96 protein-coding genes and 1 tRNA gene (2 of these 97 cut by a window edge) are annotated in these 115,343 nt (G+C 61.2%); 54 read left to right on the top strand and 43 right to left on the bottom strand.

Features of this window, described 5'->3' with window-relative positions:
• The 12 genes from ACSPX5_RS21005 to ACSPX5_RS21060 all read left to right on the top strand — a co-directional run.
• On the top strand, window positions 1-1,335 hold the final stretch of the coding sequence (locus ACSPX5_RS21005; protein ID WP_439820184.1) for a bifunctional diguanylate cyclase/phosphodiesterase. It extends 2,412 nt beyond the left edge of the window; the window shows 1,335 of its 3,747 coding nt (coding positions 2,413-3,747); the start codon falls outside the window, past its left edge; its stop codon occupies window positions 1,333-1,335.
• Between the two features lie 15 nt (window positions 1,336-1,350).
• Window positions 1,351-1,427: transfer RNA gene (locus tag ACSPX5_RS21010), tRNA-Ile, on the top strand.
• A gap of 56 nt (window positions 1,428-1,483) precedes the next feature.
• Window positions 1,484-1,945: an Lrp/AsnC family transcriptional regulator gene (locus tag ACSPX5_RS21015; protein ID WP_169432172.1), complete on the top strand. Its 462-nt coding sequence runs from the start codon at window positions 1,484-1,486 to the stop codon at window positions 1,943-1,945.
• Between the two features lie 146 nt (window positions 1,946-2,091).
• Window positions 2,092-3,774: a flavin monoamine oxidase family protein gene (locus ACSPX5_RS21020; RefSeq protein WP_085709206.1), complete on the top strand. Its 1,683-nt coding sequence runs from the start codon at window positions 2,092-2,094 to the stop codon at window positions 3,772-3,774.
• A 12-nt stretch (window positions 3,775-3,786) separates the two neighbouring features.
• Entirely contained in the window at window positions 3,787-4,581 is a 795-nt protein-coding gene (locus ACSPX5_RS21025; protein WP_169432173.1) for a carbon-nitrogen hydrolase family protein, read from the top strand.
• Window positions 4,582-4,619: 38 nt separating this feature from the next.
• The gene (gene pqqF, locus ACSPX5_RS21030; protein WP_439820185.1) at window positions 4,620-7,046 is read left to right on the top strand and encodes a pyrroloquinoline quinone biosynthesis protein PqqF; all 2,427 of its coding nucleotides are present in this window, start codon (window positions 4,620-4,622) and stop codon (window positions 7,044-7,046) included.
• 159 nt (window positions 7,047-7,205) lie between these two features.
• The gene (gene pqqA / locus ACSPX5_RS21035) at window positions 7,206-7,280 is read left to right on the top strand and encodes a pyrroloquinoline quinone precursor peptide PqqA (RefSeq protein ID WP_003444522.1); all 75 of its coding nucleotides are present in this window, start codon (window positions 7,206-7,208) and stop codon (window positions 7,278-7,280) included.
• An 84-nt stretch (window positions 7,281-7,364) separates the two neighbouring features.
• The gene (gene pqqB / locus ACSPX5_RS21040) at window positions 7,365-8,276 is read left to right on the top strand and encodes a pyrroloquinoline quinone biosynthesis protein PqqB (protein ID WP_207863711.1); all 912 of its coding nucleotides are present in this window, start codon (window positions 7,365-7,367) and stop codon (window positions 8,274-8,276) included.
• 21 nt (window positions 8,277-8,297) lie between these two features.
• Window positions 8,298-9,050, top strand: coding sequence for a pyrroloquinoline-quinone synthase PqqC (gene pqqC / locus ACSPX5_RS21045; RefSeq protein ID WP_166223334.1), 753 nt, complete (start codon window positions 8,298-8,300; stop codon window positions 9,048-9,050).
• Complete coding sequence (gene pqqD, locus ACSPX5_RS21050) at window positions 9,047-9,322, top strand: pyrroloquinoline quinone biosynthesis peptide chaperone PqqD (RefSeq protein ID WP_007959876.1); 276 nt, start codon at window positions 9,047-9,049, stop codon at window positions 9,320-9,322. Before pqqC ends, pqqD begins: the two co-directional genes overlap by 4 nt.
• Complete coding sequence (gene pqqE, locus ACSPX5_RS21055) at window positions 9,294-10,466, top strand: pyrroloquinoline quinone biosynthesis protein PqqE (protein WP_169432176.1); 1,173 nt, start codon at window positions 9,294-9,296, stop codon at window positions 10,464-10,466. The genes pqqD and pqqE overlap by 29 nt, the downstream gene beginning before the upstream one ends.
• Entirely contained in the window at window positions 10,432-12,240 is a 1,809-nt protein-coding gene (locus tag ACSPX5_RS21060) for a prolyl oligopeptidase family serine peptidase (protein WP_439820186.1), read from the top strand. The genes pqqE and ACSPX5_RS21060 overlap by 35 nt, the downstream gene beginning before the upstream one ends.
• 3 nt (window positions 12,241-12,243) lie before the next feature.
• On the opposite strand, the gene ACSPX5_RS21065 is transcribed toward ACSPX5_RS21060, so the two are convergent.
• Window positions 12,244-12,402, bottom strand: a complete 159-nt coding sequence (locus ACSPX5_RS21065) for a YqaE/Pmp3 family membrane protein (RefSeq protein ID WP_065259115.1) — start codon at window positions 12,400-12,402, stop codon at window positions 12,244-12,246.
• 206 nt (window positions 12,403-12,608) lie between these two features.
• Window positions 12,609-13,892: an aspartate aminotransferase family protein gene (locus ACSPX5_RS21070; RefSeq protein WP_439820187.1), complete on the bottom strand. Its 1,284-nt coding sequence runs from the start codon at window positions 13,890-13,892 to the stop codon at window positions 12,609-12,611.
• Window positions 13,893-14,061: 169 nt separating this feature from the next.
• Between ACSPX5_RS21070 and ACSPX5_RS21075 the strand changes: the two genes are divergently transcribed.
• Window positions 14,062-14,991 (top strand): LysR family transcriptional regulator, encoded by a 930-nt coding sequence (locus ACSPX5_RS21075; protein ID WP_169432180.1) that lies wholly within the window; start codon window positions 14,062-14,064, stop codon window positions 14,989-14,991.
• Window positions 14,992-15,219: 228 nt separating this feature from the next.
• Here ACSPX5_RS21075 and ACSPX5_RS21080 read toward each other — a convergent pair whose 3' ends face one another.
• From ACSPX5_RS21080 to bioB, 11 genes are all read right to left on the bottom strand, one after another.
• Entirely contained in the window at window positions 15,220-16,998 is a 1,779-nt protein-coding gene (locus ACSPX5_RS21080; RefSeq protein WP_207863715.1) for an acyl-CoA dehydrogenase C-terminal domain-containing protein, read from the bottom strand.
• A gap of 184 nt (window positions 16,999-17,182) precedes the next feature.
• Window positions 17,183-18,979 carry an acyl-CoA dehydrogenase C-terminal domain-containing protein gene (locus ACSPX5_RS21085; RefSeq protein WP_439820188.1) on the bottom strand — a complete coding sequence of 599 codons (1,797 nt, stop codon included), beginning with the start codon at window positions 18,977-18,979 and terminating at the stop codon, window positions 17,183-17,185.
• 90 nt (window positions 18,980-19,069) lie between these two features.
• Window positions 19,070-20,359, bottom strand: a complete 1,290-nt coding sequence (locus tag ACSPX5_RS21090; RefSeq protein WP_169432183.1) for a GGDEF domain-containing protein — start codon at window positions 20,357-20,359, stop codon at window positions 19,070-19,072.
• A gap of 207 nt (window positions 20,360-20,566) precedes the next feature.
• On the bottom strand, window positions 20,567-22,681 hold the full coding sequence (locus tag ACSPX5_RS21095; protein WP_439820189.1) for a cytochrome-c peroxidase: 2,115 nt from the start codon (window positions 22,679-22,681) through the stop codon (window positions 20,567-20,569).
• 261 nt (window positions 22,682-22,942) lie between these two features.
• The gene (locus ACSPX5_RS21100; protein WP_169432185.1) at window positions 22,943-24,748 is read right to left on the bottom strand and encodes a phenylacyl-CoA dehydrogenase; all 1,806 of its coding nucleotides are present in this window, start codon (window positions 24,746-24,748) and stop codon (window positions 22,943-22,945) included.
• 274 nt (window positions 24,749-25,022) lie between these two features.
• A complete protein-coding gene (locus ACSPX5_RS21105) occupies window positions 25,023-25,319 on the bottom strand; it encodes a pyrroloquinoline quinone biosynthesis protein PqqE (RefSeq protein ID WP_169432186.1) in 297 nt (98 codons plus the stop codon).
• Between the two features lie 106 nt (window positions 25,320-25,425).
• A complete protein-coding gene (gene bioD, locus ACSPX5_RS21110; protein ID WP_169432187.1) occupies window positions 25,426-26,106 on the bottom strand; it encodes a dethiobiotin synthase in 681 nt (226 codons plus the stop codon).
• Window positions 26,103-26,915, bottom strand: coding sequence for a malonyl-ACP O-methyltransferase BioC (gene bioC, locus ACSPX5_RS21115; protein ID WP_323159834.1), 813 nt, complete (start codon window positions 26,913-26,915; stop codon window positions 26,103-26,105). Before bioC ends, bioD begins: the two co-directional genes overlap by 4 nt.
• Window positions 26,908-27,639 (bottom strand): alpha/beta fold hydrolase, encoded by a 732-nt coding sequence (locus tag ACSPX5_RS21120; protein ID WP_439820190.1) that lies wholly within the window; start codon window positions 27,637-27,639, stop codon window positions 26,908-26,910. Before ACSPX5_RS21120 ends, bioC begins: the two co-directional genes overlap by 8 nt.
• The gene (gene bioF, locus ACSPX5_RS21125) at window positions 27,632-28,810 is read right to left on the bottom strand and encodes an 8-amino-7-oxononanoate synthase (RefSeq protein WP_439820191.1); all 1,179 of its coding nucleotides are present in this window, start codon (window positions 28,808-28,810) and stop codon (window positions 27,632-27,634) included. The genes ACSPX5_RS21120 and bioF overlap by 8 nt, the downstream gene beginning before the upstream one ends.
• Window positions 28,811-28,981: 171 nt before the next feature.
• Complete coding sequence (bioB, locus tag ACSPX5_RS21130) at window positions 28,982-30,037, bottom strand: biotin synthase BioB (RefSeq protein WP_011336244.1); 1,056 nt, start codon at window positions 30,035-30,037, stop codon at window positions 28,982-28,984.
• 91 nt (window positions 30,038-30,128) lie between these two features.
• Between bioB and ACSPX5_RS21135 the strand changes: the two genes are divergently transcribed.
• The 5 genes from ACSPX5_RS21135 to rarD all read left to right on the top strand — a co-directional run bounded on the left by ACSPX5_RS21135 (window position 30,129) and on the right by rarD (window position 35,710).
• Window positions 30,129-30,869, top strand: coding sequence for a ComF family protein (locus ACSPX5_RS21135; RefSeq protein WP_439820192.1), 741 nt, complete (start codon window positions 30,129-30,131; stop codon window positions 30,867-30,869).
• A 58-nt stretch (window positions 30,870-30,927) separates the two neighbouring features.
• Window positions 30,928-31,692, top strand: coding sequence for a TOBE domain-containing protein (locus ACSPX5_RS21140; protein WP_439820193.1), 765 nt, complete (start codon window positions 30,928-30,930; stop codon window positions 31,690-31,692).
• 72 nt (window positions 31,693-31,764) lie between these two features.
• Window positions 31,765-33,666, top strand: a complete 1,902-nt coding sequence (locus tag ACSPX5_RS21145) for a PhoX family protein (protein ID WP_439820194.1) — start codon at window positions 31,765-31,767, stop codon at window positions 33,664-33,666.
• A gap of 115 nt (window positions 33,667-33,781) precedes the next feature.
• Complete coding sequence (locus tag ACSPX5_RS21150) at window positions 33,782-34,756, top strand: serine/threonine protein kinase (protein WP_207863724.1); 975 nt, start codon at window positions 33,782-33,784, stop codon at window positions 34,754-34,756.
• Window positions 34,757-34,822: 66 nt separating this feature from the next.
• Window positions 34,823-35,710 carry an EamA family transporter RarD gene (gene rarD / locus ACSPX5_RS21155; RefSeq protein ID WP_179693474.1) on the top strand — a complete coding sequence of 296 codons (888 nt, stop codon included), beginning with the start codon at window positions 34,823-34,825 and terminating at the stop codon, window positions 35,708-35,710.
• Window positions 35,711-35,933: 223 nt separating this feature from the next.
• Here rarD and ACSPX5_RS21160 read toward each other — a convergent pair whose 3' ends face one another.
• The gene (locus ACSPX5_RS21160) at window positions 35,934-36,452 is read right to left on the bottom strand and encodes a glycine cleavage system protein R (protein ID WP_007959830.1); all 519 of its coding nucleotides are present in this window, start codon (window positions 36,450-36,452) and stop codon (window positions 35,934-35,936) included.
• Window positions 36,453-36,906: 454 nt separating this feature from the next.
• Here ACSPX5_RS21160 and ACSPX5_RS21165 point away from each other — a divergent pair, with 454 nt between their 5' ends.
• Window positions 36,907-39,084 carry a malate synthase G gene (locus ACSPX5_RS21165; RefSeq protein ID WP_439820195.1) on the top strand — a complete coding sequence of 726 codons (2,178 nt, stop codon included), beginning with the start codon at window positions 36,907-36,909 and terminating at the stop codon, window positions 39,082-39,084.
• Window positions 39,085-39,154: 70 nt separating this feature from the next.
• Here ACSPX5_RS21165 and ACSPX5_RS21170 read toward each other — a convergent pair whose 3' ends face one another.
• Window positions 39,155-39,601: a response regulator gene (locus tag ACSPX5_RS21170; RefSeq protein ID WP_169432198.1), complete on the bottom strand. Its 447-nt coding sequence runs from the start codon at window positions 39,599-39,601 to the stop codon at window positions 39,155-39,157.
• Between the two features lie 253 nt (window positions 39,602-39,854).
• On the opposite strand from ACSPX5_RS21170, the gene ACSPX5_RS21175 reads away from it, so the two are divergent.
• The 8 genes from ACSPX5_RS21175 (at window position 39,855) to ACSPX5_RS21210 (ending at window position 48,818) form a co-directional block, all read left to right on the top strand.
• A complete protein-coding gene (locus tag ACSPX5_RS21175; RefSeq protein ID WP_439820196.1) occupies window positions 39,855-41,795 on the top strand; it encodes a putative nucleotidyltransferase substrate binding domain-containing protein in 1,941 nt (646 codons plus the stop codon).
• Window positions 41,792-42,499 (top strand): 3'-5' exonuclease, encoded by a 708-nt coding sequence (locus ACSPX5_RS21180; protein WP_439820197.1) that lies wholly within the window; start codon window positions 41,792-41,794, stop codon window positions 42,497-42,499. The genes ACSPX5_RS21175 and ACSPX5_RS21180 overlap by 4 nt, the downstream gene beginning before the upstream one ends.
• Window positions 42,500-42,610: 111 nt before the next feature.
• Window positions 42,611-43,129: an RNA polymerase sigma factor gene (locus ACSPX5_RS21185; protein WP_439820198.1), complete on the top strand. Its 519-nt coding sequence runs from the start codon at window positions 42,611-42,613 to the stop codon at window positions 43,127-43,129.
• On the top strand, window positions 43,126-44,097 hold the full coding sequence (locus ACSPX5_RS21190; RefSeq protein ID WP_439820199.1) for a FecR domain-containing protein: 972 nt from the start codon (window positions 43,126-43,128) through the stop codon (window positions 44,095-44,097). Before ACSPX5_RS21185 ends, ACSPX5_RS21190 begins: the two co-directional genes overlap by 4 nt.
• A 122-nt stretch (window positions 44,098-44,219) precedes the next feature.
• Window positions 44,220-46,646: a TonB-dependent siderophore receptor gene (locus tag ACSPX5_RS21195; protein ID WP_439820200.1), complete on the top strand. Its 2,427-nt coding sequence runs from the start codon at window positions 44,220-44,222 to the stop codon at window positions 46,644-46,646.
• Between the two features lie 74 nt (window positions 46,647-46,720).
• The gene (locus ACSPX5_RS21200; protein ID WP_439820201.1) at window positions 46,721-47,851 is read left to right on the top strand and encodes a PepSY-associated TM helix domain-containing protein; all 1,131 of its coding nucleotides are present in this window, start codon (window positions 46,721-46,723) and stop codon (window positions 47,849-47,851) included.
• Complete coding sequence (locus ACSPX5_RS21205) at window positions 47,848-48,027, top strand: hypothetical protein (RefSeq protein ID WP_169432205.1); 180 nt, start codon at window positions 47,848-47,850, stop codon at window positions 48,025-48,027. Before ACSPX5_RS21200 ends, ACSPX5_RS21205 begins: the two co-directional genes overlap by 4 nt.
• Window positions 48,028-48,188: 161 nt before the next feature.
• Entirely contained in the window at window positions 48,189-48,818 is a 630-nt protein-coding gene (locus ACSPX5_RS21210; protein ID WP_169432206.1) for a glutathione S-transferase, read from the top strand.
• Between the two features lie 87 nt (window positions 48,819-48,905).
• On the opposite strand, the gene creD is transcribed toward ACSPX5_RS21210, so the two are convergent.
• Window positions 48,906-50,276, bottom strand: a complete 1,371-nt coding sequence (creD, locus tag ACSPX5_RS21215) for a cell envelope integrity protein CreD (RefSeq protein WP_439820202.1) — start codon at window positions 50,274-50,276, stop codon at window positions 48,906-48,908.
• A gap of 167 nt (window positions 50,277-50,443) precedes the next feature.
• On the opposite strand from creD, the gene ACSPX5_RS21220 reads away from it, so the two are divergent.
• Window positions 50,444-51,454 (top strand): acyltransferase family protein, encoded by a 1,011-nt coding sequence (locus ACSPX5_RS21220; protein ID WP_439820203.1) that lies wholly within the window; start codon window positions 50,444-50,446, stop codon window positions 51,452-51,454.
• Between the two features lie 11 nt (window positions 51,455-51,465).
• On the opposite strand, the gene creC is transcribed toward ACSPX5_RS21220, so the two are convergent.
• From creC to rloA2, 3 genes are all read right to left on the bottom strand, one after another.
• Entirely contained in the window at window positions 51,466-52,884 is a 1,419-nt protein-coding gene (gene creC / locus ACSPX5_RS21225) for a two-component system sensor histidine kinase CreC (RefSeq protein ID WP_169432209.1), read from the bottom strand.
• Window positions 52,884-53,564, bottom strand: a complete 681-nt coding sequence (creB, locus tag ACSPX5_RS21230) for a two-component system response regulator CreB (RefSeq protein ID WP_323159819.1) — start codon at window positions 53,562-53,564, stop codon at window positions 52,884-52,886. Before creB ends, creC begins: the two co-directional genes overlap by 1 nt.
• A 73-nt stretch (window positions 53,565-53,637) precedes the next feature.
• The gene (rloA2, locus tag ACSPX5_RS21235; protein WP_169432211.1) at window positions 53,638-54,141 is read right to left on the bottom strand and encodes a retropepsin-like aspartic peptidase RloA2; all 504 of its coding nucleotides are present in this window, start codon (window positions 54,139-54,141) and stop codon (window positions 53,638-53,640) included.
• 174 nt (window positions 54,142-54,315) lie between these two features.
• Here rloA2 and ACSPX5_RS21240 point away from each other — a divergent pair, with 174 nt between their 5' ends.
• Entirely contained in the window at window positions 54,316-55,203 is an 888-nt protein-coding gene (locus ACSPX5_RS21240) for an acyltransferase (protein ID WP_439820204.1), read from the top strand.
• Between the two features lies 1 nt (window position 55,204).
• On the opposite strand, the gene ACSPX5_RS21245 is transcribed toward ACSPX5_RS21240, so the two are convergent.
• Window positions 55,205-55,762 (bottom strand): DUF2780 domain-containing protein, encoded by a 558-nt coding sequence (locus ACSPX5_RS21245; RefSeq protein WP_011336267.1) that lies wholly within the window; start codon window positions 55,760-55,762, stop codon window positions 55,205-55,207.
• 265 nt (window positions 55,763-56,027) lie between these two features.
• On the opposite strand from ACSPX5_RS21245, the gene ACSPX5_RS21250 reads away from it, so the two are divergent.
• Window positions 56,028-56,345: a hypothetical protein gene (locus tag ACSPX5_RS21250; protein ID WP_439820205.1), complete on the top strand. Its 318-nt coding sequence runs from the start codon at window positions 56,028-56,030 to the stop codon at window positions 56,343-56,345.
• Window positions 56,346-56,393: 48 nt separating this feature from the next.
• Here ACSPX5_RS21250 and fdhA read toward each other — a convergent pair whose 3' ends face one another.
• The 8 genes from fdhA to ACSPX5_RS21290 form a co-directional block, all read right to left on the bottom strand.
• Entirely contained in the window at window positions 56,394-57,593 is a 1,200-nt protein-coding gene (gene fdhA / locus ACSPX5_RS21255) for a formaldehyde dehydrogenase, glutathione-independent (RefSeq protein WP_011336270.1), read from the bottom strand.
• Window positions 57,594-57,798: 205 nt separating this feature from the next.
• A complete protein-coding gene (gene purU, locus ACSPX5_RS21260) occupies window positions 57,799-58,656 on the bottom strand; it encodes a formyltetrahydrofolate deformylase (protein WP_439820206.1) in 858 nt (285 codons plus the stop codon).
• Between the two features lie 219 nt (window positions 58,657-58,875).
• Complete coding sequence (locus tag ACSPX5_RS21265; RefSeq protein ID WP_169432213.1) at window positions 58,876-59,508, bottom strand: sarcosine oxidase subunit gamma; 633 nt, start codon at window positions 59,506-59,508, stop codon at window positions 58,876-58,878.
• A 55-nt stretch (window positions 59,509-59,563) separates the two neighbouring features.
• Complete coding sequence (locus tag ACSPX5_RS21270; RefSeq protein ID WP_169432214.1) at window positions 59,564-62,581, bottom strand: sarcosine oxidase subunit alpha; 3,018 nt, start codon at window positions 62,579-62,581, stop codon at window positions 59,564-59,566.
• Window positions 62,578-62,907 carry a sarcosine oxidase subunit delta gene (locus ACSPX5_RS21275; protein ID WP_169432215.1) on the bottom strand — a complete coding sequence of 110 codons (330 nt, stop codon included), beginning with the start codon at window positions 62,905-62,907 and terminating at the stop codon, window positions 62,578-62,580. The genes ACSPX5_RS21270 and ACSPX5_RS21275 overlap by 4 nt, the downstream gene beginning before the upstream one ends.
• 14 nt (window positions 62,908-62,921) lie before the next feature.
• Window positions 62,922-64,172 (bottom strand): sarcosine oxidase subunit beta, encoded by a 1,251-nt coding sequence (locus ACSPX5_RS21280; protein ID WP_003206307.1) that lies wholly within the window; start codon window positions 64,170-64,172, stop codon window positions 62,922-62,924.
• Between the two features lie 20 nt (window positions 64,173-64,192).
• Window positions 64,193-65,446 (bottom strand): serine hydroxymethyltransferase, encoded by a 1,254-nt coding sequence (gene glyA, locus ACSPX5_RS21285; protein ID WP_169432216.1) that lies wholly within the window; start codon window positions 65,444-65,446, stop codon window positions 64,193-64,195.
• 159 nt (window positions 65,447-65,605) lie between these two features.
• Window positions 65,606-66,316, bottom strand: coding sequence for a TraX family protein (locus tag ACSPX5_RS21290; RefSeq protein WP_439820207.1), 711 nt, complete (start codon window positions 66,314-66,316; stop codon window positions 65,606-65,608).
• A 128-nt stretch (window positions 66,317-66,444) separates the two neighbouring features.
• Between ACSPX5_RS21290 and ACSPX5_RS21295 the strand changes: the two genes are divergently transcribed.
• The 3 genes from ACSPX5_RS21295 to ACSPX5_RS21305 all read left to right on the top strand — a co-directional run bounded on the left by ACSPX5_RS21295 (window position 66,445) and on the right by ACSPX5_RS21305 (window position 69,046).
• On the top strand, window positions 66,445-67,482 hold the full coding sequence (locus ACSPX5_RS21295) for a threonine aldolase family protein (protein ID WP_439820208.1): 1,038 nt from the start codon (window positions 66,445-66,447) through the stop codon (window positions 67,480-67,482).
• A gap of 260 nt (window positions 67,483-67,742) precedes the next feature.
• Window positions 67,743-67,937, top strand: a complete 195-nt coding sequence (locus ACSPX5_RS21300) for a hypothetical protein (RefSeq protein ID WP_169432219.1) — start codon at window positions 67,743-67,745, stop codon at window positions 67,935-67,937.
• A 284-nt stretch (window positions 67,938-68,221) separates the two neighbouring features.
• Window positions 68,222-69,046, top strand: coding sequence for an SDR family oxidoreductase (locus tag ACSPX5_RS21305; protein ID WP_169432220.1), 825 nt, complete (start codon window positions 68,222-68,224; stop codon window positions 69,044-69,046).
• A gap of 232 nt (window positions 69,047-69,278) precedes the next feature.
• Here the strand turns inward: ACSPX5_RS21305 and gbcB are convergent, their stop codons facing one another.
• Window positions 69,279-70,379 carry a glycine-betaine demethylase subunit GbcB gene (gene gbcB, locus ACSPX5_RS21310; protein WP_169432221.1) on the bottom strand — a complete coding sequence of 367 codons (1,101 nt, stop codon included), beginning with the start codon at window positions 70,377-70,379 and terminating at the stop codon, window positions 69,279-69,281.
• A 280-nt stretch (window positions 70,380-70,659) separates the two neighbouring features.
• Here gbcB and gbcA point away from each other — a divergent pair, with 280 nt between their 5' ends.
• On the top strand, window positions 70,660-71,952 hold the full coding sequence (gbcA, locus tag ACSPX5_RS21315) for a glycine-betaine demethylase subunit GbcA (RefSeq protein WP_323159812.1): 1,293 nt from the start codon (window positions 70,660-70,662) through the stop codon (window positions 71,950-71,952).
• Window positions 71,953-72,082: 130 nt separating this feature from the next.
• Here gbcA and ACSPX5_RS21320 read toward each other — a convergent pair whose 3' ends face one another.
• The 9 genes from ACSPX5_RS21320 to ACSPX5_RS21360 form a co-directional block, all read right to left on the bottom strand.
• The gene (locus ACSPX5_RS21320) at window positions 72,083-73,327 is read right to left on the bottom strand and encodes a metallophosphoesterase (RefSeq protein WP_439820209.1); all 1,245 of its coding nucleotides are present in this window, start codon (window positions 73,325-73,327) and stop codon (window positions 72,083-72,085) included.
• A gap of 25 nt (window positions 73,328-73,352) precedes the next feature.
• Window positions 73,353-75,221: a hypothetical protein gene (locus ACSPX5_RS21325; protein ID WP_439820210.1), complete on the bottom strand. Its 1,869-nt coding sequence runs from the start codon at window positions 75,219-75,221 to the stop codon at window positions 73,353-73,355.
• Window positions 75,222-75,384: 163 nt separating this feature from the next.
• Window positions 75,385-78,837 (bottom strand): alpha/beta fold hydrolase, encoded by a 3,453-nt coding sequence (locus tag ACSPX5_RS21330; RefSeq protein ID WP_439820211.1) that lies wholly within the window; start codon window positions 78,835-78,837, stop codon window positions 75,385-75,387.
• Between the two features lie 1,247 nt (window positions 78,838-80,084).
• The gene (gene etfB / locus ACSPX5_RS21335) at window positions 80,085-80,855 is read right to left on the bottom strand and encodes an electron transfer flavoprotein subunit beta (RefSeq protein WP_169432226.1); all 771 of its coding nucleotides are present in this window, start codon (window positions 80,853-80,855) and stop codon (window positions 80,085-80,087) included.
• Between the two features lie 9 nt (window positions 80,856-80,864).
• The gene (gene etfA / locus ACSPX5_RS21340; protein ID WP_207863750.1) at window positions 80,865-82,085 is read right to left on the bottom strand and encodes an electron transfer flavoprotein subunit alpha; all 1,221 of its coding nucleotides are present in this window, start codon (window positions 82,083-82,085) and stop codon (window positions 80,865-80,867) included.
• Window positions 82,085-84,034, bottom strand: a complete 1,950-nt coding sequence (gene dgcB / locus ACSPX5_RS21345; RefSeq protein ID WP_439820212.1) for a dimethylglycine demethylation protein DgcB — start codon at window positions 84,032-84,034, stop codon at window positions 82,085-82,087. The genes etfA and dgcB overlap by 1 nt, the downstream gene beginning before the upstream one ends.
• A 177-nt stretch (window positions 84,035-84,211) precedes the next feature.
• A complete protein-coding gene (dgcA, locus tag ACSPX5_RS21350; RefSeq protein WP_011336289.1) occupies window positions 84,212-86,272 on the bottom strand; it encodes a dimethylglycine demethylation protein DgcA in 2,061 nt (686 codons plus the stop codon).
• Between the two features lie 15 nt (window positions 86,273-86,287).
• Window positions 86,288-86,818 (bottom strand): DUF5943 domain-containing protein, encoded by a 531-nt coding sequence (locus tag ACSPX5_RS21355; RefSeq protein ID WP_007926354.1) that lies wholly within the window; start codon window positions 86,816-86,818, stop codon window positions 86,288-86,290.
• 75 nt (window positions 86,819-86,893) lie between these two features.
• Window positions 86,894-87,871 carry a dipeptidase gene (locus ACSPX5_RS21360; protein WP_007959776.1) on the bottom strand — a complete coding sequence of 326 codons (978 nt, stop codon included), beginning with the start codon at window positions 87,869-87,871 and terminating at the stop codon, window positions 86,894-86,896.
• Between the two features lie 234 nt (window positions 87,872-88,105).
• On the opposite strand from ACSPX5_RS21360, the gene ACSPX5_RS21365 reads away from it, so the two are divergent.
• From ACSPX5_RS21365 to ACSPX5_RS21380, 4 genes are all read left to right on the top strand, one after another.
• On the top strand, window positions 88,106-88,507 hold the full coding sequence (locus ACSPX5_RS21365; protein ID WP_169432230.1) for a lysozyme inhibitor LprI family protein: 402 nt from the start codon (window positions 88,106-88,108) through the stop codon (window positions 88,505-88,507).
• A 213-nt stretch (window positions 88,508-88,720) separates the two neighbouring features.
• Complete coding sequence (locus ACSPX5_RS21370) at window positions 88,721-88,975, top strand: type II toxin-antitoxin system RelE family toxin (protein ID WP_169432231.1); 255 nt, start codon at window positions 88,721-88,723, stop codon at window positions 88,973-88,975.
• On the top strand, window positions 88,959-89,282 hold the full coding sequence (locus ACSPX5_RS21375; RefSeq protein WP_169432232.1) for a helix-turn-helix domain-containing protein: 324 nt from the start codon (window positions 88,959-88,961) through the stop codon (window positions 89,280-89,282). Before ACSPX5_RS21370 ends, ACSPX5_RS21375 begins: the two co-directional genes overlap by 17 nt.
• Before the next feature lie 32 nt (window positions 89,283-89,314).
• A complete protein-coding gene (locus ACSPX5_RS21380; protein WP_169432233.1) occupies window positions 89,315-89,731 on the top strand; it encodes a DUF3010 family protein in 417 nt (138 codons plus the stop codon).
• Here ACSPX5_RS21380 and ACSPX5_RS21385 read toward each other — a convergent pair whose 3' ends face one another.
• Together ACSPX5_RS21385 and ACSPX5_RS21390 are read right to left on the bottom strand one after the other, a co-directional pair.
• On the bottom strand, window positions 89,732-90,904 hold the full coding sequence (locus tag ACSPX5_RS21385; protein WP_169432234.1) for a hypothetical protein: 1,173 nt from the start codon (window positions 90,902-90,904) through the stop codon (window positions 89,732-89,734).
• 68 nt (window positions 90,905-90,972) lie between these two features.
• Window positions 90,973-91,917: a GlxA family transcriptional regulator gene (locus tag ACSPX5_RS21390; protein ID WP_169432235.1), complete on the bottom strand. Its 945-nt coding sequence runs from the start codon at window positions 91,915-91,917 to the stop codon at window positions 90,973-90,975.
• 192 nt (window positions 91,918-92,109) lie between these two features.
• Between ACSPX5_RS21390 and choX the strand changes: the two genes are divergently transcribed.
• The 6 genes from choX to ACSPX5_RS21420 all read left to right on the top strand — a co-directional run bounded on the left by choX (window position 92,110) and on the right by ACSPX5_RS21420 (window position 97,509).
• Window positions 92,110-93,054 carry a choline ABC transporter substrate-binding protein gene (choX, locus tag ACSPX5_RS21395; protein ID WP_169432236.1) on the top strand — a complete coding sequence of 315 codons (945 nt, stop codon included), beginning with the start codon at window positions 92,110-92,112 and terminating at the stop codon, window positions 93,052-93,054.
• 75 nt (window positions 93,055-93,129) lie between these two features.
• Window positions 93,130-94,017, top strand: coding sequence for a 3-keto-5-aminohexanoate cleavage protein (locus ACSPX5_RS21400; RefSeq protein ID WP_011336296.1), 888 nt, complete (start codon window positions 93,130-93,132; stop codon window positions 94,015-94,017).
• A gap of 143 nt (window positions 94,018-94,160) precedes the next feature.
• Window positions 94,161-95,126, top strand: coding sequence for an L-carnitine dehydrogenase (locus ACSPX5_RS21405; RefSeq protein ID WP_439820213.1), 966 nt, complete (start codon window positions 94,161-94,163; stop codon window positions 95,124-95,126).
• A 56-nt stretch (window positions 95,127-95,182) separates the two neighbouring features.
• Window positions 95,183-95,659, top strand: a complete 477-nt coding sequence (locus tag ACSPX5_RS21410) for a thioesterase family protein (protein WP_439820214.1) — start codon at window positions 95,183-95,185, stop codon at window positions 95,657-95,659.
• Window positions 95,660-95,683: 24 nt separating this feature from the next.
• The gene (locus ACSPX5_RS21415; RefSeq protein ID WP_439820215.1) at window positions 95,684-96,847 is read left to right on the top strand and encodes a gamma-butyrobetaine dioxygenase; all 1,164 of its coding nucleotides are present in this window, start codon (window positions 95,684-95,686) and stop codon (window positions 96,845-96,847) included.
• A gap of 401 nt (window positions 96,848-97,248) precedes the next feature.
• Entirely contained in the window at window positions 97,249-97,509 is a 261-nt protein-coding gene (locus ACSPX5_RS21420; protein WP_169432239.1) for a hypothetical protein, read from the top strand.
• Window positions 97,510-97,586: 77 nt separating this feature from the next.
• On the opposite strand, the gene ACSPX5_RS21425 is transcribed toward ACSPX5_RS21420, so the two are convergent.
• Together ACSPX5_RS21425 and ACSPX5_RS21430 are read right to left on the bottom strand one after the other, a co-directional pair.
• Entirely contained in the window at window positions 97,587-98,690 is a 1,104-nt protein-coding gene (locus ACSPX5_RS21425) for a GlxA family transcriptional regulator (protein WP_065260190.1), read from the bottom strand.
• Between the two features lie 444 nt (window positions 98,691-99,134).
• Entirely contained in the window at window positions 99,135-100,511 is a 1,377-nt protein-coding gene (locus ACSPX5_RS21430) for an L-serine ammonia-lyase (RefSeq protein ID WP_169432240.1), read from the bottom strand.
• A 434-nt stretch (window positions 100,512-100,945) separates the two neighbouring features.
• Here ACSPX5_RS21430 and ACSPX5_RS21435 point away from each other — a divergent pair, with 434 nt between their 5' ends.
• The 3 genes from ACSPX5_RS21435 to choV all read left to right on the top strand — a co-directional run bounded on the left by ACSPX5_RS21435 (window position 100,946) and on the right by choV (window position 103,980).
• Entirely contained in the window at window positions 100,946-101,893 is a 948-nt protein-coding gene (locus ACSPX5_RS21435; RefSeq protein ID WP_169432241.1) for a choline ABC transporter substrate-binding protein, read from the top strand.
• Between the two features lie 66 nt (window positions 101,894-101,959).
• Entirely contained in the window at window positions 101,960-102,805 is an 846-nt protein-coding gene (gene choW, locus ACSPX5_RS21440; protein ID WP_085709139.1) for a choline ABC transporter permease subunit, read from the top strand.
• The gene (gene choV / locus ACSPX5_RS21445; protein WP_085709138.1) at window positions 102,802-103,980 is read left to right on the top strand and encodes a choline ABC transporter ATP-binding protein; all 1,179 of its coding nucleotides are present in this window, start codon (window positions 102,802-102,804) and stop codon (window positions 103,978-103,980) included. The genes choW and choV overlap by 4 nt, the downstream gene beginning before the upstream one ends.
• Window positions 103,981-104,070: 90 nt before the next feature.
• On the opposite strand, the gene betT is transcribed toward choV, so the two are convergent.
• Window positions 104,071-106,068: a choline BCCT transporter BetT gene (gene betT / locus ACSPX5_RS21450; RefSeq protein WP_169432242.1), complete on the bottom strand. Its 1,998-nt coding sequence runs from the start codon at window positions 106,066-106,068 to the stop codon at window positions 104,071-104,073.
• A gap of 425 nt (window positions 106,069-106,493) precedes the next feature.
• Here betT and betI point away from each other — a divergent pair, with 425 nt between their 5' ends.
• From betI to dbpA, 7 genes are all read left to right on the top strand, one after another.
• Window positions 106,494-107,087, top strand: a complete 594-nt coding sequence (gene betI / locus ACSPX5_RS21455) for a transcriptional regulator BetI (RefSeq protein ID WP_323159805.1) — start codon at window positions 106,494-106,496, stop codon at window positions 107,085-107,087.
• Window positions 107,088-107,175: 88 nt separating this feature from the next.
• Complete coding sequence (gene betB / locus ACSPX5_RS21460) at window positions 107,176-108,648, top strand: betaine-aldehyde dehydrogenase (protein ID WP_085688619.1); 1,473 nt, start codon at window positions 107,176-107,178, stop codon at window positions 108,646-108,648.
• A 107-nt stretch (window positions 108,649-108,755) separates the two neighbouring features.
• A complete protein-coding gene (gene betA / locus ACSPX5_RS21465; protein WP_439820216.1) occupies window positions 108,756-110,459 on the top strand; it encodes a choline dehydrogenase in 1,704 nt (567 codons plus the stop codon).
• A 193-nt stretch (window positions 110,460-110,652) separates the two neighbouring features.
• Window positions 110,653-112,095, top strand: a complete 1,443-nt coding sequence (locus ACSPX5_RS21470; RefSeq protein WP_169432246.1) for a TldD/PmbA family protein — start codon at window positions 110,653-110,655, stop codon at window positions 112,093-112,095.
• Window positions 112,095-113,432, top strand: coding sequence for a TldD/PmbA family protein (locus ACSPX5_RS21475; RefSeq protein WP_439820217.1), 1,338 nt, complete (start codon window positions 112,095-112,097; stop codon window positions 113,430-113,432). The genes ACSPX5_RS21470 and ACSPX5_RS21475 overlap by 1 nt, the downstream gene beginning before the upstream one ends.
• Before the next feature lie 64 nt (window positions 113,433-113,496).
• Window positions 113,497-114,936, top strand: a complete 1,440-nt coding sequence (mdtD, locus tag ACSPX5_RS21480) for a multidrug transporter subunit MdtD (protein WP_439820218.1) — start codon at window positions 113,497-113,499, stop codon at window positions 114,934-114,936.
• Between the two features lie 80 nt (window positions 114,937-115,016).
• Window positions 115,017-115,343: the beginning of an ATP-dependent RNA helicase DbpA gene (gene dbpA / locus ACSPX5_RS21485; protein ID WP_085688634.1), read on the top strand. It continues 1,059 nt past the right edge of the window; only the first 327 of its 1,386 coding nucleotides appear in the window; its start codon is at window positions 115,017-115,019; its stop codon lies beyond the right edge, outside the window.

The raw sequence follows: 115,343 nt of genomic DNA on the forward strand, positions 1-115,343 counted from the left end.
GATTACCAGGCCCACCATGACCCGCTGACCGGTCTGCCAAACCGGACACTGTTCGAAAGCCGCCTGTTGATGGCGCTGAACAGTCAGCAGGAAAACGACAGCCTGGGCGCGGTGTTGTTTCTCGATCTCGATCGTTTCAAGCACATCAACGACAGTCTCGGCCATCCGGTCGGCGACCTGCTGCTCAAAGGCATCGCCGTGCGCCTCAAGGAACAGCTTCGCGATATCGACACGGTGGCGCGGCTGGGCGGCGATGAATTCATCATCCTGCTACCGGGCCTGCAACAGGCCGCTGATGCAGACAACATTGCCACCAAACTGCTGAATTGCTTCGCCGCACCGTTTCAAGCCGGCGAGCATGAGTTCTTCATCAGCGCCAGCATCGGCACCAGCCTCTATCCCCGCGACGGCTGCGACGTCGCCACCCTGATCAAGAACGCCGACGCGGCGATGTATCGCTCCAAGGCCAAGGGTCGTAATCGCGTCGAAAGCTACACCCGGGACCTCACCGCCCAGGCCAGCGAACGGGTGGCGCTGGAACATGAACTGCGCCGGGCCATCGAGCGCGAAGAGTTGTACCTCTACTATCAACCGAAAATCAGCCTCGACGATCACAGTCTGGTCGGGGCCGAAGCCCTGATCCGCTGGCGTCACCCGACCTTCGGCGAGGTGCCGCCGGAGCATTTCATCCCGCTGGCGGAAGAGAACGGCATGATTCTGCAAATCGGCGACTGGGTGCTGGAAACCGCCTGTCGGCAAATGTTCGAATGGGGACAGATCTATGAATCCCTGGGCCCGTTGTCGGTCAACCTCGCCGGCGCGCAACTGCGCCAGCCGAACCTGTTGGGGCGCATCGAACAGCTGCTCAAGGACAACCGCCTGAGGCCGGATTTACTGCAACTGGAAATTACCGAAAACTTCATCATGAGCCAGGCCGAAGAGGCGCTGGCAGTGTTGCACCAACTCAAACACCTCGGCGTGCAACTGGCCATCGACGACTTCGGCACCGGTTATTCCTCGCTGAGTTATCTCAAGCGCCTGCCGCTGGATATCCTCAAGATCGACCAGTCTTTCGTCCGCGGCCTGCCTGACGATCCGCACGACGCGGCAATTGTCCGCGCCATCATCGCCCTGGGGCGCAGCATGCAATTCACCGTGATCGCCGAAGGTGTGGAAACCCAGGCCCAACAACAATTCCTCACCGCCGAGGGCTGCGAACAGATCCAGGGCTACATCGTCAGCCTGCCGCTGCCACCCGAAGAGTTCGCCGCGACGTTTCTTCGTATAGCCGTATCAGATTTTTCGGATAGCACAGCCGAGAAACCGTCGCTATAATCCGCGGCCTACTGAGGGCCTATAGCTCAGTTGGTTAGAGCAGAGGACTCATAATCCTTTGGTCCACGGTTCAAGTCCGTGTGGGCCCACCAAACATCAAAAAGCCGCACATATGTGCGGCTTTTTCGTATCTGCGTGGAGAAGTCCCTTGTCCGACATCCGCCCACCCGTGCTTGATGAAATCGATCGCCAGTTGATTGCCGCCCTGCAGATCAATGCCCGCGAAAGCGTGGCAATGCTCGCCCGGCAGCTCGGCATTGCCCGCACCACGGTCACCTCACGTCTCGCACGACTGGAAAAGGCCAAAGTCATCACTGGCTACGGCGTGCGTCTGGGCCAGCGTGTCGTGGATGGCGGGTTGCAGGCCTATGTCGGGATCAAGGTGCAGCCGCGCTCCGGCAAAGAGGTGCTGCGACGGTTGAGTGCGATGGCCCAGGTGCAGCAGCTGTGTGCGGTGAGTGGCGAATTTGATTACGTGGCGTGGCTGCGTACCGACTCGCCAGAACAGCTGGATCAACTGCTGGATCAGATCGGCAGCGTAGATGGCGTGGACAAGACCACGACCTCGATCATCCTCAGCAGCAAAATCGATCGCGGGCATCCAGTCTGACCAACATTGTCGTCATATTGCAGCAGCAACACTCAAATAGACGACACTTTGCGTCTTATTAACGTGTTCTACGCTCCCTAGAATGGCTGGCATCTTTTCCTATACTCAGACGCGCATCCGGCGTCGGGTCGCCAGCAAGGTCAGCCATGAACAAGAACAATCGCCATCCTGCAGACGGTAAGAAACCGATCACCATTTTCGGCCCGGACTTTCCGTTCGCCTTCGACGACTGGATCGAACACCCGGCCGGTCTGGGTAGCATTCCCGAGCACAACCACGGTGCCGAAGTGGCAATCGTCGGTGCCGGCATCGCAGGTCTGGTGGCGGCTTACGAACTGATGAAACTCGGTTTGAAACCGGTCGTTTATGAGGCCTCGAAGCTCGGCGGCCGTCTGCGCTCCCAGGCATTCAACGGCACTGACGGCATCGTCGCCGAGCTCGGCGGCATGCGCTTCCCGGTATCCTCCACCGCGTTCTATCACTACGTCGACAAACTCGGTCTGGAAACCAAGCCCTTCCCCAACCCGCTGACCCCGGCCTCCGGCAGTACCGTGATCGACCTGGAAGGCAAAACCCATTACGCACAGAGCCTGAAGGATCTTCCTGCACTGTTCCAGGAAGTGGCTGACGCCTGGGCCGACGCTCTGGAGGCCGGCTCGCAGTTTGCCGATATCCAGCAAGCGATCCGCGACCGCGATGTGCCGCGCCTCAAAGAGCTGTGGAACACCCTCGTACCGCTTTGGGACGACCGCACGTTCTACGATTTCGTTGCCACGTCGAAAGCCTTCGCCAAGCTATCGTTCCATCACCGTGAAGTGTTCGGCCAGGTCGGTTTCGGTACCGGCGGCTGGGACTCGGACTTCCCCAACTCGATGCTGGAAATCTTCCGCGTGGTGATGACCAACTGCGACGACCACCAACACCTGGTGGTCGGCGGTGTGGAACAAGTGCCACAAGGCATCTGGCGTCATGCGCCGGAACGCTGCGTACACTGGCCGCAAGGCACCAGCCTCAAGTCGCTGCACCACGGCGCGCCACGTTCCGGGGTGAAGAAAATTGCCCACGCGCCTGACGGGCGTTTCGCGGTCACCGACAACAACGGCGACACCCGCGAATACGCCGCCGTACTCACCACCTGTCAGAGCTGGCTGCTGACCACCCAGATCGAGTGCGACGAAACCCTGTTCTCGCAAAAAATGTGGATGGCCCTCGACCGCACGCGCTACATGCAATCGTCGAAGACCTTCGTGATGGTTGACCGTCCGTTCTGGAAGGACAAGGACCCGGAAACCGGCCGCGACCTGATGAGCATGACCCTCACCGATCGCCTGACCCGTGGCACCTATCTGTTCGACAACGGTGACGACAAGCCAGGCGTGATCTGCCTGTCGTACTCGTGGATGAGCGATGCGCTGAAAATGCTCCCGCATCCGGTGGAAAAACGCGTGAAACTGGCGCTCGATGCGTTGAAGAAGATCTACCCGAAAGTCGACATCGCCGCGCGGATCATCGGCGATCCGATCACCGTATCCTGGGAAGCCGACCCGCATTTCCTCGGTGCATTCAAAGGCGCCCTGCCCGGTCACTATCGCTATAACCAGCGCATGTACGCGCATTTCATGCAGGACGATATGCCACCGGAGCAGCGTGGGATTTTCATCGCCGGCGACGACGTATCGTGGACGCCTGCCTGGGTTGAAGGCGCGGTACAAACCTCGCTCAATGCGGTGTGGGGAATCATGAAGCACTTCGGCGGGTCCACACATAAAGAGAACCCCGGCCCGGGTGATGTGTTCAACGACATCGGCCCGATCGCCCTGCCCGAGTAAGAGGAATCCCCGATGCGTGTAGCCCTTTACCAATGTCCACCTTTGCCCCTGGAACCGGCCGCCAACCTCCAGCGCCTGCATCAACTGGCGATGGAGGCCAAAGGCGCCGATCTGCTGGTGGTGCCGGAGATGTTCCTGACCGGCTACAACATCGGCAAGGAAGCGGTCGCGACATTGGCCGAGGTCTATAACGGTGAGTGGGCGCAGCAGGTTGGACGGATCGCCAAGGCTGCCGGCCTGGCGATTCTCTATGGATACCCGGAGCGCACCGCCGAAGGACAGATTTACAACGCCGTGCAACTGATCGATTCGAACGGCGAGCGCCTGTGCAATTACCGTAAAACGCACCTGTTCGGCGATCTGGACCGTTCGATGTTCAGCCCCGGCGATGGCGAGTTTCCCATCGTCGAGCTCAACGGCTGGAAGCTCGGTTTCCTGATCTGCTACGACCTGGAATTCCCGGAAAACGCCCGGCGCCTGGCCCTTGAAGGCGCCGAGCTGATCCTGGTGCCGACCGCCAACATGATTCCTTTCGATTTCATTGCCGATGTTTCCGTGCGCTCCCGCGCCTTTGAAAACCAGTGCTACGTGGCTTACGCCAACTACTGCGGCCACGAAGGCGATATCCATTACTGCGGGCAAAGCAGCATTGCCGCACCGGATGGCAGCCGTATCGCCCAGGCCGGACTGGACGAAGCCTTGATCGTCGGTGAGCTGGATCGCCAGTTGATGATCGATTCGCGTAACGCCAACCGCTACTTCAACGACCGCCGCCCCGAACTTTACGACGCGCTCAACAAGCGCTAATCCGCTAGCATTGGCACTTCACTGTTCTGGAAGTGCCCATGCCTGCGCCGACTCACCCCCGCCCTCACACCGAAACCCTGGCCAACGGCTTGCGCGTGACCCTGCGTCGCGTGCCCGGCCTCAAGCGCAGCGCCGCCGCGTTGCGGGTGGCTGCCGGCAGTCATGACGTGCCGTTGGCGTGGCCGGGGCTGGCGCATTTTCTTGAGCATTTGCTGTTTCTCGGCACCGAGCGTTTTCCTGCACAGCAAGGGCTGATGGCCTACGTGCAAGGTCACGGCGGTCAGGTGAATGCCAGCACCCGCGAGCGCACCACCGATTTCTTCTTTGACTTGCCGCCAACGTCCTTCAGCGGTGGACTGGAGCGTCTGTCGGACATGCTCGCTCATCCGCGTATGAATCCGGACGATCAGTTGCGGGAACGGGAAGTGCTGCAGGCGGAGTTTGTCGCGTGGTCCCAGGATGCTGCGGCTCAGCAGAAAGAGGCACTGTTCGAGGGATTGTCGGCAGCGCATCCTTTGCGCGGCTTTCATGCCGGGAACCGCGACACGCTGCCGGTAGAAGAGGCGGAATTTCAGCAGGCACTGAAAGATTTCCATCGGCAGTTTTACCGCACCGGGCAGATGACCCTGAGTCTGGTCGGGCCGCAGAGCATTGAAGAGCTGCGAGTGCTGGCCGAACAGTTTGCCGCCACGCTGACGCCTGGGGATAAAACTGCACAGGCAGCCCCCGTTCGCTTGATGGACAACGCGGAGAAAAGTTATCAACAGGCCGGCGATTGTCGCGGCAATCTGCTGTTTGCGTTGGAGGAGTTACCGGAGTCGTCGGCCGAAGCGCTGGCGTTTCTCTGCCACTGGTTGTACAGCGCCAAACCCGGGGGGTTGCTCGCACATTTGCAGCAACTGGGTCTCGCTGACAGCCTGCAAGCCTGCGTGCAGTACCAGTTCGCAGGGCAAGCCTTGCTGCATCTTCAGTTCACTGCACCCAGCGGGTCACTCGATGCCATTCGCGAGCAATGGCTGGATTGGCTGAGTTTCTTCGCCGAACAGCAGGACTGGCCGGCATTGCGTGAGGAATATTCGGCTCAGCTTCAGCGTCAGCAGCAGGTCAGCGGCGCGCTGCAACGGGCGCGACTCGACAGCGAAAAACTCGAAAGCGGCCTCTCCGAATCGGCGGTTGCAGCGCTCAAAGTGATTCTCGGCAAAATCGGCATTGTGGATAACTTCAGCAGTCACTGGCATCTGCCCGCTGCCAATCCGTTCCTGCGCGCAGCAGAACCGCTGGCCAACGCCGGCCTGATTCGCGGCCAGACCAGCGCCCACCGAGGCCTGCGCACGTTTGCTCAGGATCGCTCGCGCAGCCGCCGCGAACGCTCGCCGATGCAATTCAGCCAGGCGCTGCCGGATAACGGCGACGAAGGTGCGGTGTATGTGCGCTGGCAGACGGAAGCAGCGGCCACGGCCGAGCTGCAAGCGAAACTGCAACGCAGTCTGCGGGAGGTGTCTGACGACGCGCGTCAGGCCGGAGTCGAATTGTCGTTCAGCACCACGGGGAATCAGTGGATATTGAAGGTGACCGGTCTGCAGGACGTACTACCCGGCGTCCTGGAGCATGCGCTGAAACATCTGACGCAAGTTGACGCTGATTCCGCGACAAACGAGCCGGACGTGCCGTCGATGCCGATCCGCCAATTGCTCAAGGCATGGCCCGAGCACTGTCTTCCAGCGGTTGTGCAATCCGACGACGCCAATCAGCTGTGGACAACTTCCCGTTGGGATGGCCTGGCCCTGTGTCTCGATGCCCAGACCCAATCGGCCATGGGTCTGGCCCTGAGTCGCATTCCAGGCAAGCCAGACAACGAAATACCAACCCTGTCGGCAGTCCACGCACACTACCGATGGAGTCAGATCGACACCGCCTCCAGCGAACACGCATTGCTGCTGTTCTGCCCGACCGCCAGCCCGAACATAGCCGACGAAGCCGCATGGCGTTTTCTCGCGCACCTGTGCCACACGCCGTTCTATCAGCGGCTACGGGGCGAGTTGCAGCTGGGATACGCGGTGTTCAGCGCCTTCAGACAGGCGCATGGCCAGAGTGGATGGCAGTTCGGCGTGCAATCGCCGACAGTCACTCCTGAGCAACTGCTGGGCCACGTTCAAGCGTTTATCGAAGGCATTCCCGCGCTGATCGAGAAAATCGATGACGCGCTGTTCATAGAGCAGCGCCAGATCCTCGCCGCGCATCTGGATGCCGATGTCCTGCCCGCCAAAGACGCTGCCGAACTTCTGTGGCAGGCAAAACTGGCTGGCCACTCGTCGGATTACCTGGATCAACTGAGCAAGGCCATCGCTCAACTGGATCGCCCGGCATTGCAAGCCGCCGCACAGCGCCTGATCCGCGCCGAAGGCGGCTGGCACGGCCTGTCCAACAGCCCTTCGCCGGGCGCGCCATGGCAAGCGACAAAATGATCATTACCGGGGCTGCAAGGAGCTTTCTCAAAGATTCACGGGCAAACCCCCTGAAATTTTGAGTAACATAGCCACCTAACTATTTGGAACATCCCTGCGCTGCCGTGGACTATACCTATGGATAGCGCTATCTCACCCACCTGAAAAAGGAGTCACCCGATGGCCTGGACCAAACCTGCTTACACCGACCTGCGCATCGGCTTCGAAGTCACCATGTACTTCGCCAGCCGCTGAGTCCTGCCTCAAGCAGAACACTGCAGTGCAACGCCTCGGCTCGCCGGGGCGTTTTATTTTCAGCGTTGAAATGATGGAGCGTTCATGTTCGTCCAGATTCTGGGTTCGGCCGCCGGTGGCGGTTTTCCGCAGTGGAACTGCAACTGCGTCAATTGCGCCGGCTTTCGCGACGGCAGCCTGAATGCCCAGGCCCGTACCCAATCGTCCATCGCGATTTCCGATGACGGCGTGAACTGGGTGCTGTGCAATGCCTCGCCGGACATCCGCGCGCAGCTTCAGAGCTTCGCCCCGATGCAACCGGGCCGTGCCCTGCGTGACACCGGCATCAGCGCGATCATCCTGATGGACAGCCAGATCGACCACACCACCGGCCTGCTCAGCCTGCGCGAAGGCTGCCCGCATCAGGTCTGGTGCACGGACATGGTCCACGAGGACCTGAGCACCGGTTTCCCGCTGTTCACCATGCTCAAGCACTGGAACGGCGGGCTGGACTGGAACCGCATCGAACTCGACCAGAGCTTCACCGTCGCCGCCTGCCCGAACCTGCGCTTCACCCCGTTGCCGCTGCGCAGCGCGGCACCGCCCTACTCGCCGCACCGCTTCGATCCGCACCCGGGCGACAACATCGGCCTGATCGTCGAAGACCTCAGCACCGGCGGCAAGCTGTTCTATGCGCCAGGTCTGGGCAAGGTCGATGCGCCGTTGCTGGAAATCATGGCCGACAGCGACTGCGTGCTGGTGGACGGAACGATGTGGGACGACGATGAAATGCAGCGCCGTGGCGTTGGCACCCGCACCGGCCGCGAAATGGGTCACCTCGCCCAGAACGGTCCCGGCGGCATGCTCGAAGTGCTGGAACAGCTTCCCGAGCAGCGCAAGGTGCTTATCCACATCAACAACACCAACCCGATTCTCGACGAAGACTCCCCGGAGCGCGCGGAACTGGTGCGACGCAATGTTGAAGTGGCGTATGACGGCATGAGCATTGTCCTGTAACGAATGGCCCGGAGAACCGCAATGACCGACACCCCGCTGTCCCCCGCCGAATTCGAAGCGGCCCTGCGCGCCAAGGGCGCCTACTACCACATCTATCACCCGTATCACGTGGCGATGTATGAAGGCCGGGCCACCCGCGAGCAGATTCAGGGCTGGGTCGCCAACCGCTTCTACTATCAGGTGAACATTCCCCTGAAAGACGCGGCAATCCTCGCCAACTGCCCGGATCGCGAGATCCGCCGCGAGTGGATCCAGCGTCTGCTCGACCACGATGGCGCCCCCGGTGAGGACGGCGGTATCGAAGCCTGGCTGCGTCTCGGCCAGGCCGTCGGTCTCGACCCGGATCAATTGCGTTCCCAGGAGCTGGTGCTGCCCGGCGTACGCTTCGCCGTCGACGCCTACGTCAACTTCGCCCGCCGCGCCAGTTGGCAGGAAGCTGCCAGCAGCTCGCTGACCGAGCTGTTCGCGCCGCAGATCCACCAGTCGCGCCTCGACAGCTGGCCGCAGCATTACCCGTGGATCGACCCGGCGGGTTACGAATATTTCCGCACCCGTCTCGGCCAGGCCCGACGCGATGTCGAGCATGGCCTGGCGATCACGCTGGAGCACTACAAGACCCGCGAAGGTCAAGAGCGCATGCTGGAAATTCTCCAGTTCAAACTGGACATCCTTTGGAGCATGCTCGATGCCATGAGCATGGCCTACGAACTGAACCGCCCGCCGTATCACAGCGTCACCGATCAACGGGTCTGGCATAAAGGAATCGCCTTATGAGTTTCGACCGCAGCAAGACCCCGACCTGGCGTCCCGGCTACCGTTTCCAGTACGAACCGGCGCAGAAAGGCCACGTGCTGCTGTACCCGGAAGGCATGATCAAGCTCAACGAAAGTGCCGCACTGATCGGCGGCCTGATCGACGGTGAGCGGGATGTCGCGGCGATCATCGCCGAACTCGACAGACAGTTCCCCGGCGTACCCGAGCTCGGTGACGACATCGAGCAATTCATGGAGGTTGCCCGTGCGCAGCACTGGATCGAACTTGCCTGAGACATCGGCGCAAGTCCCGGCCAAACCGGAAGTCGGCCTGCCGCTGTGGCTGCTCGCCGAACTGACCTACCGTTGCCCGCTGCAATGCCCGTACTGCTCCAATCCACTGGACTTCGCCGAGCAGGGCAAAGAGCTGAGCACCGAACAGTGGATCAAGGTATTTCGCGAAGCGCGGGAGATGGGTGCGGCGCAACTGGGCTTTTCCGGGGGCGAACCGCTGGTGCGCCAGGACCTCGCCGAGCTGATTCGTGAAGCGCGTCAGTTGGGTTTTTACACCAACCTGATTACCTCAGGCATCGGCCTGACCGAACAGAAGATCAGCGACTTCAAGAAGGCCGGGCTCGATCACATCCAGATCAGCTTCCAGGCCAGCGACGAGCAAGTGAACAACCTGCTCGCGGGCTCGAAAAAAGCCTTCGCGCAGAAGCTGGAAATGGCCCGCGCCGTGAAGGCCCACGGCTATCCGATGGTGCTGAACTTCGTCACCCATCGGCACAACATCGACAAGATCGACCGCATCATCGAGCTGTGCATCGCTCTGGAAGCGGATTTCGTCGAGCTCGCCACCTGCCAGTTCTACGGCTGGGCACAGCTCAATCGTGTCGGCCTGTTGCCGACCAAAGAGCAACTGGTCCGCGCCGAACGCATCACCAACGAATACCGCGCCAGACTGGAAGCCGAAGGGCATCCGTGCAAGCTGATTTTCGTCACCCCGGACTATTACGAAGAACGTCCGAAAGCCTGCATGAATGGCTGGGGCAGTCTGTTTCTGACGGTCACACCGGACGGTACCGCCCTGCCCTGTCATGGCGCCCGACAGCTGCCGGTACAATTTCCCAATGTGCGCGACCACAGCATGCAGCACATCTGGTACGACTCGTTCGGCTTCAACCGCTTTCGCGGCTATGACTGGATGCCCGAGCCGTGCCGCTCCTGTGACGAGAAAGAACAGGACTTCGGCGGCTGCCGCTGCCAGGCGTTCATGCTTACGGGCGATGCCAGCAACGCCGACCCGGTGTGCAGCAAGTCCGAACATCACGGCGTGATCCTCAAGGCCCGCGAAGAAGCCGAGCACGCCACCCAGACCATCGAACAACTGGCCTTTCGCAATGAACGAAACTCGCGCCTCATCGCCAAAGGCTGAGCCTTTCAGCGCCACCGCCGCGGTTGCCGCCGGCGTGGATTTCGCCGAATTGCAGCTCGGCGCCCAGGGTTTGTTCTGGAATGAATATCGCCCGACAGACGCTGCCTGCCGGATCTGGCACTGGCACGATGGCGTAGCGAAATGTCTGACGCCTGCGGGCTTCAGCGTGCGCAGCCGGGTGTACGAATATGGTGGGGGGGCGTTTTGTCTGACGCCTGACGGGATTGTTTTCGTCAATGAGGCAGATCAACAGCTGTACCGGCAGACACTGGATGGCGCGCCCGAAGCTCTGACGACGGGTGAGTGCCGATATGGCGATCTGCATTTTGCCAACGGGCAGGTCCTGGCCGTTGAAGAGAACGGTGACCGCCATCGGTTGGTGGCCATTGATCTGGTGAACGGAACCGAGAGTTTGCTGGCAGAAGGTGCGGATTTCTACGCGGCACCGATCATCAGCCCGGACTGCCAGCGCCTGGCGTGGATCGAATGGAGCCGCCCGCATCAGCCGTGGACCGCCACCCGTTTGATGATCGCCAAGCGAACCGATAACGGTTTTTCCGCCCCTCGTTGCGTGGCCGGAGAAACGCTGGAAGAGTCGATCCAGCAACCCCGTTTCGATGCCAGCGGACGACTGGGCTGCCTGACCGACCGTGGCGGATATTGGCAACCGTGGGTCGAGACTGCGGACGGTTTGCAAATGTTGCCCTGTGCCGCAGCCGATCACGCGCCTGCGCCATGGCAACTCGGCGGTTGCACTTGGCTGCCCACCGACGAAGGATTCCTGGCCAGTTGGAGTGAAGGCGGTTTCGGGCGTCTGGCGCTTAACGGCGAAGACTTCACCGGCGACTACAGCCGCTTCCGTCATCTGGCGGTCGATGATCAGTTCATTTACTGCATCGCCGCTTCACCAATCAGCCCTTCAGCCGTGATCGCCATTGATCGCGAGTCGCGTGAAGTGAAAATCCTCGCCGGCGGCGTTGCACCGCTTCCCGCCGAGCGCATCAGCCAACCGCAAACCCTGTGTTATCCCAGCGGCTCGGGCCAGGCTCACGGCTTCTTTTATCCGGCCACCCATGGCGATGAAAAACCGCCCCTGGTGGTGTTCATCCACGGCGGTCCGACGTCGGCCTGCTATCCGCTGCTGGATCCGCGCATCCAGTACTGGACGCAACGCGGCTTCGCCGTGGCCGACCTCAACTACCGAGGCAGCAGCGGTTATGGCCGGGAGTATCGAAAGGCGCTGCATCTGAGTTGGGGAGCAGTGGATGTCGAGGATGCCTGCGCAGTGGTGGCCTATCTGGCCGAACGCGGCATGATCGACGGCGAGCGTGCATTCATCCGTGGCGGCAGCGCCGGTGGTTACACGACGCTATGTGCCCTGGCGTTCCATCAGGTATTTCGCGCCGGCGCCAGCCTGTACGGCGTCAGCGACCCGGTAGCTCTGGGCCGTGCAACACACAAGTTCGAAGGTGATTATCTGGACTGGCTGATCGGCGATCCCGAGCAAGACGGCGAACGCTACGCCACCCGCACGCCGTTGCTGCACGCCGGCAACATTCGCGTGCCGGTGATTTTCTTCCAGGGTGAGCTGGACGCCGTCGTCGTGCCGCAACAGACCCGCGACATGGTCGCAGCCCTGGAGCAAAACGGCATTGAGGTCGAAGCGCATTACTACGCCGACGAACGCCACGGCTTCCGCCGGGCCGCGAACCAGGCCCACGCGCTGGAGCAGGAATGGCGCTTCTACCGGCGAGTGATGGGCCTGGCCGATTGAAACTCAGCGCTTGGCGATGATGTACACCGCGTGCACGATCCCCGGGATGTAACCGCACAGCGTCAGCAGAATGTTCAGCCAGAACGCGCCGCCGAACCCGACCTGCAGAAACACACCCAGTGGCGGCAAGATAATGGCGATGATGATGCGGATAAAGTCCATGGGGCAGCTCCTGATTGGGGGTTGGCTCGACTGAGCCATACAAGCTAATCGACCTGCGCCGTTTGTCAGGGTTCAGTGCAAACCGCAATCCTGCCATTTGATTGCCATTACCCGACCACAAAAAAACGCCCCACGCCAAAAGAATCAGGCGTGGGGCGTGCGTTATACCGCGAGACGGTTCTTGAATTCGGGTGGGAAACTTCAGCTCAGACGGCAATCCCTTTGCGGCATTGCAGTTGCGCGGTGCGTACCCGGGAGAAAGCTCGGGCCAGACGCAGGAGCATTTCGTCGATGTTGGCCTTGCTGACGGTCAGTGCCGGGGTGAAGCGCAGACAGTTGGCTTGTGGAGCGTTGAGCAGCAAGCCTTCATGGAGGGCGGCTTTAACGACAGCCTCAGCGGAGTCTTCCGACAGCGTCAGCCCCCAGAACAGACCCTGCCCGCGCAACTCGCCATGTTCATAACGACGGGCCAGACGAGCGAGCCCTTCGCGCAAATGCTGGCCGTTGTCCCGAATCTGTTCGAGGAATGCGCGATCCTGCACGCTGTCGAGCACCACCAGCCCTGCGGCGGTCATCAGCGCGTTGCCGTGATGAGTGCCGCCCAATTCGCCGGGTTCGAAACAGCACGCCTTGCCTCGCGCCAGCAATGCAGCCAGTGGAACGCCACCGCCGAGGCCCTTGCCGAGCACGACGATATCGGCGCGCACGCCGTAGGACTGTTCGGCGAGCAAGGTGCCGCAGCGGCCAATGCCGGTCTGCACTTCGTCGAGGATCAGCAGAATCCCCAGTTCACGGCACAGGCGTTCGACACCCTTGAGGTAATGCTCGGTCGCGGGTATCACACCGGCATCGCTCTGGATTGGCTCAAGCATGATCGCCACGGTCTGCGCATCGACTGCGGCATGCAGCGCCGGCAGATCATTGAACGGCACCAGATCGAAACCCGGCAGCAGCGGCGCGAAGCGATTGTGCAGATTGCAACTGTCCGACGCCGAAATCGTCGCCAGACTGCGTCCGTGACAGCCTTGTCTGGCGACAATGATCCGCGAGGCGCCACCACGATGCAGTTGACCCCATTTGCGCGCCAGTTTGATCGCGGCTTCACAAGCTTCGCTGCCACTGTTGAGCAGATACGCCTGATCGCTGGAAGTGCTGGCACACAACCGCTCGGTGAGGCTGAGCATGCCGCGGTTGTGCAGATTGAATCCGGGATTGATCAGGGCCTGTGCCTGGCTGGCAATGGCTTTGACCAGCGCCGAAGGGCTGTGGCCGAGGCTGTTGGCGCCACCGGCCTGGGAAAAGTCCAGGTAGGCGCGGTCATTGCTGTCCCACAGCCAGGAGCCCTGGCCGCGAACGAAAACCTGTTGCGGGCGTTCGACGCCAGGCATCAGGCGCTCGGCATTCAGGCCATCAGCGGCGGTCGATTCATGGGTTTCAAAAGCCAGGTCATCAAGGCTCGGCGTCTGACGCCGCAAACTGAACAGATTCATTGAAAAAGACCTCGATCGAGGTTTTTTGAACTGCCTATGCAAACACTTTCAAAACAAACGCTGGTCATTGCGCTTTCCGGCCCTGTAAGCCTTGTGAATGCGGTTAGACTAGGCCTGTTCTCGGCGTCGAGCCATTTCGATTTACCAGCATTTTCGATAAGTGTTACTTATGGATTTCAAACAACTGCGTTATTTCGTCGCGGTCTACGAAGAAGGTCACGTCGGACGGGCCGCGGAGCGGCTTTCGATCTCCCAACCCGCGCTGTCCCAGCAGATCCGCCACCTGGAACAGAACCTCGATGTCACGCTATTCGAACGCAGCAGCAAACGCCTGCTGCCGACCCTGGCCGCTCATACGCTGTACAACCACGCACTGCCACTGCTTGATGGCATGCAGCGGGCGCGTGAAGCGCTGGGCAACTTCAAGGGGCAGGCGCTGCGTACGCTGGCGATCGGCGTGCTGCAAACCGTGCACACCAGTCTGGTGCCGCAAATGCTTGAACGGGTACGCAAGGCTCAGCCGCATCTGGTGGTGCAGATTTATGAACTGACGGGGCTGGAGATCGAGCGGCGACTGCTCAACGGTTCGCTGGACATTGGCATCAGCTATCTCCCACCGCGCCAGCCGGGGCTGCACGGCGTGATGCTGTACGAAGATGAACTGACGCTGGTCATCCCGGCGGATCATCCGCTGCGGGAATTCAAGAAAGTCTCGATGAGCCAAGCCGCCGAACTGCCCATGTTGCTGCTGGGCGAGGAATTCCAGATCCGCCAGATCTGGCAGGCGCAACTGGCCAGTCTTGGACGTCGCCCGCAAGTGCAGGCAGAACTGAACAACATGGTGGGGATTCTCGACAGCCTGCCGCACACCCGTCTGGCGACGGTGCTGCCCGGTCGTTCGCAGAAGGAGTACGACGATCAGGACCTACTGTGGAAACCGTTGAGTGAGCCACGTGTACCGTTGACGGTCGGGCTGGTGTGTCGCGATGTGCAACGCCAGCAGGCGCCATTGGCCTTGCTGCGAACGTTGCTGGAAGAGGTGATGCAGCGCGAAGACAAACCGCTGAAGGGGGCGCCGCCACTGGACGCGCTGAGCTGAAAACTTTTCTGCGGGCATAAGAAAACCCCGCCGAAGCGGGGCTTTGCAGACTGTTTCCCTGACATCCATTTCACTCCGCCACCCTGGCAGAATCCTTACGTGTCCGTGTTGTTACTTTGCGCTTCCTGCGCTACGTCCATGGAAAGTAGATTAGCTCTGGATCCAATCTACGCCTATGGGAGAAAAGCAGCACGTCATGTAAGAGATCGCTTACATGACGTTACATCATCAGAACTGCGCAGCGTCCAGCAGGAACAGCGACTCGCTGCCGGCCTTGACCGACGCGCTCAACGAGTGAATCCGCGGCAGCAGACGGGCGAAATAGAAGCGCGCCGTGCCGAGTTTGCTCGCGTAGAAATCGTCCTGCGCTTCTTTGCCCAGCGCTGCCTTGGCCATCAGTGCCCACATGTACGCGTAGGCGGTGTAACCGAAGGCTTGCAGGTACTCGACCGACGCTGCGCCGATTTCGTTCGGGTTGGTTTTCGCCCGGTCCAGCAGCCATGAAGTCAGCTCGTCGAGGGTGTCGACGGCGTCATTCAGCGGCTTGGTGAACTCGCCCAGATCGGCACTGGCGGTTGCGATGAAATGGCGGATCTCGTCGGCGAACAGTTTGTAGAACGCGCCGCCACTGCCGACGATCTTGCGGCCCACCAGGTCCAGCGCCTGAATACCGTTGGTGCCTTCGTAGATCTGGGTGATGCGCACGTCACGCACCAGTTGCTCCTGACCCCACTCGCGGATGTAGCCGTGGCCGCCGAAAATCTGCTGGCCGTGAACGGTGGTTTCCAGACCCAGATCGGTCAGGAACGCCTTGGCCACTGGCGTCAGCAAGGCCACCAGATCTTCTGCACGCTTGCGGGTGGCAGCGTCTTCGCTGAACTTGGCGGTGTCGAGTTGCATTGCCACGTAGGTGGAAAACGCACGACCGCCTTCGTTCGAGGCTTTCATGGTCAGCAGCATGCGACGCACGTCCGGGTGGACGATGATCGGGTCAGCGACCTTGTCCTTGTTCTGCGCGCCGGTCGGCGAACGGCTTTGCAAGCGATCACGGGCGTATTCGATGGCGTTCTGGTACGAGCGCTCGCCGGTGGCCAGGCCCTGGATACCGACGCCCAGCCGCTCGTAGTTCATCATGGTGAACATGGCGGCCAGGCCTTTGTTCGGCTCGCCGACCAGGTAACCCACGGCTTCATCGAAGTTCATCACGCAGGTAGCGGACGCCTGGATGCCCATCTTGTGTTCGATCGAACCACAGTTGGCCGGGTTGCGTGCGCCCAGGCTGCCATCGGCATTGACCATGAACTTCGGCACCAGAAACAGCGAAATGCCTTTCGGCCCCGCCGGTGCGTCCGGCAGTTTGGCCAGCACCAGGTGGATGATGTTTTCGGTCAGGTCGTGCTCACCGCCGGTGATGAAGATCTTGGTGCCGCTGACCTTGTAGGAGCCGTCGGCCTGAGGTTCGGCCTTGGTGCGGATAATGCCCAGGTCTGTGCCGGCGTGCGGCTCGGTCAGGCACATGGAACCGGCCCAGACGCCGGCGTACATGTTCGGCAGGTAAGCGGCTTTCAGCTCTTCGCTGGCGTGGGCGTTGATCGACAGGCACGCGCCGGCAGTCAGCATCGGGTACAGACCGAAGGACAGGCTGGCGGAGTTGACCATCTCTTCAACCTGAGCCGACACGGCTTTGGGCATACCCATGCCACCGTAGGCCGGATCACCGCCAACACCGACCCAGCCACCTTCGGCATAAGTCTGATAGGCCTGTGGGAAACCGGCCGGCGTGGTGACGGCACCGTCGGCCCAGTGGCAGCCTTCTTCGTCCGCGGCACGGCTCAGGGGCGCGATGCTTTTGCTGGTGACCTTGCCGGCCTCTTCGAGAATGGCTTCAACGGTTTCCGCGTCGACGGTCTCGGCCAGGGCCGGCAGCTCGGCCCAGAGTTTGGCGACTTCGAACACTTCATTGAGGACGAAGCGCATATCGCGCAGCGGCGCTTTGTAGTCAGCCATGGCAAACCTCGCAAAGATCTAAACAGGTGATTCGTGGAAGGGTGATGTCATTGAGCTGGAGTGTACCCCAACAACTTTTGCGACACATAGGGTCAGGCGGTGACTGTTTTGTTATTTTTAGTCACCAGCAGTCAACCATAAAGAAGCCCGCAATCAGCGGGCTCTTTTGTTTAACAGTGGCGTGTTACAGCGCGAACAACTGGGCCGGCAGTTTCATCAGGCAATCGCTGCCCGCCTCGATCGCCGAACGATGGGCTGCGGTACGCGGCAACAGACGCTTGAAGTAAAACTCGCACGTCGCCAGTTTGCCCTGGCAGAAATCGCCGTCACCCTCGCCCGACTCCAGCTGTGCCTGGGCGACCAGCGCCATGCGCAGCCACAAGTAGCCGAGAACGATGTATCCGCTGTACATCAGGTAATCCACCGATGCGGCGCCGACTTCATCCGGATTCTTCATCGCGGCCATGCCGACCTGCATGGTCAACTCACCCCACTGCTGATTGAGGCTGTCGAGCTGCGCCACAAACTCGCCCAATTGCGCATGTCCGGCGTTCGCTGCACAGAACTTGTGAACGATCTTCGTGAAGTTACGCAGCAGCTTGCCCTGGCTGCCAAGGACTTTGCGCCCCAGCAGATCCAACGCCTGGATACCGTTGGTGCCTTCGTAGATCGGTGCAATGCGGCAGTCGCGAACCAGTTGTTCCATGCCCCACTCACGGATAAAACCGTGGCCGCCAAACACCTGCATGCCGTGGTTGGTCACCTCCAGGCCGGTGTCGGTCATGAACGCCTTGCAGATCGGGGTCAGGAATGCCAGCAGGTCTTCGGCCTCCTGACGCGCGTCGGCATCCGGGCTCAGGTGCGCGACATCGAGCATCTGCGCAGTGAAATAGGTCAGTGCGCGGTTGCCTTCGTTGAAGGCTTTCATGGTCAGCAGCATGCGCCGCACGTCCGGATGGACGATGATCGGATCGGCCGGTTTGTCCGGGGCTTTGGCGCCGGTCAGGGCGCGCATTTGCAAGCGGTCGTTGGCGTATTTGATCGCGCCCTGGAAACTCGCTTCGCCCAGACAAAGACCCTGCATCCCGGTGCCAAGCCGCGCATGGTTCATCATGGTAAACATGCAGTTCAGGCCTTTGTTCGGCTCGCCGATCAGGAAACCTTTGGCGTCATCGAAGTTCAGCACGCAAGTGGCCGAGGCTTTTATGCCCATCTTGTGTTCGATCGAACCGCAGGAAACGCCGTTGCGATCCCCCGCCTCGCCGGCTGCATCCGGCAGGAATTTCGGCACGATGAACAGCGAAATCCCCTTGGTCCCCGCCGGTGCGTCCGGCAGTTTGGCCAACACCAGATGAATGATGTTGTCGCTCATGTCGTGCTCGCCGGCGGAGATGAAAATCTTGCTGCCGGTGACCGCGTAACTACCGTCGGCCTGAGGCACGGCGCGGGTCTTGATGATGCCCAGGTCGGTGCCGCAATGGGCTTCGGTCAGGCACATGGTGCCGGTCCACTGGCCCGCAGTGAGTTTGCGCAGATAGGTGTTTTTCTGTTCCTCGGTGCCGTGGGCGTGGATCGCCGACATGGCGCCGTGGGTCAAGCCCGGGTACATGCCCCAGGAAGTGTTGCTGGAGGCGACCATCTCGCTGATCACCAGCCCCAGCGAACTCGGCAGGCCCTGGCCGCCGTAGGCCGGGTCGGCCGCCAGACCATGCCAGCCGCCTTCCACGTATTGTGCGAAGGCTTGCTTGAAGCCTGCAGGCGTTGTCACCACGCCATTGTCGAAATGACAGCCCTCTTCGTCACCGCTGCGATTGAGCGGCGCCAGAACGTTCTCACAGAACTTCGCGCCCTCCTCGAGGATCGCGTTGATCATGTCCGGGCTGGCATCGTGAGCGCCCAGGGCCGCGTACTGGGTGTGGAAGTCGAAGACGTGGTCGATCAGAAAGCGCATGTCGCGCAGGGGAGCTTTGTACTCGGGCATGGTGGCTTCTCCGTCAGCAGATCGTTTCAACCTACTGCCGGCCACCCTGCCCCACAATCACTGTCCAGACGCTGAATGCGCCGTCATCACTCAACCCGCAGCGTTGTCCATGCGCACCGCGCCACGGCGGTTCTGACCGAACGCCATCACACAGTTACGGCCCGCGCCCTTGGCGGCGTAGAGCGCCTGGTCGGCGGATTTGAGCACTTCTTCCGGGGTACGCTGCTCGACTCGTTCGGCGACGCCGATACTGACCGTGACCGATACGCTGGACGCACCGGAGCCGCCCCGCCGCTGGCGCCCCTGTTGATCGTCCTGAGGGCGGTTTTCCTGATTGCGAAGCTGAATGTTGTAGGACGCAATCGACTCGCGGATGACTTCCAGGTGCGGCATGCACTCTTCAAGGGTCTTGCCTGCAAACACCAGGGCGAATTCCTCGCCACCGTAGCGATAAGCCCTGCCGCCACCGCTGATTTTGGACAGCTTGCTGGCGACCAGTCGCAGAACCTGGTCACCCACGTCGTGACCGTGGGTGTCGTTGAATTTCTTGAAGTGATCGACGTCGCTCATCGCCAGCACATAGTTGCGACCCAGACGCTGCATGCGTTCGTTGAGTGCGCGACGGCCCGGCAGACCGGTGAGTTCGTCACGGAAGGCCATTTGATAAGCCTCGTGCGCCACCGCCGCTGCAATCATCAACATGACCTGGCTGCACATGATGTTCAGGGTGAACGGCAGGATGAAGGTTTTCGGCAGCATCCAAAACACCCCGAGCAATCCCACCAGTTGCGCCGCGTGCAGCGGACGCGGATGGCGCCAGTACTGCCAGGCCAGCAACAGGAACGCCGAGAGGAACACCGGATAGGACATCTGGATCAGGCTCATCCAAGCGCCGTGCAGAGCCGGCCAACGGATCTCCGAAAGCCACATCAGCAGAGCCTGGGGATAGCTTTGTTCAAGTCCCAGCGCCACGCTGCCGAACGCCAGCAACACGGCGAAACGCGCCACCATGTCCTGAAACAGATGCGTGCGCTCCTGCCACGCGGCGAACAGACCGAACAACAAGGGCAGCAGCAGACACACCAGATGGAACACCACGGCCGCGTCCTCGCGCACCTTGCCGTTGTCGCGGTAATAGTCGGTCTGGGTGTCGAGCAGGAAGTAGGCGATGTACACCGTGACCATCAGAAACAGTTCGCGCTGGCGTCGGTAAACCGCGCAATACGACCCGCCCAGCAACAGCACCAGAGTTGGCAGCACGTTGAACAGCGAGGTGAAGAACACGTTGAGGTCTTTGACGTACGCAGCCGCCAACCCCGCAAGCAACAACAGCAGTGAAGGTATGAAATGACTGAAACGTACAGCGGAAGAACGCGGCAAGGGTAAAGCTCCGACCGTCTTGGCAAAGAGATGGCATTGTGCCTGCAATGTGGCCAGTTAGGCACACACAATGTGATCCAGATCACAGGTTGTCTCTTTAACGGCCGCCCCCCTCGGTTTCTGAGCCTTCAATCAAGGTTTTTTCCCTGACAAACACGAAACTTCCGTCATGGCCATCATGCTTGATGGCCAGACGGTCATTTCCCCTCAAAGATCGTTGTAGAACGGCAGCAATGGCCCCTCCACCGTCGGCCGACCTTCAGCGCCGTAAGGCTTGAGATTGAGCAATGCATCCGTTGCCTGGCGGGTCGTGACTTTCGGACTGGCCGGGCGCTGGGTCACGGCGTTTTCATCCCCGATGTGACCTTGCGGGATGACCAGCGACGGGTGATCGAATGGCGCCCGCTCCCAGGCGACGCGCGGATCGGTCAGGCCGACTTCCATGAATTTCACCAGGGCGTCGATTTCATCAGGCGTCAGGTTCAGCGCCGTCATGTCCGGGTCGAGGTTGGAGGTGTTGTGCTGATTCACCGCCGGGTGCTCGAAGCCGCTGGTGTTGTTGGCATCCTCGCCGCGCCGGTCGCCGCCACGGTTGTAGAACTCCATGACCTGCTTGAGCGTGGCGCGGCTGCCGTTGTGGAAGTACGGGCCGGTCAGAGCGATATTGCGCAGGGTCGGGGTCTTGAACGCGCCGTCGACCGAGTCGCGGAAACCGACATTGGGCTTGAGCGTGGCGTCGCACGGAATCGCTGCACTCAGCGGTGCTTCGAAGGTACAGACGTCGACATCCAGCGGATCGACCGATTTGCCGCCCTGCAGTACGGAGTTGTACTGACGGGTGAACGACCACGGATTGCCCCAGGCATCCGCACCGCCGAGGGCTAGATCTTCCGAGGTCGGGCGGACACCGGTGTTGTAGAAGCCGTTGTCGTAGAGGGTCGTCAGGTTATCGGCCATCACCATCCGTTCGATGCGTTCGCGCGGATGCATCAGCAAGCGACTGGCCGCGTTGGTCAGCTCCGGCCCGCCGTGGCAATTGACGCATTTGCCCTTGCCGAGGAACAGGTTCATGCCCTCGACCTGCTGCGCGTTCATCGCGGTGTGGTCGCCTTGCAGGTAGGCATCGATCGGCGCCTGATCGGAAACCAGCGTGGCTTCATACATCTGGATCGCCAGGCCGAAGAACAGCGGAAAGTTGGCTTCCATCTGAGTGTATGGCGCACCGCCCACCAACACGTTTTGCGTGGCATTCCACAGCCGGGGCTGGAAGGCATTCTTGATCAGTTCGCGATAGGTCGGACGCCGCGCACCAGACACAGGGCCCAGCACCGAATCAGTGGACGAGATCCGTTGCTGCTTGAGCATCAGCGTGTCGAGCATCCGCCGGCCGATGTCGGCAAAGGTGCGACCGCCGCAGGACATTTCTACCGGACTTCCGGGCGGGCCGACGGCTTGCGAGGCGGCTGACGCATCGTTGAGCGCCAGCCTGACTTTGGTGGCGACCGTGCTGCGTTCGCTGGTCACGTAGATCCCGGCATCGGGGTCGCGATTGCCGAACGGCGAGAAGCCGTTGAACACGTTGTTGGCCCGACCGTCCCAGAAGTTGCGCACGTTGAACGCGGCGTTGATCACCGACGGCGCATTGCGCCCGGTGCTGCGACGCACGTTGATGCCGCCGACCTGGAAAATACCGTCCGGCTGCTGGGTGCATTTGTCGAAACGCGCCTGATTGGGTTTGACGAAGTTGGCATCGAACACACCTTGCGAGCCGACCACGTCGTCCGTCGAGTACACGATGGGCGAGTTGCGCTCCAGCGGGTTGCTCAGTACGTGGGTCGGGAAGTCGGTTTTCTTCAGCGTGTAGTTCGGGCCGCCCTTGCCGCCGGACAACGTCGCGTAGGTGGCCACGTCGCCGGGAATATCGGAGGCCATGAACGGCTTGTTGAAAATCGACGCGACGTTGGCGTTGGTGTTGGCCTGGCCGGGGTTGATCTGGTTGGTGATGCGGTGATCGACGCCTGCATGGTAGTGGCAGGATGCGCAGGCCGTCGCGCCGTCGCTGCCGATCTCCATGTCCCAGAACAACGCCTTGCCCAACAGGATCGCAGCAGAGCGGTTGAGCACGTAGTCGGTCATCAGGTCGACCTTGCGTCCGCCTTCGGTCCCGGAGGGATCGGGAGGCACCATCCCGCGCAACGATTGCAGCGACGGAACCTCCGGCACCGGGGGATCGACTTCAGCGGGAGCGGCGGCCCAGGCGCTGTGGACTGACAGCGCGATGGGTAACCAGAAGGTCAAACGAGCGAGTCGACTGATGTTCATAGGCTTCACCCTGACTGTTGTTGTTAAGTGCCGGGCGTCATGCTTCTTTGAGCAGGCAGTTCTGGTTAGCACCGGTAATTCGGGCAGTGCAATTAATTGGCCACTCTTCTGGAAACATCTTGAATCAATAAGCGCCGGGGGTTTGGCTGAGCGACTACTTCATCAATGCTGGGGAATCAGCCCCGGGATTGGGGAAATCCGGGCACAAAAAAACCGCTGCCCCCGAAGGAGCAGCGGTTTTTCGAAAGACCGCGTTAAGGCTTAGTAGCCCAGTGCGAAGTCTTCTTCTTTCATGTCCATCAGGTTGTTGGCGCCCGACAGCATGGTTGCCACGTGCGTACGGGTACGCGGCAGGATGCGCTGGAAGTAGAAGCGCGCGGTTTGCAGCTTGGCGGTGTAGAAGGCCTCGTCGGTGGTGCCGGCAGCCAGTTTTTCAGCCGCCAGACGCGCCATGTCGGCCCAGAAGTAAGCCAGGCAGGCGTAACCGGAGTACATCAGGTAATCCACGGAGGCCGCGCCGACTTCTTCGCGATCTTTCATGGCGGCCATACCGACCTTCATGGTCAGCTCGCCCCACTCTTTGTTCAGTGCAGCCAACGGTGCGACGAATTCCTTGACGGCTTCGTTGCCTTCGTTGTTCTGGCAGAACTTGTGGACGATCTTGGTGAAGCCTTTCAGAGCCTCACCTTGAGTCATCAGCACTTTACGGCCCAGCAGGTCGAGTGCCTGGATGCCGGTGGTGCCTTCGTACAGCATCGAAATGCGGCTGTCGCGAACGTTCTGCTCCATGCCCCACTCGGCGATGAAGCCGTGGCCACCGTAGATCTGTACGCCGTGGTTGGCGGATTCGAAACCGACTTCGGTCATGAACGCTTTGGCGATCGGAGTCATGAAGGCCAGCAGTGCGTCGGCTTTCTTCTTCTCTTCTTCGTCCACGCCGTATTTGACGATGTCGACCTGTTTGGCGGTGAAATACACCATCGCACGGTTGCCTTCGGCGAATGCCTTCATGGTCAACAGCATGCGGCGTACGTCTGGGTGCACGATGATCGGGTCAGCGGCCTTTTCCGGCGCTTTCGGGCCGGTCAGGGAGCGCATTTGCAAGCGATCACGAGCGTATTTCAGACCGCCCTGGAAGCCGATTTCGGCGTGGGCCAGACCTTGCAGCGCGGTGCCCAGACGTGCGGTGTTCATGAAGGTGAACATGCAGTTCAGGCCTTTGTTCGCCGGGCCGATCAGGAAACCGGTCGCGCCGTCGAAGTTCATCACGCAAGTGGCGTTGCCGTGGATGCCCATCTTGTGTTCCAGCGAGCCGCAGCTCACAGCGTTGCGAGTACCCACAGTGCCATCGGCATTCGGCAGGAACTTCGGAACGATGAACAGGGAAATGCCCTTGGTGCCAGCCGGTGCATCCGGCAGGCGGGCCAGTACGATGTGGACGATGTTGTCGGCCATGTCGTGTTCACCGGCCGAGATGAAAATCTTGGTGCCGGAGACTTTGTAGGAACCGTCGGCCTGAGGTTCGGCCTTGGTGCGCAGCATGCCCAGGTCGGTGCCGCAGTGCGGTTCGGTCAGGCACATGGTGCCGGTCCATTCGCCGGAGACCAGTTTGGTCAGATAGGCTTCCTGCTGCTCCGGGGTGCCGTGCTCGGAAATGGTGTTCATCGCGCCGTGCGACAGGCCCGGGTACATGCCCCACGACCAGTTGGCTTCGCCGACCATTTCGCTGACAGCCAGACCCAGCGACTCTGGCAGACCTTGACCACCGTGCTCGACGTCATGGGCCAGGCTCGGCCAGCCGCCTTCGACGAATTGCTTGTAAGCCTCTTTGAAGCCAGTCGGGGTTTTCACACCGGACTCGCTCCAGGTGCAACCTTCGATGTCGCCCACGCGGTTCAGCGGCGCCAGTACCTGCTCACAAAACTTGGCGCCTTCTTCGAGAATGGCGTCAACCATGTCCGGCGTTGCGTCTGCGCAAGCTGGAAGGCTCTGATAGTGCGCTTCGTAGCCGAGCAGTTCGTCACGAACGAAGCGAATATCACGCAAGGGGGCCTTGTAGTCAGGCATAGCGATAAACCTCTGCTGATGTAACCGGGAATGAACGACCGCATTGATTTGTTGTGACGGTCAAACAGTTGTTTGAAACATACGTTTACGCCGAAACCTTGTCAAGCGTCGATCTTTTGCCGTTCGTCATCACATTTTTCAAACGCCGGACACAGCGCCTCGACATGCATCCGAAAGGGCCATGCACACAAAAAAAGATTAGTTGAGGGAGAAGGACTTACAACGAAAAACGCCGCGAACAGTCGCGGCGTCTGGCAAAGCGGGTATCAGAAAATCAGGCGAACGTATCGATGATCGTGCCGAGCATTTCATCGGATGCCTTGGCGACTTTCGTGCCCAGTTCCACTTGAAACTTGCCCTGGGCCATCTCGGCCATGGCGCTGCCCGGATCCAGTTGCTGGCTGCGATCCACGCCGCGCAGGCGATCGATCTGGGCTTCGGAGGACTGACTGGTGACCGAACGCTCGATGGTGTTGTTGGCGATCTGGCTGGCAGCCTGATCGACGCGGTTCTGCCCGGTCTGAATCGTGCTCAAACCTGCATAAAAAGCCGTGTTTCCGGAGATTTCCATGGGAGCTCTCGTCCTTGGGAAGGATCAATGGCTGCCATTGAACCAGAGACGTCAGAAAAACACCCGTCAAAAACACTAATGGCACTGTGCCTTGTCATAGCCAAAATCAGTCGAGCAAGTCCAGTTGCAAATGCTCGGCGACCGCCTCGGCGCTGATCGCCTTGAGCTTGGGCACTCGCCCCAGGCATGGCGCTGGAATCCGCTCGGCCAGCGTCGCCAGGTTTTCCTCCAGCCGCGACGTCTTCGGATCAATGATGTTCGCCACCCATCCCGCCAGTTGCAGCCCGTCCCGGGCAATCGCCTCGGCAGTCAATAGCGCATGACTGATGCAACCCAGACGCACGCCCACCACCAGAATGACCGGCAGCTTCAGCGCAATCGCCAGATCCGACAGATTGTCCTGATCCGCCAACGGCACCCGCCAGCCACCCGCACCTTCGATCAGCGTGAAATCGGCGTTCATCGCCAGAATCTCGCGCATCGGCACCAGCAGCGATTGCACCGTCAGCGCCACACCTGCCTCTCGTGCCGCCAGATGCGGCGCAATCGCCGGCTCGAACGCCACCGGATTGACCTGTTGATACGTCAGCGGCAACGAACACTCGGCCTGCAACGCCAAGGCATCGGAGTTGCGCAGGCCTCTGGGTGTCACGACACAACCGGACGCCACCGGCTTGCCCGCCGCCGTACTCAGCCCCGCCGACCGCGCCGCATGCAGCAACCCGGCGGCGACAGTGGTCTTGCCAACGTCAGTGTCGGTTCCGGTGATGAAATAGGCTGCGCTCATAAGGGTTTCTCCAACACGGCGTAAACCACCTGATAAGTCGCCGGCAAGCCTTGTTGCTGACGGAACTGCTCGTACGCCTCGACCAGCCCGAGAATCCGCGCCCGCCCGGTGAGTCCGCCCGGCCGACCGGGATTCAGATTGTGTGCGCCCAGTGCCTTGAGTTCGTGCGTCAAGCTGCGCACATCCGGGTAATGCAGCACATGCGGCCGGTTCTCAAGACTGACCGTACGCAACCCACTGGCCGCGCACAATTGTTCATACCGGGCGAATTCGCGGAAGCGGTTGACGTGTACCAGACCATCGACCTGGCGCCAACTGTCGCGCAATTCGTACAACGTCCCTACACAAAGACTAGCAAACGCAAAAATCCCCCCTGGTTTCAGCACCCGAAACGCTTCGCCGAGCACCGATTCGAAGTCTGCGCACCACTGCACGGCGAGGCTGGAGAAAATCAGGTCGCAGGTCGAATTCTGCAACGGCAGACGCTCGGCATCGCCCGCAATAAAGTGTGTGGCACCACCCAATGGCCGGGCGTGATTGAGCATGCCTTCGGCGATATCCAGCGCCAGCCCTTCGTTCCCGGCAAAATGTTCGGCCAGCGCCCGGGTGAAATAACCGGTGCCACAGCCGAGATCCAGCCAGCGCGACGGCAGAAAATCCACCGGCAGACGATTCAGCAACTGCGTGCCGACGTCACGCTGCAACTCGGCGACGCTGTCGTAGCTGGCCGCTGCACGTGAGAAGGAAGCCGCTACCTGGCGTTTGTCAGGCAAGCCGCCGGGCAGCGCAGCAAAAGACAAATCAGTCATCACCACACTCACTTAAAAACGCCTGGATAGCACCGGCCACACCGTGGGGATCTTCCAGAAGAAACCCATGGCTGGCCTTCTCGATCAGCCCGACCTCGACATCCGCCAGCAGCGCGAACAACTCGCCCGCGGCTTCCGCCGGCACCAGCCCATCCAGCCCGCCAAACAAATGCAATTGCGGGCCTCGAAACACTTGCAAGGCATTACGCGTATCGATCTGCGCCAACAACGCCAGACCAGCCATTAACGCCGCCGGCGAAGTGTTCGGCGCGCCGCCGAGCAACAGTCGCGACAAGCCGCGCGGGTCTTGCGCACCTTGAGCACATAACAGAGAGAAACGTTTGAGGGTCTGTCGCGGGTCGGCATTGCAACCGGCCAGAAACGCATCGAAGGTCTCGCCGGGCATCGCGCTCGGCCATTGTTCATGGGCGACAAACGAAGGATTGCTCGCCAGGGTCAGCAAGCCGCAGCAATGTTCGCCACGTCGCGCCGCCAGCTCCGAAGCGAGCATCCCGCCCAGCGACCAGCCACCCAGCCAGGCATCTTCGGGAATGCGCTCATCGAGTTCGTCGAGCCAGTCCGCAGGATCGCTGGATTCCAGCTCCGGCAGCGGTTCGATTTCGACCGTCAGGTGTTCATCCAGCCCACGCAACGCAGCGGCCAGAGGCTCCAGCGGCGAAACGCCGAGGCCCCAACCCGGGAGCAGAATCAGACGATCACGCATGGCTTGGCTCCGACTTGAGTTGGGCAAAGCAATCGGCCAGTCCTTCTAACAATAGTTGCACCTGCGCCTCACTGTGGGCGGCGGTCAGGGTGACGCGCAGCCGCGCGCTGCCGGCAGGCACGGTCGGCGGGCGGATCGCAGTGACCATCAGCCCACGCTCGCGCAGCATCTGCGACAGACGCACGGCGCGACCGGCATCGCCGATCAGGATCGGCTGGATCGGCGTGAAGCTGTCCATCAGCTCCAGGCCTATCTGTTCGGCGCCGTGGCGGAACTGGCGGATCAGCGTCTGCAAATGCTCGCGGCGCCAGTGTTCGCTGCGCAGCAGTTCCAGACTTTTCAATGTTGCACAGGCCAGCGCCGGCGGCTGGCTGGTGGTGTAAATGTACGGGCGGGCGAACTGGATCAGGCTTTCGATCAACTCTTCACTGCCCGCGACGAACGCACCCGCCGTGCCGAACGCTTTGCCGAGCGTGCCGACCAGCACCGGCACATCCTCCTGGCTCAAACCGAAATGCTCGACGATCCCGCCACCGTTCGCTCCCAGCGGACCGAATCCGTGGGCGTCATCGACCATCAACCAAGCGCCTTTGGCCTTGGCCTCTCGGGCCAGCGCCGGCAGGTCGGCAAGATCGCCGTCCATGCTGAAGACGCCGTCAGTGACCACCAAAGTATTGCCGGTGGCTTTCTCCAGACGCTTGGCGAGGCTGTCGGCGTCGTTGTGCAAATAACGATTGAAGCGCGCGCCGGATAACAATCCGGCATCCAGCAACGAGGCATGATTGAGCCGGTCTTCCAGCACCGTATCGCCCTGCCCGACCAGCGCCGTAACCGCGCCGAGGTTGGCCATGTAGCCGGTGGTGAACAACAGCGCACGGGGCCTTCCGGTGAGGTCGGCCAAGGCCTCTTCCAATTCGTGATGCGGGCCGCTGTGGCCGATCACCAGATGCGAGGCACCGCCGCCGACGCCCCACGTCGAGGCACCGGCGCGCCAGGCTTCGATCACTTGCGGATGATTGGCCAGGCCCAGGTAATCGTTGTTGCAGAACGCCAGCAACGGCTGACCGTCGACCACCACTTGCGGCCCTTGCGGGCTTTCAAGCAGCGGGCGCTGGCGATAGAGATTTTCGGCACGACGGGCAGCAAGGCGTGCGGCGAGATCGAAAGACATGCAAGCCTCGAACAGTCAAATCACATGAATCAGGATGGACACCGATCCTGTGGGAGCTGGCTTGCCAGCGATGGCGGCGCCACATTCAACATCAGTGTCGACTGTCAGTCCGCTATCGCTGGCAAGCCAGCTCCCACAGGGGAGTGTTCCTTCAGCAAATCGGGGCGAGTTTCAGACCGCCGCGTTATAGAACTGCTCGCTGCTCTTCTGCTCCACCAGCGCCTGCTCGATGGCGGCCTGATGCACTTCGTCGGCATGCTCTTCACGGGCTTCCGGCTGAATGCCCAGACGTGCGAACAACTGCATGTCCTTATCGGCCTGCGGGTTGGCAGTGGTCAGCAGTTTGTCGCCGTAGAAAATCGAGTTGGCGCCGGCGAAGAACGCCAGGGCCTGCATCTGCTCGTTCATCGCTTCGCGGCCGGCGGACAGGCGCACGTGGGATTGCGGCATGAGGATGCGCGCCACGGCGAGCATGCGGATGAAGTCGAACGGATCGACATCGTCAGCGTTTTCCAGCGGCGTGCCGGCGACTTTCACCAGCATGTTGATCGGCACCGATTCCGGGTGCTCCGGCAGGTTGGCCAGCTGGATCAGCAGGTTCGCGCGGTCATCGAGGGACTCGCCCATACCGAGGATGCCGCCGGAGCAGATCTTCATCCCCGCATCGCGCACATAGGCCAGGGTCTGCAGACGCTCGGCATAGGTGCGGGTAGTGATGATGCTGCCGTAGAACTCCGGCGAGGTATCGAGGTTGTGGTTGTAGTAGTCGAGGCCGGCCTTGGCCAGCGCTTCGGTCTGGTCCTGATCGAGACGACCGAGGGTCATGCAGGTTTCCAGGCCCATGGCCTTCACGCCTTCGACCATTTTCAACACGTAAGGCATGTCCTTGGCCGACGGGTGCTTCCACGCCGCGCCCATGCAGAAACGGGTCGAACCGATGGCCTTGGCGCGGGCAGCCTCTTCGAGGACCTTCTGCACTTCCATCAGCTTTTCTTTTTCCAGGCCCGTGTTGTAGTGACCGGACTGCGGACAGTATTTGCAATCTTCCGGACAGGCGCCGGTCTTGATCGACAGCAGGGTGGAAACCTGGACGCGGTTGGCGTCGAAATGCGCGCGGTGCACCGTCTGCGCCTGAAACAGCAAGTCGTTGAATGGCTGAACGAAGAGTGCTTTGACTTCGGCCAAAGTCCAGTCGTGACGCAGGGTGGCAGTGGTGCTGGCGCTCATGGGCGATTCCTTGGTTATGCTTGGCTTGCGCCTGGGGAAACGGAATACCCACAGGCACGACACGGATGTTCGGCATATTTAAGGAAGAGCCATGCACTGTCAACCACATCAAGATAGACCGGTTTACATCTGGTTAAATATTAACCAGGCCTGTTTGATTTGCGATGAGCCGGCGGAAACCGAAACGCCCCTCTGCGTAGCCTGCGAAACCGACCTGCCCTGGCTTGGCGATCAATGCATGATTTGTGCATTGCCGCTGCCCGCAGCAGGCCTGACATGCGGCGAGTGCCTGAAGGATCCACCCGCCTTCGAACAGGTGGTGGTGCCTTGGTCCTACGGCTTCCCGGTGGACAGTCTGATCACCCGTTTCAAACACAACGCCAAATGGCCGTTTGGCCGCCTGTTGGGCGAGGTTCTCGGGCAGTTCCTGCAACATCGCTTCGACGAGGGCCTGCCACGTCCGGACGCCCTGCTGCCGGTGCCATTGGCGAACAAGCGCCTGCGTCAGCGCGGATTCAATCAGGCGGCAATGCTGGCGCAATGGCTCGGCAAGCAACTGGATCTGCCCTGTGAAGAAAATGTCCTGCGCCGTACCCAGGACACCAGCGCCCAGCAGGCACTCGACGCCAGGGCGCGTAAACGCAATTTGCGCAATGCCTTCAAGCGGGTGCCGGAGGCCGATGTACGAGGCCGGCATCTGGCCTTGGTGGATGATGTGCTGACCACCGGCGCCACAGCTCAAGCGCTGGCCCGGTTGCTGCTGGACGCGGGCGCCACGCGGGTCGACGTCTACTGCCTAGCCCGCACACCGAAACCTGGCGACGCGGCTTGACTCACACGCGCCAAGCGGCCAACTTCCTCCTCCATCAACCCAGAACAAAGCACTCGACATGTCCCTGCCCAGCCTGTTGTCCCAGCACATCGTCCGCCGCCCGCAGCGTATCGCCCTGCTGCAACACATTGCCGAACAGGGCTCGATTACCCGCGCCGCAAAAAGCGCGGGCCTGAGCTACAAAGCGGCATGGGACGCCATCGATGAACTGAACAATCTGGCGCAGAAACCCTTGGTCGAGCGGGCTGTCGGCGGCAAGGGCGGCGGCGGCGCGAAACTGTCCAGCGAAGGTGAACGGGTGCTGCGTCTTTATCAGAAGCTCCAAGCCTTGCAGGCGCAGGTGCTGGAAGCCGCCGAGGACGCCAGTGATCTGGATCTGCTCGGCCGTTTGATGCTTCGCACCAGCGCCCGCAATCAATTGCACGGCAAAGTCATCAGCATCGAGCATCAGGGCCGCAATGACCTGATCCGCCTCGAACTGGCCGAAGGCTTGTGCATCGACGCGCAGATCACCCACGACAGCACCGTGCATCTGGAGCTGCAACCGAACACCGAAGTGGTGGCACTGATCAAGGCTGGCTGGCTTGAATTACTGGGCAACGGGCAACCCGCAACATCTGGTCACAATCTTCTCGAAGGCACCCTCGAAGCCATTCTCGATGCCGAGGACGGCCCCAGCGAAGTGCGCATCGCCCTGCCCAACGGCCAGACACTCTGCGCCCTGGCTGAGCCGCTGCACCTGCGCACCCACAAACTGACCGTCGAACAACCGGTACGGGTGCAGTTCTCGCCGTCCAATGTGATCATCGGCACACCACTCTAGTCCGGGTTCCTGCAACAAAAGCGTCATCGCCTCTCATTAAGGTGGCTGCCAAAACCAAGCAGGGAGCCTGATGTGAGCCTATTAGAAGAAAACCAATCCACTGACCTGGAAAAAATGGTCGGCCTGAGCCGTCGTGGTTTCATCGGTGCCGGCGCGCTGTGCGGCGCGGCGATGTTCCTCGGTGGCAGCCTGTTGAGTCGCAGTGCCCTGGCCACCGGTGTCAGCGCCGGCAACAGCCGCCTGCTGGGCTTCGACAGCATTCCGGCCGCCACCACCGACGTCATCAGCCTGCCCAAGGGTTACAAGTCGTCGGTGCTGATCAGCTGGGGCCAGCCCCTGCACAAGAACGGCCCGGCCTTCGACCCGAGCGGCAACGGCACTGCAGCCGCACAGGAAGTGCAGTTCGGTGACAACAACGACGGCATGAGCCTGTTCGCCTTTCCAGACGACAGAAACCGCGCCCTGATGGCGATCAACAACGAATACACCAACTACCGCTACCTCTACCCTCACGGCGGCCTTCCGCAATCGGCGGAAGACGTGCGCAAGGCCCTGGCCTGCGAAGGTGTCTCGGTGATCGAAGTGGCGCGCAAGAACGGTCAATGGCAGTTCGTTCAGGGTTCGCGCTACAACCGCCGCATCCACGGCAACTCACCGCTGCGCATCAGCGGCCCGGCGGCCGGTCATGAATTGATGAAAACCAGCGCCGACAAGCACGGCAAGAAAGTCCTCGGCACCTTCCAGAACTGCGCCAACGGCAAGACACCGTGGGGCACTTATCTGACGTGTGAAGAGAACTTCACCGACTGCTTCGGCAGCAGCAATGCCCAGCAACAGTTCGATCCGGCGCAGAAACGCTACGGCGTGACGGCCGCCAGTCGCGAGATCAACTGGCATCCGTTCGATCCGCGCTTCGACATGGCCAAGAACCCGAACGAGCTCAACCGTCACGGCTGGGTGGTGGAAATCGACCCGTTCGACCCGCAATCGACGCCGGTCAAACGCACCGCCCTCGGTCGCTTCAAACACGAAAACGCTGCCCTGGCCGAGACCGACGACGGTCGCGCCGTGGTGTACATGGGCGACGACGAACGCGGCGAGTTCATCTACAAGTTCATCAGCCGCGACCGCATCAACCACCGCAACGCGAAAGCCAACCGCGACATCCTCGATCACGGCACCCTGTACGTGGCGAAGTTCGATGCGGGCGACGGCAACCCCGACCACCCGAAAGGCCAGGGCCAGTGGATCGAACTGACCCACGGCAAGAACGGCATCGACGCCAGCAGCGGTTTTGCCGATCAGGCCGAAGTGCTGATTCACGCGCGTCTGGCAGCCAGTGTGGTCGGCGCCACGCGCATGGACCGTCCGGAGTGGATCGTGGTCAGCCCGAAAGACGGCCAGGTTTATTGCACCCTGACCAACAACGCCAAACGCGGCGAAGACGGGCAACCGGTGGGCGGGCCGAACCCCCGCGAGAAAAACGTCTACGGACAGATCCTGCGCTGGCGCACTGACCGCGACGATCACGGCTCCAAAACTTTCGTCTGGGACCTGTTCGTGGTGGCCGGCAACCCGAGCGTGCACGCCGGCACGCCGAAGGGAGGCTCGTCGAACATCACGCCGCAGAACATGTTCAACAGCCCTGACGGTCTCGGTTTCGACAAGGCCGGCCGACTGTGGATTCTCACCGACGGTGATTCGAGCAACGCCGGGGACTTTGTCGGAATGGGCAACAACCAGATGCTCTGCGCCGATCCTGCGACCGGTGAGATTCGCCGGTTCATGGTCGGACCGATCGGTTGTGAAGTCACCGGGATCAGTTTCTCGCCGGATCAGAAAACCCTGTTTGTCGGGATTCAGCATCCGGGCGAGAACGGCGGCTCGACCTTCCCCGAGCACCTGCCGAACGGCAAGCCACGCTCTTCGGTGATAGCGATTACCCGTGAGGATGGCGGGATCGTCGGCGCCTGATGCTGCGACGCTCTGATCGTTCCCGTGCGCTGCACGGGAACGATCCCCTCAAGACAGCCCGTCTGCGCTACCATGCTGGGCCGGACGCGGCAGCCTGCTGCGCGCAGGAGTCAGCATGGCCCACCCGTTTGAAACCCTCACCCCAGACCTCGTGCTCGATGCCGTCGAAAGCATCGGTTTCCTGAGCGATGCGCGCATCCTGGCGCTCAACAGTTACGAAAACCGCGTCTATCAGGTCGGCATCGAAGACTCGGAACCGCTGATCGCCAAGTTCTATCGCCCGCAGCGCTGGACTAACGAGGCCATTCTCGAAGAACACCAGTTCACCTTCGAACTGGCCGACGTCGAGATCCCGGTGGTGGCGCCACTTGTCCACAATGGCGAAACCCTGCACGAACACGCCGGTTTTCGTTTCACCCTGTTTCCCCGTCGCGGTGGCCGCGCGCCGGAACCGGGCAATCTCGATCAGCTGTATCGCCTCGGCCAGTTGCTCGGGCGCATGCACGCGGTCGGCGGAACGAAGCCGTTCGAACACCGAGAAGCGCTGACCGTGCAGAACTTCGGCCATGCGTCGCTGACCACTTTGCTGGAAGGCAACTTCATTCCGAAAAGTCTGTTGCCGGCCTACGAGTCTGTCGCCCGCGATCTGCTCAAGCGTGTGGAAGACGTCTACGCCGCCACGCCGCACCAGAACATCCGCATACACGGCGACTGCCACCCCGGCAACATGATGTGCCGCGACGAGATGTTCCACATCGTCGACCTCGACGACTGCCGCATGGGTCCGGCGGTGCAGGACATCTGGATGATGCTCGCCGGCGATCGCCAGGAGTGTCTCGGACAGCTGTCGGAGTTGATGGACGGCTACAACGAGTTCCACGATTTCGATCCCCGCGAACTGGCGCTGATCGAACCACTGCGCGCCTTGCGCCTGATGCATTACAGCGCGTGGCTGGCCCGACGCTGGGACGATCCGGCGTTCCCTCACAGTTTTCCGTGGTTCGGCACGGAGCGGTATTGGGGCGATCAGGTGCTGGCGTTGCGTGAGCAACTGTCGGCGCTGAACGAAGAGCCGTTGAAGCTTTTCTGACACGACACGTCTATACAACTGCCCGTACAATCGCTGCTTTGTTAGCTGCCTAAGCAAGGATTCTGCATGCAAGCCGCCAACCCGCGTCGCGGGTACATTCTGGGCCTCAGCGCCTACATCATCTGGGGACTGTTCCCGCTCTACTTCAAAGCCATCGCCGAAGTGCCGGCGGTGGAAATCATCATCCACCGGGTGCTGTGGTCAGCGCTGTTCGGCGCGCTGCTGTTGATGGTCTGGAAACACCCGGGCTGGTGGCAGGAGCTGCGCGATAACCCTAAACGCCTGGCGATTCTCGCGCTCAGCGGCACGCTGATCGCGGCCAACTGGCTGACCTACGTCTGGTCGGTGAACAACGGCCGGATGCTTGAGGCGAGTCTCGGTTACTACATCAACCCATTGGTTAACGTGCTGCTGGGCATGTTGATCCTCGGCGAACGCCTGCGTCGCATGCAGTGGCTGGCGGTCGGTCTGGCGGCGGTCGGTGTGGCGCAGCAGGTGTGGCAGGTCGGCAGTCTGCCTTGGGTATCGCTGGTGTTGGCGTTGACCTTCGGTTTCTACGGACTGATCCGCAAGCAGGCGCCAGTCAAAGCATTGCCGGGGCTGGTGGTGGAAACCTGGATGCTGGTGCCGATCGCCCTCGCATGGCTGCTGTTCAATCCGACCGCGACCAGTGCTCAGGCCGAGTTCTGGACGACCTCCGAAGCCTGGTGGCTGGTGGCCGCCGGCCCGGTGACGCTGGTGCCGCTGGTGTGCTTCAACGCCGCCGCGCGGCATCTGCCTTACACCACCCTCGGCTTCCTGCAATACCTGGCACCGACTCTGGTGCTGCTGCAAGCCGTGCTGCTGTTCGGTGAGCACTTGTCGTCCAGCACGCTGATCGCCTTCATGTTTATCTGGGCCGGTCTGGCAGTGTACAGCGTCGATGCGTGGATAAGTCTGCGCCGGCGCAGCTGATCAAAAAACGTACAAAACTCCGCAGGCCACGGTTCTCGTGGCCTGCATCGTTCCTTCCCAAGGTTATCCACAGCGTGATCCCCGCTGTTTGTGCGCAAGTCACTGAATGCTGGCGTTTTTTTGATCAATTCACGCAAAGCCAAGTCGGACGTGGCCTGGCGGTCAGTCTCTACAGGTTATCCACAGGCAGGTGCACGTTTAAACTGGATAACCCGATCCGTCTTCACGGGTCGGTGCGCAGCACCAATTCCACCATCAAGTCATCGGCCAGGGTTTCCAGGCGCGATTGCAGCACGTCCAGTGAAAGAGTCAGGGGCACCGCCAGAATCGCTTCGGCGTGAAACAGTGGCTCGCTGCTCATCGGCGCCGGACGCACTTCGGTCACCAGCCGCTCGAGGTTCACACCCTGCTCGCTCAGCAACCGGGTGATATCGCGCACGATGCCCGGACGATCATTGCCCACCAGTTCCATGGCAATCGGTTTCCAGGTGCAGGCCTGCTCGATACCGCTTTCGGCCACCAGCACACGAATGCCCTGCGCCGACAACGCTTGTAAGGCATCGACTAATTCGTCGTAAGCCTCTGCCGGCACGCCGACCCGCAGGATCCCGGCGAACTGCCCGGCCATTCGCGACATGCGGCTTTCCAGCCAGTTGCCGCCGTGCTCGGCGATGCATTGGGCGATGCGCTCGACCTGCCCGGGCTTGTCCGGCGCGAAGACGGTGAGTACGAGGTGATCCATGGCGCAGCCCTCTTGTCATGACTTTTGTTATAGAAAAGCAAGTATAGGCAAGCGTTCGACAGACGCCTCAGACGCTCGAATTAACCAATCGTGTACAACTTTTTATATTTAACTGGAACAATCCATTGGTTTTTTGAGAACATCCCGTTCCGCGCCGTGACCGCAATGCGTCATGGGGTCGCAGAACGACGTAATTAGTCTGATTTTCACAACCGCAACTCATCATGTAGTATGCCGCAGCGCGCACTACATAACGCTGGATCGATGTCTGCCCAAGGCACGTTCGCAACCCTGAAAGCCCCGTCAGCAAGGCCCCCAAGCCGTTGATTGGTCCCAACCCAGCCGCCAGCAATGGCATGTACTGGTCGAGGGGTTTGTGGTTTAAATGGCCAGAGGCTTCATTGTTAAATTGAAGAGCTGAAAAGCGAAATAGCTGAGCAGAGTGAGGCAAGCAATGACTGAACACGTTCAAGTCGGTGGCCTGCAGGTCGCCAAAGTCCTGTTCGACTTCGTGAACAACGAAGCCATTCCCGGTACCGGCCTCACCGCCGACAAATTCTGGGAAGGTGCCGACAAGGTCATTCACGACCTGGCGCCGAAGAACAAAGCCCTACTCGCCAAACGCGATGACTTCCAGGCTCGTATCGACGGCTGGCACCAGAGCCGTGCCGGTCAGCCGCACGACGCCGTGGCTTATAAAGCCTTCCTGCAAGAGGTCGGTTATCTGCTGCCAGAAGCGGCTGATTTCCAGGCAACGACGCAAAACGTCGACGACGAAATCGCCCGTACCGCCGGCCCGCAACTCGTGGTTCCGGTGATGAACGCCCGCTTCGCCCTCAACGCCTCGAACGCCCGCTGGGGTTCGCTGTACGACGCCCTGTATGGCACCGACGCCATCAGCGAAGCCGGCGGCGCGGAAAAAGGCAAAGGCTACAACAAGGTGCGTGGCGATAAAGTCATCGCCTTCGCCCGTGCGTTCCTCGACGAAGCCGCGCCACTGGCCGCAGGCTCCCACGTCGATTCCACCGGCTACAAGATCGCTGACGGCAAACTGCTGGTCACCCTCAAGGGCGGCAGCACCAGCGGCCTGCGCAACGATGCACAACTGATTGGCTTCCAGGGCGACGCCAATGCGCCGATAGCGATCCTGCTGAAAAACAACGGCCTGCATTTCGAAATCCAGATCGACGCCAGCACCCCAGTCGGCCAGACCGATGCCGCCGGCGTCAAAGACATCCTGATGGAAGCGGCGCTGACCACCATCATGGACTGCGAAGACTCCGTGGCTGCCGTCGATGCCGACGACAAGGTGGTGATCTACCGCAACTGGCTCGGCCTGATGAAGGGCGACCTCGCGGAATCCGTGTCCAAGGGCGGCCAGACCTTCACCCGTACCATGAACCCGGATCGCACCTACACCAAGGTCGACGGCAGCGAACTGACCCTGCACGGCCGCTCGCTGTTGTTCGTGCGTAACGTTGGTCACCTGATGACCATCGATGCGATTCTCGACAAAGACGGCAACGAAGTGCCGGAAGGCATCCTCGACGGTCTGGTCACGTGCCTGGCGGCGATGCACAACCTCAACGGCAACACCTCGCGCAAGAACACTCGCACCGGTTCGGTCTACATCGTCAAACCGAAGATGCACGGCCCGGAAGAAGCGGCGTTCACCAACGAGTTGTTCGGTCGCATCGAAGACGTGCTGGGCTTGAAGCGCAACACGCTGAAAGTCGGGATCATGGACGAGGAGCGCCGCACCACGGTCAACCTCAAGGCCTGCATCAAGGCCGCCAGCGAGCGCGTGGTGTTCATCAACACCGGTTTCCTCGACCGCACCGGCGATGAAATTCACACCTCCATGGAAGCCGGCCCGATGGTGCGCAAGGCCGACATGAAGGCCGAGAAGTGGATCGGCGCCTATGAAAACTGGAACGTCGATATCGGTCTGAGCACCGGCCTGCAAGGTCGTGCGCAAATCGGTAAAGGCATGTGGGCGATGCCCGACCTGATGGCAGCGATGCTCGAACAGAAAATCGCTCACCCGATGGCCGGCGCCAACACTGCCTGGGTTCCATCGCCGACGGCCGCTGCGCTGCACGCGCTGCACTACCACAAGGTCGACGTGTTCGCCCGTCAGGCCGAGCTGGCCAAACGTGCCCGCGCTTCGGTCGATGACATCCTGACCATCCCGCTGGCGGTCAACCCGAACTGGACCCCGGAGCAGATCAAGAACGAACTGGACAACAACGCCCAGGGCATTCTCGGTTACGTGGTGCGCTGGATCGACCAGGGCGTGGGCTGTTCGAAAGTGCCGGATATCAACGATGTCGGCCTGATGGAAGACCGTGCGACGCTGCGTATCTCCAGCCAGCACATCGCCAACTGGCTGCGCCACGGTGTGGTGACCGAAGCGCAAGTGATGGAAAGCCTCAAGCGCATGGCGCCGGTAGTGGACCGTCAGAATGCCAACGACCCGCTGTACCGTCCGCTGGCCCCGAACTTCGACAGCAACATCGCCTTCCAGGCGGCGGTCGAACTGGTGATCGAGGGCACCAAACAGCCGAACGGCTACACCGAGCCGGTCCTGCACCGTCGTCGCCGCGAGTTCAAGGCTGCCAACGGCCTGTAACTTGCGCGGATGCCGGACATGAAAAAGCCCTGATCTTTTGATCAGGGCTTTTTTGTTTGCGCCGGATTGGCTAGGGCTCGATGCCCAGCTCATGCCTGACCAGTCCAAGCAATTTGGCGGTATCGATCGGTTTGAGCAGAAAATCCACCACACTCAAATGCATCGCCGCAATCGCGTCCTTCACGTCGGCATCGCCCGACACAATGATGATCGGCAACGCCGCCCGCACTGACTCGCGCACCTGGCGGATCAACTCCAGACCATCGACGTTGCCCATGCGCAGGTCTGTGATCACCAGTCCGATCGAAGGTTTTTCCGCGAGCATTTTCAGGGCGGTTTCGCCGCTGGCCGCGGTCAGGCAGCGAATGCCATCCAATCCGAGAATCTCCGACAACAGCTCCCGGGCGTCCTTGTCGTCGTCGACGATCAATACACGTTGCGGTGGCAAATCGGGTTCGAGCATTACAGCGCTGAGCGCTTCCCGCTCGGCGTCGCTCAAAATATCGTGGTCGGACATGGCGTTCTCTACGTTTTCAATTCAGTCCCCTGGCACAGTGGTCAGACATCGCTGGGCAGAGCTTCAATGTGCACTTCGTCGGATTTTTTTCCAAGGGGCGAACCGAAGAATTTCCGACTGATTTTGTAGGGCATATCCGAAAACTCCCCAACGGCATGCCCAACCTAGACTTACGTCCAATGGGCACCCCGCGCGATGGGGTCGACCATGGCTGCAACGATCCGACAACAACAATTCGAAAAAGACTGCGGTAATGGTTATGAGTAAAGCGGACGCCTTCACCCAGGCAGGGAAAACCGCGGTGTTGCAGAACATTCAGGGCACTTTGCAATTCCTCCAGCGCTTCCCCCCTTTCAATCAGATGGAACACGCCCACCTGGCCTACCTGGTGGAGCAATGCCAGCTGCGCTTCTATGGTCAGGGCGAGAGCATCATCAAGCCCGCCGACGGGCCGGTCGAACACTTCTACATCGTCAAGCAGGGCCGGGTGGTCGGTGAGCGCCCACACACGGCCAAGGGCGGCACCGAAACCACGTTTGAAATCACCACTGGCGAGTGTTTTCCCCTCGCCGCGCTGCTCGGCGAACGGGCGACCCGCACCGAGCATCTGGCCGGCGAAGACACCTTCTGCCTGCAACTGAACAAACTGGCGTTCATCAAGCTGTTCGCCCTTTCCAATACCTTCCGCGACTTCGCCCTTCGCGGGGTCAGCAGCCTGCTCGATCAGGTCAACCAGCAAGTTCAGCAGAAAGCCGTGGAAACCCTCGGCACCCAATACTCGCTGAACACCCGCCTGGGCGAATTGGCGATGCGCCATCCAGTGACCTGCAGCCCTTCCACCCCACTGCGCGAAGCGGTGAAGCTGATGCACGAACAACAGGTCGGCAGCATCGTCGCGGTGGATGAACACAAGGCGCCGCTGGGGATTTTCACCCTGCGCGATCTGCGGCATGTCGTGGCTGAAGGGGTTGGCGATTTCAGCGAGCCGATCGAACGCCACATGACGCACTCGCCGTTCTATCTGTCGCCGGATCACAGCGCCTTCGACGCGGCGATTGCCATGACTGAACGGCACATCGCCCACGTGTGTCTGGTCAAGGATCAGCGCCTGTGCGGCGTGGTTTCCGAACGGGATCTGTTTTCGCTGCAGCGGGTCGATCTGGTGCACCTGGCCCGGACCATCCGCAGCGCCCAGCGAGTCGAGCAACTGGTGACCCTGCGCGGCGAGATCGGCCAACTGGTGGAACGCATGCTCGCTCACGGCGCGTCCTCGACCCAGATCACCCACATCATCACCCTGCTCAACGATCACACCGTGTGCCGGGTGATCGAACTGACCCTCGTCGAGAAAGGCAACCCCGGCGTGCCATTCAGCTGGTTGTGTTTCGGCAGCGAAGGCCGGCGCGAGCAGACCCTGCACACCGATCAGGACAACGGCATTCTGTTCGAAGCCCGGGATGCGGCCCACGCGGCGGAGATTCGCGGCAAACTGCTGCCGATTGCCCAGCAGATCAACAACAGCCTGGCGCAATGCGGCTTCACCCTGTGCAAGGGCAACATCATGGCCGGCAATCCTCAGCTATGTCTGTCCCGTGCCGAATGGGCCCGACGGTTTGCCGCGTTCATTCGCGAGGCGACGCCGGAGAACCTGTTGGGTTCCAGCATCTATTTCGACCTGCGGGTGGTCTGGGGTGATGAACAGGGTTGCGAGCAATTGCGCCGGGGGATTCTCGATCAGGTCGGCGACAATCGCCTGTTCCAGCGGATGATGGCCGAGAACGCCTTGCGCAACCGTCCGCCGGTTGGGCGTTTCCGTGAGTTCGTGCTGACGAAAAAGAACGGCGAGAAAGCCACGCTGGACCTGAAGATCCAGGGCCTGACCCCGTTTGTCGACGGTGCGCGCCTGCTCGCGCTGGCCAACGGCATCGACGCCAACAACACCCTCGAACGCTTCCGCCAGCTTGTGGATAAAGAAGTCATCGACCGACTGGATGGCGCCGCGTACGAAGAGGCGTATCACTTCATCCAGCAGACGCGCATGCAGCAGCATCAACTGCAGACCCGGGAAAACCTGCCGTATTCGAACCGGGTCGATCCCGACAGCCTCAATCATCTGGACCGGCGCATCCTGCGCGAATCCCTGCGCCAGGCCCAGCGCCTGCAAAGCAGCCTGACCTTGCGGTATCAGCTATGAGCCTGTTTTCGTGGCTGCGCCCGGCCAGCCCCGTTCTGCCGGACAATCTGCGACAACGCCTGGCGAAACTGCCGGCGATCCGCGGACTGAGCGAGTGCAGTCTGCGCGAACAGCGCTGGGTGGTGCTGGATCTGGAAACCACCGGGCTCAATCTGAACAAGGATCGGGTGCTGTCGATCGGCGCGGTGGTGATCGAGGACGGTGCGATCGATTTCAGCCAGCAATTCGAACGCACCCTGCAATGTCGCGAACTGAAACTCGGCCCCAGTGTGTTGATCCATGGACTGGGGCCGAACGCGATTGCCGCCGGCAGCGAACCGGCCGAGGCTCTGGTCGATTTGCTGGAGTTTATCGGGGACAGTCCGGTGCTGGCGTTTCATGCGCCGTTCGATCAGCACATGCTGGGCCGCGCCATGAAAGAACACCTGGGGTACAAATTGCAGCAGGTGTTTCTGGATGTCGCCGACATCGCACCACTGGTTTGCCCACAAGCGCACATCCGCGAGGCAGGGCTGGACGAATGGATCGACAGGTTCAGGCTTGAAGTGTTCGAACGCCACCACGCCAGCGCCGATGCGCTGGCCACGGCGGAGCTGGCGTTGATTCTGTTCAGTCGCGCGCGTCAGCAACAGATCCACAGTCCGCTGAATCTGCAGCAACGCCTGAGCCAGTGGAAGCGCCGTCAGCAGACACATTCGTTCTGAGTCCCGGGTTGTCGCCCGACAACCCGACCGGTGGCCAATTGCTAACCATTCCCACCTCTGCCACAATCGCGAACAATTCTCGTTGGTTAACATTTCCCAGTCGGTGTTTTCGTGTCGTCAGCCCAAAGCCCTCACAGTGAGCTCGTCGGTGCGTTGTATCGCGACCACCGCGGTTGGCTGCTGGCCTGGCTGCGGCGCAACGTGGCCTGCCCGCAACGCGCCGAGGACCTGAGTCAGGACACCTTCGTCCGCCTGCTCGGCCGCGACGAACTGCTGACGCCCCGCGAACCCCGGGCCTTTCTGGTAGCCATCGCCAAGGGCTTGTTGTTCGACTACTTCCGCCGGGCAGCGCTGGAACAGGCGTATCTGACCGAACTGACGCTGATTCCCGAAGGCGAGCAGCCGTCGGTGGAAGAGCAACAACTGATCCTCGAAGACCTCAAGGCCATCGACCGCATGCTCGGCAAGCTGTCGACCAAGGCCCGCGCCGCTTTCCTTTATAACCGTCTCGACGGCCTGACCCATGCCGAGATCGCCGACAAACTCGGCGTGTCGGTCCCCCGCGTGCGTCAGTACCTGGCCCAGGGCATCCGTCAGTGCTACATCGCCCTGTACGGTGAGCCGACGTGAACCCGGCCAGTTCCAGACCGGTGCCGGCCCATGTGCTGGATGCAGCGATCGCCTGGCAATTGACCCTCGACTCCAGCAGTCCGCTGGAGCGCGAAGAGTTCGCCAAATGGCACGCCGCCAATGAAGAGCATGCCCGCGCCTGGCGCCAGCTGGGCATGCTCGACCAGCGTTTCAGCGTGGCCAACGGCCCGGCACGCAGCGCATTGCTGCAATCTCGCGAAGGCATCCGCCGTCGGGTACGCAAACTGGGCAGCGGGCTGGCCAGTGTCGTGGCGGTGGTCGGTCTGGCGTTGTTTGCCGGCGAACGTTATCTGCCGCTGGATTACTGGCTCGCCGATCAGCGCACCGCCACCGGTGAACAACGTACCGTGCGGCTGGCGGACGGCACCGTGGTCAATCTCAACACTCATAGCGCCATGGATGTGCGGTTCGATGAAAAGCAGCGGCTGATCGTGCTGCAGGAAGGTGAAATCCTCATCGAAACCGGTCATGGCGATGCGCGGCCGTTCCTCGTCGAAACCGCCGAGGGCAGCATGCGCGCCCTGGGCACGCGTTTCCTGGTCAAGCGAGAAGACGCCGGCACGCGCCTGAGTGTGCTGCAGTCGGCGGTCGCGGCGCATCCGCAATCCGATCCGCAGGAACAGATCCTGCGCGAAGGCCAGCAAGTGCTGATCCGCCACAACGGTCTGGATTCGGTGATGGCGCTCAACCCCGGCGTCGATGCCTGGACCCGCGGCATGCTGGTGGTGGACAACGCCCGCCTGGAAGACCTGGTGCATGAACTCGGTCGTTATCGTCGTGGCCATCTGGGCATCTCACCGGAGGTGGCCGATCTGCGCATCACCGGCAGCTTCCCGCTGCACGATACCGACAAGGCGCTGAACGCCCTGCTGCCGACGCTGCCAGTGCAGATCGAGCAGCACACGCCATGGTGGGTCACCGTGGCCAAGGCTGATCCGAAGCCTTGATCCTCTGTCATGACGCGGGCCGTTTCGCGTTAATCGACATTATTTTCATCCAGCCCTATCACTTTTCGAATCTCGTCCGGCACACAGGCAATTGAGAAATATTTCCATTCAGGAGCCGCCGTATGTCCCGTTCGCTAGACACCTTGTTGCGCCCCAGTTTGCTGGCGGTCGCCATTGTCCTCTGCACCCCGCTGGCCAGCAGCCAACTGATCGCCGCTGAACAGGCCTCGAGCGTACGCGCCTACAACCTGCCGGCCGCGCCCCTGTCGACCACCCTTAACCAGATCGCCAGCCAGGGCGGCCTCACGCTGTCGCTGAACCCGTCGCTGGCGGCGGGCAAGACCTCGGCGCCGGTCAACGGCCAATATGACGCAGCCGGCGCCCTGCGCGCGGCCCTGCGTGGCACGGGTCTGCAACTGCAACAGAGCGGCACCGGGACCTACACTCTGGTCGCCGTGCCGGATGGCGTGGTGGCGTTGCCGGAAACTTCCGTGATCAGTGTGGAAAACACCGAAACGGCCTGGGGCCCGGTCGAAGGCTACACCGCCACTCGCACTGCCGCCGGCACCAAGACCGACACCGCGCTGGTCGAAGCGCCGCGTTCGATTTCCGTCGCCACCCGCCAGCAGATGGACGATCGCAGCGTGCACAGTCTCGATGATGCCGTGCGCTACATGCCGGGCATCACCGCCAGCAGCTACGGCAGCGACACCCGCGCCGACTGGCTGCGCGTGCGCGGCTTCGAACCGACTCAGTTCCTCGACGGCCTGCCGCTGCCAAAAGGCGTGTACGCCAACCCGAAACAGGAAACCTGGAACCTCGACCGCCTCGCCCTGCTGCGCGGCCCGGCTTCGTCCGTGTACGGCCAGACCCCGCCTGGCGGCCTGCTGGACATGGTCAGCCGTCGCCCGAGCGATGTGCAGAGCAGCGAAATCCAGCTGCAATACGGCAGCGACAACCACCGTCAGATCAACTTCGCCAGCACCGGCAAGATCGATGACGCTGGCCAGTTTCTCTACGGCCTCAGCGGCGTGGTGCGTGACAGCGACACGCAGATCGACCACATCGAAAACAAGCGCTACAACATCGCGCCAAGCCTGACCTGGAACATCGACGACGACACCAAATTCACCCTGCTGACCCAGTTCACCCGCGACGATACCGGCATCACCAGCCAGTTCCTGCCGGTGCAGGGCACCAAGATCGACATGCCGTTCGGCAAGGTTTCCCATCACAAGAATCTGGGCGATCCGGACTGGGAATACTACGACCGCACCTACTACGCGCTGGGCTATGCCTTCGAACATCGCCTGAACGATGTGTGGCAGTTCAAGCAGAACCTGCGTTACACCAAGTCGGATCTGTCGTTCCAGGGCATTACCGTCGGCTCCTACCCGTTCACTCAAGTGGACAATGACGGCAACGTTGGCCGCTCGACCACCATCGTCGACGAAGACATCAGCCAGTTCGCCGTGGACAACAACTTCCAGGCCGACTTCGCCACCGGTGATATCCGCCACACCCTGCTGCTGGGTCTGGATCACCAGCGCAGCAATACCAACTACACCTCGATCTTCGGCAGTGCGCCGGACATCAACGTGAACAACCCGATCCATGGTCAGCCGATCGTGCGTCCGGCGCGCTCCACCGCGTTCTATGACTACAACCAGAAGACCTACCAGACCGGCCTCTACATCCAGGACCAGATGGCCCTGGACCAATGGCGCCTGACCCTCGGTGGCCGTGAAGACTGGGTGCACACCGGTACCCAGTTCATCAACAAGGCCGATGCGACCAACACCGAGCGCGACAAGGCCTTCAGCGGTAACGCGGCGATCAGCTACGTGTTCGACTCCGGTTTCGTGCCGTACCTGTCGTACGCCGAATCCTTCCAGCCCACCAGTGGCGCCGACGCCTCCTCCACTGAATCGCTCAAGCCCACCGAAGGCAAGCAGTGGGAACTGGGCATCAAGTACCAACCTCCCGGCAGCAAGACCCTGCTGTCCGCAGCCGTGTATGACCTGACCCAGAAAAACGTCTCGGTAAGCTCCTTCGTCAACGGCGTATCGATCACCAGCCAGACCGGCGAGGTGAAAGTCAAAGGCCTGGAGCTGGAAGCCACCTCCGATGTTACCGACAACCTGAAGGTCATCGCCGCGTACACCCTGGCCAAGTCCGAAGTGCAGAACGGCGTCGACAAGGGCAATCGTCTGCAACTGATGCCGAACCAGCAGGCCTCGCTGTGGGCCGACTACACCTGGCACAGCGGCGTGCTCGACGGCTTCGGCATCGGCGCCGGTGCGCGCTACACCGGCAACACCTACGGCGACAAGGCCAACACCTGGCTGGGCAAGGCGGACGCCTACACCGTGTTCGATGCCAGCGTGCATTACGACCTCGGTCGTCTGGACAACAGCCTCAAAGGCGCGTCGCTGGCAGTCAACGCCACCAACCTGCTGGACAAGGACTACATCTCCACCTGTGACAGCTTCTACTGCTACTACGGCGACCAGCGCAGCGTCATCGCCAGCGCCACCTACAAGTGGTAAGCGTCTGAGCTGAAACCGGCCCGGCAACCAGGCCGTCCCTCGTGGACGGCTTTGGTGCTCTTTAAGGTCATCAAATGAAAAGTAAAACAATTCGCCGCTGGTCGTTCGTCCACACCTGGACCAGCCTGATCTGCACCGTGTTTTTGCTGCTGCTGGCCCTGACCGGCCTGCCGCTGATCTTTCATCACGAGATCGAGCATCTGCTCGGTGACGCACCTCAAGTGCGCGAGATGCCGGCCGATACGCCGCACCTGAATCTGGCGCAACTGGTGCAAGCCGCCGAAGCCCATCGCCCCGGCGAAGTCGTGCAGTATTTCGGTTTCGAAGACGACGAGCCGAACACTGTGCTGACGATCATGGCGAAGACTGCCGGCACCGAGCCGAATTCCTCGCACACCTTCATGCTTGATGCGCGGACCGGAGAAGCCCTGGAAACACCATCGGCCAATGGCGGGCTGATGCTGTTCATCCTGCGCCTGCACGTCGACATGTTTGCCGGTCTGGCGGGCAAGTTGCTGCTGGCGTTCATGGGTGTGTTGTTCGTGGTCGCCATCGTGTCCGGGACGGTGTTGTACCTGCCGTTCATGCGTCGCCTGGATTTCGGCAGCGTGCGCCGGGACAAATCCACCCGACTGCGCTGGCTCGACCTGCATAACCTGATCGGCATCGTGACCCTGACCTGGGCACTGGTGGTCGGCGTCACCGGGGTGATCAGCGCCTGTGCCGATCTGATCATCGCGGCCTGGCGCAACGATTCGCTCAACACCATGATCGCGCCCTACCGCGATGCGCCACCGCTGACTCACCTCGCCCCGGCCACCCGCCTGCTGGATATCGCCGGCGAAGTCGCTCCGGGGATGAAACCGGACTTCATCGCCTTCCCCGGCACCCGCTTCTCCAGCGAGCACCATTACTCGGTGTTCATGAAGGGCGGCACCCACCTGACCTCGCATCTGCTGACGCCGGTGCTGATCGACGCCAGCAACCTGCAGGTCACGGCAGTCGCCGAACGGCCGTGGTACATGGACGCCATGGGCATGTCGCAGCCGCTGCACTTTGGTGACTACGGCGGCATGCCGATGAAAATCCTCTGGGCCACGCTGGACGTGCTGACCATCATCGTCCTCGCCAGCGGCGTGTATCTGTGGGTGGTGCGACGCAGGGCCGCAAGACCGGTGCTGGAACCGGCGCAGGCCTCTGCATGAAGCCGCGTCAGTCGAATTTCTGGAAGGTCTTCAGCACACCGCTGGTGATCGCGCTGCTGAGTGCAGCGGGCCTGTTCGCGGCGCTGCTGGGGGACGGGATCTGGGATGGTTTGAGCTGGATTGGCCTCGGAGTGCCGGCAATTCTGGGATTGAAGGGATTACTGCAGCGAAGCTGAAAAACCTGTGGGAGCGAGCCTGCTCGCGATAGCGGATTTTCAGTCACCTGGATTGTGAATGAACAGACGCTATCGCGAGCAGGCTCGCTCCCACAAAGAGCTTGAGCCAAGGCGCTGACAGGCTATGCTGCCCGTCATTGCCCCTGACCGAGACCCTGCCGATGTCCGCTCCCAGCATGACCCTGTTCCACAACACCCTGTCCCCGTTCGTGCGCAAAGTCATGGTGCTGCTGCACGAGACCGGCCAGCAGGATCGCGTAGCGCTGCAGGACTGTGTGCTCAGCCCTGTCAGCCCGGATCCCGCCCTCAACGAAGACAACCCGCTGGGCAAGATCCCGGCCCTGCGCCTGGCCGACGGCAATGTCATCCATGACAGCCGGGTGATCCTCGATTACCTCGACCACCAGCACGTCGGCAATCCGCTGATTCCCCGCGACGGCTCGGCCCGCTGGCGGCGCCTGACGCTGGCCTCGATGGCCGACGGGATCATGGACGCCTCGGTCATGGTGCGTTACGAGCAAGTGCTGCGCGCCCCGGAAAAACACTGGGACGAATGGCTCGAAGCCCAGCGCGAAAAGATCCGCCGCGCCCTCGCCCTGCTGGAGCGCGACGCGATTGCCGAACTGACCTGCCACTTCGACGTCGCTTCGATCAGCGTGGCCTGTGCGCTGGGTTATCTGGATCTGCGCTTCCCGGATCTGGGCTGGCGTGAAGCCAACCCGCAGCTGGCCAACTGGTTCTTTGAAGTGAGCCAGCGGCCGTCGATGATAGCGACGATGCCGAAAGTTTGATGCGCGGGGCGGGAGGCAACGACGCAAAGATCAGCGTCATCAACACCTCGGCCTCCCGCTGCTCCTCACGCAGCCCCACGAACCGGCTCATTGCACCGCTCCGATATCGAATTCCAGCGGTTTGGCCGGTTTCTGCCCGATCCCGTACCAGTCCAGATTGCGGGTCAGCACCATGAACACGCCGAGCAGACCGAACAGCAGCAGCGAGCCCATCAGCAGCGCGTAATCCTCGGCGCTCAACAAGCCATAGAGCAAGCCGTACAACGCCGCCAGCCCCACCGAAAAACTCAAGCCGTGGCGCACGCTGCGCAGCACGTGGCAGACATAAAACCCGATCAACACCACGCAACCGCTGGCCGACAACAGATACGCGAGAGCAAAACCGATGTGCTCGGACAACGACAAAAGCAGCAGATAAAAGAACGCCAGCGCCACACCCACCAGCGCGTATTGCACCGGGTGCACCGCCAGGCTTTTCAGCACTTCGAACAGGAAGAAACCGGCAAATGTCAGGACGATGAACAGCAGCGCATATTTGATCGCCCGGTCACTCTTCAGATACTGGTCCACCGGATCGATGAAACTCACGCCGAAACTGCGCCCGCTGAACCCCTCGCAATCATTGCCCGACACGCAACGGTTCATGGCTTCTTGCAAATTGGTGGAGAAAAACGAGGTCTGCCAATCGGCGGTGAAGCCCTGATCGGTGACTTCTCGTTTGGCCGGCAGGAAGTTGCCGATGAAGCTTGGGTGCGGCCAGTTGGCAGCGAGGTTCACGCGGCTGGTCTTGCCCACCGGCAGCACCTGCAGCGAACCGGTACCTTGCAGGCGCAGATCGAAGCCGAAGGCCAGTTCCGTGACCTGAGTGGTATCGAGTGCAGGCAACGTCGCCCGAACACCTTCGCCGAGCCAGCCCACTTGCGTGCCGGGCACAAAGTCCAGGCGTTGCGAACCGAGTTCCAGTTTCAGGGCATTTTCAATGCCTCGAATATCACTGATGCCGATTGCCAGAAACGGCGCATCGAATTTGTAATCGACGAAGTCTTCCTTGATCCCCAACTGCGCCGGTAGCGAAAAATGCCCGCTGATGCGGTTGTCGGCATGGAACAGCCGCGCCTCGTAGATCCCACGGGCACGCAGTTCGGTCTGCACCTGGCCGTCGAGCTCGAAGCGCTCCGGCAGGAAGTACAGGCGGCCACGTTCTTCGCTGATTTCCTGATAACGCTCGTCACTCTTCTCTTTGGTCTTCCAGGTGCGTACCACTTTGCGGTACGGCACCACCATCACCGGCCCGCTGATCTGCTGGCTGTAGCTGGAACTGCGGGCGATGTCTTCAAGCACACCGTCACGCCGTTGCTGGCGATCATCGATGATGCCGTCGATCATCAGCAACGGGACCAGCAGTACCAGGATCAGCAGGGCAATGGCCCCGAGCTTGAAAGTCAGATTTCGGTTCATCAGAACGCTCCCTTGTTTGGAATGGAGCAAGTCTGCAAATGCTGTGTGGGTTTGTGATGGAGGTTCTGTGGGCTTTGTGTGGAAAACCCTGTAAAACGCTTTTCCCGTTATCGAGTGCAGGATCGCTACACATTATTCGGGACAGGATTTGGACAAGGATTATTCCGTTGAGAAACAACTCATTCGACTTGATCAGGCATTTTGCGGCACTGATGGTGCTAGTCAGTCACCACTTCGCACTTTGGGGTCAGGAAGAACCGGGCATCGCCGGCTACAACTCATTGGGTGGAATGGCCGTCATTGCCTTCTTCGCGATCTCCGGTCTGTTGATTACCCACAGCTTTCTCAATGCCAGAAATTTCGCCGACTACCTGGCCAAACGTGTCGCGCGAATTTTCCCGGCGCTGATTGCCTGCGCCTTCGTCATGACGTTTGTGGCAGGAGGGATATTTGCGCAGGGGTACATCACAGGCCCTTCGGCACTGATCGACTTCCTGCGCATCTCGTTGTTCGGCCGCGCGGCAATCGATGAAATCACCGAAGGCTTTATCTTCAGCGAGTCTTTCAACGGCAGCCTGTGGACGCTGAAGATCGAATTCGCCTTTTACATACTGGTGGCGGGCGCGCTGAGTCTGTTTCGCCGGGCCATGATGCCCGCCGCTTTGCTGATGATGTTTTGCATTGCAACCTATGTACTGGGAAACAGCACGCCGAGCGCCCTGACACAGAAGCTGGCCGTGTATGGCTGCGCCGGTATAGCGTTTTTCACTGGATCGCTAGGGGCGTTCTGCACCGGTGTCTTTTGCTCGACCCGCCGCAGACTGACCATACTGGCGGCCTGCGCCGGCCTGATGGTTGCCGTCGCGGGAACCCCGCTGACCGGTGTGCTCTCCACACTGTGCATGGCTCTTGCGACACTGAGCCTGGGCCTTTCATATGTCGATCACACCATCCGGGGGCGCTTCGACATCTCTTACGGCCTCTATCTTTACGCGTTCCCTGTTCAACAACTGGTGATCAACAAGACTTCGCTGGCGTTCATCCCGTCGATGCTGGTGTCAGCGCTCATCGTGATGGTTCTGGCCAGCGTGTCCTGGCGGTGGATCGAGAAACCGGCCCTGCAATGGGCACGCCGCAGAAACGGAGCCAGGGTCGCAGAAGTGCCAAAAGCATCCTGATTGTTTGACGGTCAAGGCAGACGCAGACACACCCGCACGCCATCCGCCACGTTGGCGATGTGCATCGAGCCGCCATGCAACTTGACCACTTCTTCGACGAAGTTCAGCCCAAGCCCTGTACTTTTACGCCCGCTGTCCGGGCGTGGCAGCGAGTAGAAACGCTCGGTCAGACGCGGCAGAGCGTAGTCGGGAATCGGCGCGGTTTCGTTGAACAGGCAACACACGACCTGCTCACCGGCCCGTTCGGCGCTGAAGCGCAGCAAACCTTGTTCAGGGGTGAAGTCGAGCGCGTTTTCCAGCAGATTGCCCAGGGCCTGTCGTAGCAGGAAAGGCTCGCCGATCACCGATAGATCCGCTTCGACGACTTGCTCGACCCGCAACCGACGGCTTTCGATCCGGGCCATCTGCGCTTGCAGTGTTTGCGCCATCAATGTCGCCAGCGGCACCGCGACGCGCTCTTCAAGACCTTGCCGCTGCTCGACCTGCGCCAGGTTCAGCAGGCGTTCGATCAACTGCTGCATCCGTGCGCTTTCACGATCGATATTGCCGACGAAACGCTGGCGTTGCGCCAACGGCATTTCGCCCTGCAACAGTTCGGCGGCACCACGAATCGCCGCCAGCGGGCTTTTCAATTCGTGGGTCAGCGTGTGGACGTAGCGTTCGACATAGGCCTTGCCTTCAAGCTGGGTGCGCATTTGCTCCACGGCACTCGCCAATTGTTCCAGCTCGCCGCCACGATAATGCGGCACTTGCACCCGACGCCCTTCGCTGACTGCCTGGGCATAACCGGTCAAGCGGTGCAGCGCCCGGCTCAACCACCACGACAGAAGCGCACCCAACAGCAGGCCCAGGACGATCAGCCCGGCGCCGTAAGCCAGCAGGCGGCGCTCGGTACGGTCGACGTAGGGCTGCAACGAACTGTTGGGCTTGGCCACGGTGACCACGCCGATGATCTTGCCCTCATCGCGAATCGGCGCACCGACGTGCATGACCGAAGAGTTCGGATCATTCGGATCGCTGCGGCTGGAGCGCGCGCCGTATTCACCGCGCAGGGTCAGGTAGACGTCGTTCCAGCGCGAGTAGTCCTGACCGACCGCCAGACCGCTGGAATCCAGCACCACAATGCCCTTGGCGTCGGTGACGTAGATGCGGTGGTTGACCTGGTTTTTCGGCAGCCCCCAGATCGTCGCTTTCGGCTGGCGTTCGCCATAAGCCCGGAGCAGCTCGGGCCAGCGATTCTGGCTGAGGGTGCCGGCCTTGAAGTCGTCCTTGAGGATTTCCGCCATCAGGTTGGCGGTATCGACCAGGGTCTCCTCGGTGGACTGGCGCACGCCGGGACGGATTTCCTCCATTACGGTGTTGAGCACGAAATAACCGGTCAGGCCGATGAACAGCACGTAGACCAGAAAGATCCGCAGCCCCAGCGGCATCAGCTGTGTCCCGGGCTGTAGCTGTAGCCGAGGCCGCGATGGGTCTGGATCGGCTCGGCTTCGGCGCGCACCAGACGTAATTTGGCGCGCACGCTTTTGATGTGGCTGTCGATGCTGCGCTCGTAACCAGCATCCGCCGCCACGCCCAGCGCATCGAGCAGTTGCTCGCGGCTGAACACCCGCTCGGGTTGTTCGAGCAGGCATTGCAGCAGACGGAATTCGTGGCGGGTCAGGCTCAAGGGCTGACCGCGATAGCTGATCTGCACGCGCTCGGGATCAATGCGAAACATCCCCGACCACGCGTCGACCGGCGCACGGGGCGCCATGCGTTTGAGAATCGCCCGGACCCGCGCGGCCACTTCCCGTGGACTGAACGGCTTGACCACGTAATCGTCGGCGCCGATTTCCAGTCCTACCACGCGATCGATCTCGGCATCCCGGGCGCTGAGGAACAGCACCGGCACTTCGCTGAAACGACGCAACTGCTTGCAGGTTTCGAAACCGCTGATGTCCGGCAGGCCGATGTCGAGGATGATCAGATCCGCCGGCGTCTGGCGCTGATGCTCCAGCGCCGCCGCACCGAGACTCAGCCAGGTCGTGGTGAAGCCCTCGCCCTGCAAGGCAAAAATCAGCGTATCGGCAATCGCCGCTTCGTCTTCGACAATCAGGATATGAGGCATGGCGTCCGAGCCTGTGGATTAAGTGCGCGAACGGTGCCCCAAGCCCGGCGTTACGTCAATGAGACCACTTGTTTCAACAGTCGGGCTTGTCCGCCGTGAAGCGCCGCGCCGGGTTCACGGCCGCGCCGAACTCGCGCAGGGCCTTGGCACCGATCAGCAACGGGTAGTTGAAGTTGCTGCGGTCGGTCAGGTTGACCTCCACGGTACGCTTGACGTCGCCCAGGCACAGCTCCAGATCGACCACCGGGCGCTTGGCCACTTCGGTGCTTTCACCCTCGTCTTCTTCATCCGAGCGACTCTTGATCTTGCTGATCCGCGCAACCTTGTGCTCGTACACCTTGTTGCTGGCGTCCTTGGTGGCCAGGCGGAAACGCACCCAGTCTTCACCGTCGCGCTTGAACGTCTCGATGTCCTTGGCCGACAGCGAGGCGGTCAGCGCGCCGGTGTCCATTTTCGCCTTGAGCACTTGCCCGCCGATTTCCGGCAGCGCGATGTATTCGTAGCGCCCGTACAGGGTCGGCTCGGCGGCCAGCACCGGCAGGGCAACGAGGGAAAGCAATGCAAGGAGGGATTTCACGTAATGGGCTTCCTTGGAAAATGGGTGCGTCTGACGCGAGATTTTAGACCGCTGTTCGCTTGATCGTTCCCGCAAGGCTAACGCGCCAAAGGTGAAACATTCGTCACCGCCGATTTGGCCTGTCAGCCGAAGCCACTTATCATGGCGCGCCCATCCGCTTTCATAGAGTTGCTTATGCGCCGCCTGCTCACCGGCTGTCTCGTCACCCTGCTGCTGTTGTCCAACACCCTCGTGCTCTTCGGCCCGCTGATGGTGTTCGCCCTGCTCAAGCTGATCCTGCCGGGACGCTTTCGCGATTACGCCTCGTGGGCGGTGATGTGGATCGCCGAAACCTGGGCGGAAATCGACAAACTGATCTTCCGCCTGTGCATCCCGACGCAATGGGACATCCGGGGCGGCGATGATCTGCGTGGCGACACGTCGTATCTGGTGATCAGCAACCATCAGTCGTGGGTCGATATCCCGGCGCTGATCCAGACCCTCAACCGGCGCACGCCGTTTTTCAAGTTCTTCCTCAAGAAGGAGCTGATCTGGGTACCGTTCCTGGGCCTGGCCTGGTGGGCGCTGGATTACCCGTTCATGAAGCGCTACACCAAGGCGTTCCTGGCGAAGCACCCGGATCTGGCGGGCAAGGATCTGGAAATCACCAAGGCTGCCTGCGAGTTGTTCAAGCGTCAGCCGGTGACGGTGGTCAACTATCTGGAAGGCACTCGCTATACCGCGGCCAAAAGCACGCAGCAACAGTCACCGTTCAACCATCTGCTCAAGCCCAAGGCGGGTGGCGTGGCGTTTGTACTGGCGGCGATGGGCGAACAACTGGACGCGATTCTCGATGTGACTGTGGTTTATCCACAGCCGAAGATTCCGGGGTTCTGGGACCTGATCAGCGGCAACGTGCCACGCGTGATCATCGACATCCAGACCCGCGAGCTGGATCCGGCCCTGTGGCAGGGCGATTACGAAAACGATCCGGTGTTTCGCGAAAAGGTCCAGAACTGGGTCAACCAGCTCTGGACCCTCAAGGATCAGCGCATCGCCGAACTCAAGGGCGAGCGCCGCTGAGTCAACCGTTGGTGCCGGTGCCCCAGATGCTGCCCAGGCTTTGCAGCAGCGAACCGCCGACACCCTGCTGACCGAGGTATTGCAGCAGGATCGGGGCAAACTGGCCGACCATCCCGCTGTCCATGCCCAACGCACCGAAGGCGTTGTTCAGGTCATTGGTGTCCTTGACGTTGCCCAGCGCATTTTCCAGTCCGGCGGACTTGCCCGATGAGCCGAGCAAGCCGCTCAACGCCGCCAGATTGCCTGCGCCGCCCGACAGCTTGTCGATGCCCGGCACTTCCTTGGCCAGTTCGGAATAGTCCGTGTTGCTCAGCTGGTTCTTCGCCAGTCCCAACATCGCACTGGTGCCGCCGACCGCTTGCTGCGGCGTGACGTTCAGCGCGCTCAAGGCACTCAACAGACCGGCGGTTTCCGACGTCGGCGCCGCAGCGGCGGCCTTGTCCCCGCCCTGCATGCCCGATACCGCACCGGCCACGTCATTCAAACTGAAACCGGCAAACACCGGCCCTGCCGCCAGGGTCAGGAGCGATGCCAGGGCAAAACCGCGTGAAATCTTCATTCAGACATCCTCTTGTGGCGTGAAGACCGCCTGGATACAGGCGATCAAACTGCCGGTTTGACCGGGTAGGCGGCAGCATGTTCCGTCTGAAGGCCAGCCATTTCACTCCAAAGAGATCCGCCAAGCACCGTTCGTTAGCTCGTCGCCTTCTCAATACTCAAAAACCTATTACAAACAGATCTAAAAAACTGTCATTTATGACAGTAGGAAAGGCGAGAAGGAAAACCGAGGATATGACCTCCCATCCTGTAACGGAGTACAAGCAATGAAGCTGAAAATGATGTCGGGGGCCTTGATTTTTCTGGCGATGATGAGCAGCGCCTATGCAGTTACCTGTGCGACTCTCTCGGTAACCGGTTCGAGTAGCGCCGAAGACCTTACCTTTACCTCTGCGCGCATCAAGGACGGAAGCAGCGACAGTTCACTTGTCATTTGCCGTTACGAAGGCAAAGGCGACGTTGGTGCCTCATCTGGCCTCAGACTCGAAACTCCGGTCAAGGGCACGGGAAGCAATTGGAAAGGTGACGATTGTAAGGTTACTGACGGTGATGCCAGCAAGTGCGCATTCAATAGTCAGGACTGATTTGAAAAAAAGAGCAACCGACGGGTTGCTCTTTTTTGTGGCTAAAACTTACGCCGCACTGAACAACTTATGCGGATCAATCACAAACTTCTTCGGCACACCCGCATCGAACTCGCCGTAACCTTCAGGCGCCTGGTCGAGGCTGATGACTTGCACACCCACCACTTCGGCAATGTTGATGCGGTCCCACATGATCGCCTGCATCAGCTGGCGGTTGTACTTCATCACCGGAGTCTGGCCGGTGTGGAAGCTGTGGGATTTGGCCCAGCCCAGGCCGAAGCGAATGCTCAGGCTGCCCATTTTCGCGGCGGCATCGACAGCACCCGGATCTTCGGTCACGTACAGGCCCGGAATACCGATCTTGCCGGCTACGCGCACCACGCCCATCAGCGAGTTGAGCACGGTGGCCGGGGCTTCGGATTTGACGCCGTCGTGACCATGACCACGGGCTTCGAAGCCCACGCAGTCCACTGCGCAATCCACTTCAGGCTCGCCCAGCAGCGCGGCGATCTGTTCGTGCAGCGGGGTATCTTTCGACAGGTCGACGATTTCGAAACCCTGAGCCTTGGCGTGGGCCAGGCGGATGGTGTTGACGTCGCCGACGATCACCACCGCGGCGCCCAGCAAGCGGGCGGAAGCGGCAGCAGCCAGACCGACCGGACCTGCGCCGGCAATGTACACGGTGCTGCCCGGACCGACGCCAGCGGTAACGGCGCCGTGGTAACCGGTCGGCAGGATGTCGGAGAGGCAGGTCAGGTCACGGATTTTCTCCATGGCCTTGTCGCGGTCCGGCAGTTTCAGCAGGTTGAAGTCGGCGTACGGCACCAGCACGTATTCGGCCTGGCCGCCGGTCCAGTCGCCCATGTCGACGTAACCGTAGGCACCGCCGGCGCGAGCCGGGTTGACGGTCAGGCAGACGCCGGTGTGTTGCTCCTTGCAGGAACGGCAGCGCCCGCAAGCCACGTTGAACGGAACGGACACCAGGTCGCCGATTTTCAGGCTTTCGACGTCGCTGCCCTTCTCGATCACTTCACCGGTGATCTCGTGCCCCAGCACCAGACCGACCTGGGCGGTGGTACGGCCGCGCACCATGTGCTGGTCGGAGCCGCAAATGTTGGTTGAAACCACACGCAGGATGACACCGTGCTCGATCTTCCTGCCGCGCGGATCCTGCATTTTCGGATAGTCGATTTTCTGTACTTCGACCTTGCCAGCGCCGAGATACACCACACCACGATTGCCAGACATGCTTTCACCTCGCTGTTGTTTTTATGGAACCGCGCCGCCCAGGCAGGCAGCGCGTTAAGTGCTCGGGTTATTGCTTGTTGGTTTTGCGTTGTCAGTTATGACCCCTTCGCGGGCAAGCCCGCTCCCACATTGGCTCTCTTGGGTGCATGCCATCTTGCTCACACCACAAATCCCCTGTGGGAGCGGGCTTGCTCGCGAAAGCGATCTAAAGAACGACGGTTCTGTTGGCGTTCAAAAAAACCCTTCTTTCAATGTGATACCCGACAGCCCGGGCCAGGGTCAGGCCTTCGATGTCGCGGCCCTTGGCAATCAGGTCTTCGGGGTAATGACTGTGATCCACCGCCTCGACGCCCTGGGCGATGATCGGTCCCTCGTCGAGGTCGTTGTTGATGTAGTGCGCGGTGGCGCCCACCAGTTTCACGCCCTTGTTGTAGGCCTGGTGATACGGCTTGGCGCCCTTGAAACCCGGCAGCAGCGAGTGGTGAATGTTGATCGCCTTGCCATCGAGCTTGCGGCACAGTTCCGGCGACAGCACCTGCATGTAGCGGGCGAGAATCACCAGTTCGGCACCGGCCTCCTCGATCACCTGCCACACCTGCCGCTCCTGGGCCGGTTTGTCGTTGGGGTCGAGGGGGAAATGGTAGTAGGGAATCTGGTGCCAGTCGGCCAGCGGCTTGAGGTCCGGATGGTTCGACACCACCGCCGCCACGTCCATCGACAACTGGCCGATTCGCTGGCGGTAGAGCAAGTCGTTGAGGCAGTGATCGGCCTTGGAGACCATGATCACCACTTTTGGCCGGTAGTTCGGCGCGGTCAGCTCGAAGATCATGCCGAACGCCTGACCACGCTCGGCGAGGCCGGCGCGGAAGGACTGCTCGTTGAAACCGTCGGGCTGACGGAATTCCACACGAATGAAAAAACGGCCCGAGAGCCGGTCATCGAACGAGTGGTGCTCGGTGACGTAACAGCCCTGCTCGAACAGAAAACGCGTCACCGCGTCCACGGTGCCGAGAACGCTGGGGCAGTCGGCGGTCAGAATCCATGTGTCTGGGGCGCGGCTCATGGTGCGGTGACTCCTGTTCTTTGTGCGGAGTGTCAGGGAGTTTCCCCTCACCCTAGCCCTCTCCCGGAGGGAGAGGGGACTGACCGAAGTGTCTGCAGAGCTACATCGACCTGAAAGTTCGCGGTTGAATATAGATCGCAAGAACAACCGAGATCGGCTCCCTTTCCCCCTCTCCCCCCTGGGGGAGAGGGTTGGGGTGAGGGGGTGGCTTTTGATCTTTCAGGCCTGAACGCTGAGGCCGTATTCGGCGGACGCATCCTGCAACCACAACCACCAGTAATCCGAGAAGCTGCGACGGATCAGCAGTTCCCAGGTGTCTTCGGCGGTGTGGCGGATCATCAGCTGCGACTTGGCGAACACCGTGCCGACAGCCTTGCCGACCGGGAAGTTGTTCGGGTGCACGTCGTAGCTGGTGGATTTCATCAGCACCTGACGCACGTTCGGGCCGCTCAGTTCGAGCAACTGCTGGCCGCCGCTGACGTTGACGATTGCAATGTGCAGATCGCCCAGCGCTTCGCGCAGTTTCTGCTCGGCGGCGAACTCTTCGCCGCTCGGCACGATCAGCAGCCACTCGTCCGGGCCCATCCATTGCAGACTGGTTTCACCTTTGACGATCACGCTCAGGGCACCCGGCAACTCGATGCCCAGGGCCTTGTGCACGCCGGCAGCGAACGCGGCATCGTGGCCGTCGCCACGAATGGTCAGATGGCCGAGAAGTTTCTTTTCACGCACGATCACGCCGGCGTTCTTGCGGCCCTTGCCGACCAGGCTGGCAAGGTCGGCATGATGCAGAGACGACTCGGCCTTGGCCCCGGTGGTCGGGCGTTGTTGGTAAACGTTGGCTGCGGTCATAAAGCACCCTTCCTGAATTCGGTGTCGCTCCCGCGCCAGGCACGGGAGCGATCAATTAGATGTTCTGGCGATCGCCTTTCGGATCGAAGAACACCGAAGAAACGATTTCCGCCTCGATCACGCTGCCATCCGCCAGCGGCGCGAACACCCGCTCGCCCATGCGTTTGAGCCCCCCCTTCACCACGCCCATGGCAAACGAATAGCCAAGGGAGTTGTGCGCGTAGCTGGAGGTCACGTGGCCGACCATGGTCATCGGGATCGACTGCTTGGTGTTGAACACCAGCTGCGCACCTTCCGGCAGCCATTTGGTCGGATCGATCGGCTTCAGGCCCACCAGTTGCTTGCGCTGATCACGCACGCAGTCTTCACGGTTCATGCCGCGCTGGCCGATCCACGAGAACGGTTTGGTGCGACCGACGCACCAGCCCATGTTCAGGTCGTCCGGGGTCATCGAGCCGTCGGTGTCCTGGCCGACGATGATGAAGCCCTTCTCGGCCCGCAGCACGTGCATGGTTTCGGTGCCATATGGCGTCAGGTTGAACGCCTTCCCGGCCTCGACAATCTTCTCCAAAACACCCATCGCGTAGTCGGCCTGGACGTTGACTTCGTACGACAGCTCACCGGTGAACGAGATGCGGAACACCCGCGCCGGCACACCGCCGACCAGACCTTCTTTCCAGGTCATGAACGGGAACGCTTCGTTGGCCAGATCGATGTCGGTCACGGCGCTGAGCAGCTTGCGGCTGTTCGGGCCGGACAGGGTCATGGTCGCCCAGTGGTCGGTGACGGAGGTGAAGTAGACCTTCATCTCTGGCCATTCGGTCTGGTGGTACAGCTCCAGCCACTGCAGGACGCGAGCCGCGCCGCCGGTGGTGGTGGTCATGACGAAATGGTTGTCGGCCAGACACGCCGTCACACCGTCGTCGAAGACCATGCCGTCTTCCTTGCACATCAGGCCGTAACGGGCCTTGCCCACGTCGAGCTTGGTCCAGGCGTTGGTGTACACGCGGTTGAGGAACTCGCGGGCATCCGGGCCCTGGATGTCGATCTTGCCCAGGGTCGAAGCGTCCAGCAGGCCGACGCTGTCACGCACAGCCTTGCATTCGCGTTTGACGGCGGCGTGCATGTCTTCACCGTTTTTCGGGAAGTACCACGGACGTTTCCACTGACCGACGTCTTCGAACTCGGCGCCGTTTTTCAGGTGCCATTGATGCAGTGCGGTGTAACGCACAGGTTCGAAGATGTGCCCGCAGTGGCGACCGGCTACCGCGCCGAAAGTGACCGGCGTGTAGTTCGGACGGAACATCGTGGTGCCCATCTGCGGGATGGTCACGTTCAGCGAGCGGGCGGCAATCGCCAGGCCGTTGACGTTGCCGAGCTTGCCCTGATCGGTGCCGAAGCCCAGCGCGGTGTAGCGTTTGACGTGCTCGACCGACTCGAAACCTTCGCGGGTCGCCAGTTCGATGGCGGCGGCGGTGACGTCGTTCTGCAGGTCGACGAATTGTTTCGGCGCCCGGGAAGTGCCCTTCTCGTGCGGCACCTGGAACAGCGCCAGCGTCGGCTCTTCGTGGCGGCTCAAGGCTTTCGGCAACACGCCTTCGACGGTCTGGAAACCGGCTTCGGCCGCGGCGCGCACGCCGCCTTCAAAACCGTCGGCCAGGGAATCGCCGAGACCGTAGACGCCGTTGATGCCACCGACGCACACGCGTTTCTGCGGTGCTTCGCCCGGTACGAAACCGAGGATGTCTTCGCGCCAGATCGGCTTGCCGCCCAGGTGCGACGCCAGGTGCACCACCGGGCTGTAGCCGCCGGAGCTGGCGATCACATCGCATTCCAGCCACTCGCCGGGACTGGTCACGGCATGGCCTTTCACATCGATGGCGGCCACACGGGCAGCGGTCACACGCTTGCTGCCACGGGCCTCGATCACGGCGCTGCCGGTGAGGATACGAATGCCTTTGGCGCGGGCTTCTTCCACCAGTGCCCCGCGCGGATTGCTGCGAGCGTCGGCGATGGCCACCACTTGCAGGCTGGCGTCCAACCAGTCCAGCGCCACGCGGTAGGCGTGATCGTTGTTGGTCGACAGCACCAGCTTCTTGCCCGGTGCCACGCCGTAACGGCGCACGTAAGTCGAGACGGCACCGGCGAGCATGTTGCCCGGCACGTCGTTGTTGCCGTAGACCAGCGGACGCTCGTGAGCACCGGTCGCCAGCACCACACGCTTGGCGCGGACGCGGTGGATGCGCTGACGCACCTGGCCGATCGGAGCACGGTCGCCGAGGTGATCGGTGAGGCGTTCGTGAATGGTCAGGAAGTTGTGGTCGTGGTAACCGTTGACCGTGGCGCGTGGCAACAGCAACACGTCCGGGGTGTTCTTCAACTCGGCGACGACACTGGCGACCCACTCCATCGCAGGCTTGCCATCGAGGCTTTCGCGGGAATCGAGCAGGCTGCCACCGAACTCTTCCTGTTCATCGGCGATGATCACCCGGGCACCGCTGCGCGCAGCCGCCAGGGCAGCGGCCAGACCGGCCGGGCCGGCGCCGACGATCAGCACGTCGCAATGCTGGTTCATGTAGTCGTAGGTGTCCGGATCGACCTCGGTCGGCGAACGCCCCAGCCCGGCAGCCTTGCGAATGTACTTCTCGTAGGTCATCCAGAACGATTGCGGGTACATGAAGGTTTTGTAGTAGAAGCCCGGCGGCATCAGCTTGCCGCCGACCTTGCCGAGAATCCCCATCATGTCGTTGTTGACGCTCGGCCAGCCGTTGGTGCTGGTGGCGACCAGGCCTTGATACAGCGCCTGTTGCGTGGCGCGCACGTTCGGGATCTGGGTAGCTTCGGTCGCACCGATCTGCAGCACCGCGTTCGGCTCTTCGGCACCGGCGGCGAAGATGCCGCGAGGGCGCGAATACTTGAAGCTGCGGCCGATGATGTCGACGCCGTTGGCGATCAGCGCCGACGCCAGCGAGTCACCCTCGAAGCCTTTGTAGCTCTGACCGTTGAAGGTGAAGCTCAGCACTTTGTTGCGGTCGATCCGTCCACCGTTGGACAGGCGATTGGTCTGGCTCATACCTTCTCTCCCAGCGCCGTCGTGGCTGTTTTCGCAGGGTCAGCCTTGTCGGTGAATTGCGGCTTGGTGCCGATCTTGTAGGTTTCGAGAATCTCGTAGGTCACGGTGTCGCGGGTGACGTTGAAGTACTGGCGGCAACCGGCGACGTGATCCCACAACTCGTGGTGCAGGCCGCGAGGGTTGTCGCGGAAGAACATGTAGTCGCCCCACTCCTCGTCGGTGCAGCTGTTCGGATCCAGCGGACGCGGGATGTGCGCCTGGCCGGATGCGTGGAATTCCTCTTCGGAGCGCAGTTCGCCGCAGTGAGGACAGAAGATATGCAACATGGGGATTTCTCCTGTTAGTGGGCGACAGCCGCAGCGCCGTGTTCGTCGATCAACGCACCGTTGTGGAAACGGTCGATGGAGAAAGGTGCGGCCAGCGGGTGCATTTCACCCTTGGCCAGGCTTGCGGCAAACACGTTGCCCGAGCCAGGTGTGGCCTTGAAGCCGCCGGTGCCCCAACCGCAGTTGAAGAACATGTTCGGTACCGGGGTTTTCGAAATGATCGGGCAGGCGTCCGGCGTGGTGTCGACGATGCCGCCCCACTGACGGTTCATGCGCACCCGCGACAGCACCGGGAACATCTCGACGATGGCCTGGATGGTGTGCTCGATCACCGGGTACGAGCCGCGCTGGCCGTAGCCGTTGTAGCCATCGATGCCGGCGCCGATCACCAGGTCGCCCTTGTCGGACTGGCTGATGTAACCGTGCACGGCGTTGGACATGATCACGCTGTCGATAATCGGTTTGATCGGCTCGGACACCAGCGCTTGCAGCGGGTGGGATTCGATCGGCAGACGGAAACCGGCCAGCTTGGCCATGTGCCCGGAGTTACCGGCGGTCACCACACCGACGCGTTTGGCGCCGATGAAGCCCTTGTTGGTTTCAACACCGATGCACACGCCGTTTTCCTTGCGGAAACCGATCACTTCGGTCTGCTGGATCAAGTCCACGCCCAGAGCGTCGGCGGCACGGGCAAAGCCCCACGCCACGGCATCGTGACGGGCCACGCCACCGCGACGCTGAACGGTTGCGCCCATCACCGGGTAGCGGGTGTTTTTCGAGCAGTCGAGGTACGGAATTTCGTCCGCGACTTGCTTGGCGTTGAGCAGTTCGCCGTCGACGCCGTTGAGGCGGTTGGCGCTGACCCGACGCTCGGAATCACGAATGTCCTGCAGCGTGTGGCACAGGTTGTAGACGCCGCGCTGGGAGAACATCACGTTGTAGTTCAGGTCCTGAGACAGGCCTTCCCACAGTTTCATCGCGTGTTCGTACAGGTGCGCCGACTCGTCCCACAGGTAGTTGGAGCGAACGATGGTGGTGTTGCGCGCGGTGTTACCGCCGCCCAGCCAGCCCTTCTCGACCACGGCCACGTTGGTGATGCCGTGCTCCTTGGCCAGATAGTAGGCCGTCGCCAGACCGTGCCCGCCGCCGCCGACGATGACCACGTCGTAGACCTTTTTCGGGGTCGGCGTGCGCCACATGCGCTGCCAGTTTTCGTGGTGGCTGAGGGAGTGTTTGAAGAGGCCGAAGCCCGAATAGCGTTGCATAGTCATGTACTCCAGAACGCTCAGCGATAAACCGGGAAGTCAGCGCACAGGGCCGAAACCTGCTGGGCGACGTTGGCCTCGACATCGGCATCGCCGAGGTTGTCGAGGATGTCGCAGATCCAGCCGGCCAGCGTCACGCACTGGGTCACCTTGAAGCCGCGGGTGGTCACCGCCGGGGTGCCGATGCGCAGGCCGGAAGTGACGAACGGCGACTGCGGGTCGTTCGGTACGGCGTTCTTGTTGACGGTGATGTGCGCGCGACCGAGGGCGGCGTCGGCGTCCTTACCGGTGAGGCCCTGACGGATCAGGCTGACCAGGAACAGGTGGTTGTCGGTGCCGCCGGACACTACATCGTAGCCACGTTTGATAAATACGCTCGCCATCGCCTGGGCGTTGTCGATCACTTGTTGCTGATAGGCCTTGAAGCCTGGCTCCAGCGCTTCCTTGAAACACACGGCTTTACCGGCGATGACGTGCATCAGCGGGCCGCCCTGGGCGCCGGGGAATACCGCCGCGTTGAGCTTCTTCTCGATCTCTTCGTTGGCCTTGGCCAGGATCAGGCCGCCACGGGGACCGCGCAGGGTCTTGTGGGTGGTGGTGGTGACCACGTCGGCGTACGGCAGCGGGTTCGGGTACAGACCGGCAGCCACCAGACCGGCGACGTGGGCCATGTCGACGAACAACAGCGCACCGACCTTGTCGGCGATCTGACGGAAGCGCGGGAAGTCGAGGGTTTTCGAGTAGGCCGAGAAACCGGCGACGATCATTTTCGGTTTGCACTCGACGGCCAGACGCTCGACTTCGTCGTAATCGATCAGGCCGGTCTTGGTGTCGATGCCGTACTGCACGGCGTTGTACAGCTTGCCCGAGGACGAGACCTTGGCGCCGTGGGTCAAGTGACCGCCGTGGGCCAGGCTCATGCCCAGAATGGTGTCGCCCGCCTGCAGCAGCGCCAGATACACGGCGCTGTTGGCCGAGGAGCCGGAGTGCGGCTGGACGTTGGCGTAATCGGCACCGAACAGTTGCTTGGCGCGCTCGATGGCCAGGGCCTCAACCTTGTCAACGTGCTCGCAGCCACCGTAGTAGCGCTTGCCCGGATAACCTTCGGCGTACTTGTTGGTCAGGCCGCTGCCTTGCGCTTCCATGACGCGTTTGCTGGTGTAGTTCTCCGACGCGATCAGCTCGATGTGATCTTCCTGACGTTGCTCCTCGGCATTCATCGCCGCCAGCAGTGCATCATCGTAACCCTGGATCCGGTCTTGCTTGCTGAACATCGCGTCTCTCCCAGCGGCATCTGTGCGCCATTCGTCTCGGTAAGGCACTGGTAATGACGGCAGTGCCCTTTGATGCCGATGGTATGGCCGGCGCAGGGAGGTCAAATGCCTACGGACGCCACGCAAAGGTGCGTTTACGACATGGCGGGCGCGGTGAGATCAAACAAGGGCCTGGCGCAAGGCCAGAAGAACGAGGAAATGCGCGGGATAGAGCGCATACGCCCAGCGACGCAGGGCTGGCGCACGGAGGAAAGTGGCATGTCGCAACAGGAACATTCCGAGCAGTGGCGCAATCAGGCATGTCGCAATACCGAGGACAGCCACACGGTTGCCGAACTGCGCGGATTCGTAGAGTACCTGCCACTGATTCGCCGCCAGACACACCAGCCCCGGCAAAAGGCTGAAATACCAGGGTTTGCGAAACACCAGCAACATCGCCAGCGGCAGCAGGACGCCGAACAGACCGAACATCAGTACCTGCGCGAACAACGCGGCCACCAGCAAGGCGCTGACGCCCAACAGTTGCGAAATCACCGTTCGATTCCGCCAACCCCGCGCCACCAGCAAGCCCAGCGCCAAAGTGGGCATCACATTCAAAGTGTCGGGATCGGGAATGTACAAACGGTAGGGAATCTCGCTGAACAGACTGAAGAGCAGCAACCAGCCCAGATAGCGCCATTCAGTCTTGCGCGCGCCGTCCCGCGCCAGGTTCGCCGCCATCGCCAGACAGAACCAGGGGAACGCCAGCCGTCCCGGCACATACAGCCAGTCGGCGCTGATTCCGACATATCGCAGGTGATCGAGCAGCATGCTCAGCAGCGCCAGCCACTTGAGCAGATCGAGTGCGCCGTCGCGCCGGCTCAGGTGCATAATCGGCTCGCATCCTTGTAAAGTTCTGACAGCGACATCCCGTGTGCTCCCCGGATGATCTTCGGTACAGTGCGCACCATCATTGACCCCACGAAGCGCCACAAGCGCCTCGATCACGGAAGCCGGCCATGACCGACAAGAGCCAACAATTCGCCAGCGACAACTACTCCGGTATCTGCCCCGAAGCCTGGGCTGCCATGGAACAGGCCAACCACGGCCACCAGCGCGCCTATGGCGACGATGAGTGGACAGCACGCGCCTCCGATTATTTCCGCAAGCTGTTCGAGACCGACTGCGAAGTGTTCTTCGCCTTCAACGGCACCGCCGCCAACTCCCTCGCGCTGTCGTCGCTGTGCCAGAGTTACCACAGCGTGATCTGCTCGGAAACCGCCCACGTCGAAACCGACGAATGCGGCGCACCGGAGTTCTTCTCCAACGGCTCGAAACTGCTGATCGCCGGCACCGAAAACGGCAAGATCACTCCGGCCTCGATCCGCGAAGTCGCGCTCAAGCGCCAGGACATTCACTACCCGAAACCGCGCGTCGTGACCCTGACCCAGGCCACCGAAGTCGGCAGCGTCTACACCCCCGAAGAAGTCCGCGCCATCAGCGACACCTGCAAGGAACTGGGCCTGAACCTGCACATGGACGGGGCGCGCTTCTCCAACGCCTGCGCGTTCCTCGGCTGCTCGCCAGCAGACCTGACCTGGAAGGCCGGCGTCGACGTGCTGTGCTTCGGCGGCACGAAAAACGGCATGGCGGTGGGTGAAGCCATCCTGTTCTTCAACCACAAACTGGCCGAAGACTTCGATTACCGTTGCAAACAGGCCGGGCAACTGGCTTCGAAGATGCGCTTCCTGTCGGCGCCGTGGGTCGGCATCCTGGAAAACGACGCCTGGCTCAAATACGCCCGCCACGCCAACCACTGCGCGCAACTGTTGGCCGAACTGGTCAGCGACATTCCGGGCGTGGAACTGATGTTCCCGGTCCAGGCCAACGGCGTGTTCCTGCAACTCTCGGAACCGGCCATCACCGCCCTGACCGCGCGCGGCTGGCGCTTCTACACCTTCATCGGCAAGGGCGGCGCCCGCTTCATGTGCTCGTGGGACACCGAAGAAGAACGCGTACGCGAACTGGCGGCGGACATTCGGCAGGTGATGAGTTGATGTGATTTATTTTTATAACGCTGATGTTTTTCACACCTATCGAACATAAGCAGCCCCTCTGGAAATACTTCATGATCCAAACAGATCGTGAAGTATTTCAATGATTTAATACCCCCCATCTCCGTTAAAAAACTCAAATTCACAATTAGAACAAAAGCACAAGCTGACAGAAATGACAGGTCCTTTCGCAAATTAAACTTGCTAGATTTAAAGGCAGCAACAAAGAAGCAGTTCTTAATTTACGAAGAAGGAAAACAGAGATGAACGATAAAGTAACAATTCTCGAAAAAAACGGCGAAATTTTATTCGAGCTATCCGTTACCGACGCCATTGCCTATTTAAACACCGGCGACATACTCAGATTTGATGGCAAACCCCGTTCAGTAGCTTATAAAACACTTATCGTAGAAGATGGCGAGCAACCCAGATTCACTATTACCGTAGAACCTCAATAATAATTTACAACTCTGCATTTCAAAATATCAATGCAATTAACGATGGCATGAAAATTCGCAGCACGCAGCAGTCATGCCATCTATTCCAACTAACTTTATAGTTTAACTTTCAGTAGAACGGCTCTTCCGTCATAGCAAGCAAGTACCCCTCCATAAATTCAGCTCGAATCAATCCAGCAATCCCTGCTGGGCGTTAACGGCGATCATTCGCGCCAAAGACTTGGTCTACATTGACTGGCGAGCCCTTTCGATCCGCTCGGATCACACCTATCAGGAGCGTACGCATGTCACTGCAAGGCAAAACCCTGTTCATCACTGGCGCCAGTCGTGGCATCGGGCGCGAAATTGCGCTGCGGGCGGCGCGGGACGGGGCCAATATCGTGATCGCGGCCAAGAGCGCCGAACCCCACGCCAAGTTGCCCGGCACCATCCACAGCGTCGCCGCTGAAGTCGAAGCGGCCGGCGGCAAGGCCCTGGCGCTGCAACTGGATGTGCGTGATGAAGACGCGGTGCGTCAGGCGCTGGCCCAGGCCAATGAACATTTCGGTGGGATCGATGCATTGGTGAACAACGCCGGGGCGATCAAACTGACCGGTGTGCAGCACATCGAGCTCAAGCGTTTCGACCTGATGCACCAGATCAATACCCGCGCGGTTTTGCTGTGCAGCCAGGCAGCCCTGCCCTATCTGAAGAAATCCTCCGGGCACATTCTCAACCTGTCACCGCCATTGAACCTCGCCAGCAAATGGTTCGCCCAGTACAGCCCCTACACCGTGACCAAGTACGGCATGAGCATGCTGACGGTCGGGATGAGCGAGGAATTCGCCCACTACGGGATCAGCGTCAATTCACTATGGCCGCAGACCATGATCGCCACGGCGGCGATCGAGTTTCAGCTGGGCAATCGCGAGTCGTTCAAGCATGCGCGTACGCCAGCGATCATGGCGGATGCGGCGCATGTGATTTTGAGCAGCAGCGGACGGCGGATTACCGGGCGGTTGTTGATTGATGAGGAGATTTTGCGCGAGAGCGGCGTGACCGGGTTTGATCATTACCGCTTTGAGCCGGGGAGCGATGCGAAGTTGATGACGGATTTGTTTGTGGATTGATCATTGTGTCTGTGAGCCCCTCCCCTCACCCTAGCCCTCTCCCCAAAGGGAGAGGGAACTGAACGGGGGATGCTCCTAAATTACGCCGGCCTGAATGTGCTTTGCCGAATCCATAATCGCCACGCTTAATCAGGTCGATGTATAGCGCAAAACACCTCGGTCAGCTCCCTCTCCCTGGGGAGAGGGCTGGGGTGAGGGGTGAGCCTGGCGCAAGGGGCCGCCCCACCGCCGATCAATATTCGATCCGCACATCCCCCTTCGGCACACTGCAGCAGGAAAGAATGTACCCCTCCGCCTCGTCGTCCTCGGTGATCCCGCCGTTGTGATCCATCTCCACTTCGCCGCCCAGCTTGAGTACCTTGCACGTCCCGCAGATCCCCATGCCGCAGGCTTTCGGAATCATCAGGCCGACCTTGGCCGCCGCCGCATGCACGGTCTCGCCCGGGGCCACGCGGATGCTCTTGTCCGAAGAGGTGAATTCCACCAGGTGCAGATCCGCCGCCGGGACTTCCGGTGCTTCCGCCGCCTGCTCGGCCTGTTCAACTGCATCGGCGCGGGCTTCCGGTGGCGTGGCGCCGAAGGACTCCTCGTGATAGCGCTTCATGTCGTAGCCTGCGTTTTCCAGCAGGCGCTTGACCGCGTTCATGTAGGGCGTCGGACCGCAGCAGAACACTTCGCGCTCGAGGAAATCCGGCACCATCAGTTCCAGCATCTTGTGGTTGAGGTAGCCGCGATAGCCGGCCCACGGCTCGCCCAGCCCGTGCTTCTCGCAGATCAGGTGCAGGCTGAAGTTGTCGATTCGCGACGCCATGTGTTCCAGCTCGCGGTGGTAAATGATGTCTTTGGGCGAGCGGGCGCTGTGGATGAACGTCATGTCGACGTTGCCGTTGGTGTCGTAGAACCAGCGAGCCATGGACATCACAGGGGTGATACCGACGCCACCGCTCAGGTACAGCACTTTCGGGCTCGGGAAATCGATGGCATTGAACAGCCCGACCGGGCCGTGTACCGCCAGTTCCTGGCCTTCATGCAGCGTGTCGTGCAGCCAGTTGGACACCTTGCCTCCCGGCACCCGCTTGATGGTCACCGAAAAACTGTACGGCACCGACGGCGAGCTGGAGATGGTGTACGAACGCATGATCGGCTGGCCTTCGATCTCCAGCTCCAGGGTCACGAACTGCCCGGGCTTGAAGAAGAACAGGATCGGCTGGTCGGCCATGAAGCAGAAGGTGCGCACGTCCCAGGTTTCCTGGATGACTTTGACGCAACGGACGATGTGTCGGCCATTGGCCCAGGTCTGGGTGGTGACCGGATTCAGGAAGCTGTTCGACATGCTGTTCTCCACGGCCGACTGTCGGCCTTCATGTGGCGATTCTGCGTATAGCGCGCACGCCCCGTTTACCTATCCGCGACATTGACATACTTATCGCGACCAGCCCCCAACCACCGGGGGTTGCGCGTCGGGAACAGATTGCACCATGTCGCCCATGGATAAGGTTCTCGCCTGCGCCGGCCCCACACTCGCCCCAACACAAACAGATTCTTTACACCTTGCGCTGCAACCCTGATCAGCCACTTTCGCGGCCACGCAGATGGCCTTGAGGAATTCATCGATGGACACCGCAAAAATCAGCCTCGGCGACCTGCTGGAACCCGCACGCAAGGCCACCGCACAAATGTTGCAGGAGCGCGAGCGCACCTATTCGCTGCCGCAACCGTTCTACAGTGACGAGCGCCTGTTCGATATCGACATGCAGGAGATCTTCCAGAAAGAGTGGTTGATCGCCGGCATGACCTGCGAGATCCCGGCCAAGGGCAACTACATGACCCTGCAGATCGGCAAGAACCCGATCATCGTGATCCGCGGCGCCGAAGGCGTGGTGCACGCGTTCCACAACGTCTGCCGTCACCGTGGCTCGCGCCTGTGCACCAGCGACAAGGGCAAGGTCGCCAAACTGGTCTGCCACTACCACCAGTGGACGTATGAGCTGGACGGCCGTCTGCTGTTCGCCGGCACCGAGATGGGCGCCGACTTCGACATGAAGCAGTACGGTCTGAAACCGGTGAACGTGAAGACCGCCGGCGGCTACATTTTCATCAGCCTGGCGGAGAACCCGCCGGCCATCGATGACTTCCTGTCGACCCTGAGCCACTACATGGAACCCTACGACATGGAAAACACCAAGGTGGCGGTGCAAACCACCTTGATGGAAAAGGCCAACTGGAAACTGGTGCTGGAAAACAACCGCGAGTGCTACCACTGCAACGGTTCGCACCCGGAACTGCTGAAAACCCTGCTGGAATGGGACGACGTCACCGACCCGCGTGCCGATCAGGCGTTCAAGGACCACGTCGCCGCCTCTGCTGCCGCGTGGGAAGCCGAAAAGATCCCTTACGCCCACGCCAGCTTCGGCCTGCGCAATCGCATCGTGCGCATGCCGCTGCTCAAGGGCACCGTATCGATGACCATGGACGGCAAACAAGGCTGCGCCAAACTGATGGGCCGGATCAAGAACCCGGACCTGGGCTCGATGCGCATCCTGCACCTGCCGCACTCATGGAACCACTGCATGGGCGACCACATCATCGTGTTCACCGTGTGGCCGATCAGCGCCCAGGAAACCATGGTCACCACCAAGTGGATCGTCCACAAGGATGCCGTGGAAGGCGTGGATTACGACGTGGAGCGCATGCGCAAGGTGTGGGACGCGACCAACGACCAGGACCGTCGCCTGGCCGAGGAAAACCAGCGTGGGATCAACTCCACCGCCTACCAGCCGGGTCCGTACTCCAAGACCTATGAGTTCGGCGTGGTCAACTTCGTGGACTGGTACAGCGAGCGGATGCTGAGCAACCTCGGCGCCGAGCCTGCGCCGTACCTCAAAGGCGTGCCGGTCCAAGGCTAAAAGCATCGCTGGCAAGCCAGCTCCCACAGTTTTCATGGTGCTCACAACATTTGTGTACACCGAAGAACCCTGTGGGAGCGGCGGTGCGACGATTCGACTTGCCCGCGATGGCGTCCTTACAGCCACCGCATCATTTGGATGACCACCTCACCGATCCATCCTCCCCGATAAACTCCTCGAAAATCTCCTCCCCCACCAACCTGATCTTCGCGTAGCCATTCAACACCCGCAGCGGATAGTCCGGATCGTTCGCATCCTTGGTTTCCGAAAACAGCACCCGCGAATGCCCGTTCAGTTCGCTGGTGGTGCCGTAAGGAATCGCCCCGTGCCCGGCGCAGCGCGCATGCAGTCCACCCTGCGGCGCATAGACGATGCCGTTGTGCAAATGCCCCCAGTACCAATAATCCGGCTCGCGCCCCAGTGCATCGCACACCGGTTGATACAGCGCGGTCTTGTTGTGCCCGGTGATGTCGAAGCCCTGATGATGACTGAGCACCATCAGTTTCTTGCGTTTGGGCAAGCCCTTCATCCAGACGATTTGCGGTTCGTTCAGGGTGCCGTCCATGTACAGGTTCATGACGTCCGAGGCGTACGCGGTGTCCAGCCCGACAATCAGCCAGTCGTCGTTGATCAGGGCAAAGTAGCTGGTGCCCTGCTGCCCCGGAAAACGCGCGGCCAGTTCCTTGAAATAGCCGTGGGCGCCGCTGTACATCTCATGGTTGGAGTTGAGGGTGAACGAGCCGTGGGTGCCCATCGGCCAGCCGGCCATGTCGGTGTCTTCCTGGGAGTGGGTACCGGCGTAATAAACGTCCCCCAGGTGAATGGTGAAGTCAGCGTTGGCCAGTTGCATCTGCTTGGCCACCGACACCGCCGGCGCATGGCTGTTGAACGGCCCGGTGCCCCAGTCGCCGGCAATCGCCAGGGTAACTTCGCGCTCCATGGTCACCAGCGCCGGATCGGTGCCGAAGGTCGCGTGATGGCGCAGGTTCTCGATCCACTTGAGCAACGCCTCGCTCCACAGCAGATCCAGCAGCTCCCATTTGCGACAGCCCAGCAGCGTGCCGTCCTTGAGCACTTTGGTCTGCAGTTGATCGGGCGATTGCGGCAGCGGCGTCGCGTTGCCGATGCGCAGGATCGACAAACCGTGGGCCAACTCCCACGGCACGGCCGGCTCGTCGGTCGGCAACTCGCCGTGCTTGAGTACGTACTGCGCCTGATCGTGACCACGCTGGAGCAATTTGATGATGGCCTCGAATTCCTTGGGTTCGAGTTCACTGATGAGCTTCATCCAGGCCATTTCGATGCGCGTGAACAACCCGTGCAGGCGCACCTTGACCTTGTCGTATTCGTGTTTCAGATGACCGACCGCTGACATGGCGTAATCCTCTATCCGTAGGGGTTCACAGGGTTTTCATGAATTCGATCAGCGCACGCTTGTCGTCGTCCGACAGCGTCGTGCCGTACAGGTGACCGCTGTTGTGGTTGCCCTCAAGACGCGTGTCGTAGGTGAAATCCGCCGAGGCTTTGGCCTGTGCGCCACTGGTCACGAAGCCGACGTTGACCGGGTCGTAGACATCGGAACCGGTGATGAATACCTGTGGACGTTTTTCCGGCGGTTGCAGCAAGTCCCACAGGGTCGGCACCGAGCCGTTGTGCAGGTACGGCGCGCGCAGCCAAATGCCGTCGGTGGGCGTGTTGCTGTAGCTCTGGGTCTTGCGGTAGGCGCCGAAATCGAACGGCGGTTTCTTGAAGGTGTGGAACGCCGCCACCAGCCCGGTGGTGAACGAGTTCAGCCGGTGGGGATCGGTGCCGAGCTGGTCGATGTGGGTGGTGACCTGCCCGGTGTCGACGCGACCGAAGTCGTGGCAACCGGCGCAATTGGTTTCCCAGATCGGTTTGCCCTGGGCGACCTTGGCCTGATCCAGTGCCCACGGCCACGCCGGCGCCTTGTGCCCGAGCAGCCAGTTGGTCACGCGGTTGAAGCTCGGTGGCAGCACCGATTGCGGCGTCGCGCCCACGGCCATCGCGGCGGCGTAGTTGCGCTCGTGGATCTTGTTGTTATTGCCGTCCCAGTGCAGGTACATCGATTCCCGGGGTTTCTGGTTCCACACCTGCGGCAGGTCGACGGTGCCGATGGTCGAGTCATCCGGGAAGCCGAACACCACCATTTTCGTCGGGTTGAACGTGTCGGTGCGCCCCGGGCCCTGTTGCGGCCGCAGCTTCTGCCAGGCGTAGGCCTGCTTCTGTTTGAGCAGCGCGGTCTTGGCCATCGGGATGATCAGGTAGCGGTTGTAGAGCTTCTCGAAAAAGCCGAGCTGGAACTTGCTGTTGATCGCCGCCATCACCGCGTCGGTGGTGAATTTCGGATCGCTGGCGCAATCGTAGGCGAACCACTGAAAGGCTTGCAGTTGCAAGGTGTTGGCCGGTGCACTCGGCACATTCACCGCGACATCGCTGGCATTCGCCCGGTAGGAACCGGTGTGGCACAGCGCGCAGTTCGGCTCGACGGTCGGGTAGCCGATCTGCCGCCTGGCCATGCCGATCGGCAGGTCCTTGCCGTTCTCGAACAGGAAACCGAACACTTCCCAGCCGCCGGGTTTCGGCAGTTTTTCCGGACACATCTGCGGCAGCACGGAGAACAGGTAATACGGAATCCGCGCTTCGATGCCCAGGCCAATCGCGGCGTATTTGTAATGGTCCTCGTCGGAGGCGTAATCCTGCTCCGGCACCACGCGCAGCATCTGATACCAGGTCTGGTAACCGATGAACGCCAGCAACGCCACCTTGACCAGCGTGCCGACCTTGAACGCGTGACTCTGCCACTGCCGCGCCCACGCCGCCCGCCATTCGCGCCAGCCGTCACAAAGCAGCGCCAGCGGTCGGTTTTCAGGGGTGGTGCCGAGGTACAGCAGGATGCCGAGGATCAGGAAAAAGCTCAGATCGCCCATCAGCATCGGCACGAACACCGAGCCCTGGCTGCTGGTGTTGATCAGGTAGATCCAGAACGCCACCGCGATCAATCGCGTCAGCACACACAGCCAGGAATGCACCACGTAGCGCGGCGCGTTGAAGCCCGACGGCATGTAGAAAACGCTGATGCCCACCAGCAGCATCCCGGCGTTTTCCAGCCACGGGTCGGAGAGTTGCGGCGGCAGGCCGACCACCGATGTCAGCAACCCCGGCGCGAACAGCGCCGGGATCGCGAACACCATGTTCATCGCAATGCCGAGCCAGATAAAGCGTTGAAACCAGCGGATGTAGCTGTCCATGTCATCCATTTCCTTGTGCAGACCCGAGAGATGTATTGCCTGACCTACCGCCTTCGCGAGCAAGCCCGCTCCCACATTGGACTGGGGTGTCTGCTGATTTTGTGTCTGGCACAAAACCCTGTGGGAGCGGGCTTGCCCGCGAAGCGGACGACTCGGTCTGAGATCAACCGAGGGCCGTTTTCTCCAGGTGCTCAAGGATGATCGGATACACATCGACCACCGCGTTCTTGCCGAACATGCAATCGATGTGGCCGTAACCCGGCACCACATGCCGGCTGTAGCGTTCCGGCCCATGCTTCTCGCAAACCCGCTGGTAAGTCTTGAGCGTGCTTTCCGGCAGATAACACTGGTTGTCGGCGCCGCTGATGAAGCAGATCGGCATGGTCAGCCGATCAAAGTGCGGCATGTACACGTCGTGCCCTTTGAAATCCACCAGATGCCCTTTGCGCACGATCAGCGCCAGGTGCTCGAAGGTCTCGATGTTCGACTCGCCGAACAGCTCGTGCAGGTTGTCGTGCAGGGTCTCGTTGAGGGTGTCGTGGCGATACAGCGAGGCGTACATGAAGGTGATGCGGTGGCACACCGGGTTGGTGCAATAGCCCTGGGCTTCGATCCGCGCGTAGCCGTTGAGCGCCTTGTCGTAGAGTCGGTTGAACCAGTTCTCCTTGCTGTCGGCGTAGGCGGTCATCGACTTGATGCCGATCGCATCGAGCATCCCCGGCAGGTGCAGACCGGCCTTCAACCCAGTAGCAGTCGCGACCACCGTGTCGGCGGCAATCTGCGAGCAGACCACCGAACGCACGCCCTGCAAACCGGCGAGCAACGACATGAAGAACGTGGTCGCGCCGTAGCAATGCACCACGCACTGCACGTCTTTCGCGCCGGTCTGCTGCTGGATCTGCCCGATGGCGGCCTTGAAGTCGTACTGGGCGATCTGGTCGCCGTTCCATTCCTTCTTGCTCGCCGGCAGCAGGATGCTCACGCGGAAATCCAGCAGCCACACGTCATAGTCGTGCTTGCACAGAAACTCGAGCAGGTTGGTCTGGATCGTATCGGTCGAGAAGATATTGGAGCCCACACCCAAACCATGCACCAGCATCACCGGCCCTTTGCTGCCGGCCTGATAGCGGGTCAGGCGCAACTGCACGCCGTCTTCAGTGGAAAAGAAATGCACGGCCGGCGTCGGCGCATCCAGCGGCCGTTTCAGCCGTGGCGGCGCGTCGGGGTTGAAGTATTTGTCACCGGCGAACACCCCGCCATAACTCTCCCAGAGAATCCCGGCGAAGAACTTGCCGAACCGCGCCAGCCCTTCGATGCGCTCACGTTCGTTGCGCGCATTGAGGACTTTCATGGTGGTCATCTGCTTGGCGAAGTCGGTCGGTTTGATGTGCATCACCCCGGAGCCGATCACCTCGCCCGTCTTGTCCGGCCCGCGATACAGGGTCACGTAGAGGGTGCTGGTGTCGTGCCAGATATTCAGCACGCCGTTGTCTTCCGGCACGGTCTTGAAGGCGCTGAAGAAGTAGTCGTTGCCGTCCTCGGCGGTCAGCTTCATGTCGTACTTCATGTGGCGCGTGTCGACCTGTTGCTCGAATTGCTCGAACAGGTTGAACACACCGTTGCTCGCGGTCAGCGGTTCCGGCGACAGCGCCGGGGCGATCACCGTGCCGACGATGGTCGCGGCGTGTTCGGGCTCCTTGATCATCCGGTTGAGGTCGTTGGCGGTGATGGTCAGGGTGAAGTCGATCGGCGAGTTGTCCGCCTCGCCGCGTTTGGCTGCCGCCTCATAAACTTTCAGGTCGGTGCTTTGTGCGGCGGTGAAGGCGCGGGAGAAGTAGCCTTTCATGGTTTCGGTGAACTGCACGCCGAGGGTTGGCGGCGCGGTCTGTTTGCGCGGCGCCGACGGCAGCGTGTAGTCGATCGTCCAGCCCCGGTCGGCCGCCAGCAGGCCCATGTTGCGCTCGCTCACGGCGGAGATGGTCAGCAGCGGATTGACCGCCAGTGACGTCGGGATCACCGCGCCGTCGGTCACGTAGAGGTTGGAGTAGACATCGGTGCCGGTCGCACCACTGAACACCTGGCCCTTGTGGTTGACCACGCCTTGCGCGGCGTCTTCGCCCATCACGCAACCGCCCAGCGGATGCACCGAGACGATGCTGTGCTTGAGCAGCTTGGTCCAGATCGGATTCTCGACCCAGATCCCGCCCAGGGCCTTGGTGCTCTGGTACAGCCGTTGGTTGCCGATCTTGAAGTTTTCCTGCTCGCCGACGCCCGGCCAGTCGATGCGCAGTTGATCCTTGCTGTCGAGGACCATGCGTCCCTGGCCGCTGTCGTGGCTCATGATCAGGTAGGTCTGCATGTTATGCAGCGCGCCGTGGTACGGGCCGCGCAGGAAGCTTTCGGCTTCGCGCTCCTTGTACTTCACTTTGCCGCTGAAGGTGTCGTCGGTGGGCTTGCCGATCATCTCGGCGAACCCGGCCATCGCCGGCACCATCGGCCGGCCGAGCGCGCCGGGGATCGAACCCTCCTCGATGACCATGCGACTGCTGCGGTCACCCTCGGTGCGCATGTCGATGATCGAGGTGATGCACGGGCCGACCGGTTGCAGTTCCTTGGCCGAATGCGCGCCGAAACCGATGCCGTTGATGGTCTGCTCGCAGTTATGGCCGAAGCCGAGGATGTCGCCGTTGCCGCTCATGTTCTCGCCGAGCTGGCCGGACATCGCCAGGCCTTTGTCCCGCGAACGCAGCAGAATTTCAGTGGAGCCGAGGGTGCCGGCAGACACCACGACGATATCGGCCTTCACGAACAAGGTCGGTGCGTCGAATTTCTCGCGGCCGCTGTCCAGGTACTGGAAGTGCACGATCCAGCCGTTGCCGTCGCGCTCCAGATGCCGCACCTGGGCCTGGCAGAAAATCTCCGCGCCGTGGTTAGTGGCGTCCGGCAGGTAGTTCATCAGCGTGGTGTTCTTGGCCTTGTTGTTACAGCCCGAAACGCAGTCGCCGCAGTGGTTGCACGGCAGTTGCTCGACGCCGACGTGGTTGAGGTTGTTGGGCAGTTTGTCGAAGGTCACGTTGATCGGCGGCCTGTAGAAGTGCGCGCCTTGCTTGAGGAAGTCCGCGGATTTTTTGTTGGCATCGAGTTTCGGCAGGTTCGGCGCGGTGCTCGGGTAGGGATTGGGTTTGAGCATCTCCCGGGCCTTGGCGTAACCCGCCTTGAGCAAGCCGTCGTGGTCCTCGCGCACCGCCAGTGGCCAGCGCGGATCCTGGAACACATCAACGGTCGGCTCCAGGGAAACATTGGCATTGATCAGCGACGTGCCGCCGAGGCCGCAACCGACCACGACGTTCTGCTGCGCGTTGACGTGCAGATCGAACAGCCCGGTGCGTGAGCCGATGTGGCCGTCCGGATCGTGTACCTGCAATTCCTCGGTCGCGGCGATCATGGTGTTGGGGTATTCGCCGGGCTGGATTTCCCGACCGCGTTCCAGCAGACAGACCTTTTTACCGGCCCGGGACAGGCGCGACGCGGCGATGCCACCGCCGTATCCGGAGCCGATGACGATCACGTCGTAGTGTTCCTTGATTTCGCTGATGGGCGTTGCGATCCGTGTCATGAGGGGAGTCCTCTCTCAGGCAGATGGGGCAACTCTGCGGTTGCCTGCAATCAATGGGCGAACGGGCACCTGGCCTCCGGAAATCCCGACGGCAGTACAACGGTTTGGGGCAGGATCAGGCGCTACAGACGGGCATGCTGATTGGCAGCACGACGCAACGTGCGCTTTCGCGGCGAAGGTGCCGGCAGAGCGCGGGGCGTGCAGGGATTGAGGGCCAGGCGGTGTGGCTGGGTATCCATCACGCGTTCTCCCTGAACCAGATGTGGATAAGTGACGGCTGTCCTTGTGCCATTGCAGTGAAGACAGGCACCGGATCGAAGTCAAGGCAGCCTCTTAGAACTGTATGAAATCTGATCAATTGCCTTTTGGACTAAGCCCGCCGGGGGTGGCAGGGTTTGGCGAACAAGTTATCCACATAGCCACCCACAGCTAATGGGGACAACTGTGGATGAAGTAGAAAAATAATCGAGGTTTTGTGAAGAAAAACCGTGACTTATTCAGAAGCAGTGTTTGCCTGAGCGATTGAGTGTTTTTTGATCAAAACCTTGCAGATCACGGATTACGTGGCTTACAGAGGATGGCGAACACCTTATCCACAGAAGCGCCAACAGAGTTCGGGGGTAACTTGGCGGGTGCTGTGGAAAAGCGCTGGAGGCGTTGATAAATCTGGGCTTGTGTAGAGTTTGGTGGGTAAAAAGGGTGAATTGAACGTTTTTTGATCAAATCCTTGTAAGCCACGTTTTATATGGCTCTTAGCGGATAGCGAACATCTTATCCACAGAAGCGCCAACAGAGATTGGGGGCAAGTCTGCAAGTTGTTCTGGGGAAAAAGCTCGTAAAAACCGCGAGTTAGGCTGGTTGTTTTTTGATCTGAGGGCTGCAGGGCTTGATTGGTATGGGGTTCGGAGAGGGGCGAACATGTTATCCACAGAGTGGTTAACAGGGATTGTGTGTAATTTCCAGTAATTGGATGACTTATGACCGCTGCCCTCACCCCAGCCCTCTCCCGAAACGTCGGACCGCCCGAAGGGAGAGGGAGCCTACGGTGGTGATTTCGCGAAGTACATCGACCTGAACGCTCATCGTGACCTTAGGTTTGCTCGAACCAAGGTCAGAGAGTGGTTGATGCTTGGCAAACCAAGGTCACCGCCGGAGTCGCAGGTCGATGTAAATGGCCTATACACCCCGGTCAGTCCCCTCTCCCTCCGGGCGGTCCGACGTTTCGGGAGGGCTAGGGTGAGGGGCTTCTAGCGGACAACACCTTCTTCGATCAGCAGCTTGAGAATGGCTTCCGCACCAGCCTGCGCCGTCACGCCCTTGAGCACCTGCCCCCCACCCCCACTGGCCTTGGCCGTCGCCGCCTTCATCCGGTCAGCCCCGCTCTTGGCCTTGATCACCTTCAACCGTTTCGGCCGTGGCTTGGCCGGTTGCAGCGTCGCCACCGCAAGCAATTCGTCGTCCACCACTTCCACGTCTTTCGCCTGAAGAACGCCACGCCGCGCCGGGCCGTAAGCACTCTGCCGAGGCTTGGGCGCGGCGTTATCCACAGTCGCCAGAAACGGCAGGCGCACCTTCAGCCGGCGCCGCTGCCCACGGGGCAACGCTTGCAGCACCAGCGCAGAACCGTCGTTGATCGACTCGACTTGCGCCAGCCCCACCACCAGCGGCCAGCCCAGCCCTTCAGCCAGCAGGAACGGCAGCATCCCCGAACCTTCGCCGGTTTCCGCCTGGCTGCCGGTCAACACCATCTGGGCACCGGCATCTCGCAGATACTCGGTCAATGCCGGCAGCGCGTCGGCGCCAGCCGGTTGTTCCAGCACGTGCATCTGCGCAAGTCCCATGCCCAGATAGGCGCGCAGCGCCGGTTCCGCGATATCGCCGGCGTGCAGCACTTGCAGGTTGTCCCCCGCCAGTTGCAGGCCGAGTTCCACCGCGCGTGCGTCCTGATCGGCGCGGCGCGGGCGGCCGGAAGTCGGGTGGGCGCCGATTGAAACCAGACTGATGATCTTTGTGCTCATAACCGTTCCTTAAGCCGCATCGCGCTTGGCTTCGTTGCGGTAAGCCTCTACCGCCGCGATCAAGGCCTGAAGAATTTCCGCGCTCTCGCCGATCACCGACAGGTCGGCACGCTTGATCATGTCGCAGCCCGGATCGAGGTTGATCGCCACCACTTTGTCGCAGGCACCGATGCCCTGCAGGTGCTGGATCGCCCCGGAAATCCCCACGGCCACGTAAACCCGCGCCGTAACCCAGGTGCCGGACGCGCCGACCTGACGGTCGCGGGCCATGAAACCGTCGTCCACCGCCACCCGCGAGGCGCCTTCGGTGGCGCCGAGAGCGGCGGCGGTCTTGTGGAAAAGCGCCCAATCCTTGACCCCGTTGCCGCCGGAGAAGATGAACTCGGCCTCGGCCATCGGGATCGCTGCCGGGTCCACCGCTACGGCGCCCAGATCCTCGATCCGCGACAGGCTGCGCGCCACAGGTGTGGATAACTCCACCGGCAACGCTTCGTGACGGGTTTCGCTGACGGGTTCGGCACATTCGGCGGACGCCAGAATCAACCGCGCCACCGGGCGGGCGAGATCCTGCAACCCCGCACCGGCGCGGCCGATGCACTCCTGATCCTTGACCTGCCACACCCGTGTCGCCGGGCGCTCGCCCAGTGCAGCGGCAAAGCGCCGACCGAGTTCGCCGCCCCCGCTGCGGCTGTCCGGCAGCAGCCAGTGACGCGGGTTGAACTGGTTATCCACAGCCCGCAGGCCCTGGATGCGTTGTTCCGGTGCATAACCGCTGAACTGTTCGCCTTCAAGCACCAGCAAGCGGTCAACACCCGCCGTGGCGAAAGCGTTTTCCTTGTGCTCGCCGAACACCACCGCCAGCACCGCACCATCGCTGCCGGCCAGTTGATGAGCCAGACCAAGCAGGTCGCGGTCGTGGCTGCTCAAGCGGCCGCCGACCATGTCCGGCACCACGCTGATGTAGAACGCCGGGGCCGGCACCTGATGCAGCGGCAATTGCACTTCAACCGCTGCCGAACGTTTGACCGCCCCGCCCTGCTGGGCGCCACTGCGGTCGATGCGCTTGATGCCGTTCGGCCCGATGAAACCGATGCCGTGCAGGTTCTTGCGGATGATCCCGTTGGGGCCCATCCAGCTGTGTTGCGCCGGCTGCATGGCCGCGTGCAGCGGGTGCAGGCGGTTGCGCGCAATCCATTCGGCGCGGGGGTCGCGGCGGATAATGTCGCTCATCAGTGGGCCTCCGCAGGTTCACGTTTGGCCGGGGTGGCAGGCTTGTTCGGCGCGGCGTCTTCGAGCAGCGCGTCGGCCACCAGCTCGGCGATGTCCTTGATCAGCGGACGCGGTTCGACCACGCCTTCGAGCATCGCCGTGCACTGTGGACAACCCACGGCCACCAGCTCGGCGCCGGTCTCGCGGATGTCTTCCATGCGCATGTCGGGGATCCGCTGTTTGCCCGGAATATCGGTGATCGGCGCCCCGCCACCGCCGCCGCAGCAGCGCGAACGGAAGCCGGAACGTTGCATTTCCTTGATCTCGATACCGAGGGCGCGCAGCACTTCGCGCGGCGCCTCGTACTCGCCGTTGTAGCGGCCGAGGTAGCACGGATCGTGATAGGTCACGCTGTTGCCTTTGTGCTGACCGAGGTTCAGCGCGCCGGCCTGAATGATTTCCGCCAGGTAAGTGCTGTGGTGCTGCACGAGGTAGTTGCCATCGAACGCGCCGTACTCGTTTTTCAGCACATGGAAGCTGTGCGGATCGCAGGTGACGATGCGGTTGAAGCTGTACTTGGCCAGGGTCTGGATGTTGCGCTTGGCGAGCAACTGGAAGGTCGCTTCGTCACCCAGACGTCGGGCCACGTCGCCGCTGTCGCGTTCCTCCAGCCCGAGCACCGCGAAGTCGACCTTGGCCGCCTTCAGCACTTTGACGAAGGCACGCAAGGTACGCTGGTTGCGCATGTCGAAGGCGCCATCGCCGACCCAGAACAGCACGTCGGTGGATTTCTTCTCGCTGAGCAAGTTGAGGTTCAGGTCCGCCGCCCAGTTCATCCGACCGCCCGGGGCGAAACCGCCAGGGTTGTCGGTGGCAATCAGGTTCTCCAGGACTTCGGCGCCCTTGTTCGGGGTCGCGCCTTTTTCCAGGGTGAGGTGCCGGCGCATGTCGACGATGGCATCGACGTGCTCGATCATCATCGGGCACTCCTCGACACAGGCGCGGCAGGTGGTGCACGACCACAGGGTTTCGGCATCGACCAGACCGTTGACGATCGGTTGATGCGGATTGCCTGAGTGTTCTCCTACAGGCTTGCCCGGATAGGGGCTGCCGGCGAACTGGGCATCGGTGCCGCCGGCGAGGCCGACGACCATGTCCTGAATCAGCTTCTTCGGGTTCAGCGGCTGACCCGCAGCGAACGCCGGGCAGGCTGCTTCGCACTTGCCGCACTGCACGCAGGCATCGAAACCGAGCAACTGGTTCCAGGTGAAATCCTTGGGTTTCTCCACGCCCAGTGGCGCGGTCGGATCATTCAGGTCCAGCGGTTTCAAACCGGTCGAACGGCCGCCGCCAAAGCGTTCGGCGCGACGGTGCCAGGCCAGGTGCAAGGCACCGGCGAAGGCGTGCTTCATCGGGCCGCCCCAGGTCATGCCGAAGAACAGCTCGGACACGCCCCACAACACGCCGATCCCGAGAATCGCTGCCAGCACCCAGCCGCCGAAGTTCTCCGGCAGGATCCCGGCCACCGGCAAGGTCACCAGGAAGAACGAGGCCGAGAACGCCAGCAGGCTTTTCGGCAGGCGCATCCACGGGCCTTTCGACAGCCGCGACGGCGGATTGAGCCGACGCCGATAAACGAAGATCGCACCGACGAACATCACCGCCGTCATCAGCAGCAATGCGTAGCCAAGAATGCGGTTATGCAGGCCGAAACCGTGCACCAGAATCGCCAGCACGATCGACGCCACCGCACCGCCCGCCGTGGCGACGTGGGTGTTGGCGATGTATTTGTCCCGCGCCACCACGTGGTGCAGATCGACCATGTAACGCTTGGGCATGGCGAACAGGCCGCCGATCAGATCGACCTTCGAGGCCCGGCCCCGACGCCACATGGCCACCCGCCGCAACGCCCCCAGCACCGCAAGGGCCAGGGCTGCGAACAACAGGATTGGAAGAAGGGTGTTCAACATAGGTGTTGCTCCCAAAGACCTCAGGTCTTGCAGGTCGAGATGCCTTACTCGGTCACTGTGGGGGCGGCGGTGCGACGATTCGACTTGCCCGCGAATGCATTCTGTCAGTCACATATTCATCGACTGACCCACCGCTATCGCGGGCAAGCCCGCTCCCACAGGGTCTTGTGCAAGCTTTTAGAAATCCTTGCAGAGGCGCAGGGCGTCATAGATCGCAGCGTGGGTATTACGCTGCGCCACGCAGTCACCGATGCGGAACAGCAGGTAACCGTCGCCGGTGCTGCTCAACGAAGGTTGCGGCTGGATCGCGAACAGCGCCTCGACATCGATCTGGCCCTTGTTGCGCGAGCCGTCCTTGAGGGCGTAGTAGATTTCTTCATCCGGGCGCACGCCGTTCTCGACGACCACCTGATCCACCACCCGCTCCTCTTTGGCGCCGGTGTATTCGTTCTCCAGCACGGCGACCAGCTTGTCGCCTTCGCGGTAGACCTTCTCCAGCATCATGTCGCCGGTCATGATCACTTCTTTCGGGTACATGCTGCGGTAGTAGGTCGGGAACGACGTACCGCCGATGGCCACGCCCGGCTTGATGTCGTCGGTGACGATCTCGACCTGGCTGCCCTTGTCGGCGAGGAAGTCCGCCACCGACATCCCGGTGAACTCGCAGATGGTGTCGTAGACCAGCACGTTCTTGCCCGGCGCGACCTTGCCGTCGAGCACGTCCCAACTGCTGACCACCAGCCCTTCGGCGGCGCCCCAGTGTTCGTTCTGTTCCAGGTACGGGTGACCGCCGACCGCCAGCACCACGATGTCCGGACGCAGGTCCATGATGGTGTCGGCATCGGCAGCAGTGCCCAGGCGCAGGTCGACTTTCAGGCGTGCCAGCTCCAGCTGGAACCAGCGGGTGATACCGGCGATCTGGTCGCGCTGCGGCGCTTTCGAAGCCGTAGTGATCTGCCCGCCGATGAATTCTTTCTTCTCGAACAGGGTCACGTCGTGGCCACGTTCGGCCGCCACGCGAGCCGCTTCCATCCCCGCCGGGCCCGCACCGACGATCACCACCTTGCGTTTCGGCCCGGTGGATTTTTCGATGATGTGCGGCACGCCCATGTATTCGCGGGAAGTCGCGGCGTTCTGGATGCACAGCACGTCCAGCCCCTGGTACTGACGGTCGATGCAGTAGTTGGCGCCGACGCATTGTTTGATCTGGTCGATCTGGCCCATCTTGATCTTGGCGATCAGGTGCGGGTCAGCGATGTGGGCGCGGGTCATGCCGACCATGTCGACGTAACCGCCCTCCAGAATCCGCGTGGCCTGGTTCGGGTCCTTGATGTTCTGCGCGTGCAGCACCGGAACCTTGACCACTTCCTTGATCCCGGCCGCCAGGTGCAGGAACGGCTCCGGCGGGTAACTCATGTTCGGAATCACGTTGGCCAGGGTGTTGTGGGTGTCGCAACCCGAGCCGACGACGCCGATGAAATCGAGCATGCCGGTGTCGTCGTAATACTTGGCGATCTGCTTCATGTCTTCGTGGGACAGACCGTCCGGGTGGAACTCGTCACCGCAGATGCGCATGCCGACGCAGAAGTCGTCACCGACTTCGGCGCGTACGGCTTTCAGGACTTCCAGACCGAACTTCATCCGGCCTTCGAAGGTGCCGCCCCATTCGTCGGTACGCTTGTTGACCCGCGGGCTCCAGAACTGGTCGATCATGTGCTGATGCACGGCCGACAGTTCGACGCCGTCCAGACCACCGGCCTTGGCGCGGCGCGCGGCTTGCGCGTAGTTGCCGATCACCCGCCAGATTTCTTCCGGCTCGATGGTCTTGCAGGTAGCGCGGTGCACCGGTTCGCGGATGCCCGACGGCGACATCAGGGTCGGCCAGTGGAAACCGTCCCAACGGGAGCGACGGCCCATGTGGGTAATCTGGATCATGATCTTGGCGCCATGCTTGTGCATGGCGTCGGCGAGATTCTGGAAGTGCGGGATGATCCGGTCGGTGGACAGGTTCACCGAACTCCACCATTGCTGCGGGCTGTCGATCGCCACCACGGACGAACCGCCACAGATCGCCAGGCCGATGCCGCCCTTGGCTTTCTCTTCGTAATATTTGACGTACCGTTCGGTGGTCATGCCGCCGTCGGTCGCGTAGACCTCGGCGTGCGCGGTGCTGAGCACGCGGTTGCGGATGGTCAGTTTGCCAATTTGAATTGGCTGGAACATTGCTTCGAAAGCCATGGCGGGTTCCTCGACTTACAACGGCTTGACGGTGAACAGGCCGTCGTCGTGGCCTTCTTCGGAGCCACCGTAGACCTGCTCGGCCACGGTGCGGATCTTGCTGCCGCGAGCGGCGAGGATCTGGTCCATGGCCCCGGCAAACCAGCCGGTGAACATGTAGTCGACCTTGCGCCCGACCTTGCCGTAGACGTAGACGAATGCGGAGTGTTCGAGCTTGACGCTGGCGGTGCCTTTGTCGAGGTCGATGTCCTGGATCTTGAACAGGCCCCAGCCGCGCTGCGACAGACGCTTCATGTAGTGTTCGAACACCGCTACGCCTTCCAGGCCATGGCACTCGGCTTCTTTTTCACACCAGTGCCAGGCGGACTTGTAGCCGGCCTTGTAGAGGATTTCGGCATAGGCGTCGGCGCCCAGCACTTCCTCGATGCCCATGTGGTTGTTGACGAAGAAATGCCGCGGCACGTACAGCATCGGCAGGGCGTCGGAGGTCCAGACACCGGTCTCGCTGTCGACTTCGATTGGCAATTGCGGGGCGATCTTGGCCATGGAAACTTAACTCCAGAAAAATTTTGGTGTTGCCCCCGGCGCGGACGGCCGGGGGAAAGTATTCAGAGAAGCGGCTTACTCGCCCCAGACGTCCTTGAGGACGTTCACCCAGTTTTCACCCATGATCTTGCGCACGACCCGTTCGGAGTGGCCACGCTTGAGCAGGGTTTCGGTCAGGTTCGGGAACTCGCCGACGGTGCGGATGCCCAGCGGGTTGATGATCTTGCCGAAGTTGGTCAGACGGCGGGCGTAGCCCTTGTCGTGGGTCAGGTATTCGAAGAAGTCCTGACCGTGACCCTGGGTGAAGTCGGTGCCGATGCCGATGGCGTCTTCGCCGACGATGTTCATGGTGTATTCGATGGCTTCGGCGTAGTCGTCGATGGTCGAATCGATGCCCTTGGCCAGGAACGGCGCGAACATGGTCACGCCGACGAAACCGCCATGGTCAGCGATGAACTTCAGCTCTTCGTCGGACTTGTTGCGCGGGTGTTCTTTCAGCCCCGATGGCAGGCAGTGGGAATAGCAGACCGGTTTTTTCGATTCGAGGATGACTTCTTCGGAAGTCTTGGAGCCGACGTGGGACAGGTCGCACATGACGCCGACACGGTTCATCTCGGCGACGATCTCGCGACCGAAGCCCGACAGACCGCCGTCACGTTCGTAGCAACCGGTGCCCACCAGGTTCTGGGTGTTGTAGCACATCTGCACGATGCCGACGCCGAGCTGCTTGAACACTTCGACGTAACCGATCTGGTCTTCAAACGCGTGGGCGTTCTGGAAGCCGAAGAGGATGCCGGTCTTGCCCTGCTCCTTGGCCTTGCGGATGTCGGCAGTGGTGCGGACGGGGATCACCAGGTCACTGTTCTCGCGGATCAGTTTCTGGCTGGCGGCGATGTTGTTGACCGTGGCCTGAAAGCCCTCCCACACCGACACAGTGCAGTTGGCCGCCGTCAGACCGCCCTTGCGCATGTCTTCGAACAGCTCGCGGTTCCATTTGGCAATGATCAGACCGTCGATAACGATGCTGTCGGCGTGTAATTCGGCTGGGCTCATCAGGCGTCCCCTTATTGGCGATTCATGCGCCGAATCGTCTGCCGGCGCTTTGGGGCCAGCATATGCCTCGGTGCGCGACCAGCCGGGTGCAAAAACGACAGGGGAATTGCCGAAAGCGTCAATCCGCGACAAAGGGTCGCCAACCGGTCCGACCAGCCACCTGTTCAAGCCCGCGAGCTTGAGCCAGAATCTTGCGCATCTTGGATACACCACTGGATTAGAGCGGCGACAACCATGAAATCGATCTTCCTGGCCCTGGCACTGATTGCGACCGGCGTACACGCCGCCGAAGAGTCCGACAACAACCCGTGCGACGCGGTGGAAAACGACATCCAGACGCTGGAATGCTCGGCCTACAGCCGCACCACCGCCGAGGACCTGCTCAAGGACAACTACGCCAGCCTGAACGAGCGCATGCAGACGACCTACGGCAAGAACCCGGCGCAACTGGCCGACATCACCGCCAAAATCAAGGCCGCCCAGCAACAATGGCTGAAAACCCGCGACGCCGACTGCGCCGTCGAAGCCTTCCCGGCGACGGACGGCAGCAAGGCATTCAAGATTGCGCAGAACGATTGCGTGGCGCGGATGAGTGACGAGCGGTCGGAGTTTTTGGAGTCGATTGGGCAGGAGTAATCGATTATTGACTGAAGAAAGCTGGAAGTATTTTTCAGCTTTCTGATGCAAAAGAACCTTTTCCCACAAAACGTTCAGATCTGCCCCACATCACCTGTCCGAAGCCGCTGTTCTAGAGGCTTTGCGCGCAACATGCCGTCAAATGTTGTTTATTGGCCACCTGAAAAATATAAGCAAAGATTCGCAAATCTTATAAAAGACTTATATTCTGCCATGAACAGCATCCACTGGACTCGAAAGGCCGTTAAGCAACTCCTGAAATTGCATTCCGCTCATCAGTGTCAGGTCAGAGATGCCATCACGGTGCTTGCTGACATGCCTGATGTGGGCAATGTGAAAGCACTGGTTGGTCATGACTACGCTTATCGGCTGCGTGTCGGTAATTACCGAGTCATGTTCGACTGGGATGGCGCGATCAAAGTGGTCAGTATTCAAGAGGTAAAAAAACGCGATGAACGCACTTACTGACATCCAAATCATCAATGATTCCGAGGGTAAACCCGCTTTCGTAGTCATTCCGTATGCGCAATATGTGGCGCAGAAAATGGAGCCTGACCTGATTCCCCATGAGGTGGTCAGTCGCATTGTCGACGGGGCAACTCCGATCAGGGCCTGGCGCGAACATCTCAACCTGACCCAGGAAGAAGTGGCGAAACGCATGGGTATTTCGCAGCCGGCTTTTGCCCAACAGGAAACCGTTGCAAAGCCGCGCAAGGCCACTCGCGAGAAGATTGCAGCGGCATTTGGCATCACCGCCAACCAGCTTGAGCTGTAAGCTGCACCTCTTCAGCCAATCAAGGGATTCACATGAACATCTGCGGTATCGAAATCAAAGGCAGTGAAGCGATCATCGCCGTGGCGTCCCTCGACGGTTCGGTGCTGAGCCATGTGGCGCTGAGCACCAAAAAAATCGCTTTGGAGGATGACGACGAGGCGGCCAACGTGAAGCTGTTCGCCGCTCAGGTGGCGTCGTTCGTGCGCGAGAACTCCATCGATCGCATCGCGATCAAGAAGCGCAGCAAGAAGGGCGAGTTTGCCGGTGGGCCGACCACGTTCAAGATCGAGGGCGTGTTTCAGTTGCTGGACGGTTGCGAGGTGACGCTGCTGTCGCCGCAGACGATCAACGCCCAGGCCAAGAAGCACAACTTCGAACTGCCGGGCACGCTGAACAAGTATCAGCATGAAGCCTACAAGGCTGCGTGCTCGGCATTGGTGAAGAAATAACTAGCGCGCCTTGCGCGCGCTCAGCCAGTCACCGAAGGACTTGTCCTCCAGTGCGTAGCCTCCACGGCTCGACTTCCACACCAGCTCCTTGTCGCGCAGGGCATCGATGCAGGCCTGAATGGTCTGGGTGCCCGGCACCACGTCGCTGCCCATGTTCTCCAGTGCCTTGCCGACTGCCATGAGCGTGCTGTCAGTGAACGGAGCAAAAGGCTCGTTGTTCTGTGAGCGCTCCACCATCACCTCCAGCACGGCGCGCTGAGGGATGGTCAGAGCGTTCCAGGCGCTCTCGAACTCGGTCCACACGCCTGCGCGCAACAATTCGGCTCGGCTGTGCAGCAGCTGCCCCAGATTGCTGGCCTCGCCCAGTTCCAGTGCCACTTCACCAATGATGGTGCGCAACATTTCCGGGCGCCGCCCCACCAACTCGAAGGCCTCATCGATATCGGCAGCGCTGAACTGATTGGTCTCGGCCAGATGGGCGTTGAGGTGCAAGGTGTACGCCTGGGTGAACTCTTTCCCCAGCAATGGAAAGGGCGTGATGCTGGAGCCGAAGAACGGTTGGCTCTTGCCCAGCACCAGGTGCGCGAGTTTGTCGCGATTGGAACCGGTGAACACCAGGTGCAAACCGCTGCCCTCACCTTCACGTCCCTGGTTGAGCTGATCCCGCGCTGCCTTCAGGGCAAACATCGCGTTGATGCCGGCGGCGGTGGTCAGCGCATGCTGGGCTTCATCGATCACCAGCACTACGGATTTTTCGGCGGCGCTGTGGAGCAGTTCCAGCGCTTGCGTCAGGGTCGCGCCGGCCGGCAGTTGCGGCTTGGTGAAATCCCAGGACAAGGTGCGCAGAAAGCTGAGTTTTTCGATGCCGATATTCTTCGCCAGTTTGCGGATGCCCTTTTCAAAGGGGACCAACGCGCCTGCAATGGCACTGGCGATCAAGTCAGCAGGGTCTTTTTCCTTGTCGGCCCACAGGTCGACATAAACCGTCAGCCAGCCACGGGCCTGGCATTCCGGGATCAGGTCCTCGCGCAAAAAGGTACTTTTGCCCGTGCGACGCGGCGCTGCCAGAAAAAGGCCGGAGGTGAAATCCTGCAGACCTGCACCCACCAGACCATCGGCAACGCTGCGGGCCAGAGCGGGGCGGCGGAAGACGAAACCGTTGTTTCTGGACATGGTTTTACACTCAATTATTCAAACGACTGTAATTTATACCTGAAAGTATAATTAAGTATAATCGTCCGTCAAACAGTCTCCCGTCGCCGGTCCTCCCGTGGACACCGGGCAAATTTCGCCCGGTAGCTGCGGGTGAAATACGACGGTGATTCAAACCCGCAGGCGATGCTGACTTCGAGCACGCTCATGTCGGTCTGGCGCAACAGCTGCCGGGCTTTCTCCAGCCGCAAGCGCAGATAGAAATTGCTCGGCGTGTCGTTCAGGTGCAGGCGAAACAGGCGCTCAAGTTGCCGGCGGGTCACCTTGATCGATTCCGCCAGTTCCAGCGTGGTCAGCGGTGGTTCGCTGTGCTGCTCCATCTCGCCGATCACATGCACCAGCTTCTTGTTGCTGATGCCGTAGCGCGTGGCGACTTCCATGCGCTGGTGGTCTTTGCGCGGACGAATTCGCCCCAATACGAACTGCTCGCTGACCTGGATCGCCAGTTGCGGGCCGTGGGCCTGGGCGATCAGGTCGAGCATCAAGTCGATGGAAGCGGTACCGCCGGCAGACGTGATGCGCCGACGGTCGATCTCGAACAGCTCCTGGGTGACGCTGAGCTGTGGATAAGATTCCTTGAAGGCGTCGATGGCCTCCCAGTGCAGAGTCAGGCGATGACCATCGAGCAGGCCCGCCTCGGCAAGGACGAAGCTGCCGGTGTCGATGGCGCCGAGGGTCACGCCTTCGTTGTCCAGCCGTCGCAGCCAGTGCTCCAGCGCCGGGGTAGCGAACTTCAGCGGTTCGAACCCGGCGATCACCAGCAGCGTCGCCCCTTTCTTCAGCGGTTCCAGCGCCGCATCGGCGTTGACCGACATTCCATTACTCGCCAGCACCGCTCCACCATCGGCGCTCAAGACGTGCCAGCGGTACAGCTCGCCGCGAAAGCGGTTGGCCACCCGCAGCGGTTCGATCGCAGAGATGAAACCGATGGCGGAAAAACCCGGCATCAACAGAAAGTAGAAATCCTGGGACATGGCGCGCACTCGATTCGCGGGTAGCGTGCAACGTTGATACGCCAGTTGTCGGCGGCATTCAAGAGCACAGGTCGCTGCAGTGCAAGAGCTGGTCGCCGCAGTGCGTTTTTACAGGGGCATAGCTGCGTAATTTGGCATCACCGGCACGACAGATGCCGGAACCCACAATAACGACCTGCCGAGGAACCCGACATGAAACGACTGATCAGCAGCTGTGTTCTCGCACTCAGTGGTACCGCGTTTTTAAGCGCCAGTGTCATGGCGGCCGATTCCGCATCGTGTCAGAACGTGCGCATGGGCGTGGTGAACTGGACCGACGTGATCGCCACCAGCGCCATGGCCCAGGTTCTGCTCGACGGCCTCGGCTACAGCACCAAACAGACCAGCGCCTCCCAGCAAATCGTCTTCGCCGGCATCCGCGACCAGCGTCTGGACCTGTTCCTCGGCTACTGGAACCCGCTGATGACCCAGACCATCACCCCGTTCGTCGACGCCAATCAGGTCAAAGTCCTCCAGGCACCGAGCCTCAAGGACGCCCGCGCCACCCTCGCCGTGCCGACCTATCTGGCGGACAAGGGTCTGAAAACCTTCGCCGACATCGCCAAGTTCGAGAAAGAACTGGGCGGCAAGATCTACGGCATCGAGCCAGGCTCGGGGGCCAACACTCAGATCAAGGCGATGATCGCCAAGAACCAGTTCGGCCTCGGCAAGTTCCAACTCGTGGAATCGAGCGAGGCCGGCATGCTCGCCGCCGTCGATCGCGCGGTGCGCCGCAAGGAAGCCGTGGTGTTCTTCGGCTGGGCGCCGCACCCGATGAACGTCAACGTGCAGATGACTTATCTGACCGGCAGCGACGACGCCCTCGGCCCGAACGAAGGCATGGCCACCGTGTGGACCGTCACCGCACCGAAATACGCCGAACAATGCCCGAACGTCAGCCGTCTGCTGAGCAACCTGACGTTCACCGCCGAAGACGAGAGCCGGATGATGCAGCCGCTGCTCGATCACAAGGACGCTTTCGAATCGGCCAAGCAATGGCTCAAGGATCACCCGCAGGACAAACAGCGCTGGCTCGAAGGCGTTACCACTTTCGATGGCAAACCAGCGGCTGAAAACCTCCAGCTCACCAGCAAGTAAACCGCAACGAATGAACCACTTCGCAGCCCGCCACGGGCTGCGAACAGACCCATCACGCCTGAAGGAAAACGCACCATGAACCACGACGTCATCATCACCTGCGCACTCACCGGTGCTGGCGACACGACCGCCAAGAGCCCTCACGTGCCGGTCACCCCGAAACAGATCGCCGCTGCTGCAGTAGAAGCGGCCAAGGCCGGCGCCACGGTCGTGCACTGCCACGTCCGTGACCCGCAGACCGGCAAGTTCAGCCGCGACGTGGCGCTGTACCGCGAAGTCATGGAGCGCATCCGCGAAGCCGACGTCGACATCATCGTCAACCTCACCGCCGGCATGGGTGGCGACCTGGAAATCGGCCCGGGCGAGAACCCGATGGAGTTCGGCCCGAACACTGATCTGGTCGGCCCGCTGACCCGCCTGGCCCACGTCGAAGAACTGCTGCCGGAAATCTGCACCCTGGATTGCGGCACCCTGAACTTCGGCGACGGCGACACCATTTACGTCTCCACCCCGGCCCAACTGCGGGCTGGTGCCAAGCGCATCACCGAGCTGGGCGTGAAGGCGGAGCTGGAGATTTTCGACACCGGTCACCTGTGGTTCGCCAAACAGATGATCAAGGAAGGCCTGCTCGACAATCCGCTGTTCCAGCTGTGCCTGGGCATCCCGTGGGGCGCCCCGGCCGACACCACCACCATGAAAGCCATGGTCGACAACCTGCCCGCCGATGCGGTGTGGGCCGGGTTCGGCATCGGCCGGATGCAGATGCCGATGGCCGCGCAAGCGGTGCTGCTCGGCGGCAACGTGCGGGTCGGTCTGGAAGACAACCTGTGGCTGGACAAAGGCGTGCTGGCGACCAATGGCCAACTGGTCGAACGCGCCAGCGAAATCCTCAGCCGCCTCGGCGCCCGCGTGCTGACCCCGGCTGAAGGCCGCAAGAAGATGGGCCTGACCCAGCGCGGCTAATTCGAATTCACCTCTGATCCTGTGGGAGCGGGCTTGCTCGCGAAGAGGCTGGTACATCCGAAGCATCTTCATCAGCAGTGCCGCCGCATTCGCGAGCAAGCCCGCTCACACAGGGAATCACCGAATTTTCCTAGGAAATCACCATGAGCTTTATCACCGAAATCAAAACCTTCGCAGCACTGGGCAGCGGCGTCATCGGCGGCGGCTGGGTCGCCCGCGCCCTCGCCCATGGCCTCGACGTGGTGGCCTGGGACCCGGCGCCGGGTGCCGAAGCGGCGTTGCGCAAACGCGTGGCCAATGCCTGGGGCGCGCTGGAGAAAAACGGTCTGGCGCCGGGTGCTTCGCAAGATCGCTTGCGGTTTGTCGCGACCATTGAAGAGTGCGTGCGCGATGCGGACTTCATCCAGGAAAGCGCCCCGGAACGCCTCGAACTGAAACTGGAGCTGCACAGCAAGATCAGCGCAGCGGCCAAGCCCAATGCCCTGATCGGTTCCAGCACTTCAGGCCTGTTGCCAAGCGAGTTCTACGAGAGCTCGACCCATCCGGAACGTTGCGTGGTCGGTCACCCGTTCAACCCGGTCTACCTGCTGCCGCTGGTGGAAGTGGTCGGCGGCAAGAACACCGCGCCGGAAGCGGTTCAAGCGGCGATGAAAGTCTACGAATCCCTCGGCATGCGCCCGCTGCACGTGCGCAAGGAAGTGCCGGGCTTCATCGCCGACCGCCTGCTCGAAGCGCTGTGGCGCGAGGCGCTGCACCTGGTCAACGACGGTGTGGCGACCACCGGTGAAATCGACGATGCGATCCGTTTTGGTGCCGGTCTGCGCTGGTCGTTCATGGGTACGTTTTTGACCTACACCCTGGCCGGTGGCGATGCCGGCATGCGCCACTTCATGTCGCAGTTCGGCCCGGCGTTGCAGTTGCCGTGGACGTACCTGCCGGCACCGGAACTGACCGACAAGTTGATCGACGATGTGGTGGATGGCACCAGCGATCAACTGGGCCGACACAGTATTTCGGCGCTGGAGCGCTATCGTGATGATTGCTTGCTGGCGGTGCTTGAGGCGGTGAAGACCACCAAAGAAAAGCACGGGATGAGTTTCAGCGAGTGATCGCATATTGATCGTTCCCACGCAGAGCGTGGGAGCGATCGTGCCTGGAGATAAACATGCCCACCCTCACCACCTACCAAACCCGCATCATCCCCGACTGGGTCGACTACAACGGCCACCTGCGCGACGCCTTCTATCTGCTGATTTTCAGCTACGCCACCGACGCCCTGATGGATCGCCTCGGCATGGACAGCAACAATCGCGAAGCCAGTGGCAACTCACTGTTCACCCTCGAACTGCACCTCAACTACCTGCACGAAGTGAAGCTCGACGCCGAAGTCGAAGTGCGCACGCAGATCATCGGTCACGACCAGAAACGCCTGCACCTCTATCACAGCCTGCACCTGGCCGGCGGCGACAAGGAGCTGGCCGGGAACGAACAGATGCTGCTGCACGTCGACCTCGCCGGGCCACGTTCCGCACCGTTCACCCCGGACACCCTGGGCCGTCTGCAAGCCATCGTCGCCGAGCAGGCCGACCTGCCCGCCCCGGCTTACATCGGCCGGGTCATCGCCCTGCCCCCAGCCCGGTAAATCCATCCATCGCAAGGAGCCGCCATGCAAACCGCCGCTGCTGTTGCCGATTTCCGTACCTATCCGTTGATCAGCGCGCTGAACGGCGTGCAGAGCCTGGCGGATCGCGTCTTGATTGAATGGGCCGACGGGCGTGTCAGCCCGTTCCACCACGTGTGGCTACGCGACAACTGTCCGTGTCCGCACTGCGTCTACAGCGTCACCCGCGAGCAAGTGTTCGAGATCGTCGATGCGGCTCCCGACCTGTCGCCCTCCGCCGCGCATATCGACACCGATGGCTGCCTGCGTATCGACTGGCAGGACGGCCACCTCAGCCGCTTCGATGCAGGCTGGCTGCGGGCCCACGCCTACGACGACGAATCCCGCGCCGAACGCCTCTCCGCCAAGCCGAAACCCTTCCTGTGGCGCAGCGATTTGCAGTTGCCGGTGTTCGACTATGCAGCCCTGATGAACGACAACGCCGCACTGCTGCAATGGTTGCTGGCGGTACGCGACATCGGCTTGACCCAGGTGCGTGGCGTACCCACCGAACCCGGCTCGCTGAAGCTGATCGCCCAGCGCATTTCGTTCATCCGCGAGAGCAACTTCGGCGTGCTGTTCAACGTGCAATCCAAGGCCGATGCCGACAGTAATGCCTACACCGCTTTCAACCTGCCATTGCACACGGATCTGCCGACCCGCGAGCTGCAACCGGGGCTGCAATTTCTGCATTGCCTGGTGAACGACGCCGAGGGTGGCGAGAGCATTTTCGTCGACGGTTTTGCGATTGCCGAAGCGTTGCGCCAGGAGGATCCCGCGTCGTTTCAGGCGCTGTGCGAGATCCCGGTGGAGTTTCGCAACAAGGACCGCCACAGCGACTATCGCTGCCTCGCGCCCATCATCGCTCTGGATGCCTTGGGCCGGGTTGCGGAAATCCGCATGGCCAATTTTCTGCGCGGCGCGTTCGACACGTCGGTGGCGCAAATGCCCCTGCTGTATCGCGCTTACCGGCGTTTCATCGCCATGACCCGCGAACCACGTTTCCGGCTGATGCAGCGGCTCAATCCGGGCGAGTTGTGGTGCTTCGACAACCGCCGCACCCTGCATGCGCGCAATGCGTTCGACCCGTCCACCGGGGCCCGGCACTTTCAAGGCTGCTACATCGATCGGGATGAATTGCTGTCGCGGATTCTGGTGTTGCAGCGCTAGACCGCGTCAGCCTTATTCGCGAGCAAGCCCGCTCCCACATTTCACCGCGTTTCCATGAATGAACGCGGTCACCTGTGGGAGCGGGCTTGCTCCGGGCGGCGTTCCGACGAAAGCGTCAGATCAAGCAACACACCTCTCCCGGATTCACAGGCAAAAAAAACCCCGATACAAGCCGTGACAGGATCGGGGCGAGGGTACTGTTGAGGAGCTGCCGTGCCGAGGGTGACCAAACCTTCGTGAAGCGAGCTGAGGCCAGTGTGCCCACTCCCCGGCACCACGAGTTAGCCGAAAACGACCTGTTCATAGCCGTCGCGGCCACTGCGACAAATCGCCCTTGCCGTGCCTGTGCAGGCCTACCAGAATCGAGTCACGACCTCCGTTGCCGAAGAAGGATTCGCGTCATGATGTATGCCGATTTGATCGATCAGGAAGACCTGTTGGGCCAGCTCAAGTCGTTGGGATTCGAAGTGCCGTCGGGCTCAACTGCCCTGCAGGCCTGCGAGTGCGCGGTGCGGGGTCTGGACGATGTGCGGGCCAACACGCTGCGCACCATGGTCAAGCAGATGTACACCAGCAGCGCGAGCATTCAGCCGACCGTGCGCGAAGCCATCGACAAGCAGTTGCTGCCGGCCCTGGCGCAGTATCAGCAAACCCGCGCCTGACATCTGACCGAAAAAAAGATCGCAGCCTGCGACAGTGCCTTTCCTGAAGGCGCTGTCGCAGGCTGCGATCTTTCGTTTTAGAGACGCACGCTGGCGAAGGTCGACTCGTTGCGCGCCTGGCTCAGCGCCGACATCGGCCCGGACAGCGGCGACATCACGATGGCCTGCGGCAGCGGCAGCATCGCCACCTGCTGGGTGGTGTTGGAACCGACGCGCTCGTCACGCGGTGGAATGCCGAAATATTCGCGGTAGCACTTGGAGAAGTGCGGCGTCGACACGAAGCCGCAGACCGACGCCACTTCGATGATCGACATCGGCGTCTGTTTGAGCAGTTGCCGGGCACGGATCAGGCGCAGCTTGAGGTAGTAGCGCGACGGCGAGCAATGCAGGTATTTCTGGAACAGGCGCTCGAGCTGGCGACGGGACACGGCGACGTACACCGCCAGTTCGTCGAGGTCGATCGGCTCTTCCAGGTTGGCTTCCATCAGCGCGACGATTTCCTGCAGCTTCGGCTGGTTGGTGCCGAGCATGTGCTTGAGCGGCACACGCTGGTGATCCTGCTCGTTGCGGATGCGTTCGTAGACAAACATCTCGGAGATCGCGGCGGACAGTTCACGGCCGTGATCGCGGCTGATCAGGTGCAGCATCATGTCCAGCGGCGCGGTGCCCCCGGAGCTGGTGAAACGGTTGCGGTCGAGGGTGAACAGACGGGTGCTCATCGCCACGCGAGGGAAAGCTTCCTGCATCGCCGCCAGACATTCCCAGTGCACGCTGCAATCGAAGCCATCGAGCAGGCCGGCGCAGGCCAGGGCCCAACTGCCGGTGCACACGGCACCGAGGCGACGGGACTGGCGCGCCTGGCTTTGCAGCCACGAGACATGTTCACGGGTAACGGTGCGTTGAATACCGATCCCGCCGCACACGATGATGGTGTCGAGGGCCGGGGCTTTGTGCATGGAGGCGTCGGGAGTGATCTGCAGACCGTCACTGGCCCAGACCTGACCACCGTCGACGGTGAGGGTCGTCCAGCGATACAGCTCGCGACCGGACAACTGGTTGGCCATGCGCAGTGGTTCGACTGCGGAAGCCAGGGAAATCAGCGTGAAATTGTCCAGCAGCAGAAAGCCGATGGATTGAGGCGCACGGTTCTGGGGTTGAGCCCCGGAGTTGAACGACGTCATCGCGGTATCTCCTCACACAAAGCGGGTGATGGCCTCAGGCGGAGGCTCTTGTTATTGCCATCGTTCTCTTGCGTGAGACGGGCTTTGTTATGACAGAGCAATTGCCATGCCTAAAATTGAATGGCCGTTCAATAACTCCTGAAAACGACGTCGCGACGTGTCTACACAAGCGCTCCGATGAGAGCTGATTCGAAGTGCCATCAGCGGCGGTGAAAGCCCTGCCCCGGCGCGCGTGAGCAGATCGGTAGCACTTGTGGGAACAGGGCTGCGGCGGATTGTCCTACAGTGTCACCGCTGGCACAGGTGACGGACGGTAGCACCTGTGAATCAGGCGCTGTACGTGGGAAAGACTCTTATCTGATTGCGACGCGCCAAAAGGTGGCGCGTTTTATTGTCGATGCTCACTTGGTGCGCAGTTTTGACTGGTCTGGTGCTATCGGGAAATCAGCACTCCACCGCGCTGACCGCCAACCCGCCGCGCGAAGTCTCTTTATATTTGTCATGCATGTCGGCACCGGTATCTCGCATGGTACGAATCACCCGATCCAGCGAGATAAAGTGCTGGCCATCGCCGCGCAAGGCCATCTGCGCCGCGTTGATCGCCTTCACCGCCGCAATCGCGTTGCGCTCGATACACGGTACCTGGACCAGGCCACCGACCGGATCGCAGGTCAGACCGAGGTTGTGTTCCAGACCGATTTCCGCTGCGTTGCACAATTGCTCCGGGCTCGCGCCGAGGATTTCCGCCAGCCCCGCTGCTGCCATTGCGCAAGCCGAACCGACCTCCCCCTGGCAACCGACTTCGGCGCCGGAGATCGAGGCGTTCTTCTTGCACAGAATCCCCACGGCCGCCGCCCCGAGGAAATAGTCGACCACGTTGGCGTCGGTCACCGCTTCGCTGAATTTCATGAAGTAGTGCAGCACCGCCGGAATGATCCCGGCCGCGCCGTTGGTCGGCGCCGTGACCATGCGCCCGCCGGCAGCGTTTTCTTCATTTACCGCCAGGGCAAACAGGTTGACCCACTCCATGGCGCTGAGGGTCGAGCCGATCACATTGGGCTTGTTCAGTTCCTGCAGACTGCGGTGCAGTTTCGCCGCACGCCGGCGCACGTTGAGTCCGCCGGGCAGAATGCCTTCGTGCCTCAGACCCTGCTCGACGCAATCCTGCATCGCCCGCCAGAGCTTCATCAGCCCGGCGCGGATTTCCTCTTCGCTGCGCCAGACTTTCTCGTTGGCCATCATCAGCTCGGCGACGCGCAGGTTGTTCTGCTTGCACAGCTCCAGCAGTTCGACCGCGCTGGAAAAGTCATAAGGCAATTCGGTGCGATCCAGATCCACCACACCGCTGGACGCCTGCGCCTCATCGACGACAAAACCGCCGCCGACCGAATAGTAGGTGTCGCGATGAATCTCGCCGTGATCGCCTTCGGCGACCAGGGTCATGGCGTTGGGATGGAATGGTAGGTTCTCGTCGATCAGGCGCATGTCGCGGGCCCATATAAAAGGCACCGACAAACGACCGTCCAGCAAAAGGGTGTGGGTTTCACGCAGGGCCTGGATCCGCGGGCCGATCTGCGACGGGTCGATCGCGTCCGGCCACTCGCCCATCAGGCCCATGATCACCGCGTTGTCGCTGCCGTGACCGACACCGGTGGCCGACAGCGAACCGAACAGTTGCACTTCGACCCGGCGCACTTGCTCCAGCAGGAATTTGTCGCGCAACGACTCGACGAACAGCGCCGCGGCGCGCATCGGCCCGACGGTGTGAGAACTGGAGGGACCAATGCCGATTTTGAACAGGTCGAAAACGCTGATAGCCATTGATGCAGAGCTCCTGAGAGTGCCGGTCCGGGGCGTGAAGCGCCCGCTGGCGGAGCTGCTACGCTCTAGCTGCGATCCGCCGGAATGCCCGCATCATCAGGCTTTTCCCGGGTCGTCCGGCGTCTGACACCGACGCACTCATGCCCACGAACGCCGTGCCGGTTTTCGCCCGTGTTTTCGCCGTTTTTATGCGGTTCAGATGGCCAAACGGGGCTGAAAAAAGCTGTAAACGACGTCACCGACACTGGATGCGACCATCCCTGTACTGGATACGACGCACCCTGTAGGCGTCAGATTTTCACTGGTACATGATCGTATCGACTCGATTGCAAGGCGCCGTGACAGAGCTGTCTCCAGAACGCCATCCAACCGCAACCTATAAGTGCGGTGGTCCAGTCGGAACACTGCCAAAAAAAACACCAAGGAGTCCATCCATGAAAGGTTCCCCATCGTTGTTGTTGGCCGCCATGCTGAGTCTGCCGTTACTGGCTCAAGCCGCAGAACCGGCGCAGTGCAGTACCGTTAACTTCTCCGATGTCGGCTGGACCGACATCACCGCAACAACCGCGACCACCAGCGTGGTGCTCGACGCCCTCGGCTACAAGACCAAGACCACCATGATCTCCGTGCCCGTGACCTACAAGTCGCTGGCCGACGGCAAGAACATGGACGTGTTCCTCGGCAACTGGATGCCGACCATGGAAAACGACATCAAGGCCTACCGCGACGCCGGCACCGTGGAAGTCGTGCGTACCAACCTCAAGGGCGCCAAATACACCCTCGCCGTGCCGCAGGCGCTGTACGACAAAGGCCTGCATGACTTCGCCGACATCGCCAAATTCAAGAAAGAGCTCGACGGCAAGATCTACGGCATCGAGCCAGGCAACGACGGCAACCGCCTGATCCAGAGCATGATCGACAAGAACGCCTTCGGCCTGAAAGACGCCGGCTTCAAGGTCGTCGAATCCTCCGAGGCGGGCATGCTCTCGCAGGTCGACCGCGCGCAGAAGCGCGACACCGCCGTGGTCTTCCTCGGCTGGGCACCGCACCCGATGAACAAGCGCTTCAAGATTCAATACCTGACCGGCGGCGACGACTTCTTCGGCCCGGATTTCGGCGCCGCTACTGTCGCGACCAACACCCGCAAGGGCTACGTCGAGGAATGCAGCAACGTCGGTCAGTTGCTGAAAAATCTGGAGTTCACCGTCGACATGGAAAGCACCCTGATGGGCAACATCCTCGACGACAAGATGAAGCCTGACGCGGCCGCCAAGGCCTGGCTGAAAAAGAATCCACAGGTGCTCGATACCTGGCTCGCTGGCGTGACCACCATTGACGGTAAACCTGGCCTGGAGGCCGTGAAAGCCAAGCTCGCGCAGTAATCGCTTATGCCGGGCGGGTCAGTCCCGCCCGGGCTGTTATTTCCTTGCATGCGGACGTTCACTACCATGCTGATTGATCAGAAAATCCCTTTAGGCCAGTACATCGCGGGCTTCGTTGAATGGTTGACGCAACACGGCGCCAGCACCTTCGACGCAATCGCCGTGACCCTGGAAACGATGATCCACGGCGTGACGTTTGCGCTGACCTGGTTCAACCCGCTGGTGTTGATCGGCCTCATCGCTCTGCTCGCGCACTTCATTCAACGCAAATGGGGCCTCACCGCCTTCGTGATCGCCTCCTTTCTGCTGATCCTCAACCTGGGGTACTGGCAGGAAACCATGGAAACCCTCGCCCAGGTCATGTTCGCGACCCTGGTCTGCGTGGTCATCGGCGTGCCGCTGGGCATCGTCGCCGCGCACAAACCGATGTTCTACACTTTGATGAGGCCGGTGCTCGATCTGATGCAGACCGTACCGACCTTCGTTTACCTCATTCCTACCCTGACCCTCTTCGGGCTGGGCGTGGTTCCGGGCCTGATCTCCACGGTGGTGTTCGCCATCGCTGCGCCGATCCGCCTGACCTACCTGGGCATCCGCGATGTCCCGGAAGAACTGATGGACGCCGGCAAGGCCTTCGGCTGCTCGCGTCGCCAACTGCTTTCACGGATCGAACTGCCCCACGCCATGCCGAGCATCGCAGCCGGCATCACCCAGTGCATCATGCTGTCGCTGTCGATGGTGGTGATCGCGGCACTGGTGGGCGCCGACGGACTCGGCAAACCGGTGGTCAACGCACTGAACACTGCTGATATCGCTCTGGGCTTCGAAGCGGGCCTGGCGATCGTACTGCTGGCGATCATGCTCGACCGTATCTGCAAACAACCCGACGCCAAAGTAGGGGGTGACGCATGAGCATAATCCGCTTCGATAACGTAGACGTTATCTTCGCCAAGGATCCACGCGAGGCACTCAAGCTGCTGGATCAGGGCATGACCCGCAACGAGATCCTGAAAAAGACCGGACAGATTGTCGGCGTTGAAAAAGCCAGCCTGGACATCGAGAAAGGTGAAATCTGTGTACTGATGGGTTTGTCCGGCTCCGGCAAATCCAGCCTGCTGCGCTGCATCAACGGCCTCAACACCGTAAGCCGCGGCAAGCTTTTCGTCGAGCACGAAGGCAAGCAGATCGACATCGCTTCCTGCAGCCCGGCCGAACTGAAAATGATGCGCACCAAGCGCATCGCCATGGTGTTCCAGAAGTTCGCCCTGATGCCTTGGCTGACCGTTCGCGAGAACATCAGCTTCGGTCTGGAAATGCAGGGTCGTCCCGAAAAAGAACGCCGCAAACTGGTGGACGACAAGCTTGAGCTGGTGGGCCTGACCCAGTGGCGCAACAAGAAACCCAACGAGCTGTCCGGCGGCATGCAGCAGCGTGTGGGCCTGGCCCGCGCACTGGCGATGGACGCCGACATTCTGCTGATGGACGAACCCTTCTCGGCCCTTGATCCGCTGATCCGTCAGGGTCTGCAGGATGAACTGCTGGAGCTGCAACGCAAGCTGAGCAAGACTATCGTGTTCGTGAGCCACGACCTCGACGAGGCGCTCAAACTGGGTAGCCGCATCGCGATCATGAAAGACGGCCGGATCATCCAGTACAGCGTGCCGGAAGAGATCGTGCTCAATCCTGCGGACGACTACGTGCGCACCTTCGTTGCCCACACCAATCCGCTGAACGTGCTGTGCGGTCGCAGCCTGATGCGCACCCTGGACAACTGCAAACGCATCAACGGTTCGGTGTGCCTGGACCCGGGTGGCGATTCGTGGCTGGACCTGGCAGAGGGCAACACCATCAAGGGTGCACGCAAGAACGGTTCGGTACTCGACCTGCAGAACTGGGTGCCGGGGCAAGCGGTGGAAGGCCTCGATCGTCGTCCGACGCTGGTGGACTCGAACATCGGCATGCGTGACGCGTTGCAGATCCGTTACCAGACCGGCAACAAACTCGTGCTGCACGACAACAACCATGTGGTGGGGATTCTCGGCGACAGCGAGCTGTATCACGCGCTGCTCGGCAAGAACCTGGGGTAAAGAGAGCAGACACAAAAACGCCGCGAGAGGATCGCGGCGTTTTTGTTTTCATCATTCCCACGCATCGCGCGGGAATGCTCACTTCACGACTCAGCTATAGACACGGCCAAGGAGCTGCCGATGGCTTTCAAACTGATCGAGCACATCGCGTGTGATCTGATCCTGTGTGAAGCCCATCAGGTCGTAATCCTGGCTGCCGTTGTGCAGATACACCTCGGCGCGGTAGTAACGCTGGCGCGCTTCATCGGACTGGGCCGACTCGGTCGGGGTCGCCAGATAGCCGTCCAGGCTCACTTCGTAGACGAAAGGGTTGCCCTCTTCCATCTCGACGCGCACGCCCATGCAACGCTTGGATTTACCCAGCAGCGTCTGCACTTCCAGACCCTGAATACGCAGCTGGGCAGCCGCATCGTCCAGCGCCGGGGTAACGTGTTTGTCCATGAAGCGTTGCACCACCGACTGGCTCGGTTGCAGATCCAGTTGAGTCAGGCGCTCGCTGAAACCACGACGACCGCGTTCAGCCAGTTGCGCTTGCTCCTGTTCGATCTGCATGTCCTGGCGCATCGCCTTGTGCAGGCCGAACATGAAGCACACCAGCACCACCGAGAACGGCAGGCCGGCCAGCACCACCATGGTCTGCATGGCTTCGAAGTTACCGGCGAACAGCAGGCCGATGGTCACCAGGGTGATTACGACCGACCAGAAGATACGCAGCCAGTGCGGCGCGTCTTCATCAACGGTGCCCCCCTTGCAGGAAAGGTTGGCCATCATCACCGCGCCGGAGTCGGCGGGGGTCAAGAACAGCACGAAACCTACGAAAATCGAAACACCGATGACGACTTTCGACGCCGGATAGTGTTCCAGCAACTGATAGATCGCCATCGACGGCTGTTCCAGCGCCGTCTTGCCGAGTTCCACCGCACCGTGGTTCATCACCAGATCCAGTGCCGAGTTACCGAAGATCGACAGCCACGCCAGGGTGAAGCCCAGCGGAATCAGCAGCACGCCGGCCACCAGCTCACGCACGGTACGACCACGGGAAATCCGCGCGATGAACATGCCTACGAATGGGGCCCAGGAAATCCACCAGGCCCAGTAGAACAGAGTCCACAGACCCAGCCAGCGGTCGGACTTGGCACTGTCGCCTTCATAGACGTACAGGTCGAAGGTCTTCATGACCACGCCGTTGAGGTAGTCGCCGATGTTCTGCACGAAGCCGTTGAGCAGGTGCAGGGTCGGGCCGAACAGCAGCACGAAAATCAGCAGGCCGCTGAACAGAATGATGTTGAGGTTGGACAGACGACGGATGCCGTTTTCCACACCGGACACGGCAGCGATGGTCGCCACAGTGCTCATCACGATGATCACGATCAGCAGGTTGGTGTTGCTGTGCTCCATGCCGAACAGGTTTTCCAGGCCCGAGGACACTTGCAGCGAGCCAATCCCCAGGTTGGTCACCAGACCCAGCAGCGTCACGAACATGCCGAAGCCGTCCACCGCATGACCGGCAGCGCCCTTGACCCAACGCTCGCCCACCAGCGGGTACAGCGCCGAACGCAGAGCCAGCGGCTGGTTATGACGGTAAGCGAAATAGGCCACGGCCAGACCGACCAGCGCGTAGATCGCCCAGCCGTGCAGGCCCCAGTGCAGGAAGGTCAGCTGGACAGCCTGACGTGCCGCCATGTTGGTAGCGGACGCGCCTTCCGGCGGATTGAAGTAGTGATCCAGCGGCTCGGAGGCGCCGAAGTACAGCAGCGAAATACCGATACCCGACGAGAACAGCATCCCCGCCCAGGCGCCGTAACTGAAATCAGGGGTGTCGTCCTTGCTGCCCAGTTTGAGTTTGCCGTAGGAGGAAAACGCCAGGCCCACCACAAATACCAGGTAAGCGGCGATCACCACCATGTAGTACCAGCCGAAGCTGCGGGACAACCAGGCCTGAGCCACTCCCAGCATTCTGCCGGCCTCTTGCGGGGCGATGATCAGAATGGCGGTCAACAACAGAATCAGCGCGGTAGAGGTGTAGAACACCCAACCGTTGACCGTCACCTTCTCGGGCGGGGTCTTTATAAGCGAGGCAGAACTCATGGCACAAATGCTCCAGGCAGTGCGAGAGAAGAACACAAGGCAACACGGAACCCGACCAATCGGTTAGTTGGCAGCCGACCGGCGGGTGATATAAAGACACCCCGAAAAAAGCCCGAACCTGCAGAGATGGCACCGCGAATCGCCGTCGTGGCCGAGGCATGGACGTTCATCCGAAACCTGGCCTTGAGCGTCTTGCCCATTCAACACGTCCATCGAACGTCGAACCGCGCCTTGCCCCGCGCAGGTTTCGAGCATTTTCGGATGTCGGTTTATCGCCACTTACTCGTAGGAAAAAGCTGTAGGCAGCGACGATTTGTCGCAGATCTTATTCTTTGTTGATTGAACGTTCAATCAAAACAAAATAGACTGGCCCTCAATCCGATAGGCGTTTGTCGTCCGTCGGAAGGCCTAAGGAGATGTGCAAGATGCCCAAGGTCGGTATGCAACCCATCCGCCGCCAACAACTGATCGAAGCCACTTTGCAGGCTGTCGATCAGGTCGGAATGGGGGACGCCAGCATTGCGCTGATCGCCCGTCTGGCCGGTGTCTCGAATGGCATCATCAGTCACTATTTTCAGGACAAGAACGGCCTGATTGCCGCCACGATGCGGTATCTGATGAGCGTCCTCAGCGAGAACGTCACCGCGCGCCGTCAGGCGCTGGCAGACAACAGCCCCCGGGCGCATCTGCAGGTGATCATCGAAGGCAACTTCGACGCCAGCCAGGTCAATGGCCCGGCAATGAAAACCTGGCTGGCCTTCTGGGCCACCAGCATGCACCAGCCGTCTTTGCACAGGTTGCAGCGGATCAACGATCACCGTCTGTATTCCAACCTGTGCTGCGAGTTCCGCCGTGTGTTGCCGCTCGAAGATGCGCGCACCGCCGCCCGTGGACTGGCAGCTCTGATCGACGGCTTGTGGTTGCGCGGCGCGCTGTCGGGAGACGCTTTCGACACCGCGCAGGCGCAACAGATCGCTTACGAATACATGGATTTCCAATTGGCCAAGCAGGTGAGCTAGAGCACAGAGAAAACGCTCGGCCCCTGAACGCCACCGCAGCCTGATCGCGGTGGTCAACGCCAACCACTTATGCACTTGCGAGGACACTATGGCCCGTTTCGAACTGCAAAAACTCTACATCGATGGCGCGTACTCCGACGCCGGCAGCGATGCCACCTTCGAAGCCATCAACCCGGCTAACGGTGAAGTCCTCGCACAAGTGCAACGTGCGACCAAGGAAGACGTCGAGCGTGCTGTAGTCAGCGCCGAAAAGGGCCAGAAGATCTGGGCCGCGATGACCGCCATGGAGCGTTCGCGCATCCTGCGTCGCGCCGTCGACATCCTGCGCGAGCGCAACGATGAACTGGCTGCACTGGAAACCCTGGACACCGGTAAAGCCTTCTCCGAAACCAAATACGTCGACATCGTCACCGGCGCCGACGTGCTGGAATACTACGCAGGCCTGGTACCCGCCATCGAAGGCGAGCAGATCCCGCTGCGTGACACTTCCTTCGTCTACACCCGTCGCGAGCCGCTGGGCGTTGTCGCCGGTATCGGTGCGTGGAACTACCCGATCCAGATCGCCCTGTGGAAATCCGCTCCAGCCCTGGCGGCCGGTAACGCGATGATCTTCAAGCCAAGCGAAGTCACCTCGCTGACCACCCTGAAACTGGCCGAGATCTACACCGAAGCCGGCGTTCCAAACGGCGTGTTCAACGTCCTGACCGGCAGCGGCCGTGAAGTCGGCACCTGGCTGACCGAGCACCCGCGCATCGAGAAAATCTCCTTCACCGGCGGCACCGACACCGGCAAGAAGGTCATGGCCAGCGCTTCGGCTTCGTCGCTCAAAGACGTGACCATGGAACTGGGCGGCAAGTCCCCGCTGATCATCTGCGACGACGCCGACCTGGATCGCGCCGCCGACACCGCCATGATGGCCAACTTCTACAGCTCCGGTCAGGTCTGCACCAACGGCACTCGCGTGTTCGTGCCAAGCCACCTGAAAGCCGCTTTCGAAGCCAAGATCGTCGAGCGAGTTGCCCGCATCCGCGTTGGCAACCCGGAAGACGAAAACACCAACTTCGGCCCGCTGGTCAGCTTCGCGCACATGGAAAACGTGCTGGGCTACATCGCCAAGGGTAAAGAAGAAGGTGCCCGCGTTCTGTGCGGCGGCGAGCGCATGACCGACGGCGAATTCGCCAAAGGCGCGTTCGTGGCACCAACCGTGTTCACCGACTGCACCGACGACATGACCATCGTCCGTGAAGAAATCTTCGGCCCGGTGATGGCGATCCTGACCTACGAAACCGAAGAAGAAGTGATCCGTCGCGCCAACGACACCGACTTCGGCCTGGCCGCCGGTATCGTCACCCGCGACCTGAACCGCGCTCACCGCGTGATTCACCAACTGGAAGCCGGTATCTGCTGGATCAACGCCTGGGGCGAGTCCGACGCAAAAATGCCGGTTGGCGGTTACAAGCAGTCGGGTGTCGGTCGTGAGAACGGCATCAGCTCGCTGAACAACTTCACTCGCATCAAATCGGTACAGGTCGAGCTGGGCGATTACGTCTCGGTGTTCTAAGACCCGCCATTGTGTGCTGCCCGCGAAGCCACCTTCGCGGGCAAGCCCCTTCCCACAAGGGAAGCGCTGGCTGTCTGACCTGACCAACTTCAAAGAGGGTGCATTCAATGTCCCAGGAATTCGATTACATCATTGTGGGTGCCGGTTCTGCCGGTAACACCCTGGCGACCCGTCTGACTGAAGACGAAGGCGTCACCGTCCTGCTGCTCGAAGCGGGCGGCCCGGACTACCGTTTTGACTTCCGCACGCAGATGCCGGCCGCACTGGCCTTCCCGCTGCAAGGTCGTCGCTACAACTGGGCGTACGAAACCGATCCGGAGCCACACATGGACGGCCGTCGCATGGAGTGCGGTCGCGGCAAGGGCCTCGGCGGTTCCTCGCTGATCAACGGCATGTGCTACATCCGCGGCAACGCGATGGACTACGACGGCTGGGCAAAACTGCCAGGCCTGGAAGACTGGACTTACCTCGACTGCCTGCCGTATTTCCGTAAAGCGGAAACGCGCGACATCGGCCCGAACGACTACCACGGTGGCGACGGCCCGGTCAGCGTGACCACGCCGAAGGCAGGCAACAACCCGCTGTTCCACGCCATGGTTGAAGCCGGCGTACAGGCCGGTTACCCGCGCACCGAAGACTTGAACGGCTACCAGCAGGAAGGCTTCGGCCCGATGGACCGCACCGTGACGCCGAAAGGTCGTCGTGCTTCCACCGCCCGTGGTTACCTGGACGTGGCCAAGAAGCGTTCGACCCTGACCATCGTCACTCACGCCCTGACCGACAAGGTTCTGTTCGAAGGCAAACGTGCCATTGGCGTACGTTATCTGGTCGGCGCTGCCGAAGAGCGCGTTGAAGCCCGCGCCCGCAAAGAAGTCATCGTCTGCTCCGGCGCGATCGCTTCGCCGCAACTGCTGCAACGCTCCGGCGTCGGCCCGGCGAAACTGCTGGAAAGCCTCGACATCCCGGTCGTTCACGATCTGCCGGGCGTTGGCGAAAACCTGCAGGATCACCTTGAGCTGTACCTGCAATATGCCTGCACCCAACCGGTCTCGCTCTACCCGTCGCTGCTCTGGTACAACCAGCCGGCCATCGGTGCCGAGTGGCTGTTCAACGGCACCGGTATCGGCGCCAGCAACCAGTTCGAAGCCGGCGGTTTCATCCGTACCCGTCCGGAATTCGAGTGGCCGAACATCCAGTATCACTTCCTGCCAGTGGCGATTAACTACAACGGCAGCAACGGTGTGAAAGAGCACGGCTTCCAGGCGCACATGGGCTCCATGCGCTCGCCGAGCCGCGGTCGCATCCAGGTCAAATCCAAGGATCCGCGCCAGCACCCGAGCATTCTGTTCAACTACATGGCCACCGAGCAGGACTGGCAGGAGTTCCGCGACGGCATCCGCCTGACCCGTGAAATCATGCAACAGCCTGCACTGGACGCCTTCCGTGGCCGTGAAATCAGCCCGGGCATCGAAGTGCAAACCGATGAGCAGTTGGACAAGTTCATCCGCGAGCACGCCGAAACCGCGTTCCACCCGTCCTGCTCGTGCAAGATGGGCACCGACGAGATGGCGGTCGTGGACGGTCAGGGCCGCGTGCATGGCATGCAGGGTCTGCGCGTGGTCGATGCCTCGATCATGCCGATCATCACCACCGGCAACCTCAACGCCCCGACGATCATGATGGCCGAGAAAATCGCCGACAAGATCCGTGGCCGCCAGCCACTGCCGCGCAGCAACGCGCCGTACTATGTCGCTGGCGATGCGCCGGTGAAAGGCAAGGCGCTGCGTGATGTGAGTGCTGTTGCTCAGTAAGTCGTAATACCGGGCGGTGATCGTTCCCATGCAATGTGGGAACGATCAGCCGACTCAAAGCAGTAAATCCTCCTACACCCCCTCTTCACTTGATCCTACCCCCACGCAGGCCTACTCTAGTCCTCGCGCAATCGTTTCACCCCTCCCCGCCGAATCCGCTTCGCCGCTACTCCCATAACAAGGAGGTTCCCTGATGTTCGATTTCCACCCCCAGCTCAAGCAGCGCTTCGCTGCCTTGCGCACGGGCGCCGAGTTTTTTTCCTTGCGGTATGTACGCGAGTCCGGCCAGTACCTGTCGGTGCGCAAGAATGTCGCCGAGCCGCCGAGCCTGAGCCGCGACGAGGGCGCGATGCTCACCGTCCGCGTCAATGGCGTCGAAGCCTACGCCGCGACCAATGACCTGTCGCAACAAGGCCTGCAAGCCGCCCTCGAGCGCGCCGAACAGCAGGCCCGACGGATCAAGCCCCACGCCCTGCTCGACCTGAGCCGGCAGCCGGTCTCCAGCGACCGCGCCGATTACTTTTCACCCAATCTCGAACAACCTTTCCCGTCCCTGAGCGAATGCTTCGAGCTGCTCGGCGCGGAATCCGCCTCGGTGCCAAGGGATGAGCGCCTGGTGAATTGGGAAGTGAGCATCGGCATTACCCACGTCGAACAGATCTACCTGAGCAGCGCCGGGGCCCAATTGCGCCAGGCCCAGCGCTTCGTCTACCCGAGCCTGGACGTCACCGCCTACGACGGCAGCGACAGCCAGACCCGCAGCCTCGGCCGCGAGAACTTCGGCCAGCAAGGCGGCGCCGACGTGATCAGCCGCTGCGGCCTGATCGGCGCCGGCCCGCAAATCGCCGATCAGGCGCTGCAATTGCTGCTCGCGCCCAATACGCCGCAAGGTCCGCGCGATCTGCTGCTGATGCCCGACCAGATGATGCTGCAGATCCACGAATCCATCGGCCACCCGCTGGAGCTCGACCGGATCCTCGGTGACGAGCGCAATTACGCCGGCACCAGTTTCGTCAAAGCCTCGGATTTCGGAAGCCTGCAATACGGCTCGAAACTGCTCAACGTGACCTTCGATCCGGACATCCCCGAAGAACTGGCGAGTTACGGCCACGATGACGACGGCACAGCGGCGAGCAAACAATTCCTGATTCGCGAAGGTCTGCTGGTCCGTCCGTTGGGCGGTGCGCTGTCGCAGTTCCGCGCGGGCCTGGACGGCGTTGCGAACAGCCGCGCCTGCGGCTGGAACCGACCACCGATCGACCGCATGGCCAACCTCAACATCGAGCCGGGAGACCAGTCGCTGGAGCAACTGATCGGCGGCATCGAAAACGGCATCCTGATGAGCACCAACCGTTCGTGGTCGATCGACGACGCGCGGAATAAATTCCAGTTCGGCTGCGAGTGGGGCCAACTGATTGAAAACGGTGAACTCAAGGGCGTGGTCAAAAACCCCAACTACCGGGGCATTTCCGCGCACTTCTGGAAGAGCCTGCGCGCGGTCGGCAACGCCGGTACCACCAGGGTGCTGGGCACGCCGAACTGCGGCAAGGGCGAACCGAACCAGGTGATCCGCGTCGGCCACGCTTCACCGGCCTGCGTGTTCAGCAATGTTGATGTGTTTGGGGGAGACGCCTGATGAGTATTTCCAAGAGCCAGGTCGAGACCTTCAAGGTTCTGGTCAACTGGCTGTGCGATGCCGTGCGCGAGCCGGAACAGTTCACCCTGAGTTACGACGCCGAATCATCGGCCTTCGTACGCTTCAACCACGCCAAGGTGCGTCAGGCCGGGCAAGTGCAACAAGCCGGTATCGGTCTGAAACTGATTGACGACGGGCGACATGCCGACTTGCACATCACCCTATCCGGCGAGCAATCGACCGACCTGCAACGTCTCGCCGAAGGCCTGCAACAACTGCGCGAAACCCTGCCGCTGCTGCCGCAGGATCCGTATCTGCTGCTCAACCACAACGGCTGGCAGAGCCAGAACGTGCAGGAACATCCGCTGCCGGACACCGAGCAGGTTGTCGCTGAAATCGCTCAGGCTGCCGAAGGTCTGGATCTGGTCGGTTTCTATGCCGCAGGCCCGATCAGTCGTGGCTTCGCCAGTTCTTCAGGGGCGTTCGGCTGGCATCAGGCCAACAGTTTCAATTTCGACTTCAGCCTGTTCCACGAGAACGGCGAAGCGGTAAAAGCCAGCTACGCCGGGCACGAGTGGAGCAGCGAAGGTTTCGCCAGACGTTTCCAGCAGGCCCGCGAGCAGCTCGAATTACTCGGTCGACCGTTGCGCACCTTGCCGCCGGGCCAATACCGAGCCTATCTGGCGCCGGCAGCGCTGGAAGAAATCATGGGCATGTTGTGCTGGGGCGGATTCTCCGCCCAGTCGATTGCCAGCAAGAGCAGCCCGTTGCAGAAACTGTATGCCGGCGATCAAGCGTTCAGTCCGCTGGTGTCCCTCGACGAAAAAATCAGCGGCTCGCTGAGCCCGGCGTTCTCCGGTGAAGGTTACCCGCGCAGTGACCTGCGGTTGATCATCGAAGGCAAGGCCGGCGAGCAACTGGTGGGTTCGCGCAGTGCTGCCGAATACGGTTTGGCGGCCAACGGTGCCGGTGGCGGCGAATCGCCGAGCGCACTGAACATGGGCGCCGGTGATCTGCCGCAGGCCGAAATCCTCAAACAATTGGGCACCGGCTTGTACATCAGCAACCTGTGGTACCTGAACTTCTCCGATCAACCGGCGGCGCGACTGACCGGCATGACCCGGTTTGCCACGTTCTGGGTCGAGAATGGCGAGATTCAGGCGCCGGTCAGCACCATGCGTTTCGACGACAGCGCCTACAGTCTGCTGGGTTCGCAGCTGGAAGCGTTGACCGCCGAGCGTGAGTTGTTGCTGTCGGCGAGCACCTACAGTCAGCGCAATACCTCCTCTGCGCTGTTGCCGGGGGCGCTGGTGAGCCGTTTGACCCTGACCCTCTGATACAAATCGTTCCCGCGCCTTGCGCGGGAACGATCACTCACTGCCCCACACCACAAGAGGTTCCATGCCCAACCGCCCGCCTCTCGACGCCATCACCGCCCGCTGGTTGCCATGGGTCGTCGCCATCGCTTTCTTCATGCAGTCCCTCGACGGGACCATCCTCAACACCGCCCTGCCAGCCATGGCTCGGGATCTGGCCGAAGACCCACTGCGAATGCAGGGTGTGGTCATCGCCTACATGCTCACCGTGGCTTTGTTGATTCCGGCATCGGGCTGGATCGCCGACCGCTTCGGCACCAAGAAGATCTTCTTCGGCGCGATCCTGCTGTTCAGCATCGGCTCGCTGCTCTGCGCCCTGTCGAGCAGCCTGACCATGCTGGTCGGCGCCCGGGTCATCCAGGGCCTCGGTGGTGCGCTGATGCTGCCGGTCGGACGCCTGGTGGTGCTGCGCGCCTACCCGCGTTCCGAACTCGTACGAATCATGGGCTTCATCACCATTCCCGGCCTGCTCGGCCCGCTGATCGGCCCGACCATGGGCGGCTGGATGGTGCAGTACCTGACATGGCACTGGATTTTTCTGATCAACCTGCCGGTCGGCGTCATCGGCTGCTATGCGGTGTGGAAGTTCATTCCCGACCTGCGCGGAAGCGAGCGCACACGCTTCGATAGCCTCGGTTTCCTGCTGTTCGGCGCGGCGATGATTCTGATCACCATCGCCATGGAAGGGCTTGGCGAATTGCACCTGCCGCACTTGCGCGTGATGTTGCTGCTGTTCGGTGGCATGGCGTGTCTGGCGGCGTACTGGTTGCGTGCCGGACGTATCGAGAATCCGCTGTTCGCACCTTCGCTGTTCAAGACACGGACGTTTGCGGTCGGAATCATCGGCAACCTGTTCGCCCGCCTGGGCAGCGGCGCGTTGCCGTTTCTGGTGCCGCTGCTGCTGCAGGTGGCGCTGGGCTATTCACCGTCGCAGGCCGGGATGAGCATGCTGCCGCTGGCGGCGGCCGCGATGTTTGCCAAGTGGATGGCGCGACCGCTGATCGAACGCCTCGGTTATCGCATCGTACTCACCGGCAACACGCTGGCGTTGGGGATCATGCTGGCGAGCATGGGCCTGGTCAGCGAGCAGACACCGTATTGGCTGTTGTTGTGCCTGCTGGCGATTCTCGGCGCGATCAACTCGCTGCAATTCACCGCGATGAACACCGTGACCCTGATCGATCTCGACGATGCCAGCGCCAGCAGCGGCAACAGTCTGCTGTCGGTCGTCGCACAGCTGTCGCTGAGTCTCGGGGTGGCCTGCGCCGGTGCCTTGCTCGGCGGCTTCACGGCGGAAATCGGTCATGATGGCGTGGAAACCGTGCTGGGCGCATTCCAGCTGACATTCGTGACGGTGGGTGTCATGGCCATGCTGGCCGCGACGATCTTCTCGCAACTCTCGAAAGAGGACGGCCGGCGCGTCAAACGTCGCGATGAACATCCGGACGAACACATCGAACATTAATCGCTGTTCGTCCAGAACTTTCGAGGAAAGTGGCACGGGGCTGCTACACTGCGCGACATTTTGTTTTGCAGGCCAGTCCCGTGACCACCATCGCCACCGCTTTTAATACTTTGCCGCTGTCCGCCGCCATGCTGGCTAACCTCGACTCCCTCGGTTATGCCCAGATGACGCCGATCCAGGCGCAGAGCTTGCCGGTGATCCTCAAGGGGATGGACCTGATCGCCCAGGCCAAGACCGGCAGCGGCAAGACTGCCGCGTTCGGCATCGGCCTGCTGAACCCGATCAATCCGCGCTACTTCGGTTGCCAGGCGCTGGTCATCTGCCCGACCCGCGAGCTGGCCGACCAGGTCGCCAAGGAAATCCGTCGCCTGGCCCGCGCCGAAGACAACATCAAGGTCCTGACCCTG

Origin of the sequence: Pseudomonas sp. HLG18, from assembly GCF_051903985.1 — a bacterium.
Taxonomy (GTDB): Bacteria; Pseudomonadota; Gammaproteobacteria; order Pseudomonadales; family Pseudomonadaceae; genus Aquipseudomonas; species Aquipseudomonas fluorescens_BT.

Excerpts from the sequence above, each read along its gene's own strand:
- gbcB (WP_169432221.1), bottom strand. The coding sequence starts at position 70,379 with ATGTCGAACAGCTTCCTGAATCCGGTCACCACCCAGACCTGGGCCAAT.
- ACSPX5_RS21305 (WP_169432220.1), top strand. The coding sequence starts at position 68,222 with ATGTCACTGCAAGGCAAAACCCTGTTCATCACTGGCGCCAGTCGTGGC.
- ACSPX5_RS21300 (WP_169432219.1), top strand. The coding sequence starts at position 67,743 with ATGAACGATAAAGTAACAATTCTCGAAAAAAACGGCGAAATTTTATTC.
- ACSPX5_RS21120 (WP_439820190.1), bottom strand. The coding sequence starts at position 27,639 with ATGCGTGATCGTCTGATTCTGCTCCCGGGTTGGGGCCTCGGCGTTTCG.
- ACSPX5_RS21075 (WP_169432180.1), top strand. The coding sequence starts at position 14,062 with ATGGATTTCAAACAACTGCGTTATTTCGTCGCGGTCTACGAAGAAGGT.
- pqqF (WP_439820185.1), top strand. The coding sequence starts at position 4,620 with ATGCCTGCGCCGACTCACCCCCGCCCTCACACCGAAACCCTGGCCAAC.
- bioC (WP_323159834.1), bottom strand. The coding sequence starts at position 26,915 with ATGACTGATTTGTCTTTTGCTGCGCTGCCCGGCGGCTTGCCTGACAAA.
- ACSPX5_RS21180 (WP_439820197.1), top strand. The coding sequence starts at position 41,792 with ATGAGCCTGTTTTCGTGGCTGCGCCCGGCCAGCCCCGTTCTGCCGGAC.
- ACSPX5_RS21265 (WP_169432213.1), bottom strand. The coding sequence starts at position 59,508 with ATGACCGCAGCCAACGTTTACCAACAACGCCCGACCACCGGGGCCAAG.
- dgcA (WP_011336289.1), bottom strand. The coding sequence starts at position 86,272 with ATGGCTTTCGAAGCAATGTTCCAGCCAATTCAAATTGGCAAACTGACC.
- ACSPX5_RS21325 (WP_439820210.1), bottom strand. The coding sequence starts at position 75,221 with ATGGACAGCTACATCCGCTGGTTTCAACGCTTTATCTGGCTCGGCATT.
- glyA (WP_169432216.1), bottom strand. The coding sequence starts at position 65,446 with ATGTTCAGCAAGCAAGACCGGATCCAGGGTTACGATGATGCACTGCTG.
- ACSPX5_RS21140 (WP_439820193.1), top strand. The coding sequence starts at position 30,928 with ATGTCCCTGCCCAGCCTGTTGTCCCAGCACATCGTCCGCCGCCCGCAG.
- ACSPX5_RS21400 (WP_011336296.1), top strand. The coding sequence starts at position 93,130 with ATGAACCACGACGTCATCATCACCTGCGCACTCACCGGTGCTGGCGAC.
- pqqD (WP_007959876.1), top strand. The coding sequence starts at position 9,047 with ATGAGTTTCGACCGCAGCAAGACCCCGACCTGGCGTCCCGGCTACCGT.
- betB (WP_085688619.1), top strand. The coding sequence starts at position 107,176 with ATGGCCCGTTTCGAACTGCAAAAACTCTACATCGATGGCGCGTACTCC.
- ACSPX5_RS21380 (WP_169432233.1), top strand. The coding sequence starts at position 89,315 with ATGAACATCTGCGGTATCGAAATCAAAGGCAGTGAAGCGATCATCGCC.
- ACSPX5_RS21370 (WP_169432231.1), top strand. The coding sequence starts at position 88,721 with ATGAACAGCATCCACTGGACTCGAAAGGCCGTTAAGCAACTCCTGAAA.
- choX (WP_169432236.1), top strand. The coding sequence starts at position 92,110 with ATGAAACGACTGATCAGCAGCTGTGTTCTCGCACTCAGTGGTACCGCG.
- ACSPX5_RS21245 (WP_011336267.1), bottom strand. The coding sequence starts at position 55,762 with ATGAAGATTTCACGCGGTTTTGCCCTGGCATCGCTCCTGACCCTGGCG.
- ACSPX5_RS21210 (WP_169432206.1), top strand. The coding sequence starts at position 48,189 with ATGTCCGCTCCCAGCATGACCCTGTTCCACAACACCCTGTCCCCGTTC.
- creB (WP_323159819.1), bottom strand. The coding sequence starts at position 53,564 with ATGCCTCATATCCTGATTGTCGAAGACGAAGCGGCGATTGCCGATACG.
- ACSPX5_RS21365 (WP_169432230.1), top strand. The coding sequence starts at position 88,106 with ATGAAATCGATCTTCCTGGCCCTGGCACTGATTGCGACCGGCGTACAC.
- mdtD (WP_439820218.1), top strand. The coding sequence starts at position 113,497 with ATGCCCAACCGCCCGCCTCTCGACGCCATCACCGCCCGCTGGTTGCCA.
- choW (WP_085709139.1), top strand. The coding sequence starts at position 101,960 with ATGCTGATTGATCAGAAAATCCCTTTAGGCCAGTACATCGCGGGCTTC.
- ACSPX5_RS21295 (WP_439820208.1), top strand. The coding sequence starts at position 66,445 with ATGACCGACAAGAGCCAACAATTCGCCAGCGACAACTACTCCGGTATC.
- ACSPX5_RS21270 (WP_169432214.1), bottom strand. The coding sequence starts at position 62,581 with ATGAGCCAGACCAATCGCCTGTCCAACGGTGGACGGATCGACCGCAAC.
- ACSPX5_RS21080 (WP_207863715.1), bottom strand. The coding sequence starts at position 16,998 with ATGGCTGACTACAAAGCGCCGCTGCGCGATATGCGCTTCGTCCTCAAT.
- betI (WP_323159805.1), top strand. The coding sequence starts at position 106,494 with ATGCCCAAGGTCGGTATGCAACCCATCCGCCGCCAACAACTGATCGAA.
- ACSPX5_RS21360 (WP_007959776.1), bottom strand. The coding sequence starts at position 87,871 with ATGAGCCCAGCCGAATTACACGCCGACAGCATCGTTATCGACGGTCTG.
- dgcB (WP_439820212.1), bottom strand. The coding sequence starts at position 84,034 with ATGTTGAACACCCTTCTTCCAATCCTGTTGTTCGCAGCCCTGGCCCTT.
- pqqB (WP_207863711.1), top strand. The coding sequence starts at position 7,365 with ATGTTCGTCCAGATTCTGGGTTCGGCCGCCGGTGGCGGTTTTCCGCAG.
- ACSPX5_RS21475 (WP_439820217.1), top strand. The coding sequence starts at position 112,095 with ATGAGTATTTCCAAGAGCCAGGTCGAGACCTTCAAGGTTCTGGTCAAC.
- fdhA (WP_011336270.1), bottom strand. The coding sequence starts at position 57,593 with ATGTCTGGCAATCGTGGTGTGGTGTATCTCGGCGCTGGCAAGGTCGAA.
- ACSPX5_RS21435 (WP_169432241.1), top strand. The coding sequence starts at position 100,946 with ATGAAAGGTTCCCCATCGTTGTTGTTGGCCGCCATGCTGAGTCTGCCG.
- pqqC (WP_166223334.1), top strand. The coding sequence starts at position 8,298 with ATGACCGACACCCCGCTGTCCCCCGCCGAATTCGAAGCGGCCCTGCGC.
- ACSPX5_RS21385 (WP_169432234.1), bottom strand. The coding sequence starts at position 90,904 with ATGTCCAGAAACAACGGTTTCGTCTTCCGCCGCCCCGCTCTGGCCCGC.
- betA (WP_439820216.1), top strand. The coding sequence starts at position 108,756 with ATGTCCCAGGAATTCGATTACATCATTGTGGGTGCCGGTTCTGCCGGT.
- purU (WP_439820206.1), bottom strand. The coding sequence starts at position 58,656 with ATGAGCCGCGCCCCAGACACATGGATTCTGACCGCCGACTGCCCCAGC.
- ACSPX5_RS21070 (WP_439820187.1), bottom strand. The coding sequence starts at position 13,892 with ATGAATCTGTTCAGTTTGCGGCGTCAGACGCCGAGCCTTGATGACCTG.
- ACSPX5_RS21020 (WP_085709206.1), top strand. The coding sequence starts at position 2,092 with ATGAACAAGAACAATCGCCATCCTGCAGACGGTAAGAAACCGATCACC.
- ACSPX5_RS21065 (WP_065259115.1), bottom strand. The coding sequence starts at position 12,402 with ATGGACTTTATCCGCATCATCATCGCCATTATCTTGCCGCCACTGGGT.
- ACSPX5_RS21405 (WP_439820213.1), top strand. The coding sequence starts at position 94,161 with ATGAGCTTTATCACCGAAATCAAAACCTTCGCAGCACTGGGCAGCGGC.
- ACSPX5_RS21320 (WP_439820209.1), bottom strand. The coding sequence starts at position 73,327 with ATGTCAGCGGTCGGTCATCTGAAACACGAATACGACAAGGTCAAGGTG.
- betT (WP_169432242.1), bottom strand. The coding sequence starts at position 106,068 with ATGAGTTCTGCCTCGCTTATAAAGACCCCGCCCGAGAAGGTGACGGTC.
- ACSPX5_RS21275 (WP_169432215.1), bottom strand. The coding sequence starts at position 62,907 with ATGTTGCATATCTTCTGTCCTCACTGCGGCGAACTGCGCTCCGAAGAG.
- ACSPX5_RS21025 (WP_169432173.1), top strand. The coding sequence starts at position 3,787 with ATGCGTGTAGCCCTTTACCAATGTCCACCTTTGCCCCTGGAACCGGCC.
- ACSPX5_RS21195 (WP_439820200.1), top strand. The coding sequence starts at position 44,220 with ATGTCCCGTTCGCTAGACACCTTGTTGCGCCCCAGTTTGCTGGCGGTC.
- ACSPX5_RS21330 (WP_439820211.1), bottom strand. The coding sequence starts at position 78,837 with ATGACACGGATCGCAACGCCCATCAGCGAAATCAAGGAACACTACGAC.
- ACSPX5_RS21170 (WP_169432198.1), bottom strand. The coding sequence starts at position 39,601 with ATGTCCGACCACGATATTTTGAGCGACGCCGAGCGGGAAGCGCTCAGC.
- ACSPX5_RS21290 (WP_439820207.1), bottom strand. The coding sequence starts at position 66,316 with ATGCACCTGAGCCGGCGCGACGGCGCACTCGATCTGCTCAAGTGGCTG.
- ACSPX5_RS21280 (WP_003206307.1), bottom strand. The coding sequence starts at position 64,172 with ATGCAACGCTATTCGGGCTTCGGCCTCTTCAAACACTCCCTCAGCCAC.
- creC (WP_169432209.1), bottom strand. The coding sequence starts at position 52,884 with ATGCCGCTGGGGCTGCGGATCTTTCTGGTCTACGTGCTGTTCATCGGC.
- ACSPX5_RS21470 (WP_169432246.1), top strand. The coding sequence starts at position 110,653 with ATGTTCGATTTCCACCCCCAGCTCAAGCAGCGCTTCGCTGCCTTGCGC.
- ACSPX5_RS21150 (WP_207863724.1), top strand. The coding sequence starts at position 33,782 with ATGGCCCACCCGTTTGAAACCCTCACCCCAGACCTCGTGCTCGATGCC.
- ACSPX5_RS21160 (WP_007959830.1), bottom strand. The coding sequence starts at position 36,452 with ATGGATCACCTCGTACTCACCGTCTTCGCGCCGGACAAGCCCGGGCAG.
- ACSPX5_RS21060 (WP_439820186.1), top strand. The coding sequence starts at position 10,432 with ATGAACGAAACTCGCGCCTCATCGCCAAAGGCTGAGCCTTTCAGCGCC.
- ACSPX5_RS21410 (WP_439820214.1), top strand. The coding sequence starts at position 95,183 with ATGCCCACCCTCACCACCTACCAAACCCGCATCATCCCCGACTGGGTC.
- ACSPX5_RS21205 (WP_169432205.1), top strand. The coding sequence starts at position 47,848 with ATGAAGCCGCGTCAGTCGAATTTCTGGAAGGTCTTCAGCACACCGCTG.
- bioF (WP_439820191.1), bottom strand. The coding sequence starts at position 28,810 with ATGTCTTTCGATCTCGCCGCACGCCTTGCTGCCCGTCGTGCCGAAAAT.
- ACSPX5_RS21100 (WP_169432185.1), bottom strand. The coding sequence starts at position 24,748 with ATGCCTGACTACAAGGCCCCCTTGCGTGATATTCGCTTCGTTCGTGAC.
- ACSPX5_RS21240 (WP_439820204.1), top strand. The coding sequence starts at position 54,316 with ATGCGCCGCCTGCTCACCGGCTGTCTCGTCACCCTGCTGCTGTTGTCC.
- creD (WP_439820202.1), bottom strand. The coding sequence starts at position 50,276 with ATGAACCGAAATCTGACTTTCAAGCTCGGGGCCATTGCCCTGCTGATC.
- ACSPX5_RS21135 (WP_439820192.1), top strand. The coding sequence starts at position 30,129 with ATGCACTGTCAACCACATCAAGATAGACCGGTTTACATCTGGTTAAAT.
- ACSPX5_RS21095 (WP_439820189.1), bottom strand. The coding sequence starts at position 22,681 with ATGAACATCAGTCGACTCGCTCGTTTGACCTTCTGGTTACCCATCGCG.
- choV (WP_085709138.1), top strand. The coding sequence starts at position 102,802 with ATGAGCATAATCCGCTTCGATAACGTAGACGTTATCTTCGCCAAGGAT.
- ACSPX5_RS21390 (WP_169432235.1), bottom strand. The coding sequence starts at position 91,917 with ATGTCCCAGGATTTCTACTTTCTGTTGATGCCGGGTTTTTCCGCCATC.
- ACSPX5_RS21420 (WP_169432239.1), top strand. The coding sequence starts at position 97,249 with ATGATGTATGCCGATTTGATCGATCAGGAAGACCTGTTGGGCCAGCTC.
- ACSPX5_RS21085 (WP_439820188.1), bottom strand. The coding sequence starts at position 18,979 with ATGCCCGAGTACAAAGCTCCCCTGCGCGACATGCGCTTTCTGATCGAC.
- ACSPX5_RS21250 (WP_439820205.1), top strand. The coding sequence starts at position 56,028 with ATGAAGCTGAAAATGATGTCGGGGGCCTTGATTTTTCTGGCGATGATG.
- ACSPX5_RS21415 (WP_439820215.1), top strand. The coding sequence starts at position 95,684 with ATGCAAACCGCCGCTGCTGTTGCCGATTTCCGTACCTATCCGTTGATC.
- rarD (WP_179693474.1), top strand. The coding sequence starts at position 34,823 with ATGCAAGCCGCCAACCCGCGTCGCGGGTACATTCTGGGCCTCAGCGCC.
- ACSPX5_RS21425 (WP_065260190.1), bottom strand. The coding sequence starts at position 98,690 with ATGACGTCGTTCAACTCCGGGGCTCAACCCCAGAACCGTGCGCCTCAA.
- ACSPX5_RS21105 (WP_169432186.1), bottom strand. The coding sequence starts at position 25,319 with ATGGAAATCTCCGGAAACACGGCTTTTTATGCAGGTTTGAGCACGATT.
- etfA (WP_207863750.1), bottom strand. The coding sequence starts at position 82,085 with ATGAGCGACATTATCCGCCGCGACCCCCGCGCCGAATGGATTGCGCGC.
- ACSPX5_RS21375 (WP_169432232.1), top strand. The coding sequence starts at position 88,959 with ATGAACGCACTTACTGACATCCAAATCATCAATGATTCCGAGGGTAAA.
- ACSPX5_RS21430 (WP_169432240.1), bottom strand. The coding sequence starts at position 100,511 with ATGGCTATCAGCGTTTTCGACCTGTTCAAAATCGGCATTGGTCCCTCC.
- ACSPX5_RS21355 (WP_007926354.1), bottom strand. The coding sequence starts at position 86,818 with ATGGCCAAGATCGCCCCGCAATTGCCAATCGAAGTCGACAGCGAGACC.
- ACSPX5_RS21200 (WP_439820201.1), top strand. The coding sequence starts at position 46,721 with ATGAAAAGTAAAACAATTCGCCGCTGGTCGTTCGTCCACACCTGGACC.
- bioD (WP_169432187.1), bottom strand. The coding sequence starts at position 26,106 with ATGAGCGCAGCCTATTTCATCACCGGAACCGACACTGACGTTGGCAAG.
- ACSPX5_RS21165 (WP_439820195.1), top strand. The coding sequence starts at position 36,907 with ATGACTGAACACGTTCAAGTCGGTGGCCTGCAGGTCGCCAAAGTCCTG.
- gbcA (WP_323159812.1), top strand. The coding sequence starts at position 70,660 with ATGGACACCGCAAAAATCAGCCTCGGCGACCTGCTGGAACCCGCACGC.
- etfB (WP_169432226.1), bottom strand. The coding sequence starts at position 80,855 with ATGAGCACAAAGATCATCAGTCTGGTTTCAATCGGCGCCCACCCGACT.
- bioB (WP_011336244.1), bottom strand. The coding sequence starts at position 30,037 with ATGAGCGCCAGCACCACTGCCACCCTGCGTCACGACTGGACTTTGGCC.
- ACSPX5_RS21175 (WP_439820196.1), top strand. The coding sequence starts at position 39,855 with ATGGTTATGAGTAAAGCGGACGCCTTCACCCAGGCAGGGAAAACCGCG.